The 115,343-nt window shown below is 48.9% G+C and carries 105 protein-coding genes, 1 pseudogene and 1 riboswitch; of the genes and pseudogenes, 45 read left to right on the plus strand and 61 right to left on the minus strand.

The window, feature by feature from the left end; genetic code table 11:
- Nucleotides 1–86 precede the first annotated feature (86 nt).
- The gene (gene murI, locus HGT70_RS10420) at nucleotides 87–962 is read right to left on the minus strand and encodes a glutamate racemase (protein WP_071432716.1); all 876 of its coding nucleotides are present in this window, start codon (nucleotides 960–962) and stop codon (nucleotides 87–89) included.
- Nucleotides 963–1,107: 145 nt separating this feature from the next.
- On the opposite strand from murI, the gene trmA reads away from it, so the two are divergent.
- Nucleotides 1,108–2,208: a tRNA (uridine(54)-C5)-methyltransferase TrmA gene (trmA, locus tag HGT70_RS10425; protein WP_214195786.1), complete on the plus strand. Its 1,101-nt coding sequence runs from the start codon at nucleotides 1,108–1,110 to the stop codon at nucleotides 2,206–2,208.
- A 37-nt stretch (nucleotides 2,209–2,245) separates the two neighbouring features.
- Here the strand turns inward: trmA and fabR are convergent, their stop codons facing one another.
- Nucleotides 2,246–2,881: an HTH-type transcriptional repressor FabR gene (gene fabR / locus HGT70_RS10430; RefSeq protein ID WP_214195878.1), complete on the minus strand. Its 636-nt coding sequence runs from the start codon at nucleotides 2,879–2,881 to the stop codon at nucleotides 2,246–2,248.
- Nucleotides 2,882–3,072: 191 nt separating this feature from the next.
- Here fabR and sthA point away from each other — a divergent pair, with 191 nt between their 5' ends.
- Nucleotides 3,073–4,473: a Si-specific NAD(P)(+) transhydrogenase gene (gene sthA, locus HGT70_RS10435; protein ID WP_071432720.1), complete on the plus strand. Its 1,401-nt coding sequence runs from the start codon at nucleotides 3,073–3,075 to the stop codon at nucleotides 4,471–4,473.
- On the opposite strand, the gene oxyR is transcribed toward sthA, so the two are convergent.
- Entirely contained in the window at nucleotides 4,456–5,373 is a 918-nt protein-coding gene (gene oxyR, locus HGT70_RS10440; protein WP_071432723.1) for a DNA-binding transcriptional regulator OxyR, read from the minus strand. The genes sthA and oxyR overlap by 18 nt on opposite strands.
- Nucleotides 5,374–5,508: 135 nt before the next feature.
- On the opposite strand from oxyR, the gene HGT70_RS10445 reads away from it, so the two are divergent.
- Nucleotides 5,509–6,243 carry a glutathione peroxidase gene (locus HGT70_RS10445; protein ID WP_071432725.1) on the plus strand — a complete coding sequence of 245 codons (735 nt, stop codon included), beginning with the start codon at nucleotides 5,509–5,511 and terminating at the stop codon, nucleotides 6,241–6,243.
- A 59-nt stretch (nucleotides 6,244–6,302) separates the two neighbouring features.
- Here HGT70_RS10445 and argH read toward each other — a convergent pair whose 3' ends face one another.
- From argH to argC, 4 genes are read right to left on the minus strand one after another with little or no spacing between them, the layout of a single operon-like run.
- The gene (argH, locus tag HGT70_RS10450; RefSeq protein ID WP_071432727.1) at nucleotides 6,303–7,676 is read right to left on the minus strand and encodes an argininosuccinate lyase; all 1,374 of its coding nucleotides are present in this window, start codon (nucleotides 7,674–7,676) and stop codon (nucleotides 6,303–6,305) included.
- Between the two features lie 53 nt (nucleotides 7,677–7,729).
- Nucleotides 7,730–8,938: an argininosuccinate synthase gene (locus tag HGT70_RS10455; protein WP_071432729.1), complete on the minus strand. Its 1,209-nt coding sequence runs from the start codon at nucleotides 8,936–8,938 to the stop codon at nucleotides 7,730–7,732.
- Between the two features lie 27 nt (nucleotides 8,939–8,965).
- The gene (argB, locus tag HGT70_RS10460; RefSeq protein WP_214195787.1) at nucleotides 8,966–9,742 is read right to left on the minus strand and encodes an acetylglutamate kinase; all 777 of its coding nucleotides are present in this window, start codon (nucleotides 9,740–9,742) and stop codon (nucleotides 8,966–8,968) included.
- A 16-nt stretch (nucleotides 9,743–9,758) separates the two neighbouring features.
- Nucleotides 9,759–10,763 (minus strand): N-acetyl-gamma-glutamyl-phosphate reductase, encoded by a 1,005-nt coding sequence (argC, locus tag HGT70_RS10465; RefSeq protein ID WP_214195788.1) that lies wholly within the window; start codon nucleotides 10,761–10,763, stop codon nucleotides 9,759–9,761.
- A 159-nt stretch (nucleotides 10,764–10,922) separates the two neighbouring features.
- Here argC and argE point away from each other — a divergent pair, with 159 nt between their 5' ends.
- Both argE and ppc read left to right on the plus strand, forming a co-directional pair.
- Entirely contained in the window at nucleotides 10,923–12,068 is a 1,146-nt protein-coding gene (argE, locus tag HGT70_RS10470; RefSeq protein WP_214195789.1) for an acetylornithine deacetylase, read from the plus strand.
- Nucleotides 12,069–12,300: 232 nt separating this feature from the next.
- A complete protein-coding gene (gene ppc, locus HGT70_RS10475; protein WP_214195790.1) occupies nucleotides 12,301–14,952 on the plus strand; it encodes a phosphoenolpyruvate carboxylase in 2,652 nt (883 codons plus the stop codon).
- A gap of 135 nt (nucleotides 14,953–15,087) precedes the next feature.
- Here ppc and HGT70_RS10480 read toward each other — a convergent pair whose 3' ends face one another.
- A complete protein-coding gene (locus HGT70_RS10480) occupies nucleotides 15,088–17,523 on the minus strand; it encodes a bifunctional aspartate kinase/homoserine dehydrogenase II (protein ID WP_214195791.1) in 2,436 nt (811 codons plus the stop codon).
- 2 nt (nucleotides 17,524–17,525) lie between these two features.
- Entirely contained in the window at nucleotides 17,526–18,689 is a 1,164-nt protein-coding gene (gene metB / locus HGT70_RS10485) for a cystathionine gamma-synthase (protein WP_214195792.1), read from the minus strand.
- Nucleotides 18,690–18,948: 259 nt separating this feature from the next.
- Here metB and metJ point away from each other — a divergent pair, with 259 nt between their 5' ends.
- Nucleotides 18,949–19,266, plus strand: coding sequence for a met regulon transcriptional regulator MetJ (gene metJ / locus HGT70_RS10490; protein ID WP_071432743.1), 318 nt, complete (start codon nucleotides 18,949–18,951; stop codon nucleotides 19,264–19,266).
- A 79-nt stretch (nucleotides 19,267–19,345) separates the two neighbouring features.
- On the opposite strand, the gene rpmE is transcribed toward metJ, so the two are convergent.
- Nucleotides 19,346–19,558 carry a 50S ribosomal protein L31 gene (gene rpmE / locus HGT70_RS10495; RefSeq protein WP_071432745.1) on the minus strand — a complete coding sequence of 71 codons (213 nt, stop codon included), beginning with the start codon at nucleotides 19,556–19,558 and terminating at the stop codon, nucleotides 19,346–19,348.
- Between the two features lie 232 nt (nucleotides 19,559–19,790).
- Between rpmE and priA the strand changes: the two genes are divergently transcribed.
- The 6 genes from priA to rraA all read left to right on the plus strand — a co-directional run bounded on the left by priA (nucleotide 19,791) and on the right by rraA (nucleotide 26,983).
- Entirely contained in the window at nucleotides 19,791–21,986 is a 2,196-nt protein-coding gene (priA, locus tag HGT70_RS10500) for a primosomal protein N' (RefSeq protein WP_214195793.1), read from the plus strand.
- Between the two features lie 149 nt (nucleotides 21,987–22,135).
- On the plus strand, nucleotides 22,136–23,140 hold the full coding sequence (locus tag HGT70_RS10505) for a DNA-binding transcriptional regulator CytR (protein WP_232526909.1): 1,005 nt from the start codon (nucleotides 22,136–22,138) through the stop codon (nucleotides 23,138–23,140).
- A 93-nt stretch (nucleotides 23,141–23,233) separates the two neighbouring features.
- A complete protein-coding gene (ftsN, locus tag HGT70_RS10510) occupies nucleotides 23,234–24,403 on the plus strand; it encodes a cell division protein FtsN (protein ID WP_244968912.1) in 1,170 nt (389 codons plus the stop codon).
- 87 nt (nucleotides 24,404–24,490) lie between these two features.
- The gene (hslV, locus tag HGT70_RS10515) at nucleotides 24,491–25,027 is read left to right on the plus strand and encodes an ATP-dependent protease subunit HslV (RefSeq protein WP_071435156.1); all 537 of its coding nucleotides are present in this window, start codon (nucleotides 24,491–24,493) and stop codon (nucleotides 25,025–25,027) included.
- Between the two features lie 3 nt (nucleotides 25,028–25,030).
- Complete coding sequence (hslU, locus tag HGT70_RS10520; RefSeq protein ID WP_071432749.1) at nucleotides 25,031–26,365, plus strand: ATP-dependent protease ATPase subunit HslU; 1,335 nt, start codon at nucleotides 25,031–25,033, stop codon at nucleotides 26,363–26,365.
- Between the two features lie 129 nt (nucleotides 26,366–26,494).
- Nucleotides 26,495–26,983 carry a ribonuclease E activity regulator RraA gene (gene rraA / locus HGT70_RS10525; protein WP_071432751.1) on the plus strand — a complete coding sequence of 163 codons (489 nt, stop codon included), beginning with the start codon at nucleotides 26,495–26,497 and terminating at the stop codon, nucleotides 26,981–26,983.
- Between the two features lie 41 nt (nucleotides 26,984–27,024).
- Here the strand turns inward: rraA and zapB are convergent, their stop codons facing one another.
- Nucleotides 27,025–27,264, minus strand: coding sequence for a cell division protein ZapB (gene zapB / locus HGT70_RS10530; protein ID WP_214195794.1), 240 nt, complete (start codon nucleotides 27,262–27,264; stop codon nucleotides 27,025–27,027).
- Nucleotides 27,265–27,607: 343 nt separating this feature from the next.
- Here zapB and HGT70_RS10535 point away from each other — a divergent pair, with 343 nt between their 5' ends.
- The 6 genes from HGT70_RS10535 (at nucleotide 27,608) to tpiA (ending at nucleotide 34,329) form a co-directional block, all read left to right on the plus strand.
- On the plus strand, nucleotides 27,608–28,459 hold the full coding sequence (locus tag HGT70_RS10535) for an MIP/aquaporin family protein (RefSeq protein WP_214195795.1): 852 nt from the start codon (nucleotides 27,608–27,610) through the stop codon (nucleotides 28,457–28,459).
- A gap of 25 nt (nucleotides 28,460–28,484) precedes the next feature.
- Nucleotides 28,485–29,996, plus strand: a complete 1,512-nt coding sequence (glpK, locus tag HGT70_RS10540; protein WP_214195796.1) for a glycerol kinase GlpK — start codon at nucleotides 28,485–28,487, stop codon at nucleotides 29,994–29,996.
- A gap of 121 nt (nucleotides 29,997–30,117) precedes the next feature.
- A complete protein-coding gene (gene glpX / locus HGT70_RS10545; protein WP_214195797.1) occupies nucleotides 30,118–31,098 on the plus strand; it encodes a class II fructose-bisphosphatase in 981 nt (326 codons plus the stop codon).
- A 24-nt stretch (nucleotides 31,099–31,122) separates the two neighbouring features.
- Nucleotides 31,123–31,869, plus strand: a complete 747-nt coding sequence (gene fpr, locus HGT70_RS10550; protein ID WP_071432761.1) for a ferredoxin--NADP(+) reductase — start codon at nucleotides 31,123–31,125, stop codon at nucleotides 31,867–31,869.
- Between the two features lie 992 nt (nucleotides 31,870–32,861).
- Nucleotides 32,862–33,449 (plus strand): DUF1454 family protein, encoded by a 588-nt coding sequence (locus HGT70_RS10555; RefSeq protein WP_071432763.1) that lies wholly within the window; start codon nucleotides 32,862–32,864, stop codon nucleotides 33,447–33,449.
- 115 nt (nucleotides 33,450–33,564) lie between these two features.
- Nucleotides 33,565–34,329, plus strand: coding sequence for a triose-phosphate isomerase (gene tpiA, locus HGT70_RS10560; RefSeq protein WP_071432765.1), 765 nt, complete (start codon nucleotides 33,565–33,567; stop codon nucleotides 34,327–34,329).
- 18 nt (nucleotides 34,330–34,347) lie between these two features.
- On the opposite strand, the gene HGT70_RS10565 is transcribed toward tpiA, so the two are convergent.
- The 4 genes from HGT70_RS10565 to HGT70_RS10580 form a co-directional block, all read right to left on the minus strand.
- The gene (locus tag HGT70_RS10565) at nucleotides 34,348–35,103 is read right to left on the minus strand and encodes a CDP-diacylglycerol diphosphatase (RefSeq protein WP_214195798.1); all 756 of its coding nucleotides are present in this window, start codon (nucleotides 35,101–35,103) and stop codon (nucleotides 34,348–34,350) included.
- Between the two features lie 77 nt (nucleotides 35,104–35,180).
- On the minus strand, nucleotides 35,181–36,170 hold the full coding sequence (locus HGT70_RS10570; RefSeq protein WP_214195799.1) for a sulfate ABC transporter substrate-binding protein: 990 nt from the start codon (nucleotides 36,168–36,170) through the stop codon (nucleotides 35,181–35,183).
- A 104-nt stretch (nucleotides 36,171–36,274) separates the two neighbouring features.
- Nucleotides 36,275–37,237 (minus strand): 6-phosphofructokinase, encoded by a 963-nt coding sequence (gene pfkA / locus HGT70_RS10575; RefSeq protein ID WP_071432770.1) that lies wholly within the window; start codon nucleotides 37,235–37,237, stop codon nucleotides 36,275–36,277.
- 166 nt (nucleotides 37,238–37,403) lie between these two features.
- On the minus strand, nucleotides 37,404–38,336 hold the full coding sequence (locus tag HGT70_RS10580) for an omptin family outer membrane protease (protein ID WP_214195800.1): 933 nt from the start codon (nucleotides 38,334–38,336) through the stop codon (nucleotides 37,404–37,406).
- 306 nt (nucleotides 38,337–38,642) lie between these two features.
- Between HGT70_RS10580 and gmk the strand changes: the two genes are divergently transcribed.
- From gmk to HGT70_RS10615, 7 genes are all read left to right on the plus strand, one after another.
- A complete protein-coding gene (gene gmk / locus HGT70_RS10585) occupies nucleotides 38,643–39,266 on the plus strand; it encodes a guanylate kinase (protein WP_071432772.1) in 624 nt (207 codons plus the stop codon).
- 53 nt (nucleotides 39,267–39,319) lie between these two features.
- Nucleotides 39,320–39,595 carry a DNA-directed RNA polymerase subunit omega gene (gene rpoZ, locus HGT70_RS10590; RefSeq protein ID WP_071432774.1) on the plus strand — a complete coding sequence of 92 codons (276 nt, stop codon included), beginning with the start codon at nucleotides 39,320–39,322 and terminating at the stop codon, nucleotides 39,593–39,595.
- Nucleotides 39,596–39,616: 21 nt separating this feature from the next.
- A complete protein-coding gene (spoT, locus tag HGT70_RS10595) occupies nucleotides 39,617–41,734 on the plus strand; it encodes a bifunctional GTP diphosphokinase/guanosine-3',5'-bis pyrophosphate 3'-pyrophosphohydrolase (protein WP_071432775.1) in 2,118 nt (705 codons plus the stop codon).
- A gap of 4 nt (nucleotides 41,735–41,738) precedes the next feature.
- A complete protein-coding gene (gene trmH / locus HGT70_RS10600) occupies nucleotides 41,739–42,434 on the plus strand; it encodes a tRNA (guanosine(18)-2'-O)-methyltransferase TrmH (protein WP_071432778.1) in 696 nt (231 codons plus the stop codon).
- Nucleotides 42,431–44,509: an ATP-dependent DNA helicase RecG gene (recG, locus tag HGT70_RS10605; RefSeq protein WP_214195880.1), complete on the plus strand. Its 2,079-nt coding sequence runs from the start codon at nucleotides 42,431–42,433 to the stop codon at nucleotides 44,507–44,509. The genes trmH and recG overlap by 4 nt, the downstream gene beginning before the upstream one ends.
- Before the next feature lie 93 nt (nucleotides 44,510–44,602).
- Nucleotides 44,603–45,985 carry a uracil-xanthine permease family protein gene (locus HGT70_RS10610; protein WP_071432782.1) on the plus strand — a complete coding sequence of 461 codons (1,383 nt, stop codon included), beginning with the start codon at nucleotides 44,603–44,605 and terminating at the stop codon, nucleotides 45,983–45,985.
- A gap of 112 nt (nucleotides 45,986–46,097) precedes the next feature.
- Complete coding sequence (locus tag HGT70_RS10615) at nucleotides 46,098–47,735, plus strand: AsmA family protein (protein ID WP_214195801.1); 1,638 nt, start codon at nucleotides 46,098–46,100, stop codon at nucleotides 47,733–47,735.
- Nucleotides 47,736–47,770: 35 nt separating this feature from the next.
- On the opposite strand, the gene fabY is transcribed toward HGT70_RS10615, so the two are convergent.
- The 5 genes from fabY to typA form a co-directional block, all read right to left on the minus strand.
- On the minus strand, nucleotides 47,771–48,712 hold the full coding sequence (gene fabY, locus HGT70_RS10620) for a fatty acid biosynthesis protein FabY (protein ID WP_071432786.1): 942 nt from the start codon (nucleotides 48,710–48,712) through the stop codon (nucleotides 47,771–47,773).
- A 14-nt stretch (nucleotides 48,713–48,726) separates the two neighbouring features.
- On the minus strand, nucleotides 48,727–49,164 hold the full coding sequence (gene dtd, locus HGT70_RS10625) for a D-aminoacyl-tRNA deacylase (protein WP_214195802.1): 438 nt from the start codon (nucleotides 49,162–49,164) through the stop codon (nucleotides 48,727–48,729).
- Nucleotides 49,161–50,018, minus strand: a complete 858-nt coding sequence (locus HGT70_RS10630; protein WP_071432789.1) for a virulence factor BrkB family protein — start codon at nucleotides 50,016–50,018, stop codon at nucleotides 49,161–49,163. The genes dtd and HGT70_RS10630 overlap by 4 nt, the downstream gene beginning before the upstream one ends.
- A gap of 15 nt (nucleotides 50,019–50,033) precedes the next feature.
- A complete protein-coding gene (locus HGT70_RS10635) occupies nucleotides 50,034–50,639 on the minus strand; it encodes an HAD-IA family hydrolase (protein ID WP_071432791.1) in 606 nt (201 codons plus the stop codon).
- Nucleotides 50,640–50,824: 185 nt separating this feature from the next.
- On the minus strand, nucleotides 50,825–52,648 hold the full coding sequence (gene typA / locus HGT70_RS10640) for a ribosome-dependent GTPase TypA (protein WP_214195803.1): 1,824 nt from the start codon (nucleotides 52,646–52,648) through the stop codon (nucleotides 50,825–50,827).
- A 446-nt stretch (nucleotides 52,649–53,094) separates the two neighbouring features.
- Between typA and glnA the strand changes: the two genes are divergently transcribed.
- The 3 genes from glnA to glnG all read left to right on the plus strand — a co-directional run bounded on the left by glnA (nucleotide 53,095) and on the right by glnG (nucleotide 57,074).
- On the plus strand, nucleotides 53,095–54,504 hold the full coding sequence (glnA, locus tag HGT70_RS10645; RefSeq protein ID WP_071432794.1) for a glutamate--ammonia ligase: 1,410 nt from the start codon (nucleotides 53,095–53,097) through the stop codon (nucleotides 54,502–54,504).
- A 91-nt stretch (nucleotides 54,505–54,595) separates the two neighbouring features.
- Nucleotides 54,596–55,645, plus strand: coding sequence for a nitrogen regulation protein NR(II) (gene glnL, locus HGT70_RS10650; RefSeq protein ID WP_214195804.1), 1,050 nt, complete (start codon nucleotides 54,596–54,598; stop codon nucleotides 55,643–55,645).
- Nucleotides 55,646–55,652: 7 nt separating this feature from the next.
- On the plus strand, nucleotides 55,653–57,074 hold the full coding sequence (gene glnG / locus HGT70_RS10655) for a nitrogen regulation protein NR(I) (protein ID WP_071432797.1): 1,422 nt from the start codon (nucleotides 55,653–55,655) through the stop codon (nucleotides 57,072–57,074).
- 30 nt (nucleotides 57,075–57,104) lie between these two features.
- On the opposite strand, the gene hemN is transcribed toward glnG, so the two are convergent.
- Together hemN and yihI are read right to left on the minus strand one after the other, a co-directional pair.
- Nucleotides 57,105–58,472, minus strand: coding sequence for an oxygen-independent coproporphyrinogen III oxidase (hemN, locus tag HGT70_RS10660; protein ID WP_214195805.1), 1,368 nt, complete (start codon nucleotides 58,470–58,472; stop codon nucleotides 57,105–57,107).
- Between the two features lie 222 nt (nucleotides 58,473–58,694).
- Entirely contained in the window at nucleotides 58,695–59,195 is a 501-nt protein-coding gene (gene yihI, locus HGT70_RS10665; protein WP_214195806.1) for a Der GTPase-activating protein YihI, read from the minus strand.
- A gap of 446 nt (nucleotides 59,196–59,641) precedes the next feature.
- Here yihI and yihA point away from each other — a divergent pair, with 446 nt between their 5' ends.
- Nucleotides 59,642–60,271 (plus strand): ribosome biogenesis GTP-binding protein YihA/YsxC, encoded by a 630-nt coding sequence (yihA, locus tag HGT70_RS10670; RefSeq protein WP_071432802.1) that lies wholly within the window; start codon nucleotides 59,642–59,644, stop codon nucleotides 60,269–60,271.
- 69 nt (nucleotides 60,272–60,340) lie between these two features.
- On the opposite strand, the pseudogene HGT70_RS16925 reads toward yihA, so the two are convergent.
- Nucleotides 60,341–60,388 (minus strand): annotated as a pseudogene (locus HGT70_RS16925) (hypothetical protein).
- Between the two features lie 379 nt (nucleotides 60,389–60,767).
- Between HGT70_RS16925 and HGT70_RS10675 the strand changes: the two are divergent.
- The 4 genes from HGT70_RS10675 to HGT70_RS10690 all read left to right on the plus strand — a co-directional run bounded on the left by HGT70_RS10675 (nucleotide 60,768) and on the right by HGT70_RS10690 (nucleotide 64,338).
- Nucleotides 60,768–62,102 (plus strand): carbohydrate porin, encoded by a 1,335-nt coding sequence (locus HGT70_RS10675; RefSeq protein WP_241569580.1) that lies wholly within the window; start codon nucleotides 60,768–60,770, stop codon nucleotides 62,100–62,102.
- Between the two features lie 102 nt (nucleotides 62,103–62,204).
- The gene (locus HGT70_RS10680) at nucleotides 62,205–62,804 is read left to right on the plus strand and encodes an NUDIX domain-containing protein (protein ID WP_214195808.1); all 600 of its coding nucleotides are present in this window, start codon (nucleotides 62,205–62,207) and stop codon (nucleotides 62,802–62,804) included.
- A gap of 169 nt (nucleotides 62,805–62,973) precedes the next feature.
- The gene (locus HGT70_RS10685; protein ID WP_071432806.1) at nucleotides 62,974–63,249 is read left to right on the plus strand and encodes a DUF4282 domain-containing protein; all 276 of its coding nucleotides are present in this window, start codon (nucleotides 62,974–62,976) and stop codon (nucleotides 63,247–63,249) included.
- 144 nt (nucleotides 63,250–63,393) lie between these two features.
- Nucleotides 63,394–64,338 (plus strand): sulfonate ABC transporter substrate-binding protein, encoded by a 945-nt coding sequence (locus HGT70_RS10690; RefSeq protein WP_071432808.1) that lies wholly within the window; start codon nucleotides 63,394–63,396, stop codon nucleotides 64,336–64,338.
- A 74-nt stretch (nucleotides 64,339–64,412) separates the two neighbouring features.
- Here HGT70_RS10690 and ssuD read toward each other — a convergent pair whose 3' ends face one another.
- The 4 genes from ssuD to HGT70_RS10710 form a co-directional block, all read right to left on the minus strand.
- Nucleotides 64,413–65,561: an FMNH2-dependent alkanesulfonate monooxygenase gene (gene ssuD, locus HGT70_RS10695; RefSeq protein ID WP_071432810.1), complete on the minus strand. Its 1,149-nt coding sequence runs from the start codon at nucleotides 65,559–65,561 to the stop codon at nucleotides 64,413–64,415.
- A 28-nt stretch (nucleotides 65,562–65,589) separates the two neighbouring features.
- Complete coding sequence (locus tag HGT70_RS10700) at nucleotides 65,590–66,369, minus strand: ATP-binding cassette domain-containing protein (RefSeq protein WP_071432813.1); 780 nt, start codon at nucleotides 66,367–66,369, stop codon at nucleotides 65,590–65,592.
- Nucleotides 66,366–67,154 carry an aliphatic sulfonate ABC transporter permease SsuC gene (ssuC, locus tag HGT70_RS10705; RefSeq protein WP_071432815.1) on the minus strand — a complete coding sequence of 263 codons (789 nt, stop codon included), beginning with the start codon at nucleotides 67,152–67,154 and terminating at the stop codon, nucleotides 66,366–66,368. The genes HGT70_RS10700 and ssuC overlap by 4 nt, the downstream gene beginning before the upstream one ends.
- 161 nt (nucleotides 67,155–67,315) lie before the next feature.
- Nucleotides 67,316–68,035 carry a dienelactone hydrolase family protein gene (locus HGT70_RS10710; protein ID WP_214195809.1) on the minus strand — a complete coding sequence of 240 codons (720 nt, stop codon included), beginning with the start codon at nucleotides 68,033–68,035 and terminating at the stop codon, nucleotides 67,316–67,318.
- A gap of 538 nt (nucleotides 68,036–68,573) precedes the next feature.
- Here HGT70_RS10710 and HGT70_RS16635 point away from each other — a divergent pair.
- The gene (locus HGT70_RS16635) at nucleotides 68,574–68,816 is read left to right on the plus strand and encodes a hypothetical protein (RefSeq protein ID WP_232527064.1); all 243 of its coding nucleotides are present in this window, start codon (nucleotides 68,574–68,576) and stop codon (nucleotides 68,814–68,816) included.
- A 57-nt stretch (nucleotides 68,817–68,873) separates the two neighbouring features.
- On the opposite strand, the gene HGT70_RS10720 is transcribed toward HGT70_RS16635, so the two are convergent.
- Nucleotides 68,874–69,632 (minus strand): MetQ/NlpA family ABC transporter substrate-binding protein, encoded by a 759-nt coding sequence (locus tag HGT70_RS10720; protein ID WP_244968917.1) that lies wholly within the window; start codon nucleotides 69,630–69,632, stop codon nucleotides 68,874–68,876.
- A gap of 174 nt (nucleotides 69,633–69,806) precedes the next feature.
- On the opposite strand from HGT70_RS10720, the gene HGT70_RS10725 reads away from it, so the two are divergent.
- Nucleotides 69,807–70,154, plus strand: a complete 348-nt coding sequence (locus tag HGT70_RS10725) for a hypothetical protein (RefSeq protein WP_071432821.1) — start codon at nucleotides 69,807–69,809, stop codon at nucleotides 70,152–70,154.
- A 78-nt stretch (nucleotides 70,155–70,232) separates the two neighbouring features.
- Here HGT70_RS10725 and HGT70_RS10730 read toward each other — a convergent pair whose 3' ends face one another.
- The 9 genes from HGT70_RS10730 to HGT70_RS10770 form a co-directional block, all read right to left on the minus strand.
- Nucleotides 70,233–71,171 (minus strand): ABC transporter substrate-binding protein, encoded by a 939-nt coding sequence (locus HGT70_RS10730; protein ID WP_342355577.1) that lies wholly within the window; start codon nucleotides 71,169–71,171, stop codon nucleotides 70,233–70,235.
- A gap of 9 nt (nucleotides 71,172–71,180) precedes the next feature.
- On the minus strand, nucleotides 71,181–71,918 hold the full coding sequence (locus tag HGT70_RS10735; RefSeq protein WP_214195810.1) for an ABC transporter permease: 738 nt from the start codon (nucleotides 71,916–71,918) through the stop codon (nucleotides 71,181–71,183).
- Nucleotides 71,899–72,609: an ABC transporter ATP-binding protein gene (locus HGT70_RS10740; RefSeq protein ID WP_214195811.1), complete on the minus strand. Its 711-nt coding sequence runs from the start codon at nucleotides 72,607–72,609 to the stop codon at nucleotides 71,899–71,901. The genes HGT70_RS10735 and HGT70_RS10740 overlap by 20 nt, the downstream gene beginning before the upstream one ends.
- Complete coding sequence (locus tag HGT70_RS10745; protein WP_214195812.1) at nucleotides 72,609–73,577, minus strand: HesA/MoeB/ThiF family protein; 969 nt, start codon at nucleotides 73,575–73,577, stop codon at nucleotides 72,609–72,611. Before HGT70_RS10745 ends, HGT70_RS10740 begins: the two co-directional genes overlap by 1 nt.
- A gap of 9 nt (nucleotides 73,578–73,586) precedes the next feature.
- Nucleotides 73,587–74,345, minus strand: coding sequence for a thiazole synthase (locus HGT70_RS10750; RefSeq protein ID WP_071432832.1), 759 nt, complete (start codon nucleotides 74,343–74,345; stop codon nucleotides 73,587–73,589).
- 3 nt (nucleotides 74,346–74,348) lie between these two features.
- Nucleotides 74,349–74,546, minus strand: a complete 198-nt coding sequence (thiS, locus tag HGT70_RS10755; RefSeq protein WP_071432833.1) for a sulfur carrier protein ThiS — start codon at nucleotides 74,544–74,546, stop codon at nucleotides 74,349–74,351.
- Nucleotides 74,530–75,474, minus strand: a complete 945-nt coding sequence (locus HGT70_RS10760) for an FAD-dependent oxidoreductase (RefSeq protein WP_071432835.1) — start codon at nucleotides 75,472–75,474, stop codon at nucleotides 74,530–74,532. Before HGT70_RS10760 ends, thiS begins: the two co-directional genes overlap by 17 nt.
- 108 nt (nucleotides 75,475–75,582) lie before the next feature.
- Nucleotides 75,583–75,702: riboswitch (TPP riboswitch) on the minus strand.
- A gap of 56 nt (nucleotides 75,703–75,758) precedes the next feature.
- A complete protein-coding gene (rluF, locus tag HGT70_RS10765; protein ID WP_071432837.1) occupies nucleotides 75,759–76,628 on the minus strand; it encodes a 23S rRNA pseudouridine(2604) synthase RluF in 870 nt (289 codons plus the stop codon).
- Between the two features lie 96 nt (nucleotides 76,629–76,724).
- The gene (locus tag HGT70_RS10770) at nucleotides 76,725–77,912 is read right to left on the minus strand and encodes an aminotransferase-like domain-containing protein (protein ID WP_071432839.1); all 1,188 of its coding nucleotides are present in this window, start codon (nucleotides 77,910–77,912) and stop codon (nucleotides 76,725–76,727) included.
- Between the two features lie 357 nt (nucleotides 77,913–78,269).
- Here HGT70_RS10770 and HGT70_RS10775 point away from each other — a divergent pair, with 357 nt between their 5' ends.
- The 6 genes from HGT70_RS10775 (at nucleotide 78,270) to HGT70_RS10800 (ending at nucleotide 85,987) form a co-directional block, all read left to right on the plus strand.
- On the plus strand, nucleotides 78,270–78,989 hold the full coding sequence (locus HGT70_RS10775; RefSeq protein WP_214195813.1) for a FadR/GntR family transcriptional regulator: 720 nt from the start codon (nucleotides 78,270–78,272) through the stop codon (nucleotides 78,987–78,989).
- Nucleotides 78,990–79,023: 34 nt separating this feature from the next.
- Nucleotides 79,024–79,713 (plus strand): cache domain-containing protein, encoded by a 690-nt coding sequence (locus HGT70_RS10780; RefSeq protein WP_214195814.1) that lies wholly within the window; start codon nucleotides 79,024–79,026, stop codon nucleotides 79,711–79,713.
- Between the two features lie 158 nt (nucleotides 79,714–79,871).
- Entirely contained in the window at nucleotides 79,872–81,173 is a 1,302-nt protein-coding gene (gene dctA, locus HGT70_RS10785) for a C4-dicarboxylate transporter DctA (RefSeq protein ID WP_071432844.1), read from the plus strand.
- 50 nt (nucleotides 81,174–81,223) lie between these two features.
- On the plus strand, nucleotides 81,224–82,333 hold the full coding sequence (locus HGT70_RS10790) for an L-dopachrome tautomerase-related protein (protein WP_214195815.1): 1,110 nt from the start codon (nucleotides 81,224–81,226) through the stop codon (nucleotides 82,331–82,333).
- Between the two features lie 44 nt (nucleotides 82,334–82,377).
- The gene (locus HGT70_RS10795; protein ID WP_214195816.1) at nucleotides 82,378–83,721 is read left to right on the plus strand and encodes a GntP family permease; all 1,344 of its coding nucleotides are present in this window, start codon (nucleotides 82,378–82,380) and stop codon (nucleotides 83,719–83,721) included.
- Nucleotides 83,722–83,875: 154 nt separating this feature from the next.
- The gene (locus HGT70_RS10800; RefSeq protein WP_214195817.1) at nucleotides 83,876–85,987 is read left to right on the plus strand and encodes a TonB-dependent siderophore receptor; all 2,112 of its coding nucleotides are present in this window, start codon (nucleotides 83,876–83,878) and stop codon (nucleotides 85,985–85,987) included.
- A 32-nt stretch (nucleotides 85,988–86,019) separates the two neighbouring features.
- Here HGT70_RS10800 and HGT70_RS10805 read toward each other — a convergent pair whose 3' ends face one another.
- The 4 genes from HGT70_RS10805 to HGT70_RS10820 form a co-directional block, all read right to left on the minus strand.
- Nucleotides 86,020–87,255 carry an MFS transporter gene (locus HGT70_RS10805; RefSeq protein ID WP_214195818.1) on the minus strand — a complete coding sequence of 412 codons (1,236 nt, stop codon included), beginning with the start codon at nucleotides 87,253–87,255 and terminating at the stop codon, nucleotides 86,020–86,022.
- Nucleotides 87,256–87,325: 70 nt separating this feature from the next.
- On the minus strand, nucleotides 87,326–89,668 hold the full coding sequence (locus HGT70_RS10810; protein WP_214195819.1) for a GNAT family N-acetyltransferase: 2,343 nt from the start codon (nucleotides 89,666–89,668) through the stop codon (nucleotides 87,326–87,328).
- Entirely contained in the window at nucleotides 89,661–90,962 is a 1,302-nt protein-coding gene (locus tag HGT70_RS10815; RefSeq protein WP_071432856.1) for a lysine N(6)-hydroxylase/L-ornithine N(5)-oxygenase family protein, read from the minus strand. Before HGT70_RS10815 ends, HGT70_RS10810 begins: the two co-directional genes overlap by 8 nt.
- Nucleotides 90,962–92,491, minus strand: a complete 1,530-nt coding sequence (locus tag HGT70_RS10820; RefSeq protein ID WP_241576508.1) for a pyridoxal phosphate-dependent decarboxylase family protein — start codon at nucleotides 92,489–92,491, stop codon at nucleotides 90,962–90,964. Before HGT70_RS10820 ends, HGT70_RS10815 begins: the two co-directional genes overlap by 1 nt.
- 242 nt (nucleotides 92,492–92,733) lie before the next feature.
- On the opposite strand from HGT70_RS10820, the gene HGT70_RS10825 reads away from it, so the two are divergent.
- Nucleotides 92,734–93,618 carry a siderophore-interacting protein gene (locus HGT70_RS10825; protein WP_214195820.1) on the plus strand — a complete coding sequence of 295 codons (885 nt, stop codon included), beginning with the start codon at nucleotides 92,734–92,736 and terminating at the stop codon, nucleotides 93,616–93,618.
- Between the two features lie 93 nt (nucleotides 93,619–93,711).
- On the plus strand, nucleotides 93,712–93,897 hold the full coding sequence (locus HGT70_RS10830) for a YqaE/Pmp3 family membrane protein (RefSeq protein WP_071432860.1): 186 nt from the start codon (nucleotides 93,712–93,714) through the stop codon (nucleotides 93,895–93,897).
- A 35-nt stretch (nucleotides 93,898–93,932) separates the two neighbouring features.
- Here the strand turns inward: HGT70_RS10830 and HGT70_RS10835 are convergent, their stop codons facing one another.
- From HGT70_RS10835 to paaA, 18 genes are all read right to left on the minus strand, one after another.
- Nucleotides 93,933–94,559, minus strand: coding sequence for an NrsF family protein (locus HGT70_RS10835; protein WP_214195821.1), 627 nt, complete (start codon nucleotides 94,557–94,559; stop codon nucleotides 93,933–93,935).
- The gene (locus HGT70_RS10840) at nucleotides 94,552–95,097 is read right to left on the minus strand and encodes a sigma-70 family RNA polymerase sigma factor (RefSeq protein ID WP_071432863.1); all 546 of its coding nucleotides are present in this window, start codon (nucleotides 95,095–95,097) and stop codon (nucleotides 94,552–94,554) included. Before HGT70_RS10840 ends, HGT70_RS10835 begins: the two co-directional genes overlap by 8 nt.
- Nucleotides 95,087–96,307 (minus strand): protein-disulfide reductase DsbD family protein, encoded by a 1,221-nt coding sequence (locus HGT70_RS10845; RefSeq protein WP_214195822.1) that lies wholly within the window; start codon nucleotides 96,305–96,307, stop codon nucleotides 95,087–95,089. The genes HGT70_RS10840 and HGT70_RS10845 overlap by 11 nt, the downstream gene beginning before the upstream one ends.
- An 11-nt stretch (nucleotides 96,308–96,318) precedes the next feature.
- The gene (locus HGT70_RS10850; RefSeq protein WP_244968920.1) at nucleotides 96,319–96,849 is read right to left on the minus strand and encodes a peroxiredoxin; all 531 of its coding nucleotides are present in this window, start codon (nucleotides 96,847–96,849) and stop codon (nucleotides 96,319–96,321) included.
- Between the two features lie 132 nt (nucleotides 96,850–96,981).
- Nucleotides 96,982–97,506, minus strand: coding sequence for a cytochrome b/b6 domain-containing protein (locus HGT70_RS10855; RefSeq protein WP_214195824.1), 525 nt, complete (start codon nucleotides 97,504–97,506; stop codon nucleotides 96,982–96,984).
- A 96-nt stretch (nucleotides 97,507–97,602) separates the two neighbouring features.
- Nucleotides 97,603–98,214 (minus strand): glutathione S-transferase N-terminal domain-containing protein, encoded by a 612-nt coding sequence (locus tag HGT70_RS10860; protein WP_241576517.1) that lies wholly within the window; start codon nucleotides 98,212–98,214, stop codon nucleotides 97,603–97,605.
- Nucleotides 98,215–98,302: 88 nt separating this feature from the next.
- Entirely contained in the window at nucleotides 98,303–98,908 is a 606-nt protein-coding gene (gene paaY / locus HGT70_RS10865) for a phenylacetic acid degradation protein PaaY (protein WP_214195826.1), read from the minus strand.
- Nucleotides 98,909–98,918: 10 nt separating this feature from the next.
- A complete protein-coding gene (gene paaX, locus HGT70_RS10870; RefSeq protein WP_214195827.1) occupies nucleotides 98,919–99,845 on the minus strand; it encodes a phenylacetic acid degradation operon negative regulatory protein PaaX in 927 nt (308 codons plus the stop codon).
- A 60-nt stretch (nucleotides 99,846–99,905) separates the two neighbouring features.
- Nucleotides 99,906–101,222: a phenylacetate--CoA ligase PaaK gene (gene paaK / locus HGT70_RS10875; RefSeq protein WP_214195828.1), complete on the minus strand. Its 1,317-nt coding sequence runs from the start codon at nucleotides 101,220–101,222 to the stop codon at nucleotides 99,906–99,908.
- A gap of 25 nt (nucleotides 101,223–101,247) precedes the next feature.
- Nucleotides 101,248–102,453: a 3-oxoadipyl-CoA thiolase gene (gene pcaF / locus HGT70_RS10880; protein ID WP_214195829.1), complete on the minus strand. Its 1,206-nt coding sequence runs from the start codon at nucleotides 102,451–102,453 to the stop codon at nucleotides 101,248–101,250.
- Nucleotides 102,446–103,900 carry a 3-hydroxyacyl-CoA dehydrogenase gene (locus HGT70_RS10885; protein WP_214195830.1) on the minus strand — a complete coding sequence of 485 codons (1,455 nt, stop codon included), beginning with the start codon at nucleotides 103,898–103,900 and terminating at the stop codon, nucleotides 102,446–102,448. The genes pcaF and HGT70_RS10885 overlap by 8 nt, the downstream gene beginning before the upstream one ends.
- Before the next feature lies 1 nt (nucleotide 103,901).
- On the minus strand, nucleotides 103,902–104,687 hold the full coding sequence (gene paaG / locus HGT70_RS10890) for a 2-(1,2-epoxy-1,2-dihydrophenyl)acetyl-CoA isomerase PaaG (RefSeq protein WP_214195831.1): 786 nt from the start codon (nucleotides 104,685–104,687) through the stop codon (nucleotides 103,902–103,904).
- Between the two features lie 2 nt (nucleotides 104,688–104,689).
- The gene (paaF, locus tag HGT70_RS10895) at nucleotides 104,690–105,457 is read right to left on the minus strand and encodes a 2,3-dehydroadipyl-CoA hydratase PaaF (RefSeq protein WP_214195832.1); all 768 of its coding nucleotides are present in this window, start codon (nucleotides 105,455–105,457) and stop codon (nucleotides 104,690–104,692) included.
- Nucleotides 105,454–106,521 (minus strand): 1,2-phenylacetyl-CoA epoxidase subunit PaaE, encoded by a 1,068-nt coding sequence (gene paaE / locus HGT70_RS10900; protein ID WP_214195833.1) that lies wholly within the window; start codon nucleotides 106,519–106,521, stop codon nucleotides 105,454–105,456. Before paaE ends, paaF begins: the two co-directional genes overlap by 4 nt.
- Nucleotides 106,522–106,528: 7 nt before the next feature.
- Complete coding sequence (paaD, locus tag HGT70_RS10905) at nucleotides 106,529–107,026, minus strand: 1,2-phenylacetyl-CoA epoxidase subunit PaaD (protein ID WP_214195883.1); 498 nt, start codon at nucleotides 107,024–107,026, stop codon at nucleotides 106,529–106,531.
- Between the two features lie 11 nt (nucleotides 107,027–107,037).
- Nucleotides 107,038–107,784 carry a 1,2-phenylacetyl-CoA epoxidase subunit PaaC gene (gene paaC, locus HGT70_RS10910; protein ID WP_214195834.1) on the minus strand — a complete coding sequence of 249 codons (747 nt, stop codon included), beginning with the start codon at nucleotides 107,782–107,784 and terminating at the stop codon, nucleotides 107,038–107,040.
- Nucleotides 107,785–107,791: 7 nt separating this feature from the next.
- Nucleotides 107,792–108,079 carry a 1,2-phenylacetyl-CoA epoxidase subunit PaaB gene (gene paaB / locus HGT70_RS10915; RefSeq protein WP_214195835.1) on the minus strand — a complete coding sequence of 96 codons (288 nt, stop codon included), beginning with the start codon at nucleotides 108,077–108,079 and terminating at the stop codon, nucleotides 107,792–107,794.
- Between the two features lie 10 nt (nucleotides 108,080–108,089).
- Entirely contained in the window at nucleotides 108,090–109,019 is a 930-nt protein-coding gene (paaA, locus tag HGT70_RS10920; protein ID WP_214195836.1) for a 1,2-phenylacetyl-CoA epoxidase subunit PaaA, read from the minus strand.
- 284 nt (nucleotides 109,020–109,303) lie between these two features.
- Here paaA and paaZ point away from each other — a divergent pair, with 284 nt between their 5' ends.
- Nucleotides 109,304–111,364, plus strand: a complete 2,061-nt coding sequence (gene paaZ, locus HGT70_RS10925; RefSeq protein ID WP_214195837.1) for a phenylacetic acid degradation bifunctional protein PaaZ — start codon at nucleotides 109,304–109,306, stop codon at nucleotides 111,362–111,364.
- Nucleotides 111,365–111,419: 55 nt separating this feature from the next.
- Here the strand turns inward: paaZ and HGT70_RS10930 are convergent, their stop codons facing one another.
- Nucleotides 111,420–111,959, minus strand: a complete 540-nt coding sequence (locus tag HGT70_RS10930; RefSeq protein WP_214195838.1) for a serine acetyltransferase — start codon at nucleotides 111,957–111,959, stop codon at nucleotides 111,420–111,422.
- 86 nt (nucleotides 111,960–112,045) lie between these two features.
- On the opposite strand from HGT70_RS10930, the gene HGT70_RS10935 reads away from it, so the two are divergent.
- Nucleotides 112,046–113,983 carry an acyltransferase family protein gene (locus HGT70_RS10935; RefSeq protein WP_214195839.1) on the plus strand — a complete coding sequence of 646 codons (1,938 nt, stop codon included), beginning with the start codon at nucleotides 112,046–112,048 and terminating at the stop codon, nucleotides 113,981–113,983.
- Between the two features lie 40 nt (nucleotides 113,984–114,023).
- On the opposite strand, the gene mdlD is transcribed toward HGT70_RS10935, so the two are convergent.
- Nucleotides 114,024–115,334 carry an NAD(P)-dependent benzaldehyde dehydrogenase MdlD gene (gene mdlD / locus HGT70_RS10940; RefSeq protein WP_214195840.1) on the minus strand — a complete coding sequence of 437 codons (1,311 nt, stop codon included), beginning with the start codon at nucleotides 115,332–115,334 and terminating at the stop codon, nucleotides 114,024–114,026.
- Nucleotides 115,335–115,343 lie beyond the last annotated feature (9 nt).

Raw genomic sequence — 115,343 nt, forward strand, 5'->3', positions numbered from 1 at the left:
CGCTGCGTATCGTGCTTTGCCGTGTCAGTGGATGCGCATTATAGGGAGTTCCGCTGAGAGCGCAAGGGATTATTTAATAAAAATAATCAGTTGCTGGAGATTCGTGCAATTTGCTTATTATTTGTAAGATTCTCTAAGATTTCGAAACCATATTGATGCAAAACGGGTAAAAGTGCGGCTAATTTATCATCTTCTTTTGTGCAAAACGCAGTGTTGGGTAGCCCCATTGAGCTATTTATGTTGTTGTCCCTGAGTAAATAAATCGCTCGCCTCGCGATAGCAGAGCCAGAATCAATAAATAGCGTGTTTTCTGGAAAGACCTGTTCTAGCTCATCCTTTAATAAAGGGAAGTGAGTACACCCTAAAATAATCGTGTCAGGAACTGTGGTGAGATGTAACCATGGCTCCACGGCAGAGCGTACATCATCTAGGTCTACTTCTTGATGATGGAGTTTATGCTCCGCTAGTTCCACTAACGAAGATGCTCCTAACATCTCGATACGACATCCTTCAGCAAATTGCTTGATAAGTTTATACGTATACTCTCGCTGTATCGTACCCTGCGTAGCGAGTAAACCAATGATGCCATTACGCGTCAATTGCGCAGCCGGTTTAATCGCGGGCACAACGCCTATCACTGGGAAGTCAAAAGTATGACGGAGCGGGGGGAGTGTAATCGTGCTGGCCGTATTGCAAGCAATCACTGCAAGGTCGATGGTATAACGTTGAGCTATCTGCTGCGTAATATGTAGCACACGCTCAATAATAAAAGCTTCCTGTTTCGTTCCATAGGGGAACCCTTCATTATCGAAGACATAAAGATAATGAGCCATCGGTAGTAGCTTCTTTATTTCACTATAAACAGAAAGCCCCCCTACTCCAGAATCGATGATCAGTATTGTTGGAGAGAGAGTTGGAGTACGGGCTGACTCTTCTGAAGGAGATTGAATCGGAATAACCATTAATTTCTCGTACGCATCTGATTATGACAGTAATGATATCATTCTCTACACAATTAACTCAGCAACTGATTACGAGAGAAACTGGACATCGTATATAGAATCCCTACAATTCAGCGCTGATCAGGTTATCCTATAGGTTCAATTTATGACTCCGGAACATCTTCCCATAGCACAATACGATGCTCAGCTGACTGAAAAGCGCCAGCGCCTCAGCCACTTGTTATCATCTTATGAACATCCAGAAATCGAGGTTTTCCGCTCCCCTGTGAGTCATTACCGTATGCGTGCGGAATTCCGTTTATGGCATGAAAATGACGACTTGTACCATATCATGTTCGACCAACAAACCAAGTCACGGATTCGCGTCGAGCAGTTTCCGGCCGCAAGTGAGTTAATCAATCAATTGATGCCGATTATGATCGATGCACTAAAAAAGAATCAGGTGCTGCGACATAAAGTATTTCAAATTGACTACCTCACTACTCTTAGTGGTGAAGCCTTAGTCACTCTTCTCTATCACCGTCCGCTACAGGATGATTGGATCGCTGCCGCGCGTGACTTACGCGACAGCCTACGTGACCAAGGTTTTACTCTCGATATTATAGGCCGAGCCACTAAAACTAAAATTACATTAGATAAAGACTATATAGAAGAAGCACTCAACGTAAATGGTGAAACACTCGTTTATCGACAAGTTGAGAATAGCTTTACGCAACCTAATGCCGCTATCAATATTTCTATGCTCGAATGGGCACAGGCTATCACTGAGGATTCAACCGGCGATCTTCTTGAGCTATATTGCGGCAATGGTAATTTCTCTATCGCTCTAGCAAAAAACTTTCAGCGAGTGCTTGCGACAGAAATAGCAAAACCGTCAGTGGAATCAGCGCAATACAACATCGCTGCCAATCATATTGATAATCTACAAATTATTCGAATGTCAGCTGAAGAGTTTACGCAAGCCATGCAGGGCGTTAGGGCGTTTAATCGTCTGAAAGGTATCGACCTAAGCGCTTACAATTGTGAGACTATTTTTGTCGATCCACCGCGCAGTGGGCTTGACGAGCAAACGCTAGCTATGGTGCAGCAATATCCACGTATCCTTTATATATCCTGTAATCCAGAAACGCTTTGCGAAAACCTCTCGGTATTGGGAAAAACGCACACCATCTCACGTGTTGCGTTATTCGATCAGTTTCCCTACACCCATCATATGGAGTCTGGCGTTTTACTCACATTACGCTAGCGCTATGGAACCCTATTTTGAATAGGGTTCATCATTCTTACTCTTCGCTTTGTAGCGCCAATCGCTCTTGCTCTCGGCGGTACCAGTAGTAAGCACCTTTGGAAATCATCCTTAATTGCAGGACTAAACGCTCTTCAAGTAGTCGACGATGCGTCAGGTCGATATCCAAGGCCTCGGCCCCTGCGCTGAACACAATAGTGACCATTGCCTCAGCCTGGGCTTCAGTAAAACTTCTCGGCATATGATTTTCGAGTTCTAAATAGTCAGCTAATTCAGCGATAAAATGTTGAATCTCTCGTGCAACCGCTGCACGAAATGCAGAAGAGGTCCCCGACCGCTCGCGTAAAAGTAGCCTAAAGGCGTTTGGATTATTACCGATAAATTCCATAAAGGTCGCAACAGAGGTCCGAATAATGCTGCCCCCTTTAGCAATACGCTGTCGCGCTTGACGCATCAGCTGACGAAGCATAAGACCACTCTCATCAACCATAGTGAGTCCCAATTCATCAACATCCTTGAAATGTCGATAAAAAGAGGTTGGCGCGATCCCTGCCTCACGCGCAACTTCTCGTAGACTTAGGCTAGCAAAACTACGTTCAGCACTGAGTTGACTAAATGCAGCTTCAACAAGTGCTCGCCTTGTACGTTCTTTTTGCTGCGCCCTAACGCCCATGACTTCTGCCTTTTTATCTTTCATGGTAAGACTATACCAAAGTTTCAGCGTACAGCGTCGGAAACATTATTACGCTCTGTTACTTAAATCTTTGCGCAGAAATGCGGAAAAAAGGTTTTACCATTTAGCTAGTATCACGAAGATGTTAGAATCAGGTTGTAAAAATGTATAGAGAAATAGGACATATGGGTATGAAACAGTCTTACGATTACGACGCCATTGTCATTGGTTCCGGACCTGGTGGTGAAGGTGCAGCAATGGGCCTGGTTAAGCAAGGTGCTCACATTGCTGTTGTTGAACGCTATCACAATATCGGTGGTGGTTGTACGCACTGGGGGACAATTCCCTCTAAAGCTTTACGTCACGCTGTTAGCCGTATCATCGAGTTCAATTTGAACCCCCTATACAGCGATCACTCTCGCTTATTACGCTCCTCTTTTGCTGATATTCTTAGACATACCGAAAATGTCATCCAACAGCAAACAAATATGCGCCAAGGGTTTTATGAGAGAAACCACTGCGCGCTGTACCAAGGTGATGCACGCTTCATCGATGCACACACTATCGAACTCACGGCTCATGATGGCTCTGTCGAACTGCTTACAGCCGAGAAATTTGTCATCGCCTGTGGGTCACGTCCTTATCACCCCGATAACATCGACTTTACCCACCCGCGTGTCTACGATTCCGATTCGATCTTGGACCTAAAACACGAGCCGAGCCATGTCATTATCTACGGTGCTGGCGTGATTGGCTGCGAGTACGCCTCCATCTTCCGTGGTTTGGGCGTAAAAGTTGATCTGATCAATACCCGCGACCGTTTATTAGCGTTCTTAGACCAAGAAATGTCAGATTCACTCTCCTATCACTTTTGGAACAATGGGGTAGTCATCCGCCATAACGAAGAGTTCGAGAAAGTTGAAGGTGTCGAAGATGGGGTGATTATGCACCTCAAATCTGGTAAGAAGATGAAAGCCGACTGCTTATTATTTGCTAATGGACGGACAGGTAATACCGATTCGCTCTCTTTAGAAAATGCAGGGCTTGAGGCAGATGGCCGCGGCTTACTAAAAGTCAATAACATGTACCAGACTAGCCAGCCTCATATTTTCGCAGTAGGCGACGTTATCGGTTATCCAAGCCTAGCCTCAGCAGCTTACGACCAAGGTCGTATCGCTGCACAAGCCATCGTCAAGGGCGAAGCGACTGCGCATCTGGTCGAGGACATACCAACAGGTATCTATACTATTCCGGAGATTAGCTCAATTGGGAAAACCGAACAGCAATTAACGGCTATGAAAGTGCCGTACGAAGTGGGTCGCGCGCAATTCAAGCACCTCGCACGTGCGCAAATCGTCGGTATGAATGTTGGTAGCCTTAAAATTCTTTTCCATCGTGAAACGAAAGAAATTTTGGGCATTCACTGCTTCGGTGAGAGGGCCGCTGAGATCATTCATATCGGCCAAGCCATCATGGAGCAGAAGAACGGTGGTAATACGATCGAGTACTTCGTGAATACCACCTTTAACTATCCAACGATGGCTGAAGCCTATCGCGTTGCAGCGTTAAACGGCTTAAATAGGCTGTTTTAGTACGTCTGCCGGTAGTGCGTACATGTGCGCGCTAATCGCCTCTGCAAGTTGCTCATAGCGGCTTCGCAGAGGTGAACCAGGGCGATAAATTAGCGCAATTGTGCGTTGTGGTACTGGTGATTCACAGCCAATATAACAAACACCATCTCTTTCACGCTCGCTCGGCACGGCTAATGCCGGCATCAGGGTCACGCCACTTCCCGCCGCAACCATGTTCCGCAGAGTCTCAAGACTCGTCGCCCGAAAATGTGTGTCTTCGTCCGCTCCCGCCTGAAAACAGAACCCCATTGCCTGATCGCGTAGACAGTGTCCATCTTCCAACATCAATAATTTCTCCCCTGAAAGATCTGCCATCTGGATAGATTGACGGTCACGCCACGGGTGATCACTGTATACGGCTAACTTCATCGGTTCGTCAAAAAGGGGAACCTCAATGAAAGCTTCAGACTCTTTTACCAATGCCATAATTGCGCAATCTAATTTACCACTATCAAGTTGCGTCAGTAGCTGATGCGTTTGTGCTTCGTGGAGGTACATCTCAAGTTTTGGGAAGCTTTTGTGAAGCATAGGGATAATGTGCGGTAGCAAGTACGGACCGACAGTGGGGATTAGTCCAATGTGTAGCGGCCCCGACATGGTTTCACCTTGTTGGCTGGCCATTTCCTTCAAAATTTTAACTTCGCGTAATACCGTCCGTGCCTGATCGACGAGAAGTAACCCCGCTTGTGTAAATAATACCTTGCGGCTGGTTCTTTCCAGCAACATTACTCCTAACTCATCTTCTAGCTTACGGATCTGCCCACTCAAGGTAGGTTGGCTAACATGACAAGCATCAGCCGCTCGTCTAAAATGACGATGTTCTGCGAGAGAAACAAGATATTCCAGATCACGGATGTTCATTAATTCCCTTCCTTTATGATAGGTCGTAACGATAGGTAGCATAGCAATGAACGATTAGCCCTATCAAGGAATGTCTTATATTATTCAGTCAACAAAGAGTCAACCTACATTAAATATTAAATAGTGGAGCACAACATGCCATTAGAGAATCAAGAAGGTAAAAACGTCCCGCAAGTCACTTTTCATACCCGTCAGGGCGACAAGTGGGTCGATCTGAGCACCGACGATTTATTCAAAAATAAAACAGTCATTGTTTTCTCTTTGCCTGGTGCGTTCACCCCTACGTGCTCGTCTAGCCATCTTCCTCGTTATAACGAGCTGCACAGTGTCTTTGCGGCGCATGGCGTCGATGAAATCCTATGCGTATCCGTGAATGATACTTTCGTTATGAATGCATGGAAACAAGACCAACACGCTGAGAAAATTACTTTTATCCCAGACGGTAATGGTGATTTTAGCCGCGGTATGGGCATGCTTGTGGGTAAAGATGACTTAGGGTTCGGCGAGCGTTCATGGCGTTATTCGATGCTCGTTCGCGATGGCAAAATTGAGAAAATGTTTATTGAGCCAGATCTACCGGGCGACCCGTTCGAAGTATCAGATGCAGATACTATGCTTAAGTATTTGGCACCTGACCACAAACTCCAAGAGTCTGTCTCGATCATCACCAAGCCTGGCTGTCCTTTCTGTGCAAAAGCGAAGCAGTTATTGCAAGACAAAGGTCTACAATATGAAGAGTTGGTGTTGGGACAAGACGCTACCACTGTTAGCTTACGCGCGATCACTGGCCGCTCAACCGTACCACAAGTCTTTATCGGAGGCCGCCACATCGGGGGCAGCGACGACTTAGAAAAACATTTCGCAGTATAAATATCGATAAGAAGAAAGTGCCACACCAGGGTAGCGGACGAATTTTCGTCCGCTTTTTTTTATGCTAGCCGTACGCGAGCTTGTTCAATCGCGTAAGCGACTTGTTCACCAGCAACACCGCCTTTCGCATTACGCTTATCGAGACAAGACTGAAGCGAAAGTAGAGGATAAACATCTGCCTCTATCGTGTTGCTAAACTGTTTGAAATATTCCAGCGAGAGTTGTTCAAGAGGAATACCTTGTTTAATGGCTGCAACGACCACTTCACCGACAATATGATGCGCTTCACGGAAAGGGACACCCTTAGCCACTAGATAATCCGCCAACTCTGTGGAGTTCGCATAGCCTTGTTCCGCCGCTTCTTGGCAGCGTGCACGATTTAGTTGAATATCTTCCAATACCAGACAGCTCATATGTAGGCACTCTAGCCATGTATCGAGTGCATCAAATAAGCCCTCTTTATCCTCTTGCATATCCTTATTGTAAGCTAGAGGAAGCCCCTTAAGCGTCATCATCATGCCCGTGAGTGCCCCTTGTACTCGCCCACATTTCCCGCGGATAAGCTCTAGCGCATCCGGGTTTTTCTTCTGTGGCATTAATGAGGAGCCCGACGTCACCTTATCTGATAACTCAATAAATCCAGCCTCTCCAGAATTAAAGAAAATCATATCTTCTGCAAAGCGTGATAAGTGTATCATGCTGATAGAGGCATGACTCATCAACTCCAACGCATGGTCGCGGTCAGAGACAGAGTCGAGGCTGTTACGGGTGGCGCTGGAAAATCCTAACCAGTCGGCTAATTGCTCACGATCGATGGGGTATGCCGTTCCTGCTAGAGCACCGCATCCTAATGGGCTCACATCAATGCGCTTCAGTGCATCCTCTAAACGGCTCTCATCGCGTGCGAGCATCTCGGTATAAGCCAAACACCAGTGAGCAAAAGTAATAGGTTGCGCACGTTGTAAGTGCGTATAGCCTGGCATAACAACATCTTGATGTGCTGACGCTGTCTCAACAAGAGCGCTCTGTAAGGCTCTTACTGCGCTGATCAGTTCAGCTACCTGAAACTTACACCATAATTTTAGGTCGGTCGCAACTTGGTCATTACGGCTACGTCCCGTATGAAGCTTTTTACCTAACGCCCCTACCTTCTCAATAAGCTTACCTTCGACCCAACTGTGGATATCTTCGGCATCACTCTCCAGGATCTGCATCGGGTTTTCACGCACTTCACTTAGTAATGCAACCAGAGCCTGCTCAAGTCGTTGTTGCTCTTCAGCCGTGAGCACATTAACGGTAACCAAAGCCTTCGACCACGCTACCGACCCCGTAATATCTTGCTCAGCCAAACGATAGTCAAAGCGTAATGAGTCGTTGAAATGTTTGAACCGTTGATCGGCTGCCTGAGTGAACCGCCCGCCCCACAATGCCATGGTAACTCTCCTGAGAAATAGATAAAGAGGTGGCCTCACGGCCACCCAAAAACTTATTGTTGTTTTAATGCCCGGATACGAGAAGACAGCGAGTAAAGGCGAATAAATCCTTCCGCATGGCTATGATCATACACCTCATCTTCGCCAAAGGTCGCGAATTCTTCAGAATACAGGCTATTGTCGGATTTCTTTTTAATTGCCGTAGCATGCCCTTTATAAAGACGGATAACGACTTCGCCATTCAGCTCTTCCGCTAACGATTCAGCTGAGGCTTGCAGCGCTTTGCGGATCGGGGTAAACCAACGACCATCGTAAACAACGTAAGACATCTCTAAGCCGAGCTGCTCACGCCATTTGAAACTGTCACGGTCTAGAACCAGTTGCTCAACTGCACGTAACGCGTTGACCATAATAGTCCCGCCCGGGGTTTCATAGCAGCCACGCGACTTCATACCGACTAAACGGTTCTCGACAATATCAATCCGGCCAACGCCATGTTTGGCACCCAGGACATTCAATTTTTCTAATGCTTGGAACGGGCTTAGTCTCTCACCATTCACGGCGACTACTTTGCCTTTCTCTACCGACAGGGTAATTTCTTCAGGTTGGTCTGGTGCGTCTAGGGGATCGACGGTCCAGACCCAGCAATCTTGGTTCGCAGCATTAGCAGGGCTTTCTAATACACCGCCTTCTGTAGAGATATGCCACGCATTTTCATCACGACTGTAGATTTTTTCTAAACTCGCGGTAGTCGGGATATCGCGCTGTTTGAGGTAATCGAGTAAAGCCTCACGAGAACGTAGATCCCATTCACGCCACGGCGCAATGACTTTTAACTGTGGTGCTAAAGCCGCATAAGTACTTTCGAAGCGTACTTGGTCATTACCTTTACCCGTCGCACCGTGACACAGTGCGTCCGCACCCACTTTCAGCGCGACTTCAACTTGAGCCTTAGCGATAATGGGACGCGCCATAGAGGTACCCAGTAGGTAAGTGCCTTCGTACAGCGCACCAGTCTGCAACACTGGGTACACATACTCACGGATAAACTCTTCACGTAGGTCGACGACGTGACATTCGCTGGCTCCAGACTGCATCGCCTTTTTCTCTACACCTTCTAAATCCGCAGGATCTTGGCCAACGTTGGCGACAAACGCGACAACCTCACAGCCATAATTCTCTTTTAACCAAGGGATAATCGCCGAGGTGTCAAGACCGCCTGAATACGCTAAAACGATTTTATTAATATTGTGAGTTTGCATTATAGATCCTTGAAAATATTCATTAATTTACGCAACAATTCGTGTACCAATGGCTAAGCCATTAAATAAGTCTGGCAGTTTTTCAGCATGTCGCCAGCTGGCAATATCAACCGGTCTGTTCAGGGTACGCGCCGCATCTAATGCAGCATTGACTTTAACAATCATCCCGTCGGTAATAATGCCTTGATCAATCAATGTTTCTGCCATCTTAGCCGACATCTGATCAATTTTTTGCCCTTTACCATCTAGGATACCGCTAACGTCGGAAAGCAGAATTAAATCTGCTCCTAAGGCTGCCGCTAACGCTGTCGCCGCTTGGTCTGCATTAACGTTCATCAGCTGCCCCCCATCAGTAATACCGATAGAACTGATAATTGGCAAATATTCAGCGGCTAAAAGTGTCTGTAATAATGCTGGATTTCCAGCAGAGGCATGACCGACATGACCTAGCGACTCGTCCAATTGCGTGACTTGCGTAATATTGCCATCTCCCAGAGATAGCCCTACGGCTGGGATAGCATATTTTTTTGCCCACGCTAACAGGGTCTTATTCGCCGTCCCGGCCAGCGCACCAGTAATAATATCGATTTGGTCGGCCGGGGTTACGCGTAAGCCATTCTGTTTCTTAACGGGGAGATTAAGCTGCCCCATCAACTCGTCAACTAAGCAACCACCACCATGAACGATCACTAACTGTCGTTGGTGCTGCATACGATAGTGTTGTAACGCTTCGAAGAGACGCGCAAGCGCTTCTTCACTGTCTAACAACACGCCACCTACTTTGATAATTAATGGATTTGCCATAATCGTTGACTCTTTTTTAAAGTAAGGAGACGGTCGGCGCAAAGCCAAACCGGATATTCAAGCACTGCACGGCTTGCGAAGCTGCCCCTTTCAATAAGTTATCTTCCACGCTAACCAAAATAAGATGCTTTCCTTCAACCGCGAAACCGATATCGCAGAATGGAAGGCCTATCACACCTTTAAGCGCGGGAACGCCTTCATCGTAAAGCCTTACAAGCGGCTGATTATCATAAGCTTGATGAAAAATGGCTAAGATCTCTTCACGCGAAACCGCTGTTCTTAACTGACAAGTGATTGTTTCTGAGATGCCTCGCGGAAAGTCTCCTAAATGAGGAGTAAAGATAACCGAGGTTCCAAGATGTGCCGCAATCTCAGGTTGATGCCGATGCGTGAAAATACCGTAGGGTTGTAAGCTCACCTCACATAAGCTGGTTTTCAGCGCAGCCTTACGTCCAGCACCACTGACACCACTAGTTGCGTTGATGACTGGCCAGAATTCAGTATTCAGCAACTGACGGTCTAATAGGGGTTTTAATGCTAACTGCGCGGCGGTCGGGTAGCAGCCGGGTACAGCCACAAGCTGAGCGGTCAGTATTTTATCTGCCTGCCATTCTGCTAGTCCATATACCGCTTTGGCTAGCCAGTCAGGATGCTGATGGGTAAATCCATAGTAGCGAGTATAAAAATCTGGGTCGTTGACGCGGAAGGCTCCTGACAAGTCGAAGACTGTACAGCCTGCTGCAAGGAATATTGGCGCTAAATCGTGGCTAATTTCATGCGCTGTTGCTAAAAAAACAATGTCATGTTGGTCGGCTAAAGCTTGTGGATCAGTCATTCCCTGCAGAGTGAGGTCGAGACGACCTTTGAGTTGCGGATAAAGATCTGATAATAATTTACCGGCATCGGCACTTTGTGCAGAGACCGCAATGGTCGCGAGGTTTACTTCTGGGTGACGATTTAAGTAAGTTGCCAGCTCCGCACCAGCGTATCCACTAGCGCCAACAATCAATGCATTTAACATTAGAAAAAACCTTCTCAGCTCTCGTCAACAGATGCGGGTAAAGTCTCTACTTTCCCTTGGATAGTGAATAAATCATTGTCATTACGAGACTCGATAATGTATTTTTATTCACATAATTTGCATGATTATTTGTACATCCTAATCAAAGGAGCGTCAACAGTGAATAACAAATTACCCCCTTTTATCGAAATTTATCGCCAATTAATCGCGACACCTTCAATCAGTGGGACAGATTCTGTACTAGACCAAAGTAACAAGCCACTCATCACTTTACTGGCTAACTGGTTCGAGCAATTAGGCTTTAGCGTTGAGCTACAACCTGTTCCTCATACAAGAGATAAATTCAATTTATTGGCTAAGTATGGTCAGGGATCTGGCGGGCTGTTACTCGCGGGTCATACTGACACCGTCCCTTACGATGAAGGGCGTTGGACACAAGATCCCTTCACCCTCACTGAGCGAGATAATCGTCTATACGGTTTAGGGACTGCTGATATGAAAGGCTTCTTTGCCTTTATTCTTACGGCATTAACCACCATTGATTTACGCTCACTCACCAAACCGCTCTATATACTGGCGACTGCCGACGAAGAAACCACGATGGCAGGCGCCAGCTACTTTGCACAGTCGACGACTATTCGCCCTGATTGTGCGGTCATTGGCGAGCCGACGTCATTACAGCCAGTCAGGGCGCATAAAGGACATCTTTCTAAAGCAATTCGTATCGAAGGTCACTCTGGACACTCAAGCGATCCTGAGAAGGGGATCAATGCGATCGAGTTAATGCATGACTCGATCACTGAACTACAAGGCCTTCGTCGCCAACTTAAAGAGCGCTTCAACCATGATGGATTTGTTATTCCCTATCCAACGATGAATTTTGGGAAAATTTCTGGTGGCGATGCTCCAAATCGAATCTGTGCTTGCTGTGAATTGCATATGGATATCCGCCCGCTTCCTGGGCTTTCACTCACGGACCTGCATGAGTTGTTGGCCGAAGCACTCGCACCAATCAGTGAACAGTGGCCTGGCCGATTGACGATTACTGATCTACATCCGCCTATCCCTGGTTACGAATGCCCCGTGCATCATCCATTAGTCTCACTGATAGAGAAAGTCTTAGACACCAAGACTGAGATTGTGAATTACTGCACGGAGGCGCCTTTCATCCAACAGCTGTGCCCCACCCTAGTATTAGGGCCTGGCTCTATCGAACAGGCACACCAACCTGACGAGTATCTGGAGACAAAATTTATCGAGCCGACCGACCAGCTACTGAAAAAATTAATCCATCATTTTTGTTAAGTAAGAGATAGTAGCCGATGAGTCAGCAATAGATAAAAAACCTTTATAGGTGTAGGGAGTTCAGCACAATCGTCCTTATTCATCGAATAACGTCGATAATTCAGTAAGTTATTAATATAAGCCGTTATTTTCTCAGATTTGACGTGCATTCAGTTACATGGCTAGATAGGTATACAAAAAACCAATAACAACGATCGTTGGGCAGACAATCGCTAAGGGGTAAGGGCATTACATGAACGAACAATATTCAGCTATGCGTAGTAACGTGAGTATGCTTGGTAAACTACTTGGCGACACGATTAAAAATGCTTTAGGTGATGAGATATTAGAACGCGTCGAATCGATAAGAAAACTTTCTAAGGGGTCGCGCGCCGGCAATGATAGCGACCGTGAGGCATTACTGACGACCTTACAAAACTTATCCAACGATGAACTCTTGCCAGTCGCCCGCGCATTTAGTCAATTCCTAAACTTGACCAATGTCGCGGAACAATACCAAACTGTTTCGCATCAATCCCCTGGCGAAAGCCCACCGGAAGTCTTACAAGAAACGTTTCAACGACTCAAACAAATCGACAATATCTCCGAGAAGGATATCTGTCAGGCAATTGAGGAACTCTCTATTGAGCTCGTCCTCACCGCTCACCCTACCGAAATTACTCGTCGAACACTGATCCACAAGTTAGTCGAGGTGAATAACTGTCTAGACAGACTCGACCACAACGATTTAACCGATTACGAAACCTCGAAAATCATGCGACGCCTTCGCCAATTAGTCGAGCAGGCTTGGTATACCGATGAAATACGCAAACAGCGCCCAACCCCCATTGATGAAGCCAAATGGGGCTTTGCCGTCGTAGAAAATAGCTTATGGGAAGGGGTGCCGGCCTTTCTGCGCGAATTGAACGAGCAAGTCCACGCAAATTTCGGTATTACACTCCCCGTTGATTTTGTCCCCGTCAAGTTTACCTCTTGGATGGGAGGCGATCGTGATGGGAATCCTAATGTTACCGCCATCGTCACTCGTCAAGCTATTCGCCTCAGCCGTTGGAAGGCCGCCGATCTTTTCATTAAGGATATGACAGTATTAATTTCCGAGCTGTCGATGTCGAATTGCAATGAAACAGTGAGGACACTGTGTCAAAGCGCAGAGGTCCAAGAACCTTACCGCTTTATCCTCAAACGCCTACGCTCTCAGCTCATCGCCACCCAAAACTACTTAGAGTTTCGTTTAAAAGGCGAAGCGGTGACACCGCCTAAAGATATTATTGTGAGTAACGAACAGCTTTGGGAACCGCTTTATGCCCTGTATGAGTCATTGCAGCAAAGCGGTATGGGGATCATCGCAAATGGTCATTTGCTTGATACACTACGTCGTGTGAAATGCTTTGGTGTCCCACTGGTGCGGATAGATTTACGCCAAGAAAGTACTCGACACACCGAAGCGATCTCCGAAATTACTGGCTACTTGGGTCTTGGCGACTATCAAAGTTGGTCTGAGGCAGATAAACAGGCTTTCTTAATTCGTGAACTCAACTCACCACGTCCACTGCTACCTCGCCACTGGCAACCCAGCGCTGAGACACAAGAAGTCTTAGACACTTGCCAAGTCGCTGCCGAGGTTCCTGAAGGCTCCATTGCCGCCTATGTCATCTCAATGGCCAAGACACCTTCAGACGTCTTAGCGGTACATCTACTTCTCAAAGAGGCTGGTATTCGTTATGCCCTCCCTGTTGCCCCTCTCTTTGAAACGCTCGACGATTTGAATAACGCCGATAGCGTGATGACGCAGCTACTCAGTATTGACTGGTACCGAGGCTTTATCCAAGGTAAGCAGATGATCATGATCGGCTATTCCGATTCCGCCAAGGATGCGGGGGTTATGGCGGCGAGCTGGGCGCAATATCAAGCGCAAGACGCGCTGATTAAAACGTGTAAAAAATCCGGGGTCGCTTTAACACTCTTCCATGGTCGTGGCGGTTCGATAGGCCGTGGCGGCGCCCCTGCTCATGCAGCATTGCTCTCGCAGCCTCCAGGTAGCTTACGCGGTGGCCTGCGTGTCACCGAGCAAGGCGAGATGATCCGTTTCAAATACGGTTTACCCGAAATCACTATCGCCAGCTTAACCCTTTATACCAGTGCCATTCTGGAAGCTAACTTACTGCCACCACCGGAGCCAAAAGTACAATGGCGCGAGGTTATGCAACAGCTCTCTGCGGACTCTTGTGAGATGTATCGGGGATATATTCGGGAAAATAAAGACTTTGTTCCTTATTTCCGGTCTGCCACCCCAGAACAAGAGCTAGGTAAACTCCCCTTGGGATCACGCCCAGCCAAACGACGTCCAACCGGTGGCGTAGAGTCCTTACGCGCTATTCCATGGATTTTTGCCTGGACCCAGAACCGCTTAATGCTTCCCGCTTGGCTAGGTGCCGGAGCGGCGTTGAGTAACGCCATCGATCATGGGCAACAAAAGAATCTGGAAGAGATGTGCCGCGACTGGCCGTTTTTCTCGACACGTATCGGTATGCTAGAGATGGTCTTTGCCAAAGCTGATCTGTGGCTGGCCGAGTACTACGATCAACGCTTAGTAGACCCCGCGCTTTGGCCACTGGGTCAACAGTTACGCGAGCAACTGGCAGAAGATATTAAAACGGTACTGACTATCGCGAATGATGCTCACCTAATGGCGGATCACCCATGGATTGCTGAATCTATCGCTTTACGTAACGTTTATACCGACCCACTAAACGTTTTGCAGGCTGAGTTACTCCATCGTGCTCGTCAGGCCGAGGCGGATAACCTTCCTACCGATCCAAATGTTGAACAAGCCCTGATGGTTACCATCGCAGGCGTAGCCGCTGGAATGCGTAATACTGGCTAGCAATCATCATGAGTAAAAAACCCCCCAGCGCGAGTCACAGCGTTGGGGGGCTTTTTAATGGTCGAAGGCTTATACCGTGACAGGTCGTGTATACTCGCGGCCTGCCTGGCTTTCAATGCTAGAGTCTAACGGCTGTTAGATTAGCTTAGCTAATCGATTAAGATCAGAGAGCAGCGCTCCCGCCGTCACATCTCTACCTGCGCCCGGTCCACGTATAACTAAAGGGTTATCGCGATACCAGCGACTCTCAATAGCAAACACATTATCGCCCGGTAGCAGTGCCGCAAGAGGGTGATCGGGTCGAAGTGCCTCTAAACCGACCTTGGCTTTGCCGCGCGTATCGAATCGCGCCACATAGCGCAGAACTAATCCTAGCTCTTGAGCCGCTTCGAAACGCTGCTGGATCTGCTCGTCTAAAGCTTCACTATTTTCGAAGAAATAGTCCATGGAATTTTCCCGACAAGCTTCCGGCACTAATGACTCAACCTTCACTTGATGAGGTTCTATATCCGACCCGGCTTCACGCGCGAGAATGACGAGTTTACGCATCACATCGATACCAGAAAGATCTACGCGCGGATCAGGTTCCGTCAGCCCCTGCTGCCATGCCTGGTCTACAAGCTCGGTAAAGGGTACCGAACCATCATATTGAAGAAACAACCACGAAAGAGTGCCGGAAAAAATGCCGCTAATTGATAGGATTTTGTCCCCAGAATTACGTAAATCTCTCACGGTGTAGTTGATAGGGAGACCCGCGCCTACTGTGGCATTCGTTAACCAATATCGGCCGGTTTTACCAAACGCATCGGTAATTTGTCGCCACCGTTGATTCGCTGAGGCTCCAGCCACTTTATTCGCACTGATGACATGAAAGCCATAGCTTGCAAAGTCCAGATACTGTTCCGCCAATGCCTCGCTTGCCGTCACATCGAGTACCACTAACTCATCAAAGGGGTGGTCGCGCATCCACAGAAAAAGGGACTCCTCATCCAACGCCGTCGCGTCCCGTTCAAAATTCGCTAAGCTATGTGCGGCATCAAGTCCATCGTAACTGAGCAGACTACGTCGGCTATTCGCGACTCCTGCTAAGACGAAGTCCATTGCCGTCCGATCAGAGAGATTTTCCTGTTCTCGCGAAAAGAGCTCTAGCCAGCGTGACCCAATATTTCCTTTACCGAATAGAACAATACCGACCCTCTTTTCAGCTCGGAAAAGCGATTGGTGTAAACCTTGGACGATAGAAGGAAGCGGAGTTTTACGTAGCACCGCCACTAAACTCAGTTGCTCTTCTGATTGCCAAACAAATTCCACCGGGAGATCTTTAATTTGCTGCCAGAAGCGATGACAGTGTAATGGGTTACGAGTCACTCCTGCACCGACCATAGCGACCAGTACGCGTCCTTCACGTAATCGTAAATTAATCGGTAATCCTGAGGCTTGTAGCTGCGATAGCGCATTTTCGACTAGCTCAGAGGTGTAACAGAGCTGGAGCAGTTGACGGTCGCTATGTACGCCTCGAGCAAGTGGTCGTAATTGCGTACGAACTAAGAATTGGTCGATATCCCTTAATAGCTGATTGAAATCATGGCGAGGCCCGATCTGTATTTCAATCAAGCAGACATCTTCGTGGCTGGTGACAATACGTGCACCAGTACCAGACGCTAATACCCGCTCGATACGCGTTGAGCCGGCCTCCGGCTGATAGCTACAGCGTAACTGTAGATCGATATCGCTAGTCGCAACTGGCTGTAACGTGCGCGTGTGCAGCACTGGCGCAGCAAGGCGAGCCAATTCTGCCGCCTCATCGAGGCGTAAAAGAGGCAATAAGCATGCATCTGCGACAATACGTGGGTCAGCACTATATACCCCTGCAACATCGCTCCAAATAGTGACACGCTTGACACCTGCCAGCGCGCCGATTTGAGTCGCCGAATAGTCGGAGCCATTACGCCCCAATAATACGGTTTCACCTTGCTGATTGGCGGAAATAAACCCGGTGACGACTAAACGCTTGTGGGGATATTGCGTTAGGATCGGTTGTAGCAGTGGATAGGACTCACCTTCGTCGACTCGAGGCTGCCCCGCACGCTCAGCACGCAGGAAAGAACGAGCATCTATCCACTGCGCATCAATACCTGAGTGATTCAGGACCGCGCTCATTAAGCGCGCCGACCAAATCTCTCCGTGACCGACGACCTGAGCATATAATGCCTCGCTCCCCTCACCGTCTAAGAGAACAGAGAGATGATCCACATCAGCAATAAATTGACTGGCAACAGTTTCCGCAGAGTCTTTGGGTAATAAGCTTTCCACCAGTTCAAGCTGGTAACGACGAAGATGTTGTTGAACTTGAAACGCCGAGAGCCTATCGGTTTGGCTCAGGCGATACCAATTAATTAATTGATTCGTCGTACTCCCCGCTGCCGAGACGACCATGATATCCCCGGCATGGCTGTACTCAGCCATTATTTCCGCTACCCGTAAGTAACAACGTCGGTCGGCAAGGCTACTCCCCCCGAATTTATGTAGCTGTCGTGTAACGTCACTCTTCAGAACTGTACCGCCAACCATAATTACCCCTGCGCGAGACGTTGGAATGCTTGATCTAGATCGGCGATCAGATCATGGTGATCCTCGATTCCTACCGAAACACGGAGCAACGTTTCAGAAATCCCCGCGGCTGCTCTAGCTTCTGCGGACATACCCGCGTGGGTCATCGTTGCAGTATGAGAGATCAAACTTTCTACTCCACCCAACGATTCGGCCAAAGTAAAGAGATGAAGCGATTTTAAGAACTGACGGACCGTTGTTTCATCACCCGCTAACTCAAAGCTTAGCATCGCCCCATATCCGCGCTGCTGCCGACGAGCAAATTCGTGGCCGGGGTTATTGGGTAGCGAAGGATGGTAAAGCTTACTGACTAAGGGTTGAGTTTTTAGATAATCAACAATCGCGAGAGCATTCTCTTGCGCCGCTTTCGTACGTAACGATAAGGTTCTCATCCCTCTTAGTAAAAGATAACTATCGAAGGCTGAACCGGTCACGCCGATATTATTTGCCCACCACGCTAAATCGGTCGCGTGTTGAGGATCACGAGAAATAACAGTACCCGCAACAATATCGGAATGCCCATTCAAATATTTGGTACAAGAATGCACCACTAAATCCGCGCCGAGTTGCAAAGGATTCTGGAGCGCCGGGCTAAGGAAAGTATTATCGACAACAGTTATTGCACCGACGGCGCGTGCCGCTCGGCATAGTCCTTTAATATCGACGACGCGCAACAACGGATTACTTGGGCTTTCAATGAGGAAGAGTTTAGGGTTTAACTTCAGCGCCTCATTAACCGCTTGCGGATCACCTTGGTCAATAAATTTTACGTTGAAAGCTCCCCGTTTCTGTAAGCTATCAAATAAACGATAACTTCCGCCGTAGCAATCGTGGGGGGCGATCAACCATTCTCCTGGTTTTAAGAAGACCGTCGTAACAAGGAGGATGGCAGACATCCCCGTGTTAGTCATTACCGCACCAGCGCCTCCCTCTAATTCAGCTAAGGCTTGCTGTACCACGTCCCGTGAAGGGTTACCCCGTCGAGAATAGTCGTGGGCGCGAGGTTCATTAAAATCAGTAAAATTATAGGTGGTCGATAGATGGATCGGCGGAACGACGCAGCCATATTGGTGATCTTCATTTAACCCGCTGCGTACTGCAATTGTCGCCTGCTTGAATTGTGTCATAGAGAATAAACCAAGAGTCGTAAAGTGAACCCTAGCATAGCCTTGCGGAAAATAGACGTCAACACATCTAGACATCCAAATAGATTTGCGTGTAGATTGAGCAATACCCGGATAAAAGGTAAAATCAGTACATAACGTCCGGTCTTAGAAGAGATTATCTGTTTTTGACGGTTCTTAGACCAATAAATCCAGTTTTATCTGCAATATCTGGCATAATAAGCTGAATTCCCGCAATTAACATTTAATAATAAGGTACCCCATGGCCGAGTGGAATGCCGAATATATCAGCCCCTATGCTGAACATGGCAAAAAAAGTGAGCAAGTTAAGAAAATCACTGTTTCTATCCCACTAAAAGTATTAAAAATACTGACGGATGAGCGGACGCGCCGGCAAGTCAATAACTTGCGTCATGCTACGAATAGCGAGCTTCTTTGCGAAGCTTTCTTGCATGCTTTTACGGGTCAACCTTTGCCTGATGACAACGATCTTCGTAAAGAAAGAAGCGACGAGATCCCTGAAACGGCAAAAATTATTATGCGTGAGATGGGTATTGATCCCGATACTTGGGAGTACTAATAACGATTTCTATCCATAAAAAAACCCGGCAATTGCCGGGTTTCTTATACAACAGGCAGGTGCCCGCTGATTGGAAAACTTATTTAGCGCTTGGGATGCTGAAACGCTTGTTGAAGCGATCAACACGACCACCAGTATCTGCAACACGTTGTTTACCGGTGTAGAATGGGTGGCAGTTACCACATACGTCTAGGTTTAAAGGCTGACGCAGGGTTGAACGCGTTTCAATAACATTACCGCAAGAACAAGAAATGGTAACGTTTTTATATTCTGGATGAATACCTTTTTTCATGGGATAACCTCAGTAGAAGGCCGTGTCGCTCTCCGTGCCAAGTTTACCTTGCACAGCACCACACGCGATTGAACAATAATTTAAGTGTATATCTTCGCCGCGTAACAAATCCGCTATATAACGAAGGCGTCATATTATACAGAAAATAGACAACAACATGCAAATCTCGATTTCAATCGCCGCGTCGAAAACGGTACACTGACCGTTTCGGTTCACTGAAAATGAGCAGCACATGACCATCATCAAGGTAGCTTTACCCGTTCCTCTACCCAAACTCTACGACTATCTCGCCGAAGAGCCACGCCTGCCACAGGTAGGATGTCGCGTACGGGTAAGCTTTGGTCGTCGGAAGATGATCGGTATTGTCGTGGCGCACAGTGAACAGAGCGAGTTTAGCGCAGAACAGTTAAAGCCTATTGATGAAGTCCTTGATACTTGCAGCCTTTTTCCTCGCTCCTTATGGGACTTATTGACGTGGTCAAATCGCTATTACCACTACCCTCTCGGTGAAATCCTCTTCCATGCTATCCCCCTTCATCTTCGACAAGGTAAAGAGGCGAGTAAACCTGTCCGCTACGAGTGGCGGCTCACCGAACTCGGCAGGGTCATTGACCCAGTAGACATTAAACGATCAGAAAAACAGCGCCAAGCAATGATGTTGTTACGTCAAGGGGGAGTGCTGCGCTCCGCCGTGACAACACACGATCTAGCCGAAAGTACGTTACAGGCACTGCGTAAAAAAGGATGGTGTGACCTGTATGAACTGGCCGAAGAGCTTGAGGATTGGCGCCCACAGTTTAAAGTCCTCGGCGATCGGCTAAAGCTCACCACGGAGCAAGCGACAGCGGTGGGCGCCATACATAGCATGAATCAGCAGTTTTCGACGTGGCTATTAGCAGGGATAACCGGCTCGGGTAAAACGGAAGTCTATCTGAGCGTCCTCGAAAATATTCTTGCACAAGGTAAGCAGGCGCTAGTACTGGTCCCTGAAATAGGATTAACCCCACAGACGATCGCTCGGTTTAGGGAGCGTTTCAATGCCCCCATTGAAGTGATCCATTCTGGGTTAAATGATACCGAGCGCCTGAGTGTGTGGCTGAAAAGTAAAAGAGGTGAAGTCGCTATCGTCATCGGTACACGTTCAGCACTTTTTACACCACTGGCTAGACCCGGCGTGATTATTGTTGATGAAGAGCACGACAGCTCCTACAAACAACAAGATGGCTGGCGCTACCACGCACGAGATCTTGCGGTCTATCGCGCAAATAAGGAAAATATTCCCATTATTCTTGGCTCGGCGACACCAGCCTTAGAAACCCTACACAATGTACGTGTCGGTAAGTATCGTCAGCTCAACCTGACCCGCCGTGCAGGTAATGCCACCACCGCACAACAGCAACTGATCGATCTTAAAGCCGCTGTTTTACAATCGGGGTTATCTCCCCAGCTTATTCGCCATATCCGCACTCATCTACAGGCAGGTAACCAAGTTCTTCTGTTTCTCAATCGCCGAGGCTATTCTCCTGCGCTCCTCTGCCATGATTGCGGCTGGCTTGCAGAGTGTCAGCGCTGCGACCATTATTACACTTACCATCAACAGCAGCGCAGTTTGCGCTGCCATCACTGCGATAGCCAGCGGCCAATTCCCTGGCAATGTCCTGAGTGTGGTTCCTCACATCTTATGCCTGCCGGTTTGGGGACTGAACAGCTAGAGGAACATTTACAAGGATTGTTCCCCGAGATTCCCGTCACGCGGATTGACCGCGATACAACGCGTAGAAAAGGGATGCTCGAACAGCATTTAGCACAAATCCACCAGGGGGGAGCAAGAATATTAATTGGGACACAGATGCTCGCGAAAGGCCACCATTTTCCAGACGTTACGCTCGTCGCATTGCTAGATGTCGATGGTGCTCTTTTTTCTGCAGATTTTAGAGCTACAGAACATTTTGCTCAGCTTTACGTGCAAGTAGCGGGCCGAGCAGGACGAGCCGGTAAACAAGGTGAAGTCCTACTACAGACCCACCACCCGGAACATCCTTTGCTGCAAACATTACTCGGTAAAGGCTATTTTCAATTTGCGGCCGAGACGCTTGAGTTACGACAACAGTTGCAGCTGCCTCCCTATACAAATCAAGCAATATTTCGTGCTGAGCATCACGATAGCGATCAGGTAGAACGGTTTTTACAGCAACTCCGTACGCTTATTGAATCAAGCCCACTGAAAGATAAAGAGTGTTGGATTGTCGGTCCTATACCGGCACTCCATGCCAAACGTCAAGGCCGTTGGCGCTGGCAGCTATTGGTACAAAGCCCCTCTCGCGGACGCCTACAACAACTTCTTACGCAAAGCTTATCACTCGTCACCACGCTCACAGGGGAGAAAAAGGTGAAATGGTCGCTCGATGTTGATCCCACCGATAGTTGAGAATAAAAGGTTGTGAGGTAACTCTTAAAGTTAATCGATGAATAACAATTAGTTATTTCAGTTTGCTACGCTCTGTCGATAGATATCTGCTACGCCACCGCCCTGGGTTTACGACTCATGTAGGCTATTATTTATCGAGGAGTTACGCTGTGAAAATTACTACCCATCCCTCCTCAGCAACGATGAAAGATGTCGCAATACAAGCTGGGGTTTCCACTGCAACCGTATCACGGGCCTTTGCCGACCCTGAGAAAGTCTCAGCTAAAACCCGACAACGTGTGGAGTCAGCCGCTCATGCATTAGGTTACTCGTTTGCACCCAGCTTTCCTCGACTTACTCATCAATATTGGCGCACAATATTGGTTCTTGTCGCAGATATTACGGATAGTTTTTATAGCGATATTATCCGCGGCATAGAGATACAAGCTCGCCAACTACACTGTCTTATCACCTTATTCGACTGTGCTCACCAATCCGTTGAAAGCTTCATGGTTCACTCGCGGGGGGGAATTGAAAACTATAATGGGATTATCTTTGTCGGCCTCTCCCCTGTACATCATGACCCTATGCCTGCCTGCGCAGGGGTAGTTATTAATGAGTATTCGTCGGGTCATACTTTTCCAACGGTTCATATCGATAATTTAACTGCGGCCTTCGATGCCGTGCAATATTTGATTCAGCGCGGGCATCAGCGTATAGCTTGTCTGACAGGTCCAGAAGAATTGGCGATATGCCAATATCGACGACAGGGTTATCTACAAGCATTACAACGCCATAACATTCCCCTCAATCCCTATTACTTAGCCAGAGGCGATTTTTCCTTCGCTTCAGGGCTTGCTGCCATCGAACACTTTCTGCAACTAGCAACCCCACCTGATGCAATTTTTTGCCACAACGATAAGATGGCGCTTGGCGTGCTACACCGCGCCAAACAACTCGGCATAGTCGTTCCAAAGCAATTATCTATTATCGGTTTCGATAATATAGAAGAGAGCCAATATGCCGATCCGCCCCTTACGACTATTTCTCAACCAAGAAAGGCACAAGGGGAAGCTGCGGTATCAGTATTGGTCGCAATGATTGAAGGTAAAAACATAACCCATCGTTCCTACCTATTGGAAACTGAACTCATTTTACGGCAGTCTACGCGCTGATCGGCATTGGCATTAACCTCTGACACCAAATAATAAAAATCTGAACTAGAGTTTACTGGTCAAAGTTCATTCGGTTAAGTAACATAGTAGTAATTGTTATTAATCAATTCTTCAGGCAATCTCGCCTTTCAAGCTCGCTTAAATAATATCGGTACCGGTGTGGCACAAAAAGACTATGTAGGACGCGGACGTTCTTCGACAACGCAGCGTAAAAAAAATAATAACCGACGTAAAAATCCCAAGGCAAATACGGGTATTTCTAAGGTAATCGTTGTCATCGCTGCCGCGGCGTTGGTGCTATTTGTCGGTGTATTGGCGTTACTCGCTCACCATAAAAAACAGGCCGAAAAAGAAGCTACGCCTCACAAAACCGCGACGAACGGACTGCCTCCGAAACCCGAAGAACGCTGGAAATATATTAAAGAGTTAGAGAACCGCCAGATCACGGTTCCGAGCCCGGTTGAACCCACAGCAGGTGGCGAGGTTAAATCCCCCACCCAACTGACTGACGAACAACGCCAACTATTAGCGCAGATGGCTGAGGATATGCGTCAGCAACCGACTCAACTCAGCGAGGTGCCGTGGAACCAGCAAACTCCAGAACAACAACAACAGACCCTACGCCAGCAGCAGCAAAATGACGCACTTCAGCGTAAATACCAACAGCAAGAGAAACAGTTTATCTCGCAACAGCAGCAATTGAATCAATCGCGCCCTTCACAAACAGCGAATAAAGAACTGCAAGAACAGAACCGTCAAATTCAGTTACAGCACGATCGTCAACAACAAGCCTATGCAGAGCAACAAAAACGATTACAACAGGATCGTCAGCAACAAGCCTATAAAGATCAACAAAAGCAGCGCCAGCAACTGGAGCGCCAGCTAAAACAGCAACAGCAACAGCAACAGCAACAGCAACAGCAACAGCAACAGCAACATAGTGCTCCGATTACCGCTGCACAGCCAAGTCCTCCACAACAGACTAAATCGGTACCTATTGCTTCAGCTGCGCCGCAAGAAAAGGCAGAGGCGTCAACGAAACAGTGGGTAATTCAATGTGGTTCATTCAAAGGAGCTGCTCAAGCGGAATCAACACGAGCTAAGCTTGCATTCGAAGGATTTGAAAGCCGGATTACGACGGGCGGTGGCTGGAATCGTGTCGTCGTTGGCCCTTATAATCAACGCTCAAAAATTGATTCTGTTGTTAAACAGTTAAAGAATTCTGGACATACTAACTGTATAACTCTCTCCGTTGGGGGTTGAAAGCTTTTAACTCACCCCCATATATTTGAATAAGTGACTCCGCGCTTCGTCGCGGAGTTTTTATTTCAAGAGATTAAGGGGCAGCCCGTGACAACGATAGTAAGCATACGACGTAACGGTAAAGTCGTCATTGGCGGTGATGGCCAGGCAACGCTCGGTAATACCGTCATGAAAGGCAATGTAAAGAAAGTTCGTCGCCTCTATAACGATAAGGTCATCGCTGGTTTTGCTGGGGGGACTGCTGACGCCTTCACGCTTTTCGAACTATTTGAGCGTAAGCTGGAAATGCATCAAGGTCACTTAGTCAAAGCGGCGGTTGAGCTTGCCAAAGATTGGCGAACAGACCGTATGCTGCGTCGTCTAGAGGCCCTATTAGCTGTCGCAGATGAAAATGCCTCGTTAATCATTAGTGGTAACGGCGACGTCATCCAACCAGAAAACGATCTTATCGCTATCGGTTCCGGTGGCCCTTATGCCCAAGCAGCCGCAAGGGCGATGCTAGAAAATACACAATTAGATGCTCGTGAGATCGCTGAAAAGGCACTCGAAATTGCTGGTGATATCTGTATTTATACCAATAACAATCTCACGATCGAAGAACTCAACTCAGGGGATAAGGAGTAAATTATGTCTGAAATGACTCCTCGCGAAATCGTTAGCGAACTTAATCGGTTCATCATCGGCCAAGATAACGCCAAGCGCGCGGTCTCTATTGCACTGCGTAACCGCTGGCGCCGTATGCAGCTCAATGACGAACTGCGCCACGAAGTTACCCCGAAAAATATCCTTATGATTGGCCCAACTGGTGTGGGTAAAACAGAAATTGCTCGTCGTCTGGCTAAGCTTGCCAATGCACCGTTCATCAAAGTAGAAGCGACGAAATTTACGGAAGTGGGCTATGTCGGCAAAGAAGTCGATTCCATCATTCGTGACTTGACCGAAGCTGCGGTCAAAATGGTTCGCTCACAAGCTATAGAGAAAAATAAAGCGCGCGCAGTAGAACATGCTGAGGACCGCATTCTCGATGTCCTTATTCCGCCAGCAAAAAACAACTGGGGACAGGCGGACGGCGCTCAAGAAGAGTCATCAACCCGCCAATCTTTTCGTAAGAAACTACGCGAAGGTCAATTAGACGATAAAGAAATCGAAATCGACTTAGCTGCATCGCCGATGGACGTTGAGATCATGGCCCCTCCTGGCATGGAAGAGATGACCAACCAGCTGCAATCTATGTTCCAGAATATGGGCAACCAGAAACAGAAATCGCGTAAGCTAAAAATTAAAGACGCGATGAAATTACTGATTGAAGAAGAAGCCGCACGACTGGTAAACCCGGAAGAGTTAAAACAGCAAGCGATTGAGGCTGTCGAGCAGCACGGTATCGTCTTTATCGATGAAATCGATAAAATCTGTAAACGTGGCGGTCAATCATCAGGTCCGGATGTATCGCGGGAAGGTGTGCAGCGTGATCTGCTGCCGCTCGTTGAGGGGTGTACCGTTTCGACTAAGCATGGCACAGTCAAAACGGACCATATCTTATTCATCGCCTCAGGAGCCTTCCAAGTCGCTAGTCCTTCCGATCTCATTCCTGAGTTACAAGGGCGTTTACCTATTCGCGTTGAATTACAGGCGCTAACGGTTAATGATTTTGAGCGCATTCTTACCGAACCAACGGCTTCCGTTACCGTGCAATATAAAGCACTGATGGAGACCGAGGGCGTACATATTGATTTCACCGATGAGGGTATTCGACGTATTGCGGAAGCTGCATGGCAGGTCAACGAAACGACCGAAAATATCGGTGCGCGCCGCCTCTACACAGTTCTCGAAAAGCTGGTAGAAGATATTTCTTTCGAAGCCAGTGACCGTACTGGCGAGACCGTCACGATCGATGCAGAGTATGTGAGCAAACATCTCGATGTCTTGGTTGCTGATGAAGATCTCAGCCGTTTTATCCTCTAATCCTCTCCCCGACACCCAGAGCAATCTGCTCTGGGTGTCTTCCTCCTCAAGCAGTTAGCCCAAGACCTTTGCCGCATCCCACATAAAGAGATATACTTAGTCCACCTCTGGCAACCAGATGAAACGACTATGAAATATGATACTTCCGAACTCTGTGACATCTACCATGAAGAAGTTAACGTGGTTGAACCCCTATTCTCAAACTTCGGGGCACGCACCTCTTTTGGTGGTCAAATCACAACAGTAAAATGTTTCGAAGATAATGGGCTACTTTACGACCTACTAGAAGAAGACGGCTCAGGTAAAGTTTTACTCGTTGACGGGGGCGGATCAGTAAGACGTGGTCTGGTCGATGCCCAGCTGGCACAAATTGCAGTCAGCAATCAGTGGGAAGGTATTATTGTCTACGGCTCTGTGCGTCAAGTCGACGAATTGTCTGAGTTAGATATTGGTATTCAGGCTATCGCGGCTATTCCTGCGGGAGCCTCTGGTGACGGCGTGGGTGAAAGCGATATTCGCGTTAATTTTGGCGGAGTAACATTCTTCTCTGGAGATTACGTCTACGCTGATAATACCGGTATCATACTTTCTGATACGCCATTAACCGAAGACGAGTAACGGCGATAACGGCGGACAGTGACACTGCCCGCCGAATACGCTTAAACGTCGTCCATCTTACCCAGCAAGGTACGTAAACGTTCTTGCCATTGTGTCTGTTCTTCTTTCAACTGCTGATTTTCACGGCTTAGCGCTTCATGATTACCAACCGCTTGTTGTGCATCTTGCTTAAGCGTGTTGTTTTGTTCTTTTAATTCTTCAATTTCCATTTGTAGCAGGGTAATGGTGTCAATCGCCTGCTGTACCTTTGCTTCCAACTTCTCAAACATTTCAAATGACATTGTTACTCTCTCCAATTAACGCCAGGCGTTGATAATCGCATTCTTTTGATACATCTCACTGATGCACTGTAAAGCTGCGCTGATAGTCCGATTGTATGGAGGCGAGCGATACAAGTCCAGAGGCGAAAACACTTCAAGACTAGTCTGTTCTGTTTCTATCCATTAAAAAGCGCGGATCTGTCATGAAATCTGCGAAAACGCGCATTTTTTATGAGCAAGCACACACTTTTGACGCGCGCTATTTTGCGTTTTTTTTCGTTAACGATAAATTCACAAGAAAAATACATTTGAGAATTTTACGAAACTCAAATACTGTCACTATTATCCCGTCAAGGAATACACTATGAGTAAAACCACTAATACGCTCACCGGTCAGTGTATCGCAGAATTTATCGGCACCGGCTTAATCATCTTCTTCGGCGTCGGCTGTGTTGCAGCATTAAAGCTGGCTGGTGCGAACTTTGGTCAATGGGAAGTCAGTATCGTCTGGGGGCTCGCAGTATCTATGGGTGCCTATGCAAGTGCTGGCGTTTCCGGTGCTCACCTGAATCCAGCGGTAAGCATCGCTCTCTGTGTGTTTGGTAACTTCGAAGCACGTAAGCTTTTCCCCTACATTTTCGCGCAAACCGCTGGCGCGTTTTGCTCGGCGGCATTGGTCTATAGTTTATACCAAAGCCTATTCATCGATTATGAAGCGACTCATCACATTGTCCGGGGATCGATGGAGAGTCTTCCCCTTGCTGGAATCTTCTCTACCTACCCTGATCCGCATCTCTCAATAGCTCAAGCTTTCTTAATTGAAGTGACTATCACCGCGGTATTAATAGGAATGATCATGAGCTTAACGGATGATGGTAATGGTATTCCTCGCGGCCCATTAGCCCCTTTACTTATTGGTTTGTTGGTCGCCGCAATTGGGGCAGCATTTGGTCCATTAACAGGTTTTGCCTTAAACCCTGCTCGTGACTTCGGCCCTAAACTGTTTGCTGATTTGGCTGGATGGGGGCACTTAGCCCTAACCGGTGGTAAAGATATTCCTTACTTCTTAGTCCCTATTTTTGCTCCAATCATCGGCGCATTAGTCGGTGCGTTCATCTACCGCACAATGATTGGCCGTCATCTGCCTCTGGCACACAATATTGAACTTGAACAGGCGCCTATCGAAAAAGCCTCTGTTCAAGAACGTAAAGTCTAATACTCACGGCGAATAGGAACTCACTATGTCTACGAAAGAAAAAAAATATATCGTCGCGCTCGATCAAGGAACCACGAGCTCCAGAGCCGTAATTCTCGACCACGATGCAAACATCATTGCCGTCTCACAGCGTGAGTTTACGCAAATCTACCCAAAGACTGGCTGGGTAGAACACGACCCAATGGATATTTGGGCGACACAAAGCTCAACCTTGGTAGAAGTCTTAGCACACGCAGATATTAGCTCGGACGAAGTGGCCGCCATTGGTATCACTAACCAACGCGAAACAACGATTATTTGGGATAAACAAAGCGGTAAGCCCATCTATAACGCCATCGTATGGCAAGATCCGCGTACCGCCGATTATTGTGCAGGTCTGAAGGATGAGGGTTATGAGGACTATATTCGCGATACCACCGGATTAGTCATCAACCCTTACTTCTCTGGAACAAAGGTGAAGTGGATCCTCGATCATGTCGAAGGTTCACGTGAGCGAGCGAAACGTGGTGAACTTCTGTTTGGTACAGTCGATACTTGGCTCGTCTGGAAAATGACCCAAGGCCGTGTCCATATTACTGATTACACCAATGCTTCACGGACCATGCTCTTTGATATCCATAAGCTGGAATGGGATCAGAAGATGCTAGATCTGCTCGATATCCCGCGGGAGATGTTGCCTGAGGTCAAAGCCTCTTCTGAGGTCTATGGCCAAACGAACATTGGCGGTAAAGGCGGTACGCGTATTCCTATTGCCGGGATAGCCGGAGACCAACAGGCTGCACTCTACGGCCAGCTTTGTGTCCAACCTGGGATGGCGAAGAATACCTACGGTACGGGTTGCTTCATGCTGATGAACACCGGCAAAAAAGCGATCACGTCGAAAAACGGTTTGTTAACCACCATCGCCTGCGGTCCTCGTGGCGAAGTTAACTACGCCTTAGAAGGAGCGGTATTCATCGGCGGCGCATCCATTCAGTGGCTACGCGATGAACTAAAATTATTTAATGATGCCGATGATTCCGAATACTTTGCTAATAAAGTAAAAGATTCTAATGGCGTTTACATGGTGCCCGCTTTTACCGGTCTTGGTGCTCCCTATTGGGACCCCTATGCGCGTGGCGCTATTTTTGGCCTAACTCGTGGGGCAAATTCAAATCATATTATCCGCGCTACGTTGGAGTCTATCGCGTTCCAAACCCGTGATGTCCTCGAAGCGATGCAACATGATGCCAATACACGTCTGCAGACGTTGCGAGTCGATGGTGGCGCAGTAGCCAATAACTTCCTCATGCAGTTCCAAGCAGATATCTTAGGGGCGCATGTTGAACGACCTGAAGTAAAAGAAGTGACGGCGCTTGGCGCTGCATACCTAGCGGGCCTTGCGGTAGGTTTCTGGAGTGACCTTGAGGAAGTCCGCGCTAAAGCTGTGGTGGAAAAAGAGTTCCGTCCGTCGATTGAAACCACCGAGCGTAACTACCGCTACGCCGGCTGGAAGAAAGCCGTCTCTCGCGTTAAAGGCTGGGAAAAAGACGAATAGCACGCAGAGTGCTAAACAATAGCACTCACCGCCTCCCGTCGATGACGGGGGGCATCCCCACCTCCTCAGCCACTATGTTACACTCACCTCCTGTTTTCTCTGACTACCCTGATGACTCAGCATGAAACATACACTCACGTACCCTTTCTACCGCGTCACCGAAGCTGCCGCCATTGCTGGCTTCGCGTGGCTAGGACGCGGTGATAAAAATCTTGCCGACGGTGCAGCCGTAGAGGCAATGCGCCAAGAACTTAACGCCTTACCGATCGACGGAACAATCGTCATTGGTGAAGGTGAGATTGACGAAGCGCCAATGCTCTATATTGGTGAGAAGGTTGGACAAACCCGTGGCCCATCTATCGATATCGCTGTAGACCCGATAGAGGGCACCCGCATGACGGCATGCGGACAAAGCAATGCTCTCTCTGTCATGGCCGTAGCCGAAGCGGGCACTTTGCTGCACGCTCCCGATATGTATATGGAAAAATTAATCGTCGGCCCTAAAGCAACAGGCGTTATTGATTTACACCTCTCCCTAGCAGAGAACCTGCGTCTTATTAGCCAAGCATTGCAAAAACCGTTGAATACCCTAACGATCTCTATTCTCGATAAACCGCGCCACGCTCCCATTATCGCTGACCTACATCGCTTAGGTGTTCGGGTCTTTACCTTTCCCGATGGCGATGTGTCTGCCTCATTATTAACCTGCTTCCCAGACCAACCCATCGATGTCATGTACGGTATTGGCGGCGCACCTGAGGGGGTGATTTCTGCGGCGGCAGTCCGCGCGTTGGGCGGAGATATGCAAGCTCGTCTACTGACTCGTATACAGGTTAAAGGTGCCGGTGATACGCACCATCGTGCGAGTCAGGAAGAGGAGGCGCGTTGCCAAGCCATGGGGCTTACCTTGGGAGAAGTGCTGCGGCTGGATGACCTAGCGAAAAGCGATAATGTTCTCTTTAGTGCAACCGGCATTACTGATGGCGATCTTCTTGCCGGGATCCGCATCACTGAGTCATCAATAACGACTCACAGCCTGGTCATTGATGGCCAACAAAAAACGCTACAGTGGCTGAAAACGGTCAACCCGTTGGCCCGATAACTCGACAACTCACTGGAGGTCATGATGGCAGTATGGTGTACAGGAAAAATTATTGAGGTTAAGCCGTGGACCGACACCCTTTTTAGTTTAATCGTCGATGCCCCCATTGCCCCCTTTACCGCAGGGCAGTTTGCTAAACTCAGTCTTACCTTGGAAGGAGAAACCCTTCAACGTGCCTACTCGTACGTCAACGCTCCTTCTCAGACCCCGCTCGAATTTTATCTCGTTCATGTTCCAGAAGGACGCTTAAGCCCGGCATTATTGGCACTCAAACCGGGGGATGAAGTGTTGGTTACCCAAGAAGCGGCCGGGTATTTTGTCCTAGAAGAGGTGCCCGATGCGAAGGAGCTCTGGATGATTGCCACGGGTACCGCGATCGGTCCGTATCTTTCTATTTTACAGCAAGGGGAAGATTTAGAACGATTCGACACCATTATTCTGGTACATGCTGCCCGCCATGCCGCCGATCTTAGCTATATGCCGTTATTCGAACAGCTTCAGCTGCGTTATGGTGACAAGCTACGGATCCAGACAGTTGTGAGCCGGGAAAATGCTACAGGCAGTTTACGCGGTCGTGTTCCAGCCTTGCTTGATGATGGATCACTAGAAAAGGCTGTTAATACGCAGATCTGCGCCGAGAATAGCCATATTATGATCTGCGGTAACCCCGAGATGGTGAGAGAGACCCAGAAGTACCTTAAAGAACAGCGCGGACTACGTAAGCATCTTCGTAGAAAGCCGGGCCACATCACCAGCGAACACTATTGGTAGCGACCGCCGCTACCCGCCCCCGTGATGCCATCTTTCACCACGGGGGCATCAGATAGTGACTATTTTTTTATTTAAAGCCTGAATAGCGCCTCAGATAAAATTTGATAAAATTCACCGAAAATAGTTACCTTAACTCTAGAATATAAAAATCAATTACCCGCTGTCGCACGAAAGATGAATAACTAAGACAAAAGGATATGTCGATGGAAAATATAAAACCTTAATCGCTAAATAATATTTATGATGGAAATACCAACTCTAATTATGAAGCTGGGGGAACTTGTCATAAATCAAAAAAAAAAGGAGGAGTATACGGCGTCATCGATGCTGGTGGTGCTGGAATATTTGCAGGATTAGTAGCAGGCTCAACCGGCCTATGGGGATGGCAACAGATGTCGTAGCCGGAATGATTAGCGGTCAATGTAGACCGAATAGCTTTGGCAGTGACGGACGACCAAATACTTCTGCTGGAAGACGCTAGGATGCCCAGTGTACCTAGTGATTACAAAAACAGGAGGAGTGAGTAAAATGAGAAAATCACTTTATTATTTATCTTTATTTCTTAGCGGCTTTTATTTATTAAAATTCGCTCATATTTTTGAAATAGATAAATCAAGAACAACTATTGAATCAATATCGAATTATCTAGTAATGATCATTATTCTCGTTGCATTAACTCAGTGGGGGATGAAAGCATATCGATATCTAACAAAATCCTAGCGTCATTACATCACTCTAGCAGGAATATTCTCTTGGTAACGGGTTGAGAGCAACCATCCTTCAAGTACTCTATGATCGCTTAGAATGCACAAAAGTCCCGTGACAGAATCACAGGGCTTTAGTACTCTAATTTAGGTTGCGATCGGGTAAGGATAGACGGCCAGCGTCCCGGCCTTCAACAGAATAACTCAGCATCCAATGGGAATAACAGTTTAACCCGCTCGGGAAAGAAGTGGGCTCTACAAACACTATAAGAGCTAAAAGGTAATATCATGAGATACGTCGCTTTCTTTTTCCTGATTCTGTTGGCCACGGGACTAACCAATCAAGCCGACGCACAGCCTGTATCAATGCCCTTACCTGACACCGCCCCTTACTTGCTTCCTGATGCACCTACCTTCGAACTGACCATCACACAGTTCCGTCAGCAATTTAGTCAGCAATTCCCCACTACGCCTCTGCAAGAGTTTAGGGCCATTAAAACAGGCTCGATGCAGAAACTGGTTACCATTGCCGCAACCAAAATTAGTGAAACAATCTATGCCTCTACCGCCTTAGAAGTGGGTACGGCAAAGATAAAATCTATTCAGCTTACCTGGCTCCCTGTTCCGGGTAATCAGGCCACAGCATCGCGCCAGCAAGCGATGAGTTATATTCTTAATATGATCCATTTTTTCTCACCGCAGCTCACCACCAAGCAATGCCAAGAACATCTAGAGCGGCTATTGACTATCGGTAAAGGAAAAAGCTACACGCTATCGAATGAAGGTCCAGTAAGGTATATTTTGTCTGATAAAGGCGAAGGGGGTATGACCTTTGCTGCAGAACCCGTTAAATTAGTACTTAGTGACGCACAGTGATTGACCGATTTGTGATCCTGAGCAAATGGGCCGATCTGACACTGTTTATAGTGAACCTAGACGCTATTGCACAGCGTAATAGCATTTTACTCAAGCGCGTAATGCGGAGGAAAGCATGCGACATCCATTAGTAATGGGCAATTGGAAACTTAACGGTAGTAAGCAACTCACAGCGGATTTGATCAGTGGGCTGCAGTCGGCACTTACAGAAGTACAGGGCTGTAAAGTCGTTATCGCGCCACCTGCGCTGTATCTCGCTCAAGCGGTCGCAGCCGTGCAAGGCAGCGACATTGGCGTCGGTGCACAGAATATCGATGTAAATCTTTCGGGTGCGTTCACTGGCGAAACCTCTGCAGAAATGGTGAAAGACAATGGTGCGGGCTACGTCATTATTGGCCACTCGGAGCGCCGTACCTATCACCATGAAAGCGATGAGCTGGTTGCCGAAAAGTTCGCCGTTGTCAAACAACAAGGTTTGATCCCTGTCTTGTGTATTGGTGAGACCGAGGCTGAAAACGAAGCAGGAAAAACCGAAGAAGTCTGTGCACGTCAAATTGATGCCGTGATCAAGACTCAAGGTGTCGAGGCATTCCATGGTGCAGTGATTGCCTACGAACCTGTCTGGGCAATCGGTACCGGTAAGTCAGCAACCCCTGCGCAAGCACAAGCGGTACATAAATTTATCCGCACGCATATTGCTAAACAAAGCCCAACAGTCGCGGATCAAGTCATCATTCAATATGGTGGTTCGGTCAACGACAAGAATGCCGCTGAGCTTTTTGGTCAGCCTGATATCGACGGTGCGCTAGTCGGTGGCGCCTCGCTTAAAGCCGATGCGTTTAGTGTTATCGTTAAAGCCGCAGCTGCAGCGAAAGCATAATAATGCCCCTATCGCAGCCTAGTTGCGATAGGGATCCCCCAAAGCCTCACACCGATGATCCTGCAATTCTTCTGCCGAGCCAAGTACACCCTTAGTCCAATCCGTGCGCAGTACCAGAGCCACTAAGCGCCCATCCGCGAGCGTTGTAACCGCTATCCCCTCTCTTCCACTACCGGGGTTAATATCAGGTAATTCGGTTGCTACGCGTTGGAATAGTGACAGTGACCGTAACTGATCTAGTGTTAAGGCGCGTATCCAATACCTATGATTTAACAGCGTATAGCGCTGCCAGTGTTCTGTAATCGTTGATTGTTGTACGGCAAGCTGATGTGCGATATCGCCACGTAGGCAGGACATATGAATATGTAACTGGTTCTGAGAACGGCCCCATTTGGCGTTAATAGCGAGTGATAACAAAGTACTAGGAATGGGCTTGGCCAGCGTACGGCTTAATTGCGGTAATTGCGTCCACGCCAAATAGAAGTAATTAGGTGTTTGCGGTTGTTGAAGTTCGAGACTTTCAACACCTGAGACTTTAGCCGTAGGAATGAGCAAATATTGTACGATGCCGACTTTGTCTTTGAGTAAGGCATAACCCTGACTCAGTTCAACACGTTGACAAGGGCTCGGAACATGTCGCGCTTGCTGATGGGGTACGCACTGTCGACTGACGATAGTCCATAATGCGTTGCTGTTTGCATGAAGGTGATATCCATACCATGCGCCGAGCGCTATAACTACCGTAATGAGTAGCGCACTGAGTCTTTTGATCACTAGCCGATTCATAGGTCCGTATCTCGCCGAGAAGAGTGTACTCAGTGTACGTCTTCCCGGCGAAATGTCAGCGCAAATTACGGCTTCATGATTTGGTCGTAGGTTCCGCCATCGCTGAAGTGTGTTTTCTGCGCGTTCGCCCAGCCGCCGAACTTCTCATCCACGGTGAAGAGGTGAAGAGGTTTGAATACAGACGCATATTTCTTCTCCACAGCGGGATCACGTGGACGATAATAGTTCTGCGCGATGATCTCTTGTCCCTGAGGCGAATAAAGATACTTGAGATAGGCCTCGGCCACCGGACGGGTCCCTTTCTCATCGACAACTTTATCGACGACTGAAACTGTCGGCTCAGCAAGGATGGACTCTTTCGGTGTGATGATCTCGAACTGATCCTTTTTCAGCTTATTGACCGCTAAATAAGCTTCATTCTCCCAAGCAATCAACACATCGCCAATACCGCGCTCAACAAAAGTATTGGTTGCGCCGCGGGCGCCTGAGTCCTGAACTTGAACGTTTTTATAAAGTCCGCGAACAAAAGCTTCTGCCTGCTTGGGATCACCCTTATGGCTGTCTAATGCATAACCCCATGCCGCCAGATAATTCCAACGCGCTCCGCCAGAAGTCTTAGGATTTGGTGTAATAACATTAACACCCGGTTTGATCAGATCATTCCAGTCGTGGATACCTTTGGGGTTACCTTTACGGACGAGAAAAACAATAGTAGAAGTATAAGGGGCTGAATTATCAGGAAGTCTCTTTTGCCATGATTTATCAATACGGCCACGTTGCGCGATGGCATCGACATCAGATTGTAAAGCTAAAGTGACAACATCGGCACGAATACCATTAATGACCGAAGTAGCTTGTTTTCCCGACCCACCGTGTGACTGTCTCACCACAACATTGTCGCCGGTTTTCTGCTTATAGTAAGCCGAGAAAGCCTTATCGTATTGCTCGTAAAACTCTCTGGTAGGATCGTAGGAAACATTTAATAGCTGAAAGTCTTTTGCCAGCACGCTGGCAGATACCATCAGCAAACCTACTCCGAGTTGCCACTTTTTCATAGTCACCCCTTATCGTTTATTACGCGTAGAGTGACATGAGATATCGCAGAACTTAAAGAATAAAAAGTGAATTTTTATATCTCAAAAGCATATAGCTTTGCCGCTTAATACAGTCGCTTCGCGGTTGCCATTAAATCGCCGCGGAAAGGTCTACGCATGTTCTCGATGGCATCAATAATATCGTGATGCACCATACGATCATTTTGTACACCCACACATCGACCGCCAAACCCCTGTAATAATAAGTCCACGGCGTAAGCCCCCATTCTTGAGGCTAGAATTCGGTCGAAGGCACAGGGCGCACCACCACGCTGGATATGGCCCAATACCGTCGCGCGCGTTTCTCTTCCCGTCTCTTTCTCGATATAACGCGCCAACTCGCTACAGTCGCAAATCAGTTCGGTGATCGCGACAATTGCATGCTTCTTCCCTTTTTTAAGGCCAGCTTGAATTTCACTTACCAACTCCTCACGCGTGTAAGGAATTTCAGGAAGCACGACATATTCACAGCCCCCCGCAATCGCGGCTGACAGGGTCAAATCACCACAATGGCGCCCCATCACTTCTACAATGGAAATACGTTGATGTGAGGAGGAGGTATCACGTAGACGGTCAATGGCTTCCACTACCGTTTCGAGAGCGGTTTGGTAGCCGATAGTATAATCGGTACCCGCGACATCGTTGTCGATTGTCCCCGGTAAACCAATGCAAGGAAACCCCATTTCGGTCAGGCGTTTTGCACCCATATAAGAGCCATCGCCGCCGATCACTACCAGCGCATCTAAGCCGCGCTTGCGCATATTATCGATGGCAATCTGGCGAACCGATTCTTCTTTAAACTCAGGGAAGCGTGCCGAGCCTAAAAAAGTTCCCCCCCGATTGATCACATCAGAAACGCTATAGCGATCGAGGCTTAACATCCTGTCTTCATACAATCCAAGGTAGCCATCGTAGATACCAAATAATTCTAAACCTTCCGCGAGGCCAGCACGCACAACGCCACGAATAGCTGCATTCATGCCTGGAGCGTCCCCGCCACTGGTCAGTACACCGATTTTTTTGATCATAGCAACCCCTGGATGATGGATAAAAGATGCAAAGCAAAAAGAAGGAATTAGCCTCGGTCACTACATCGTAGCCGAGACCAAAGACAATAATATAACATACCCCATTGATCGAGTTGACACAGGTCATCGAAACTCGCCGCTGAAGCATGATCTTTTTCGGTAAGGATTAAAAGGTATAACTAAGCCCTACATTAGCCATCAGCGAATAATTCTCAATACCTGCTCCATTCTTCGCTGAATCCTTAATGCCTTCCATGCGGTCGTCGTAGGACATCCGTCCTTTTTTATTAAAGGTCCGTCCCCATGTTCCTTCCCAGTATAGCTTCGCATTATCGGTAAGATAATAACCGGCGTTCAGCGAGAGCGAGGTAAATTTCTGTTTAGAAATCGATGACTTGAAGGTCGTATCGGCGAGATAGTGCTCGTCCGTATCGTTTGCTCGCCCCCAAGCACTATACTTGAACGCGCCACCAAACTCCCATTGTTGATAGCGGTAAGTCGCTAGCATACCAATATAGGGGGTTTTAAAGGTCTGATGATAGGTGATAGCGAGTAAATCATTAGGCAACTCCCCGACTTGGCTACCATTATCGTAGTTGTAGCTCCCCCCGCGAGCGCTAAAGTGATAGCGTGTCTGTTGATAACCACTGAGTACCCCAATACGCGCGTCATCGTTGGATAGAAGCCAGTATTTTAGGCTAATATCAAATTGGTTAGCATCGTTTAACTTGGTATTAGGGTGATGACTCTTTGAGGTCCAACTTTTTTGATCTTCGTCCTCCCAATCGTAATCGTTCATCATCCCACCACGCTTCGCGAGAGTCGTCCATCCCGTAAGGCCCAGTGAGAGTTCTGGTAAGAGTGTCCATTCTATTCCGCCCTTTATGATGGGGGCATTGCGAAATCGCCAATTTAATTGGCTATCTTTATGTCCGTTGTCCGGGTCATAAACACGCTCTTTCGTTTGTGCGGATAGCGTTCCCAGTCCGAAATCTACCGTAACGTCTTGCCAAGAAGGATTATATCGATCCGCGGCAAATACATTAGCCGCGAGGCCACTCCCTAATACAACCATTACTACGCGAGTTATTACTTTCATTATTATCTCATCCTTGTTGATATAAATCCTTTATATTCAGCCAGTTAAATTAGATATTCTCAACTAAATTCTGAGCAATGTTTAGGTTCTATTTAGCTAAATCGCTACCTTCAGAATAGCGTACTGTTTACTTAGCGCAGGCGATCTAGCGAGTCGTAGCGCTCGTTAGGCGTGAATAACGCGGTAAAATTGACTAAAATAGCTCCCTTTCCCTCTGCTTTTTTAGACAAAATACTGCTTCATTAGCAAAGGCTGTGTATAATGGCTCAGATATTGTCCCCGCTCTTTATCTAATCCAAGAAGACTATGGCTCAAGGTACGTTATTTATTGTTTCCGCTCCCAGTGGTGCGGGTAAATCGAGTTTACTCCAAGCGTTGCTGAAAACTCAGCCGTTATACGATACTCAGGTGTCTATTTCCCATACCACGCGCAATATCCGCCCAGGAGAAGTGCAAGGTGAGCACTACCATTTTGTATCCAAAGAAGCATTTACCGCGATGATCGCCGATAATGCCTTTTTCGAGCATGCTGAGGTGTTTGGAAACTATTACGGCACTTCTCGTCATGCCATTGAGCAAGTACTGGCGACCGGAGTGGACGTTTTCTTGGATATCGATTGGCAGGGCGCACAACAAGTTCGTCAACAAATGCCAAATGCGCGGAGTATTTTTATTCTTCCTCCCACGCAAGACGAACTCGACCGCCGCTTACGTGGACGCGGTCAAGATGATCATGACGTCATTGTGTCGAGAATGGCGAAAGCGGTTGATGAAATGAGTCACTATGCCGAATACGATTATTTGATCGTTAATGACGATTTCGATCTCGCACTGTCAGATTTGAAAACCATCATCCGTGCAGAACGTTTACGGATGCATCGCCAAAAATCTCGGCATAGCGCACTTATTAGCAAATTATTGGCAGACTGAACGCGGTTCAGTATCATGCCTTATCTATACAAGATCAGTGGAGTAACACCTATATGGCACGCGTAACCGTACAAGATGCAGTAGAACAAGTAGGCAACCGTTTTGACTTGGTATTGGTCGCGGCTCGTCGCGCACGTCAATTACAAGTTGGCGGTAAAGATGCTCTGGTTCCAGAAGAAAATGATAAGCCAACGGTTATCGCGTTACGTGAAATCGAAGAAGGCTTAATCACTAATGGTATTCTTGATGTGCGTGAGCGCCAAGACCAGCATGAGCAGGAAGCGGCTGAACTCCACGCCGTTAATGCTATCGCCGAAGGCCGTCGTTAATTCTGATAGTGAAGGTAGCCCTTGTATCTGTTTGAAAGCCTTAACCAACTGATTGAGAAATACCTGCCTGAAGAGCATATCTTACGTCTCAAGCAGGCATACCTTGTTGCGCGTGATGCTCACGAAGGACAAACCCGTTCGAGTGGTGAGCCTTATATCACCCACCCAGTAGCTGTCGCCTGTATTTTGGCAGGTATGAAGCTGGATCATGAAACGCTGATGGCGGCCTTGCTGCACGACGTGATCGAAGATACAGCCGTTACTTACCAAGAAATTGAACAGCTATTTGGTGAAAGTGTCGCAGAGTTGGTGGAAGGCGTTTCTAAACTGGATAAATTAAAATTCCGGGATAAGAAAGAAGCTCAAGCAGAAAACTTTCGTAAAATGATCATGGCGATGGTGCAAGACATCCGCGTCATCTTGATCAAACTTGCTGATCGTACGCATAACATGCGTACTCTCGGCTCGTTACGTACCGATAAACGTCGACGGATTGCGCTCGAAACCCTCGAGATTTATAGCCCACTTGCCCACCGTTTAGGTATTCATCACCTAAAAACGGAATTGGAAGAGTTGGGTTTCGAAGCCCTCTACCCTAACCGTTACCGCGTCATCAAAGAAGTGGTGAAAGCAGCACGCGGCAATCGTAAAGAGATGATCCAGCGTATCTTGAGTGAGATCGATGGCCGCCTCCAAGAGGCCGCTATTCCTTGCCGGGTGAGTGGACGCGAGAAACACCTCTATTCGATTTATCGCAAGATGCACCTGAAAGAGCAACGTTTCCATTCCATCATGGATATCTACGCTTTTCGCGTTATCGTCAAAGATATCGATACCTGCTATCGCGTACTGGGCCAAATGCACAGCTTGTTTAAGCCGCGCCCAGGACGGATGAAAGATTATATTGCTATCCCCAAAGCCAACGGCTATCAATCCCTGCACACCTCGATGATTGGGCCGCATGGCGTGCCGGTCGAAGTGCAGATCCGTACTGAAGATATGGATCAAATGGCAGAGATGGGGGTGGCTGCTCATTGGGCGTATAAACAGCAAGGTGAAAGCGTCACCACCGCACAGCTTCGCGCGCAGCGCTGGTTACAAAGCCTAATCGAGTTACAACAAAGTTCGGGTAACTCTTTCGAATTTATCGAGAGCGTTAAATCGGATCTCTTTCCCGATGAAATCTACGTCTTCACCCCAGAGGGGCGGATCGTCGAATTACCTTCAGAAGCGACCCCTGTCGACTTCGCTTATGCGGTCCATACCGACATTGGTCATGCTTGCGTCGGAGCAAGAGTTGATCGCCAGCCCTATCCCCTCTCGCAGCCGTTGACGAGTGGACAGACTATCGAAATCATCACTGCACCTGGGGCGCGACCCAATGCAGCATGGCTAAACTTCGTGGTGAGTTCAAAAGCGCGCGCTAAAATTCGCCAACTGCTTAAGAACCTTAAACGAGAAGACTCTGTTCTACTTGGCCGCCGCCTACTCAGCCACGCGCTGGGGGGAAGTAAAAAACTGGCAGAAGTGCCACAAGAAAATATTCAGCACGAACTTGAGCGTATGAAGCTAGCCAGCTTCGACGACTTATTAGCAGAAATTGGGTTAGGAAATGCCATGAGTGTCGTGGTAGCCAAAAATCTTCTGCCGCAGCCTGAAACCCAAGAACCAACCCCGGCAGGCAACACGAAACGCCATAAGCTACCGATCAAAGGCGCCGAGGGTGTATTAATTACCTTTGCTAAATGCTGTCGACCCATACCCGGTGACCCAATATTGGCACATATCAGTCCCGGTAAAGGGCTGGTCATTCATCACGAATCGTGTCGTAACATTCGCGGCTTTAGTAAAGATGCCGAGAAATTTATGCCTGTAGAATGGGACAGCCATACTGAGCAAGACTTTATCGCCGAGTTAAAGGTCGATATGTTCAATCATCAAGGCGTCTTGGCTAACTTAACCGCGGCTATCAATCAAGAGCGCTCTAATATTCAGAGTCTCAATACTGAAGAGCGTGATGGCCGAGTTTATACCGCTTATTTGCGTCTTACGGTACACGATCGCGTTCATCTGGCGAATATTATGCGTAAATTACGCGTGATGTCGGATGTCATCAAAGTCCAACGTAACCGTAACTAATCCGATGAATAGCCAACGACTTGCTCGAATACAGGAAATGCTGGCACGACGCCAGCCTGACCTAACCGTCTGCCTTGAGCAAGTCCATAAGCCCCATAATATCTCTGCGATTGTACGTACTGCCGATGCGGTCGGCATCCATGATATTCATGCCGTTTGGCCAGACGAACACATGCGTACAGCCGCTTCGTCTTCGGCCGGTAGTAATAATTGGGTGAACGTACACACCCACGAAAGCATAGAGCAAGCCGTGACAGAGTTTACGCGTCAAGGTATGCAGATACTGGCGACTAACCTCAGTGAAAAAGCGATAGATTTCCGCGACATCGACTATACCCGACCCACTTGTATCATCATGGGGCAGGAGAAAACGGGGATCAGTGAGAAGGCATTAGCCCTCGCCGACCATCACGTCGTTATTCCAATGGTAGGGATGGTTCAGTCGTTGAATGTCTCAGTGGCTTCGGCACTTATTCTCTACGAAGCGCAACGTCAGCGGCAGATTGCAGGGTTATACCAACGAGATTATAGCGATATCGACTCGCAGGAGCAGCAGCGCTTACTGTTTGAAGGCGGATACCCGACGCTCGCCCGCGTCGCGAAGCATAAGGGGTTAGCCTACCCGTCTATTGACCAAGCAGGTGAAATTCACGCTGACCAAGCATGGTGGGACAGCATGCAAGCCACGAGAAAACGATGAAAGGCCGCCTGCTTGATGCCATTCCGCTAACCACGTTGACCGGAGTCGGCGCGAGCCAATCAGCAAAATTAGCGAAAATTGGGCTGCATACGCTACAAGACTTATTATTACACCTCCCCTTACGTTATGAAGATCGCACTCACCTCACCGCCATCAATGACTTACAAGCAGGGTCTCATACCACTGTCCGTGGCGAGGTCTTACACAGCGAAATCACCTTCGGTCGGCGTCGTATGCTTGTCTGTCAAATTAGCGATGGTACCGGCAGCCTGACGTTACGCTTTTTCAACTTTAACGCAGGAATGAAAAACGGTCTCGCGGTAGGGAGAAGCATTATCGCCTGGGGTGAAATTCGGCGTGGACAGCGTGGGCCAGAAATCATCCACCCAGAGTATCGCCAGCAGGATGAACAGCAACCCATAGCGCTACAAGAGACGCTGACGCCGGTCTATCCTGCGACCGAAGGCATTCGACAAGCGACGTTACGTAATCTTACCGACCAAGCATTGGTGTTGCTGCAACATAATCCTATTCAAGAGCTACTGCCTGCGGAGCTCTGTCGTGGTCTACTGTCATTAACCGACGCATTACAGCTGCTCCATCGACCGCCTCCTGAATTGCAGTTAGCCGACGTCGAACTAGGCCGTCACCCTGCACAATTACGACTGATTACCGAAGAGTTACTTGCCCATCAGCTGAGTATGTTACAAGCGCGGGCCGGAGTTCAGCAGTATCGAGCCTTATCCTTCAAGCACGACCCTCGATTATCGACACAGTTCTTAAGCAATTTACCTTTTGCACCCACTGCCGCTCAGCAGCGTGTCGTTAAAGAGATCGAACAGGATTTAGCGCATCCTTATCCAATGTTACGTCTAGTACAGGGCGATGTAGGGTCTGGAAAAACCTTGGTGGCTGCATTAGCCGCCTTACAGGTTATTGCCGCCGATCAGCAAGTGGTGATGATGGCACCGACCGAACTTCTTGCCGAACAGCACGCCCTTAACTTTCGTAACTGGTTTGAGCCGCTAGGTATTCAAGTAGGCTGGTTGGCAGGCAAACAGAAAGGGAAAGCGCGTGCGGCTGAGCAAGAGCGGATTGCTCGGGGTGAAGTCCAAATGGTGGTAGGTACCCATGCTCTGTTCCAAGAACATGTCCAATTCCAGCATTTAGCATTGGTGATTATCGATGAACAGCACCGCTTTGGCGTCCATCAGCGTCTCGCTTTATGGGAAAAAGGGCAACAGCAGGGTTTCCATCCCCATCAATTAATTATGACGGCAACACCAATCCCGCGAACCTTAGCGATGACCGCATACGCGGATTTAGAAACCTCGACTATCGATGAATTGCCCCCTGGGCGTACACCGGTGATGACCGTCGCGATCCCCGATTCACGTCGTAGCGAAATTATCTCGCGCGTCGAAAGCGCCTGTGCCGAAGGCCGACAAGCCTACTGGGTCTGTACCTTAATTGAGGAATCAGAACTACTTGAAGCGCAAGCCGCCGAAAACACGTTAATCGAGCTACAGGTCGCCTTACCGGCGATGCGCATTGGTTTAGTACACGGCAGAATGAAACCAGCCGAAAAACAGCAAATTATGCAACAGTTCAAGGGACATGAGCTGGACCTACTCATCGCCACTACGGTCATTGAAGTAGGAGTGGATGTACCAAATGCAAGTTTAATGATTATCGATAATGCTGAGCGCTTGGGCCTAGCTCAATTACACCAATTACGCGGACGCGTGGGTCGCGGCGCCATTGCCTCACACTGTGTCTTGCTCTACAAACCGCCGCTGAGTAAAACGGCGCAAAAACGATTACAGGTTCTGCGCGATACCAACGATGGCTTTATCATTGCGCAGCACGATCTTGAAATACGGGGACCTGGTGAATTACTAGGTACCAAGCAGACCGGTAACGCAGAATTCAAAGTCGTCGATTTAGTGCGCGACCAGCAACTGATCCCTGAAGTACAACGTATTGCTAAACACCTTCACCAGAACTATCCCGAACAGTCGAAAGCATTGGTAGAACGGTGGTTACCCGAGAAAACGCTGTTTAGTAATGTGTAGGTAAGCCGCTACTCACTCACCATAAGCAATCGTTTGCAATCGACGATGACTCGATTAGAATTGCCCTTTTTATTATCCTGCCAGAGAAAAATTATGTCTGCCGAACGTGTCGAACCGACTGAAAACCCGCCACTCGCTCCGCGCAGTGAGCTTATTTATAACTTAGAGGCACGTCCCCCGCTTCCTCAAGCCATCTTCGCGGCGCTACAGCACCTGCTAGCGATGTTCGTCGCGGTGATTACTCCCGCATTGCTGATCTGTAAGGGGTTAAATTTACCGGCAGAAGATACTCGTCATATCTTAAGCATGTCGCTGTTTGCTTCAGGAATCGCCTCCCTGCTCCAAATCAAGACTTGGGGTCCGATTGGCTCCGGGCTCCTCTCGATACAGGGAACCAGTTTTAATTTTGTCTCTCCCCTCATTATGGGAGGGCTTGCTTTGAAGCAGGGAGGCGCAGAACCGTCTTCTATGCTGGCGGCGTTGTTTGGTACCTTGATGCTGGCATCCTGTACCGAAATGGTTATCTCGCGGATACTGCCTTACGTCCAACGCGTGATCACGCCGTTGGTCTCCGGCATCGTGGTCATGATTATCGGCCTTTCATTGATTCAGGTCGGCTTAACCTCGGTGGGCGGCGGCTTTAGCGCTATGGCTGACCATAGCTTCGGCTCGCCAACGAATCTGCTATTGGCTGGCGTCGTGCTCTTGACGATCATCCTACTCAATCGCCAGAAAAATCCTTATCTACGTATCGCGGCCCTCTTTATTGCCATGCTCGTTGGCTATTTACTGGCATGGGCGATGGGGGTTTTACCCAGCGCACTCCCTAGCACTGGTCATGCGCTGGTCATGTGGCCACAGCCATTACGCTACGGGCTCGCGATCGACTGGAATCTATTACTGCCCTTAATGTTAGTCTTTATGGTGACCTCGCTAGAAACGATTGGCGACATCACCGCTACGTCCGACGTCTCAGAACAGCCAGTTAAAGGACCGCTTTATATGCGACGCCTCAAAGGCGGCGTACTCGCCAACGGGGTAAATAGCTGTGTCTCCGCGCTTTTTAATACGTTTCCTAACTCGTGTTTTGGCCAAAATAATGGGGTCATTCAACTCACTGGCGTCGCGAGCCGCTATGTCGGCTTTATTGTCGCCATCATGTTGATGCTACTCGGCCTTTTCCCCTCGGTCAGTGATATCGTACAAAATATTCCTGAACCAGTACTAGGGGGAGCGACCTTGGTCATGTTTGGTACGATTGCCGCCTCAGGCGTACGTATCGTGGCACGCGAAACACTGAACCGCAGAGCAATTATGGTCATGGCGCTATCATTGGGGATAGGGCTAGGTGTCTCGCAACACCCTGAGATCCTACAGTTTGCCCCACAGTGGTTACGCACCCTATTCTCTTCAGGGATCGCCGCAGGAGGCATCACCGCTATCGTATTAAATCTGGTTTTACCCCGCGAGGAGTAAACCTTGATGTACGACTGATTATTGATCCAGATAGTCAGTCGTCGTTGTGTCCCTTGAGATCACTCTATTTTTAAGGCATAACCTACAGTCGGCTCCCAATTAGGAAACCTTGATGAAGTTACTCCTTAAGTTACTTTTGTCTCTTATGTTGCTCCTCCTCATCGTGCTCAGTGTCGGCTATGCCTTCTTACGAAGTCATTGGGGGATTACAACCGTTAGCCGATGGATAAGCGATGCCACGCCTTATCATTTATCAGTTCAACGCTTTACTCACGATTGGTCACACCCCTTACGTTTCGAACTCAATACTGTTACCTTCGGTGAAGATGGCCAACCGGCTCTACTCATTACGGATAAGCTTACTTTAACGCTCACCGCCCATCAGTTGATAAGCCCCTTGCACTTTTCACGCATTACGATTGAGCAAGGTACGCTAGTACTCAGTAATTTAACCCCTGAAGTCACCCTGCCGGTCAGTGCAGACCATTTAGTGCTGCAGGCGGTTAAACTATTGAATCCTTACCCAACCCATTGTCTCTCGGCGAAGAAAATTGATGGCATCTTATCGCCTTGGCAGCCGAGTCAACAGGCTCTATTAGGGAAAAAATTTACCTTTGCTTTCTCTGCACAAATGGTCAATATCGCCCACCAACAGTTCGATAAGCTCGTAGCTACAGGTAATAAAGATCACGAGCGCTTAATAATAAATACCCTATCTGGTGCTGTTGAACGCGGGACCTTCAGCGGACAGCTATCACGATCGGCGGATGGGCAATGGCAGGTCCCCTCCCTTCAGCTCGACAACATTCGTTTTCAAACCACAAAGCGACTTAACGAGCTACTTCGTCCGTTTACACTGGCGGCTATCGAGCTGCATAATCTATCGATTAACCATCTTAGTATCGTTGGTCCCGACTGGGTGATTAACGACCTCTCGGCAACTGGTCAACACCTCGTTAACCCCCCATCCCCCTCCGGTCATTTAGTCGTCGACGCACAAAGCGTGGTGATAGGGACTGAAGAATGGTCCAAGCCTCATCTCACACTCACCGCCCAAAACGATGCGCTTTCGATTGATAAATTTAATGTGGGATGGGCAAGAGGTACGGTCACAGCCCGAGGCCAATGGCAGAAAAGTAGCGGTAATTTATCACTGGACGAGCTTAGCCTTAACGATATTCGCTATACACTACCCGAAAATTGGCGCGCTTTTTTACACACCGAACTCCCGCAGGCAATCAGCTCAATCACCGTAAAAAGCTTTAACTTTAATAATGGATTGTTGATTGATGTTACTCCGCAGTTTCCGTTCCAAATGACTGCAGCGCATATTACTGGCAATCAACTATTACTTGCCGAGCAGCATCGTTGGGGGCTATGGGCAGGCACTGCGGAATACTATGCCGCGGCGGCAACCTTTAATCGCCAAGATGTCCGTGCGTTGTGGTTTACGCTAGAAGCGAATAATGAAACGCTAGTCTTGCGGGATATCAAGTCACTTGTTGATGAAGGCCCAATGGTGGGAAATTTAACCGTTTCGCAGCAGCCCCCTCATACTTTTGCGCTGACATTGCGGGGTGATAAAGTCCCGTATGCGGCACTGACCGCTAGGCTCTGGCCGCAACCGCTATCGGGACGGGGAAGTTTTACTCTCCAATTGAAAGGTGCACTTCCCTCGTTGCTGGAAGCCCCCGCGTATCTTGATGGGACGATAACGACGCCCACCTTTACCCAACGGGTCGCCCCCTAACAAATTAGGCTGGCATTCGCCAGCCTATACTCCTTTTAACGAGGCGCTGAACCCCCCTCTTCCAATGGTTTCTCGGCTTGCGCGGGAAGCACCAGATAGACGCCTTGGAAGACTGCACCTTGGTGATGTTCATCACTCAATATGACGTCTAAGCTTACTCGCGCCTTACGCCCACAGGCAAGACGGTCCAAATCACCTTTCAATGAGCCTAAATCGGCGCTGGCTGTAGGCCGACCCTGCAAGGGCTGGCTATAGCGAATATGCGCATCGGCCAAGACAATCGTTCCCCCAAGCTTGCGCTCTCTGAGTAGTAACCAGATCAGCCCCCAACCGGTTAACGTCGCTAAGGAGAATTGGCTACCAGCAAAGAGCGTATGATGGGGATTTTGATTACCACTTTCCGGCATGGTGGTCATAAACTTCTGACCAGTGTATTGCTGGATCCGTACCCCCATCTTTTCGCTTAGGGGGATATGCTGATACCACGCCTGTTGTAACTGCTCACACCAATCGGCACGATGTAAAATATCGTCCATTGAGGCCATCGGCTTAATCATCAAGAAGTGACGAATACGGGTCGTTTGCGACGTTGTGACTCGCCCTTGATTGATATATCCCAGTTGAGCGAAAAATTCGACGGCATCTTCCCGTGCACTACAGGTCACACGTTTGACCCCTTCTTGTCGTGCGACAGACTCTAAAGTCATAATCAACAGTCGCCCCAGCCCTTTCCCCCGTAGTTCAGGCGCTACAGCCAAGAAGCGGATAGAGGCTTCGTTATCGCCACTAATCGATAAACGTCCAACTCCGACCACCTGATTATCGCCGTCGACCAGCATTTGATGATGCGCAGTAGTATCCCAAGCATCTTGTTCTGACCCCGGTGGCTGATTCAAGGGTTTACGCAGCATCTGCCAACGAAACTGAAAATAATCCGCGAGGTCGCTAGCCGTTTCAGGAACGCGTAATTGATACATCTCTTACCTCCGCCTCAACACTGTAGCCAGAATGTCACCGGCCCGTCATTCGTCAAGGTCACTTGCATATCTGCAGCAAACTGCCCATTCTCGGTTTTTACGCCGCGTTGGCGACAATGCTCGCTAAAAAAGTCATAAAGCTCTCGGGCAGTATTCGCAGCAGCGCCTTTGGAGAACGAGGGACGCATTCCTTTTTGGGTATCGGCGGCAAGCGTAAATTGCGAGACCACTAATAGCTCCCCTGCCACCTGCTGGAGATTCAAGTTCATCTTACCTTGTTCATCGCTAAACACGCGATAACCGATAACCTTATCTGCAAGCTTACTCGCCACCGTCGTGTCATCTCCCTGCTCGACGCCTAGTAGTACTAATAGACCCGCGCCGATTTTACCGATCACGTTATTGTCGACGCTAACTTGCGCGGCAGAAACCCGCTGAATTAATGCAATCATGAAATATCCGCCTGCTGTTGACGCTGACGACGCAGCTTACGGTAATGCTCAAGAGACACCGTAATCTCCGCCCCTAGCAATACGATACACCAAGTCCAATATACCCACAGAAAGAGCATTGGGATCACGGCGAGTACCCCGTAGATCAGCTGATAAGCGGGAAACATCGTGACATAGAGCGTGAAAACTTTTTTACCAATCTCGAATAAAACACCCGCGACTAGCGCCCCGATTAACGCATCCCTTCCTGCAACGCTACAGGTCGGCACCACACTAAATAGTAACCAAAATGCTAGCCAAGAGAGTAATAGGGGGAAGCCGCGCAATACCAGCTGAATGATCTCACTAATACCCGGCATATTGAGCCACTGCGGCGAAAGTAAATAAGAGCTTAAGGCAATACTCGCCCCGGCTAATAGCGGTCCAAGGGTTAAAATCATCCAATAGACGGCGAATGAGAACACGAGCGGTCGCTTGCGCGAGCTCCGCCAGATACTGTTCAACGCACTATCGATGGAGAACATCAATAACAGTGAGGTCACGATTAACCCGATTGCTCCGAACACTGTCATTCGGTGGACATTAACGACAAAACGGTCGATATATTCTTCAATGACATTCCCGGTAGCAGGAACAAAATTTCGGAAAATAAAGTGTCGGATCTCACTGCTAACATCTGAAAAAACAGGAAATGCAGAGAATATGGCGAAAATAACCGTTACAAAGGGTACTAACCCTAACAATGATACAAAGGTCAGGTTACCCGCTTGTACGGTCATATTATCATCGTTAATTCGTCGCCATAACACGCCAAGCCAGCGAAAAAATGATCGGGTCCTTAATTTTACTCGCATAAATAATCAGTTTCCCTACGAAAAATTACCTGCACGTTGAATAGCGGCTTCCAGCCCGTCAGCATCTTGATAAAGATAAGTGTGCATACCTAATTGAGCTGCGGCCTCAATATTCTCGAAGAGATCATCCACAAAGAGGGCCTGCTCTGGCGCTACGCCTTCTGCATCCAGGACATGGTGATAAATAGCCGTATCCGGCTTACGTAACCCGATATGATGAGAAAAGTAACAGTGATCGGCAGCGCCGATTAACTCGGGATACTGCTCGGCTAAAAATTCTGTATGGATTTGATTAGTATTCGATAAGATCACCACACGGTATCCCTCATCGCGTAACCGCTTTATCACACTCAGTACGGGTTGATTAACCCCTGTAAAAATCGACTGCCAGCCGCTCACAAACTGCGGATAACTGAGGTTAACCTCTAACTCGTCACAGAGTGCTTGCGCAAATTGTTCGTCCGAAATCTCACCCCGTTCGTGACGCTCAACCTGAGATCCTAGTTGGAAATGTTGCTGAACATGGGCTAATGGTGAGCCGCTCAAATTACTCCATACGCCAAGAGCACGGGTAAAGTCGAGATTGACGATAACGTTTCCCAAATCGAAAATATATAACATGGCCCCTCTCCCGATAGTTTCACTTCACTACACTATAAAGCCGACCCTCTCATTCTACCAACCGAGATGATGGAAAATTTACCGACGGGTGAAGCGTCTCGCACTAAGCTTAAGCGTAGGTAAAAAAAAACCTGAACCAGAAGAGTCTGGTTCAGGTTTAGCTTAAGGCTCAGAAACGCTGAGAATTAAGACTCTTTACCGCCACGCGATGCACGTTTACGGTCATTTTCAGTCAAATGACGCTTACGGATACGTACTGATGCAGGGGTAACTTCAACTAATTCATCATCATCGATGAACTCAAGCGCTTGCTCAAGGGTCATCTTGATTGCTGGAACCAGTGTTGTCGCTTCATCAGTCCCTGACGCACGCATGTTAGTCAGTTTCTTACCGGTTAAGCAGTTAACAGTCAGGTCGTTAGAACGTGAGTGAATACCGATGATTTGGCCTTCATACACTTCAGCACCGTGACCGAGGAACAGCTTACCGCGATCTTGCAAGCTATATAGCGCAAACGCGACAGCTTTACCTTGACCGTTAGAAATTAACACGCCATTTTGACGTTGACCGACTTCACCTGGACGTACGTCGTCGTAGTGACTGAAGGTTGAGTACAGTAAGCCTGTACCTGAAGTCATGGTCATGAATTCGTTACGGAAACCGATCAATCCACGGCTAGGAATGACGTAGTCTAAACGTACGCGTCCTTTACCATCTGGATCCATATTTTTCATGTCGCCTTTACGCTCACCCATCGCTTGCATCACAGAACCTTGGTGCTGTTCTTCGATATCAAGGGTAACGTTCTCGAATGGCTCTTGTTTACGTCCATCGATTTGACGGAAGATAACTTTAGGACGAGATACTGCCATCTCGAAACCTTCACGACGCATATTTTCGATAAGGACTGAAAGGTGAAGTTCACCACGTCCTGAAACGCGGAAAGCATCTGCATCTTCAGTTTCTTCAACGCGTAATGCAACGTTGTGTACCAGCTCTTTCTTCAGGCGGTCGAGGATTTGACGTGAAGTCACGTACTTACCTTCTTTACCACAGAAAGGAGAGGTGTTAACACAGAAGAACATGGTAACTGTTGGCTCATCGACGCTCAGTGCAGGGAGCGCTTCAACTTTCTGAGTATCACAGATTGTGTCAGAAATGTTTAGCTCACCTAAACCGGTGATAGCGATGATATCGCCCGCTTCAGCCAGATCAGACTCGATACGTTCTAAACCTAAGTGGCCCAGTACTTTACCGACTTTACCGTTACGTGTTTTGCCTTCGCTATCGATAACCGTAACCTGTTGGTTAGGTTTGATTTTACCGCGTTTGATACGGCCGATACCGATAACACCCAAATAGTTGTTGTAATCAAGTTGCGAAATCTGCATTTGCAGCGCGCCATTTTGGTCAACATTTGGAGCAGGAACGTGCTTAACGATCGCTTCGTACAGTGGCGTCATATCTTCAGCCATGTCTGCGTGATCGTCGCCCGCAATCCCTTGGATTGCAGAAGCATAGATAATTGGGAAATCCAATTGCTCATCTGTAGCGTCTAAGTTGACGAACAGATCGAATACTTGGTCAACAACCCAATCAGGACGCGCGCCCGGACGGTCGATTTTGTTGATCACAACGATTGGCTTCAACCCGTGGGCGAACGCTTTTTTCGTTACGAAGCGGGTCTGTGGCATTGGACCATCGATCGCATCAACGACCAATAGTACTGAATCGACCATAGACATAACACGTTCAACTTCACCACCGAAGTCGGCGTGTCCCGGGGTATCAACGATGTTGATACGGTAATCATTCCACTTAATAGCGGTGTTTTTTGCGAGGATAGTAATCCCACGCTCTTTCTCCAGGTCGTTGGAGTCCATCACACGCTCAGTCGCTTCAGTACGCTCGTCAAAGGTACCGGACTGTTGTAAAAGTTTGTCGACTAGGGTGGTTTTTCCATGGTCAACGTGCGCGATGATGGCGATGTTACGCAATTTTTCGATCACAGCTTTGCCTCAGGCATTAGAAATAGCGCGCTATTGTACACGGATTAGGCGAAAGACTGAACATGATCACACGATTCACAGCCACTTTATCTAGTTTTTTTTTAAGGGGATGTTTCTTTCGACTTTTTTGTCCATTTTCAGTGCAAGTTGCGCGCTATTTATTCGCAATGCACCATAATAGATCACTGAAGTTGCAACTTACGCTCTTTATTGGTGCAATGCGCGGTAATGTCGCAATACTCAAATAAGATAAAATTCCCTCTCCACGGGGGTTTTTAGCTTTTTTGAAAAGTTGGCACGCTTTTCGCTTTAAGATAAATAAGCGAAAACGATAGCTAAAAAACGTTTTTAGGCGCTTGCCGGATAACGGGTCAGAGGGGTGAGCCCTCCTAAGCATAGTGCTTCCCACGTCCCCCTACGACAACAGAGCTTTCAGGAGAGTAGATATGTCCGTTGAACACGTTCTCTCGTTGATGAACGAACATGAAGTCAAGTTTGTTGATCTGCGCTTTACAGACAGTAAAGGTAAGGAACAACACGTTACCATCCCTGCCCATCAGGTGAATGAAGACTTCTTTGAAGAAGGCAAAATGTTCGATGGCTCATCCATCGGTGGTTGGAAAGGGATCAATGAATCAGACATGGTACTGATGCCTGACGTCACTACCGCTGTGCTTGACCCGTTTTTCGAAGACTCAACGTTAATCATTCGTTGCGACATCCTAGAGCCAGGCACCCTGCAAGGTTATGACCGCGACCCGCGCTCCATCGCTAAGCGTGCTGAAGACTTCCTGCGCACCTCTGGTATCGCCGATACTGTACTGTTCGGACCTGAACCTGAGTTCTTCTTATTCGATGACATCCGCTTCGGTTCCTCTACCTCAGGCTCACACGTTGCGATCGATGATATCGAAGCGGCGTGGAATACCGGGAAAGAGTATGAAGGCGGAAACAAAGGCCACCGTCCTGGTTTAAAAGGCGGGTACTTCCCCGTTCCTCCTGTCGACTCAGCTCAAGATATCCGTTCAGCCATGTGTCTTACCATGGAGCAGATGGGCTTAGTCGTTGAAGCGCACCACCACGAAGTGGCGACCGCGGGTCAAAACGAAGTGGCAACTCGCTTTAACACTATGGTTAAAAAAGCCGACGAAATCCAAATCTATAAGTATGTCGTGCACAACGTTGCCCACGTTTTCGGTAAAACGGCGACCTTTATGCCAAAACCAATGTTTGGGGATAATGGTTCAGGTATGCACTGCCACATGTCTCTGTCTAAAGACGGCAACAACCTGTTCGCAGGCGATAAATACGGCGGTCTTTCAGATATTGCGCTGTACTACATCGGCGGTATCATCAAGCATGCTAAAGCTCTTAACGCATTAACTAACCCAACGACTAACTCCTACAAGCGCTTAGTCCCAGGTTACGAAGCGCCTGTTATGTTGGCTTACTCAGCGCGTAACCGCTCTGCCTCTATCCGTATCCCTGTGGTAGCAAGCCCGAAAGCACGTCGTATCGAAGCGCGCTTCCCAGACCCAGCGGCTAACCCATACTTAGCTTTCGCCGCGCTACTCATGGCTGGCCTTGATGGTGTGATTAATAAAATCCATCCTGGCGATGCGATGGATAAAAACCTCTACGATCTGCCTCCAGAAGAAGATGCAGAGATTCCAAAAGTGGCAAGCTCTTTAGAAGAAGCGCTTGATGCACTGAACGAAGACCGCGAATTCTTAACCCGTGGTGGCGTGTTTACCGACGACACTATCGATGCGTATATCGAACTGCGTAAAACAGAAAGCGAACGTGTTCGTATGACGCCACACCCAGTTGAGTTTGAACTTTACTACAGCGTCTAATTTTCGTTTGTAGTATGTTGCCGTGAAGTTTTAGCCCATCTTCGGATGGGCTTTTTTCTCAGTACGGATCACCCTATTCTGGAGAGATGTAATGCTTAGCAATACCGCCTCAGATGCCGTGCAAATCCTCAATTCGCTGATCAACTGTGTCCTCGTCGTCGATCATCAATTAGTGATTCACTATGCTAATCCGGCGGCACAGCAATTACTCGCCCAGAGTTCACGTAAACTGTTCGGTACCCCGCTGCCTGAGCTGACCGGCTACTTCTCTCTCAATGTCGAAGTGATGCATGAAAGCCTCAGCGTCGGACAAGGCTTCACTGATAGTGAGGTTACTCTCGTTGTCGACGGACGGGCACATACACTCGCACTTACCGCCCAGCCCTTACCCGACCAGCAGATCCTCCTCGAGATGGCGCCGATGGATAATCAACGCCGCCTGAGTCAAGAACAGCTACAACACGCCCAGCAGATTGCTGCCCGCGATCTGGTACGTGGCCTAGCCCATGAGATTAAAAATCCATTGGGAGGGCTACGGGGAGCCGCACAACTGCTCTCTAAGGCCTTACCCAACCCGGCCTTGAAAGAATATACCAATGTCATTATCGAACAGGCGGATCGGCTTAGGAACCTCGTTGACCGCTTACTAGGGCCTCAGCAACCCGGCATGCACGTTATGCAGAACATCCATCAAGTGGCGGAGCGCGTAGTTAAACTCGTCTCCATGGAATTACCGGACAATGTGACCCTGGTACGCGATTACGACCCGAGCCTACCGGAGTTACAACATGACCCTGATCAAATTGAGCAAGTGTTACTGAATATGGTCAGCAATGCCTTACAGGCTCTAGGTCGTGAAGGCGGTACTATTACCTTACGTACACGTACTGCCTTTCAACTGACTCTTCACGGAAATCGATACCGGCTAGTGGCGCAGATTGATGTTGAAGATGATGGGCCGGGTATTCCGACTCATCTGCATGATACCTTATTTTATCCAATGGTCAGCGGCCGCGAAAATGGTACCGGCTTAGGGCTTTCCATCGCACGCAGCTTAATTGATCAACATTCCGGTAAGATCGAGTTCAAGAGTTGGCCAGGCCACACTGAATTCTCAATATTTCTCCCTATTCGCCAGTGAGGTTTCTATGCAACAAGGGATAGTTTGGATCGTCGATGACGATAGCTCCATCCGCTGGGTGCTTGAGCGCGCACTGACTGGAGCTGGGTTACTCTGTACGGCCTTCGAAAGTAGTCACGACGTACTTGATGCGTTAGCGACCAAAACGCCCGACGTCTTATTATCCGATATCCGCATGCCGGGTATGGATGGCTTGGGATTACTGAAGCAAATTAAAAAGCGTCATCCGATGCTGCCGGTCATTATTATGACCGCTCATTCTGACCTTGATGCAGCCGTGAGCGCCTATCAACAAGGGGCATTCGATTATTTACCGAAACCTTTTGATATTGATGAAGCTGTCGCGCTGACAGAACGCGCAATCAGCCATTATCAGGAGCAGCAGCAACCTCGCCTACAACAAGAGGATGGTCCGACCACCGACATCATTGGTGAAGCCCCTGCGATGCAGGATGTCTTTCGTATCATCGGTCGGCTATCACGCTCCTCGATCAGCGTGCTGATTAATGGCGAGTCTGGAACAGGTAAAGAACTCGTCGCCCATGCCCTACATCGCCATAGCCCAAGGGTGAAATCGCCTTTTATCGCCCTAAATATGGCCGCAATCCCCAAGGACTTGATCGAATCCGAACTATTCGGTCACGAAAAAGGGGCTTTTACTGGGGCGGGACAGGTAAGACAAGGACGCTTTGAACAAGCGAATGGCGGTACTCTATTTCTTGATGAGATTGGCGATATGCCGCTAGACGTACAAACACGGCTATTGAGAGTCCTGGCCGACGGTCAGTTCTACCGTGTAGGTGGATATGCGCCGGTAAAAGTCGATGTTCGGATCATTGCGGCTACGCACCAAAACCTTGAATCACGCGTACAAGAAGGAAAGTTTCGCGAAGACTTATTCCACCGACTGAATGTTATTCGTATTCACTTACCCCCTTTACGAGAACGTCGGGAAGATATACCTCGTTTGGCGAACTATTTCCTGCAAATGGCGGCGCGCGAGCTAGGGGTCGAAACGAAGATCTTGCATAACGACACTATTAACGCGCTGACGCATGTCGCTTGGCCAGGTAACGTAAGACAATTAGAGAATACGTGCCGATGGTTAACGGTCATGGCAGCGGGTCAAGAGGTACTCCTGCAAGATCTCCCTCCTGAGCTTTTCGATAGTGCATCAATCCCAAGTGAGCCTACGGCGACCTCCCCACATGTTCCTGAAAGCTGGTCTGGATTATTGGCGCAGTGGGCAGAGCGGGCGTTACGAACGGGCCATCAGGATCTCTTGTCCGAAGCCCAGCCCGAGATGGAACGGGTGCTATTAACGACCGCGCTACAACATACACGTGGACATAAACAAGAAGCGGCACGGTTGTTGGGATGGGGGCGTAATACCCTTACCCGTAAGCTGAAAGAGCTGGGAATGGAGTAATCCTTACCGTGCCTGGGTTTTCAGGTACGGTTAAATCACTCGCGAGAAAGCGCGTTGGCTGGCGCGCTGGCGCGAATACTGATCGAAGCAAAAACAGATGTGCCGAACCAATAAGCGCCCTTTTGCTGTGATCTGTAACCGCTTAGCCGTAATAGTGACCAACCCATCTTGCACCATCGGCTCAAGTAAACGACGCTCTTCAGCGAAATAGTCCCAAAAAGGCTGTTGTAGCGTCTTTTCTATAGCGCTTATCTCCAGTAAAAATTGACACATTAGCGTTTTAATAATGTCACGACGCAGCATATCCTCAGTACTTAGGCCAATCCCTCGAACTAATGCGCTACCTCTCTCGAGCAAGCGTGATGACCAATCTCTCAACGATTTTTCGTTTTGGCTGTAGCTATCGCCAATCATGCTAATAGCCGACACGCCAACCCCTAATAAGTCGGTATTACACTGCGTGGTGTAGCCTTGAAAGTTGCGTTGTAAGCGACCCGCTCGTTGCGCTTGTGCCAACTCATCGTCAGGCAATGCGAAGTGGTCCATCCCAATAAACTGATAGCCAGCCGCTTGCAGCTGACCGATAGTCTGTTGCAATATTTTTAACTTCTGCGTCGGATTAGGTAGCTCATAAGACTTTATTTTGCGCTGCGCAGCAAACAGCTCCGGCATATGCGCATAGTTAAATATACTCAACCTATCCGGACGCAATATAAGGATCTGTTCCAGCGTATGACCAAAACTTTCCACCGTCTGGAGCGGTAACCCATAAATTAAATCAATATTTGTCGAGGTAAAGCCGAGGGCTTTCATCGTTAAGAGTAGTTCGGCTATCTGTGACGCGTCTTGTTTACGATTGACGCGTTGTTGCACCATCGGATTAAAATCTTGTACCCCCATACTGAGGCGATTAATCCCGATTGCGCGTAGCGCAGTGAGACGTTCGACCGGAAATTGGCGTGGGTCGAGTTCAAGCGATACTTCTGCCTCATCGCTTAAACGGAATTCAGCACGGATTAAAGCCATTAATCCAGCCAACTGTTCATCACTTAGAAAAGTCGGCGTTCCCCCACCGAAGTGTACTTGAGTAAGCCGACGCTGTTTGAATAACAACGCGCGCTGGCGAATCTCAGCCTGCAAATGAAGTAAATATTGGTCAGCTTTTTCAGGATGCCGGGTAACCACTTTATTGCAGCCACAGAAATAACAGAGCTGGTGACAAAATGGGATATGGAGATAAAGAGAGAGTGGGCGAGTGGGATAGCGAGAGGCCGCGGCTGAAAAATCAGTTTCCGAAAAGCTTGAGGTAAACTCTAGTGCAGTGGGGTAAGAAGTATAACGAGGACTAGCAGTGTTGTAGTGCTCAATCAGTGCCTGATCCCATTCGACGTCTTGCATGTTTACCTCTTACGTTGGCTTTTTGGCCGCGCTTTACTCGTTTCGGCCGAGAAAACAAGCGTCGGTGCAGCACAGTCTTCCTATGCGACAAGCGTAAAAGTTTACTGACTATCCACAAGAGATAACAGGTGAATAACCCGGCAGGGATTGATCCAAGCCAATGCATTATCAATTAATCCTTCTGATGAATAACAGGGAGCACGCTCCCTGTTACTCGCCCTACTACCCTTTTAACAGGCGGTACATATCTTCTTCTGCTTCATCGTCTTTCTCGTCATCGTCGATATCGATGCCTAATAAGACCATTAATTCTTCAATACGATCTAAGCGCGCTTCTAACCACGTTTGATCTTCACCGCTTAGGGTATCGCCACTTTCTAAACGATCGAGTAACTGGTCCAAACGCGGATCATTTTCTAACATCCGTAGTTCTTGCTGACGGGTCATTTTTTCCGGCTCAGCATGGGTCTCAGTTCTAGGCGCTGTCGCGACCTTGCCTTCGGCAACGAGAGGAATCGGGGTTTTACTTCCAATACGTGGATCCGCTTTTTCCGGCGCGGCCTTACCCTGACGTTGCGTCGCTTTAGGATGGCTACGGTTACCAGCGGTATTGCCTTTTAATTTACTTTTGCGTTTACGCTCTCGGCCTTCAAGATTAAGTTCGGCACGCGTTTTGCGGCGTTCCGTAGACTTGCTTTTGGTCGTTCTGGAAGGTTGCTTCATAGTGTCAGTCTCAAGGAGGATTACTTCAGTAAGTTCTGGGCGCGAATCTAGCAGAAAGTTGGACAATAAAAAAGCGGTAACACTAAGGTTACCGCCCTTTCGTCCTTTTTTCGTAATTCCATTACGTTAATGCTCGTATCCCGCTCCGTGAACAAAGTTCCTCAATGCCTTCCATTAGCGGCTTAACTGTAGTTCAGGAACCCAATAGTACAAGGCAATATTAGTAATAAATTTATATTTTTATTCATCCAATTGATTTTTATTAGTTTTTGCCGATGATCGGTTATCAACCTTCCCCCTTTATCGACTATTTCACGCCATCACGTACAAAATAATCACGCGCGAGGTCATGACGCCCTTAAGGCCAACACGCAACAATGCGCGAAATCTAGGCAAAAGGTAGGTATACTCCCGGTTTATGCTGCTAAAACTATGTGGAGTTTGCTGTGCCGAGCTGGAATTATCACGTCACTCATTTTGTAACTAGTGCCCCAGATGTTCGTCATCTGCCGGAAGATACTGGCGCTGAAGTCGCCTTTGCGGGCCGCTCTAATGCCGGAAAGTCGAGTGCGTTGAATACCTTAACCCAACAAAAAAGCCTTGCACGGACCAGTAAAACACCGGGGCGTACGCAACTTATCAACTTGTTTGAAGTAGCAGAAGGAATTAGGCTCGTCGACTTACCTGGCTATGGCTATGCCGAAGTTCCAGAAGAAGTAAAACGTAAATGGCAGAAATCTCTCGGTGAATATTTAGAAGTTCGCCAAGCCCTTAAAGGCTTAGTTGTCCTTATGGATATCCGCCATCCGATGAAAGAGCTCGACCAACAAATGGTTAACTGGGCAGTCGCCAGTGAGATCCCCGTGATGGTGCTACTCACTAAGGCAGATAAATTAGCCTCGGGTGCACGCAAAAAACAACTCGCGATGGTTCGTGAAGCGAGTTTGGCTTTTATGGGTGATGTACAAGTAGAGCTCTTCTCGTCATTGAAGAAGATGGGGATTGATAAGTTGAGCCAGAAGTTAGATGAATGGTTTACCGCGCATACTGACTTGCAGGAGAGTCTGGAAGAGTAATCTACGCTTTTTCCCCGTCAGAAGAAAAAACGCCCCAGCGGTAAACGTGACCGCTGGGGCGGCTAATTTCTAGCCTAATCCGATTACATGAAGTAAAAGGCCTTAAAGATAGAACATCTTACCTCTGTACCCTACACCGGAAAATGTACCCCAATTCTTATATGTGTGAAAGCGCTTTTTTTGTGCAAAAACGAACGTTTGAGCCAAAAAACACCACCTAGATCACATAAATAGTCCTAACCCCTCGCGAAAATGTTAAATATATGTTTCTCAATTATAAAAAAAAGCGTATGCTCTTGCCGCGATTTTTAAGACTTCTTTTCCACTTAAAATCAGCCTGAGAAGTGCGCTATCACTCATTTGGTTAAATAGCGTTCTTTTTCGTGATCGAAGTCTAAAAGTACAAATATTTAATAAAATTGGCACTAATTTACACGTTATTCTGCGGTAATCTCTTCCAGGTGTTAACACTTTTTTCGGGATAAAAATAATGAAAATAAAAAATAAACTTTTTTCACGTACTCCTTCTTTTTTTGCACTTTCACTTGTCGCCGCGAGCTGTGCGGCGGCGCTACCTGCTACGCAGGCAGCTGAACCTTTTAGTTACGACTCTAACTGGATGCTCGGCGATTGGGCCGGTACACGTAGCCAGCTCAAAGAGGAAGGGGTCGATTTCCAGGTGAACTACACCATGGAAAGTGCCTCGAATTTAGCAGGCGGCTATGATACCTCGACTACCATGCGCTACTCCGATCAGTGGGCCTTTGGTGTCGACTTGGATCTTGAGAAGCTCTTAGGCTGGAACGATACCGAATTCCAAATGACCATTACCGATCGTAATGGCCGCAATCTCTCCGACGATGCTGTCAGCCGTAATGGCACCCTCTCTTCTGTACAAGAAGTATATGGCCGTGGACAGACTTGGCGTTTGACGCAGTTCTGGTTACGTAAGCACTTTTTCGATAACCTCGTTGACGTAAAAGCAGGACGTGTAACAGTCGGTGAAGATTTCGACACGATTGACAGTAAGTTCCAGAACTTGGCCTTCGGCGGCGGACAAGCGGGTAACTGGCGCGGCGATCACTGGTACAACTGGCCGGTATCGCAGTGGGGTGGACGTGTTGCCATCAATATTACTCCGGAAGTCTTCTTCCAAGTCGGTTTCTATAACCAAACACCTTACAACTATGATCGCGGTGATGGCTTCCGTTTCGAAGTTAGCCAAACTGAAGGTAATTTAGTGCCTGCAGAAGTCGTTTGGCACCCAACCTTCGGTCCAGACAATCTGAAAGGTAACTACCGCCTAGGCGGGTATTACTCTTCGGTACGCGACCAAGTCTATGGTTCATGGCGTAACGGTAATACCGATACCGCACATGCCTACGGCGGCTATTTACTGGCACAGCAACAACTCTTCGCCCAGCCCGGTGGAGGAGATCGTGGCCTGACCTTGACTGGACAAGCGGTAATGAATGACCACAAAACCGCGAAAATCGATAATTACCAATCTCTGACGCTGGTATGGAAAGGATTAGTCGATGCCCGTCCAGAAGATGAAATTGGTATTGGTGCTTCACGTATCCACGTCAACTCTAGCTACTCGACGATGCAACGCCGTGAGAATCGCTCAACGGGAGCTTACTACGATAGCAACCCAGCGTGGATCCCAATCCAACACGGTTCTGAATACGATTATGAGGTTTATTACAACGTTCATGCGACCAACTGGCTGCAAATTCGTCCTAACTTGCAATATGTTGTCGCACCGGGCGCCGAAAACGGCGTGAAAAACGCGTTGGTCGGTGGTATCAGCGCCAACTTAAGCTTCTAAGCTTACTTCTCCGTACTCGCCAGCGACTGGGTACGGAGATTCTTCACTTGCCAGCTACCCGCACTACGGTTACCTTCTTTGCTCGACCAAGGAGGAGGCCTCATGTTTAAAACCCCGCGTTCTGCAACCATTATTAAAGAACAAATACTTTCCGATGACTGGTATTCACTGAAAAAGTACACCGTTGATTATCAGCGAGCAGACGGTAGCCACCAGACCTATTGCCGAGAGGTTTATAATAAGGGAGATGGGGTCACGGTTTTCCTCTTCAATCGTACACACCAATCTATCATTCTCACCCGCCAGTTCCGTTTACCGCTCATGATCCAAGGTGAATCCGGTTTGCTAATCGAAACGGCTGCAGGTTTGCTCGAAGGAGAAGATCCGATCACGCGGATCCGCGCAGAAATAGAAGAAGAAACGGGCTACCGTATCGAACAGGTACAAAAGATCTTCGATGCTTGGATGAGCCCCGGTGCGGTAACCGAAAAGCTACACTTCTTCACCGCCGAATATTCTCATCATGATCGTGTTCATTCTGGTGGTGGGTTACACGAGGAAGGCGAGGATATTGAAGTACTGGAACTCCCTTTTCAACAGGCGCTTACCATGCTGCGGCGTGGAGAGATTAACGACGCTAAAACCATTATGTTATTACAGCATGCCGTTATTAATAATCTCTTCGCTCACGCGCCAGAATAATAGTTAAAGTAGGCGGCGATTAGATTATCGATTAATACCGCCTATCCCCCGTATAGAAATAGAATAATCCCCGTTCTTATTACCGATAAACTGATAAAAAGTTAATTATTGTCTCTATGTTAAATTAATGTTAATTTCATATTCCATTTTTTAGTTTAGAGAATATACGATGCTTAAATCTTTCCTTAATTTCGATGAAATGATCACACCTAAAATTATTACCATTATCTATTGGCTCGGTATTATTGGCGTGGTTATTGGCGGTCTAATGGCAATAGGCACCAGCATTACGTTTGGCGGAAGTATCCTAGCGGGCTTATTTTCTGGTTTATGTACCATCGTCTTCGGCGTGATTGGTGTCCGTATTTCTTGCGAACTCATTATTCTCTCTTTTAATATTTATGGAAAATTAAGAGAGATTGCTGAGAATACTGCAGTAAAATAAGAAGCTTACCGCTAACTACTCGGTAGTCTCAAGGTTAGCGGCTAATCACATTAATGGATATCCTTTGTCTTTTTTCATAGTTACCCTGCTGCAGTAAAGTTGCTATAGATAGCAGCCTTACCTATACGCATAGCCGGAGTACTGATGAAAAAGATTTTTACCTCAAGCCTTGTCGTAACGAGCTTATTATTTATACCGATCCTAGGCTTTGCTGAGCAATCCGTGGTAACTATTGGTTATCAAAAAGCCAGCCTCTTCACTATTATCAAATCGCAACAGACCCTCGAAAAAAAATTTGCATCGCAAGGTGTAACCGTTCGCTGGGTTGAGTTTCCAGCCGGTCCCCAATTACTGGAAGGACTAAATATTGGTAGCGTGGATATTGGCGCAACCGGCGATGCCCCCCCTATATTCGCACAAGCGGCTAAAGCCGATTTAATTTATTTAGCCCACTCTGTGGCAAACCCCAAAAATGAAGCGATTGTGGTCCCCGCCAATTCCCCTATCCACACTGTTGCGGAATTAAAAGGTAAACGCGTTGCGCTAAATAAAGGGTCAGATGTGAACTATTTATTGGTCGCAGCATTGCAACATGCCGGGCTGAGTTATAAGGATATCCAGCCCGTCTATTTACCGCCTGCAGATGCGCGAGTAGCATTCCAGAAAGGCGCTGTCGATGCCTGGGCTATTTGGGATCCCTACTATGCAGAAGTCAGCCAGGTCACTCATGCACGGACCCTTACTACCGCCGAAAACTTGGTACCCCACTATTCCTTCTTCCTATCTAGCCGGAAATTTGCCGAGGGTTCACCTAAATTAGCACTCGAAGTAGTCGATAGCTTGAAAGAGACTGGACAATGGGCAAACAGCCATAAAGAAGAGACTGCGCAACTGCTATCCACTGCCACAGGGTTAAATATTGACTACTGGCACACCACATTAGCCCGCCTCGACTATACTACCGAACGTATGACACCTGAGGTATTTGCCCAGCAGCAGACGTTAGCCGACGCATTCAGTAAAATTCATCTTATTCCCGGCCAAGTACAGGTGAACCGTGCAACATGGTCACAAGATGCTAGCCACTAGCTAATCATGGTAGAACAAAGAATGCCGCTCAAGCTAAAGAGACTGAGCGGCATTTTTATTAAGGCTGTTGTTGATTAACTCGCACTGACCTGCCGCGGTAATTCTGTATTACCAATGGTTTCACCACGTGGCCCCAGCCGTGTTGATCCCTCATCCTTTGAAAATAGAGGCATCACTCTTTCAGCGAACGACCAAGCCTCTTCCAAATGCGGGTAGCCCGATAAAATAAATTTACTAATCCCCAACGCTTGGTACTCACGTATCCGCTCGGCGACTTGTTCGGCATCCCCGACGAGCGCCGTCCCCGCTCCCCCGCGTACCAGACCGATCCCTGCCCATAAGTTAGGTGAAATCTCTAGATTATCCCGTGAGCCACCATGTAATTCACGCATTCTAGCCTGCCCGGTAGAGTCCATCCTTGAGAAGATAGTTTGCGCCCGGGCGATAGTCTCATCATCGAGGTGTGCAATCAGTTGCTCGGCTGCTTGCCAAGCCTGTTCTGCGGTATCGCGAACGATGACGTGTAGACGGATCCCAAACTCTACGTCTCGTCCTTGTTGTGCGGCACGCTCCCGCACCTTCGCGATCTTCTCGGCCACTCGCTGAGGAGGCTCCCCCCACGTCAGGTAGGCATCGACATGGGTCGCGGCAACATCGACGGCGGGATCGGAGGATCCACCAAAATAGATAGGAGGACCATTTTTTTGATGGCTGGGAAACAGCAGTTCTGCGTTGTCGACTCGGAGTTGCTCACCCTGATAACTCACTTTTTCCCCTGCTAACAAGCGACGATAGATCGTTAAAAACTCACGAGTAACCTGATAGCGCTGCTCGTGGTTTAGGTAGATACCATCGCCTTTATTCTCCTCAGGGTCCCCGCCTGTCACCACATTAATAAGTAAACGCCCGTTAGAGATCCTATCCAAGGTGCTCGTCATCCTTGCTGCCAAGGAGGGTGGCTGTAAGCCTGGGCGTACCGCGACTAAAAACTTTAATTGACGCGTGAGGGGAGCCAACGCGGAGGCAACCAGCCAAGAATCCTCGCAACTCTTACCGGTGGGGATCAAGACTCCGGTATAACCTAAATTATCGGCAGCCAGAGCAATTTGCTGTAAATATGGGAGGTCGACCGTTCGCCCGCCCTGTTGCGTACCCAGGTAGTGTCCATCGCCGTGGGTAGGGAGAAACCAAAAAAATTCGGGTGAGCGCGTTGTCTCGTTCATGACTCTTAACCTCGTTATTCTTCTACGATTAAATGGCTTGGCGTGCGTGCTCTGTCGGCGATGTTTCTGGCTGCATAATCGCCTGCAAGATATGCTGTTCAAGTTTTGCGATACCCGGTTGCGTCGCGGTACGGGGATACGATAGCGGTACGTCGACGTCCATCCCGACAACGCCCTTATCTAACATTAATACCCGTTGAGCTGTCGTCACGGCCTCGCTCACATCGTGAGTAACCAGTACTACGGTAAACTTCCAGGTCTGCCACACGTCAATTAATAGTTGCTGCATCTCCAGGCGAGTTAGCGCGTCGAGCGCACCCAGCGGCTCATCGAGTAACAGTAGGCCTGGTCGATGAATCAATGCGCGTGCGAGTGCGACCCGTTGCTTTTGCCCGCCAGAGAGCGTCTCCGGCCACTGTTCGGCTTTATCCGCTAAGCCGACTGCCGTAAGTACCGCTTGCGCCTCTTGCCGCCACTGCCCCTTCAGCCCCAAGCCGACATTTTCGATAACCGTTTTCCAAGGCAGTAAGCGAGGCTCTTGAAACATCAATCGAATTGCGGGACCCGAGTGGCTTAACGGCTGTTCATTTGCGTGTAAGTCGCCGGTTGTGGCGGTTTCAAGCCCCGCGAGTAATCTTAGTAAGGTACTTTTCCCGCAGCCGCTCCGCCCGACGATAGCGACGAATTGCCCGGCAGGGATCGCCAGATTGAGCGCTTGTAACACCGACTGTGAGCCAAATTTTTTTGATACTGCGCTCAAGGCGAGGGAAAGGGACTCGGTATGTTTAATCAATCGAATGTTTCTCATACAGAAACCTCCTCTTTACGCCATTGGGTGTGCCACCGTAATAATCGTCTTTCCAATAAACTGGTCAGGAGATCGGAAAGCTTTCCGAGCAGTGCATAGAGGAGGATGGCAAATACCACCACATCGGTTTGTAAGAATTCTCGTGCGTTCATCGCGAGATAACCAATCCCAGCATTGGCTGAAATCGTTTCGGCAACAATCAGTGTTAACCACATCAGGCCTAATGAAAATCGTACGCCGACCAATATCGATGACATCGCACCGGGAAGGATCACTTGCCAGAACAATGCAAACCCCCTCAAGCCATAGCTGCGCGACATTTCAATTAACTGTTTATCGATTTGGCGAATACCGTGTGCGGTGTTGAGGTAGAGTGGGAAAAATGTCCCCAAGGCAACTAAGAAAATTTTCGCCCGTTCATCAATGCCGAACCATAGAATCACCAAAGGGATCAGTGCGAGGTGGGGGATATTTCGCAGCATCTGTAATGTACTATCGAAGAAAAGTTCTCCGGTTTTCGATAGACCGGTAATAAGCCCCATCACCAACCCAGCGCTCGCCCCAATCGCGAACCCGACGATAGCGCGCCATGCGCTAATCGAAAGGTTACTCCATAATTCACCACTTTTTATCAAGCTCCATGCCGCGGTAAGAATGTGCAAGGGTGCAGGCAATACGCGGTCAGAAATCCAGCCACTTGCCGATCCCAGCTGCCAAATGACGATTAGCGCGATGGGGAGGATCCAAGGAAGAACGGTGCGTGTCACCCGCGTTGGTTGCGTCATACTCAACTCCAATTCGTTACAGATAGCGGTATGGCTCGATAGCTAAGCCGAACAGGTAGTTAAGCGGATTTGGATTGAGATGAAAAATAAGGATAAGTACTTATCTAAGACGAAATTTAGCTTTAGCCAGCACTGAATGGCTGGCTAAGGAAGGACGATGATTAATTGACGCGTTTCAATAGCTCGAACATGCTAGTGAAAGCTCGCTCGGTGACCTGTGGATGATACTCAGCCACCCCCGGATTGTTGGCGGTTTCATCGGTAAAAGAGTGTACCGCATCGTGGTAACTCACCAATTGCCAATCGACATCAACGGCAGTCATCTCATCAACAAAAGCTGGCAGTTGCTCGCGAGGGACTAAAGGATCTTTCGCGCCGTCGAGTACCAAAATAGCGGCCTTAATCTGGGTAGAGTCGTAAGCCCCACAAGTATCTAAACCACCGTGGAAAGAGATGGCCGCACGAATATTCGCCCCGCTACGTGCTAGCTCTAACGCACAATGCCCCCCGAAACAGAAGCCGAAGGCTGAAATCTTCTCACTATCGACGGTGGCAGTAGTCTGCTGTGTTAGCGCATCGATAGCCGCTTTCATCCGCCCGACTTCTTCGGCGGTATTTTTTACCGCCATCATCGCCGTACCTGCTTCATCTGGATTCGTGGGTCGAACCGTTTCACCATAGAGATCGGCAAGCAACACAACGTAGCCTTGCTCGGCGACTTTTTTCGCCAGCTTAGCGGCATTGTCTGTGACGCCTAGCCAGTTAGGTGCCATGACTAAGCCGGGTAATGGATGAGTCGTGTTGCTGGGGAACACTAAGGTTCCGACTAACGCCGTTTCGTTGGCTTGATAGCGCAGGGGTTGGATAGTAATCTGGCTCATAATTCCTCATGCTTCAAATAAGTGTCGTCACTCAACTATAGCCAATGTTTACAGCCGTTGACTATCGCAAGACGCTAAGCCAATATTCCAAAAGTGCTAAATAAACCCAGGTAGCCATATTTAAAGCTTCATGATAGCACCCACTGCCAGCATTATTTTGTGGCGTAAGAAGAGGAGCGAGGATGGTAGATTTATCGGTAATGGTTCCCGCACTACTTATTTATAGCCTAGGTACCGCCGCCCCTAGACCTGCGAACTTATCCATTGCTACCTTGCGATGAGTTAAGGAAGGCGGGCAAGTTTTATTCTCGCTGGCGGCATTGTCACAGGATCACTCTGCTGGGGGTATTAACGGCACTCGGGGTATCAACGCGACTACTCTGCGAACCGCACTTCTTGTTAGCGCTAAAATTAGCCGGAGCACTCTATTTGTTATGGTTAGCAAAGCAAGCGATAAGGGCGCCATGCTACTTCCCCTGCCCCTGTCGCGAACTATTACTGGCAGGGGTTAAGCCTACATCTTACTAATCCTAAAGCTATCCTCATAGGGTTGACCGTGACGAGCATCGGCGTGTCTACGCACTCGACCCCTTGGACAACCCTGTTACTCGTCATGCTCTGCGCTATCCTTGGTATAATCATTTTCAGCCTGTACGCCTTCTGCTTCTCTACTGAAACGGCACAGGGCATCCTCTCTCGTTATCATCGACTCATCAATCTATTCTGTGCGGGATTTTACACCTTGGTGGCTATCGGTTTTCTGGTATCACTCTTTACATGATGAGAGAGAATCGTCCACTCACCCATCCTGACGATGGGTGAGTGACTCGTGAGATACTTACCACGCGCGGATAACATCACCATGGTAAACGGCTTGTGCCTTAGCCTCTACTTCCGGCGATTGGAAGGCCTGCTTGAGCTGTTGCAGCTTAGTTTCATCCTTGTCTGCCTCACGAACGACTAAGACATTCAAATAAGGTGAGGCTTTACCTTCCATAAATAGTCCATCGCGTGCCGCGGACAGACCAGCCTGTGAAGCAAAGTTATTATTAATCACCGATAACCAGACTTTCGGATCGTCTAATGACCGCGTGAGCTGTGGCGTGTCGACTAACACGAACTTAAGATTTTTAGGATTAGATTTAATATCCAACACCGTCGGCAGAAGGCCTTTACTTGGATCGACCGTAATCAACCCTTGCGCTTGTAACAACAGTAAGCTGCGGCCCAGGGTCGTTGCTTCATTGGAAATCGTTACCGTCGAACCCTCTGGCAACTGATTTAAGTGCTTAATTTTAGAGGAATAAGCGGCAATCGGAAAAATAAAGCTTTTACCTAGGATAGCGAATTTATACCCGCGTTCTTTGGCTTGCATCTCTAGATAGGGTACGCTCTGGAAAGCGTTAGCATCGACATCTTTATTCGTCAGCGCTTCATTCGGTTGTACATAGTCGTTAAAACTGACGACCTCAACGTTCAGTTGATATTTATCTTTCGCGACTTGCTTCACGGTATCCCATACCGCTTGGTCTGGTCCTGAGTTAATAGCAACTTTAACGGTATGTGCGTCTTCTTGTTTACACCCGACTAAACCCAGTGCACAAACGGCTAAAAGAGAAGAAATAATTATTTTTTTCACTACGACGTCCTCACCCAATCTAATTTTGATCGAGTATATTAGACATTTAGACGTCTGTACATCTAGTAGTTTAGATTAATTCGGGTACCCTCTTTGTCCTGATCACTGAATTGAATATTGTTGGAAAGGTTCATGCTAAAACTAAGAGTTATTATTCCAGGGCTGATTGTTTTATGCACGGCGGTATGGTGGCTAATGCCCCACTTTACCGACCAAGACAAAGCGTATTATGTGTCGCTCTATTGCTTACAGCCTACGGGATCTAGCCAACAGATCGAGAAGCGAATAGAGCAAACCGTTGAGAATAATAATCAGGACTACGCGTTGAAAAAACGTCATTTCTCTCCGTTGCTGGCAAAGCATATTCAAGACGCGTGGGATCGCCTCTCACCGGCTCAACAACAGCAGGCCTCACAGCGCAACCAATGTGAACAAATACTTTCACAACAACTCAATATTCCCGCGCCTATCACCCGTTAATCTTTTCGCGCGACTGGCAGTAAAGTAATAGCCAACGGTAAGCAGTTGTCTTCGCGGCTTACCGTTTTAAAGCTACCCTTATCGCTTCTCGACTTGTTGTACATAGCGAGAGAGCGGGGCAATCTGGCTTATCACTCGATTCTGCTGTAAAAAATCGCCCATTCTTTGGTAGCGTTCTGCGCTAAAGGCCGCGCTTTTTTGAGCAAATACCGGAAGAGTCGCCTGCCATGCCTGATGATTTAGCGGGGTATTCATCTCTGGATAACGTTTAATAAAGGCTTGCCACGCTTGTTGTGGATGAGCTTTTAGCCACGCAGTCCCCTGATCTAACGCGTCAAGAAAAGCCCCTATCCATGGCTTTTTCGCTTCATCCTGTTGTGCCAAAAGGATCAGCTCATCATACGCTGGAATACCTGACTGCTCGGGACGAAAAACGACAGGATGAACCCCTTTATCCTGTAAACTTATGAGTTCATAGTTACGATAAATCGTCATCGCCCCATCGATACGGTGCGTGAGTAAGGCCGTAGTTGCCGCCATATTGAGATTCACTAAGGTAACAGAGCGCGGGTCGACGCCTGCGTGAATAAGCATTTGCTTAATAGCGATATCCTCAAATCCGGGTATCGCATAGCCAATCGATTTACCTTTAAAATCCGCCAAGCTATGTATGGATGACGATAACGTGGTCAGGGTATTAAGCGGCTGATCGATTAAAGTGCCTACGCGTATCACCGGCACCTTTTTCTCGACCAGCGTATAAAGTTGGGGTTGATAGCTTACCGCAATATCCGCTTTACCTGCGGCTAATAGCAACGGTACAGAGGCTGAATCGGCCGGGGCAATGAGATCCACCGCCAACCCCTCGCGTGTAAAAGCTCCGCTGTATTGCGCGGCAAACAGGGAGGCATGATTAGGGTTCACAAACCAGTCGAGAAGGACTCGTACTTTCTGTGTCCCCGCCTCTGCGTGCATCATACAAAGCATAGCGAAACAGCTAATGAATAATTTTTTCACTCTTTATCCTCAACAAGTAGGCCATAAAAAATAGCGTCGCAACCCTTGTACGACAGCAGAAAGTACCACCGCGATAGCCATTAAACAGAATAGCGCCGCAAAGCTGGTCGCCGTTTCCATTCGAGCGGTGGATTGCATCATCAAATACCCTAAGCCTTGGCTAGCCCCCACCCACTCCCCCAGTACTACGCCAATCGGCGCTAAGACGACTGCCATATGTAAACCAGAAAAGAAAAAAGGTAAGGCGGCCGGCCACCGAACTAACCAAAAACAACGCCACCGCGACGCTTGTAAAGTGGCGGCCAAGTCAAGCCATGTCGGGGGCACGCGGCATAAACCGTCGAATAACGTCAGGCACACAGGGAAAAAAACAATCAAGGCGGCGACCACCACTTTTGAACCCATACCAAAACCCAGCCATAGCACCAGAAGAGGCGCCAAGGTGAACACGGGGATAACTTGGCTTGCCATCACTAACGGATACAGTAAACGTCGTAGCCAATCGTGACTGGCCATGGCTACCGCGACGATGACGCCAGCGCCTACGCCGAGTAATAATGCTAACCCCATCTCACTAAAGGTCACGATGGTTTGTGCTAGCAATAGCGCATACTGTTGTGCAAAAGCTGTAATCACCTGCCGTGGCGTGGGTAATAAGTAGAGGGGGATCCCTTGATGATTTAACGTCACCCACAGCACCAGAATACATCCAACAAAATAGAACAGATTAATCAGCCGAGGTTTCATACGCCTCCAATTGCTTGAGCAGAGCGGCCTGTTCAGTAAGGAGACGCAGATCATCGGCGGGGCGAGGAGTCTCTCCTATGGGGGCGGCTAGCGGGATCGCCGTGAGTGGCGAGCTATGCAGCAGAACAATCTCATCGGTCAGGCGGCAGGCCTCGAACGGGTCGTGCGTCACGATGATGACCGTTTTGCCCTTCAGTAACCGCGCGGTCAGCGTTTGTAGCCGAAGTTTGGTCACGGCATCAAGCATGGCGAAAGGCTCATCCATCAAGATAATCGACCGATCGGTATAGAGCGTACGTGCCAATGCGACCCGCTGGCGCATCCCTCCCGAGAGCTGATGGGGTTTGGCCGCCATACGTTGACCAAGCCCCACTTTCTCCAGCAACTGATCCGCACGTCCACGGTCTGGACGTTGGCCGGAAAGCATCGCGGGAAGTAATACGTTATCTCGAACAGATAACCATGGATACAGCTGATCCTGCTGCCCCATCCACGCGATCTGCGTAGGGTCGGTGATGACCGTTCCATGCTGGGCCGAAGTCAAGCCTGCAAGAAGCTGCAGCAGACTACTTTTCCCAACACCACTCTGCCCCAGTAATGCTGTCGTACACCCTAAAGAAAATATGAGTGAGAAGTCGTGCAGCAGAGGCTGCTGCTGCCACGAGAAACTGACATTATCGAAACCGAGCATCAGCGATCTCCGGCTGCCAGCAGTACAATATTATCAGCGCCTCGTTGGCGTAATACCCGCTCAGCCCGTGCAGCACGTAATCCAGTACGACAAACAAAAACTAAGCGCCGGTAAGTAGGGAGCGTCCATGTCGAGAGTTGTGTTAACGATAAGCGGATCGCGGCGTCACTGACGCTGGCGGGAGCCTCTTCGCGATCCCGTAGCTCGACGATCAGATCGTCCTCAAGCAATTGGGATCGATCAATAAAATGTAGGCTCTCTTCGATCGGTTCGGCCGCAGAATCGAAACGGAATTGACTAAATTGCCAATCGCGAAAGTTTGCGCTGACAAGGCAGCCCAACGGCGATGGGGTCATCTGTAACAAATAGCTCAACACCATTTGTGCCTGAATCGCCGCCACGCAAGCCACGACAGGCCCTAATACCCCAGCACTTTGGCAGTTCCCCGCTGTATCAGGAAGTTGTGGGAAGAGGGCTCTATAGCTCGGCGCCCCGCCACAAAAGCCCCCGACATAGCCCTGCATGCCTAATACCGAGGCGCTAATCAGCGCCATCCCATGCGTCTTACAGGCGTCTGAAAGGAGGTAGGTCGTGGCAAAATTATCCGCAGCGTCGATGACGACATCGATACCACGCAAAGCATGGCGTAACGTACTAGCCGTAAGGTGAGTCACTTCCGGTTCAATAAGGACATCGCTGTTGCATTGGCTGAGTAGCACACTCGCGCAGAGCGCTTTAGCTTTACCTATATCTTGCTGCCGAAATAGGGTCTGTCGGTGTAAATTATGTAACGCGACCTGATCTGCGTCATATAAGCGGATCTGGCCGATACCGGCCCCGACCAGTTGTGGGAGCAGCGTTGCACTCAGACCTCCCGCCCCCACGACTAGTATTTTAGCCTGTTGCAGCCGACGCTGACCCTGTTCCCCTATCTCCGGTAACTGCATCTGTCGTTCGTAGCGTTGCATCGCTGCTCCTCAGGTAAGATTCGCCAAGCCGAATAACGGGGTGGAGGGAACCGCCATATCCCGTTGTTCCATTAATCCCGCATGGTGAGCCAAATAGCCCGCCGAAATTGCCTGTCCAAAAGCCAGCGCCATGGCGACCGGGTCACGGGCCTTGGCCACGGCAGTATTCAGTAAAATACCGTCGAATCCCATCTCCATCGCTTGCGCCGCATGGGAGGGTGCGCCGATCCCCGCATCGATGATCATCGGGATCTCGGGGAAGGCAGATCGTAACGCTTGCAGGCCTTTAAGGTTATTTAAGCCTTGTCCCGAGCCAATTGGGGCTCCCCATGGCATCAAGACCTCACATCCCGCGGCGAGTAATTTTTCCCCGACGATTCGATCCTCAGTGGTGTAAGGAAAGACCTGAAACCCTTCAGCACAGAGGATTTTTGCGGCTTCCACCAGCGCGAAAGGATCGGGTTGTAAACTCTCGGCATGACCAATAACCTCAAGCTTGATCCACGGCGTATCGAATAACTCTCGGGCCATATGCGCAGTGGTCACTGCTTCTTTCACCGTATAACAGCCTGCCGTATTCGGTAATAGACGTACTGAAAGCTGCTGGAGGATATCGCGAAATGCCTGCCCTCCAGCCCCTTCTCGACGTAAACTCACGGTAATAACCTCAGTCCCCGATGCTTTAATCGCCTCACTCAATACAGCGGGCGAAGGATAACCTGCCGTGCCCAGTAAACAGCGTGACGTTAATGAAGTTCCGTAAAACATGGTTTAGCCTCCCTGCATCGGCGATAACACTTCGATTCGCATCCCACTATGCAGCCGTAGGGTGGAATACTGTGCTTTTGCAATAAACTGCCCATCGACCGCACACGCGACAACGCTAAGATCGATCTGTTGCTCACTCAATAACGTGTCTAAATGCGTAGCCTGAGTCGTCAGCGACTGGCCATTAACGAATATCTGCATTGCTCTTTTCCTTGGCTAACTGCTCAATAAGTTGCTCTGCCATACTGGGCGCGAGTAAAAAACCGTGGCGATACATCCCATTAAGATAGAAACGGTTATGGTGATAATGAACGCTGGGGAGGTTTGTAGGATAAGCAGGACGTAAGCCGCTCGCGGTCTCTAGAATTTCTGCCTCTGCAAAGGCCGGGTGTAAGGTGTAAGCCGCGCTTAATAACTCCATCGCGGCTCGCGCACTAATGCCTCGCGCGTCATCGGTCTCGACCATAGTCGCCCCCAACATGAACTCCCCATCCCCACGTGGCACTAAATAACAGGGAAAACGCGGGTGCAGTAGCCGAACTGGGCGCGTAAAAGTAACCTCTGGGGTATGAAGACGTAGCATCTCTCCCCGTACCGCACGTAGCTGCGGTACCTGTGGGCGGGCGAAAATACCTCGACAGTCGATCACGCGACCCGAAGGAGAAGACTGATGGAAGGGGACACCTTGTTCACGCAGCCGCTGGCTGAGGAAGGTTAACGCGTGGCGCGGATTTAAATGCCCCTCTTGCGCGAAAAATAGTCCGGTTTCGAAACGGGTGCCGAGATCCTCTTCAATATCCCTCGGGGTTACCCACTGGAAATGTGACGTTTTGCTGGCGAAGACGTTGAGCTCGCGCTGATCTCTGGGCGGTGCGACGACGAGGGTGCCGTGTTGTTCCACACCGGGCACTCGCTGGCGCCACCATGCGAGCGCATACTGGCCAAGCCGCACCACCTCGCTTGGCGCGCTTTCCGCTTCACAATAGGGTGCGAGCATCCCCCCTGCCAGCCACGACGCGCTGGCATAACCGGGATGTTCAATAATTTCGACCTGTTCGCCGTGTTCAACTAAGAGCGTTGCAACGCAAAGCCCACTGACGCCGCTGCCTAAGATGCTCCAGCGACTCATGGAATGACCTGATATAAAGATGGGGATAACATTGATGGCCTCTTAACAAGAGACCCAGGTAAGGCAGAGGGAGGGCGGCATCTCCCGATAAAGGGATCAGCCAAGCTGCTAGTTAGCAACCCGTCTTCCTACGCCAGTATCAACTGGGTCAGGTTCAAAGGGTCGCTGTACGGCGTTATACGCTATCAGCCTCTCAGTCTCTTTCGCGAGACTCCCCCGACTCCACTAGTTGTAATAGAGTGCGAGGGGCGAGTCAAGTCCTGAGCAGAGAGATACGGGGGTAATTACCGCCCTTTCTTTTGGCGGCCAGGTTTAGCGAACTTCTGACGCGCGGCAGGTTTTTTCGCAGTGCGCGCGGGCATTACTGGCGGGGCAATATCCGGTCGTTTTAACGCTTTTTTCACCGGTTTTTTCTCGACGGGTTTATCTTCCGACGATGAGTCCTCGATCAAATTAAACAGCGCGATCAGCTCGTCGTCCGTCAGGTCTCGCCATTCGCCTAATGGGATACCCGTAAGTTGTACATTCATGATGCGCGTACGTTCGAGTTTAGTGACCTCAAACCCAAAATGCGTACACATCCGGCGGATCTGCCGATTGAGGCCCTGTACGAGGATGATACGAAAGACGTGAGTATCGAGCTTCTTAACCTTACATTTCTTCGTTACGGTACCGAGCATAGGGACACCCGCGCCCAAGCCTCGGATAAACTCATCAGTAATCGGTTTATCGACCGTCACGATATACTCTTTCTCGTGATTGTTGCCAGCTCGCAGGATCTTATTCACCAAGTCACCGTGATTGGTTAAGAAGATCAAGCCCTGCGAATCTTTATCGAGTCGTCCAATGGGAAAAACGCGCTTACTGTGATTCACGAAGTCACCAATATTGTCGCGCTCGGTTTCTTCCATCGTGGTAACAATGCCCACCGGTTTATTCAGCGCGATAAGCACTAAATCGTCATCATTGCGCGGTTCGATCAGCTGACCATTAACCATGACTTCATCACCAGGATAAACCTGCGCCCCAACGGCGGCGCGTCGCCCATTGATAAAAACATTTCCCTGCTCAATGTAACGATCGGCATCGCGACGAGAGCAGATACCACTCTCACTAATATATTTGTTGAGACGTACAGATGTGTTGGTCAGCATGGTTCCTCCGAAAAAACGGACTATACCTGATTTTTTCGTCGGTTTCGAAAGAGAATATTGCAGTGAGGGGGAACAAAAAGAGGTTCCCCCGTATCGTTAGGCAGAGAGGGTCTGTAAAGCGTGGGCAATACGACGACCCGCTTCGTCGGCACTTTCTTGCGTCAACATAGAGTAGGAAAGACGTAGCGCGTTAGGCTCCGGGTTTTCGGCAAAAAATACGTCGCCCGGTACAAATACTACTTTCTCGGCAATACAGGCTTTCAGCAACTGCCTAGCATCGACGCCTGCGTTAAGATGGCACCATAAAAACATACCACCTTCTGGACGGTTAAAGGTTATGGCATCGCCAAGATGGCGCTGTAACGCCGCAATTAACCAATCGCGACGCTGTTGATACGTCTCTCTTAATAGGGCGATACGCTGATCGATACGACCAGATGCGATATAACGCGCAGCGATATGTTGGTTAAGGGTCGAGGTATGAAGATCAAGGGCTTGCTTGGCAACCGTAATCGCCATCAGAAATTTTTCTGGCAGGGCTAGCCACCCCAATCGTAAGCCAGGGGAGAAAATTTTGGAGAAGCTCGACATATAACAGACGTTATGATCGGCACCATATAACTCTTGGGCTAGTGAGAAAAAGGTGGTACGACGCTGCTCAGTGAAAGAGAGATGTCCATAGGGGTCATCTTCAACAATGACGACCTGGTAACGGTGAGCCAACTTCACGATTTCAAGGCGTTGCTCATCCTCGATCATCCGTCCCGTCGGATTGGCAAAGGTCGGGATCAAATACAGCATCTTTACACCGCCCGCGGCTAACCGCGTTTCAAGAGCAGCCACATCAATATTCTCACCTTGATAAGCCAGCTCTTCAACAACCGCCTCGGTATAATCTAAGAGTTGCAGAGCGGCTAAATAGGTCGGCCGTTCTACCAGTACCACATCGTCTTTCTCTAAAAAGACGCGGTTTAGTAGATCAATACCCTGCTGAGATCCGTTGGTAATGAGAATCTGATCAGGACTCAGGCTGAGCCCAGACTTCTGGCTCCAGACTGCAATGCTCTCACGTAAAGGCCGTTCTCCCTCGGTTACCGAATATTGAAAAACGTCACGGTGGTCCTCCGCAAGGATCTGGTGCACCACCTGATCGATTCCTTCAACATCAATCATATCCGTAGCCGGGATCCCGCCCGCTAAGGAGATAAATCCAGGCTCTTTACTAAATTTAAGTAATTCTCTAACCGGTGAAGAATGGATCGCTGCGGATTTCTTAGAAAGCATGCGTTAACCTGTCGCCCTTAACATGATAAATGTTGATAAGATTTGCTCAACCTTAGCAAAATAAATTCTCGCCGTCATGGGCAACTCGTGGCAGAGGAATGCGTAAACCAAGATGATTTTTTTAGGAAAAACCCTTGTTCCACTAGGAATATCTAAATGAGTAGCCGTTAAATTATATTTAAAATAAGAAATAAAAATAATAACAGAAAATAGTTAGTCGCCATAATAAAATATTAATAATAAAATATTAAATCTAATTATTTAAAAACCCCTCTAGCAAACACTAGTTTTCTTTAAATATTTTCGGAATTATGTTATAAATAAAATTCGTAACGGATTATTTACATAGAGATTTCTATGATCACGCATACTGTTATTTTTGCTCCGATTGGAGAAGCGAGTAGAACAGAACAAATCACCCAAAGACTCTCTAATGCTATTATTTCTGGTTTATTAGAAAAAGGCGAGCAGCTACCAAATGAAACAGAACTCGCGAGAATGATGGGGGTTTCTCATATAACTATTAGAGATGCACTAAATACCCTGAGAAGTAAATCGCTCATATATACTATCCGTGGACGTAATGGTGGAAGTTTTATTAGTGATGATATCGAATCTTACGTAAAATATTTTCATCCCTTTAATAATGTCAGTTCCGATTTTTTAGCAGACATCGGTGAGATGCAGAGTGCACTGATTGTTCATTGTACCCGACTGTCAGTAAGACGAATGACTGACGAGGATCTCGAATCATTGGCTAGCCTAATCGAGGCACTCGAAAAATCTGACTCTCCACAACGTAAAACGCAAGCTGATATGCGTTGCTTACTGACACTCGCCGCGAACTCTCAGTCCGCACGATTAGCGGGACAAGAGTTAATAATTTTGACAGAATGGGCCCCTCTCATCTCTCTCCTTTATAAAGAAGATGCATTCCATATGGAAAGTTGTCGCCACTATCGACGCCTTATTAATGCTTTAAAAGCGCGAGACGAACCTCTAGCCAGCAAAGAAGCACACTCTTTGGTCGAATTTTTCATTTCTTCGTTAATTGAATACAAAATAAACTTCGTTTAGTACAAAGCTCAAATTCAGGATGAAATGAGACAAGATGCCAATAGGGAAAGTAAAAAAAATATCTGATGATTCATTTTCAATTATTGAAAATATTACGAAGGATTTTTCATTTTCTATTACTAAGATAATTTCAGAACTACAAAAAAATATCGCCACCACCTTAAAATTAGAAAAAAGAACTAAAGAGCATATATTACTATCCGCTAATAAATTACTCACTGATAACCCCATCATTTCCGGTGCAGGGTTTTTACTTTATGACCCTAATATAATTAATTCGTGGCAGGTCACTTGGTTATATCGACCTGAATACCTTAGCACGTCCAATCGACTTGCGTTAAATAAGGCCTCGCAACCATTACTGGACTATCATACTTTCTCGTGGTTCGCGAAAGCTAAGGAGTCAGGCAAGGGATATCTACATGGCCCCTATGTCGACTATGTTTGTAACGCGAGCTATACATTGACTTATCTATTCCCTCTCTACGAAGGTAAGCAACTGATCGGGATCGCTGCAACAGATATACTGGTCGGCAAGTTGGAGCAGATAATACGCGACACACTTGCGCATGACCGAACACCGATAGTGATGGCAACCCCTGATGGACGGGTCCTCTTTTCTAATCACTCTCACTATCGAGTCGGCGATATCCATCACCCCGCACCTTTAATGCGGACATTAAACAGTTCCCACTTTGTTCTGTGGATAGCTGAGGATAAATAAGGTGCAACAGCTCATTCATCTGCCCTAAATCAGAGCATCTCACTCAAGCAGTACGGCAGCAAAAGCCCACAGGGCCTTCGCTGCTTGAGTGTAACTTTTGGCCCAATAATTGCTTAGTTGAAACATAAGTTTTCAGTTACGTTATAAGGGCCGCGGCAATGACATACACACTTTCCAAGATACGCCACTCCATCTTTATCCAAGTACTAATCGCATTGGCCATCGGTACGGCCTTAGGCTGCCTCTATCCTGCCATCGCCGACTCACTAAAACCCTTAGGCGATAGCTTTATTAAACTAATCAAAATGGTCACCGCTCCCTTAGTTTTCGTGATCATCGTGCAAGGTATCGCCTCACATAGCGAGCTTAAACAGGTTGGACGGATCGTGGGTAAAACGTTGCTTTACTTCGAGGTCATAACGTTATTTGCCTTATTACTTGGTCTAGTCGGGGCGCAAGTGACGCACATAGGAGCAGGTATTCATCTCTCCACCCTGAACGACGCGCAGAATAGTCAGCTTACTCAGCTCTCTTCACTGCATAGCTTTGGCGATTTTTTCCTCAACCTCATTCCTGATACGTTTATCGGAGCCTTTGCCCGTGGCGATACCCTACAAGTTCTTCTAATTTCTATCCTGTTTGGTGTGTCATTGAATATCAGCGGTGATGCAGGAAAGCCGGTCATTACGTTAATTAATAGCCTTAGCCACATATTATTCCGTTTGATGGCCATCCTCGTGAAGGCCGCGCCGGTTGGTGTACTTGGTGCTGTAGCCTATATGGTGGGTCATTATGGTGTCCATTCCTTAACCAGCCTGCTTGGCTTCTTACTACTCTATACTGGCATCTGTGCGCTATTTGTTGTCGTCGTATTGGGAGGGATTACCAAATTTACCGGTATAAGCCTTATCTCACTGGTACTTTATCTTCGCGAGGAGCTGACCATCGTACTTGGGACCACCGCTTCGGACGTTGTTTTACCGCAACTGATGAAGAAATTAGAAGCTCTTGGTATCAGTAAATCGACCGTCGGCTTAGTGATCCCGACAGGTTACTCGTTTAATCTCGATGGATTTTCTATCTATTTAACGCTTGCCGTGGTCTTTATCGCCAACGCCACTGGTGTTCATCTCGGTTGGAGCGAAATGGCATTAATTTTGGGCGTCGCCGTGTTCACGTCAAAAGGCGCTCATGGCGTACCAGGCGCGGCCATCGTGATCCTTGCCGCCACCCTTTCAGCCATCCCTTCGCTTCCGCTGGCCGCACTCGCTTTTTTACTGCCTATCGATTGGCTTATCGGCATCCCACGGGCGTTAACCAATGTCTTAGGTAACTGCGTTGCCACGTTAGTGGTAGCGAAATGGGAGAATGACCTCGATCTGACACAGGCTCGCCAAACCCTCAGTCAGTCTAAATGTAATAAAAGTGTAAAAAAAGAAACCTCTTTAGCCATTGAGTAAAAAAATCTTCACTACACTTTCTAGACATTCATCACAGTTTTGGAGTGCTCGTGAAACCTCTTTCCCTCATTGCCGCGGTACTAATCGCGGCGATTTCCCCGCTGACTAGCCAAGCCGCTTCAGACGTTATCGCGAAAATCGAGGCGCCTTACCCTGACGTGTCGGGAATAGCGGTTAATCAGGAAAATCGTATATTCCTCGGCTTTCCGCGGCATTCAGACGAGCATGATCAACCCGCATTAATGGAGCTTATTCAGGGTAAGCTTCGCCCCTATCCGAATAGTGCCTTGGGCCACCCACAACAGGGCAACTATACAAAATGGCTAGTGTCGCCTCACGGCATGTTTGTCGACAGTAATGATGTGTTATGGGTACTTGATGATGGAAAGATCTCGGGGCATCCGTCGATTCCACAAGGGGCAGCTAAGGTCGTCGCTATCGATACTCATACTAATAAAGTAGTCAAAACCGTTGTCATTACACCGCCGGTGCTCAACGACAGCTCGCATTATAACGATTTACGTATCGACCTGATTCACGGCAAAGAAGGCACTCTGTATATCGCGAATTCAGGCTTCAAACAACGCTACTCCTTGGTAGTCATTGATGTCGCCAGCGGTCAACAGCGCGAAGTGTTGGTCGATCATCCCTCAACCTCTCCAGACCCCGGATTCATGGCGTTTATCGAAAATAAACCGGTCGTCTTTAATACTGAAACCCCCAAGCTTCCACAAGGGGGAATCGATGGTGTCTCGCTTTCTCCCGATAGCAAAACCTTTTACTGGACATCATTAAGCGGCCGAAAACTCTTTAGTTTACCTACCGCTCTCCTCAGTGATTTTTCTGTCTCTGAAGCGAAGCTTGAACAAGCCGTTAAATTCGAAGGCGAGCACCCCGCTAATGATGGAATGGCGGAAGATGAAAAAGGAAATCTTTATTTCGGCGCTTACGAGCAGCAATCGCTGGTCAAACGCGATACAAAAGGAAAATTTTACTTACTGGATCACAATGTGCACGACTTAGGCTGGCCAGATGGCTTGGCTTACCGTAATGGTTATCTCTACACCACACTCGGCCAATGGAACCGTACCGCTGACCTCAACGACAACCATGACCTACGTCAACGACCTTTTTTAGTCATCCGTACGCCAACTCACTAACGTTAAGGCACTACTCATGCTCTTAACCATGTTCAGGAGTTTATATGAGTAGTGATAGCTTGATTTTATTCTCTTGTATCGCCGCATTAGCGGCGATCATTCTGTCAATCGCCTATGCCAAACTTCCGCCCTTTCTGGCCATCTTTCTAGGAACGATCCTTGCCGGTCTTATTGCTGGAGTGCCGTTAGAACACATCGCAAAGAGCTTTTCGAAAGGAGCCGGCGGGATACTAGGAGAAAGCGGGTATATTATCGCGATGGGGGCGATGCTAGGGAGTCTGATGGCGAACACCGGGGCTGCAGATAGGTTAGCTGAATTTATTATTGCAAAAACCTCCTCCCGCCTGCTGCCGTGGGTAATGGCCTTTACCGCCATGCTAATTGGGTTGCCGCTATTTTTTGAAGTCGGTCTGGTACTTATGCTCCCCCTAATCGCGACGGTCAGTGCCCGTTCAGGGCAATCATTATTACGTATCGCGGTACCCGTATTGGCAGGCTTAACAACACTCCATGCGCTAGTCCCACCCCATCCTGGTCCAATTATCGCGATAACTACCTTACACGCCGATATGGGTTTAACGCTACTACTCGGTATTGTTATTGCGATTCCCGCAGTTATCTTCGCAGGTCCGCTGTATGGGAAGTGGCTAAGTCATAAGCCGAGCCTGGCGACGGTTACTCAGCTTACTACCCTTCCCGCTTCGGTACCGGTTGCGCGCTCGCCCTCTCTACCCCTTGCTATCGGAGTGATAATACTTCCTGCCCTACTCATGCTCGCGCGCAGTCTTTCGCTCTATATCTTCAACGGTCAGTCTGCGCTAGCACAATTTTTCGACTTTATCGGCGAACCTCTTATCGCCCTAACACTCACCGTCTTGGTGGCTCTACTCACCCTTGGATGGAGGAGTGGGATTGAGAAAAAGCAATTAGGTGAGGCACTCACCGCCAGTATTGCACCAGTAGCAGTACTCCTCCTCACGATTGGAGCAGGGGGCGGTCTGAAGGGGGTACTGGTCGAGGCCGGTATCAGCCAAAGTATTACTCATTTTACCCATCATACTCATGCCCCACTCCTCTTATTAGCGTGGGGCATTGCAGTAGCCTTACGTCAGGCGACAGGATCAGCAACCGTCGCTACCACCACGACAGCCGGTATCTTTGCCGCCAGTTTCCAAGGCTTACCTCCTTTAGAGAGCAGCCTTATTGCACTATCTATCGGCGCAGGTTCAGTCTTTTTTTGCCATATTAACGATGCTGGATACTGGATGATTAAATCCTTTTTTGACTTAACACTTAAACAAACTTTATGGATATGGTCATTACTCCAGACCATCGTTTCGCTAATCGGTCTGATGATGGTAAGCATACTGTGGTGGGTGCTGATATAAAAAACTAGCCGGGGTCTCTGTATTTACCTTATTACAGGGTTGCAAGTAACACATTAAAAGATAATAATTCTCGTTCTTATTATCATTATGGATTTTTTCTTACCGAGGATCCATTAAGTCACTTGCGCCCTGACTATTGAGGTAAATAAAAATAATGAAGACGTTATTCCCACTTAAGCGTCATGCTCTTTTCGTCTCTCTGGCACTCACTACTTCTTATTCTATACATGCCGCCGACAATAATACTGTCGTCGTCACCGCCACCCCAGAAGAGTCTGCGACATCGAAAACGCAGGGCTATACCGCCAAAACCAGTACTGGCGCGAGTAAAACTGATCAACCGCTGATCACCACCCCACAATCCGTCTCGGTGATCACGCGTCAGCAAATTACCGATCAAGGTGCTATGACGGTTAACGATGCGCTGAACTACACCGCCGGAGCGTTCTCCAATTTTGCTGGCGGGGCCACCCGCTACGATACGGTGGCGCTACGCGGTTTTCACGGCGGTGACGTCGATAATATTTTTATCGATGGCCTGCGGATGATGAGCGATGGCAGTACCTTCAACGTGCTACAAGTCGACCCTTGGTTTCTGGAGCGCATCGACGTCATCAAAGGCCCGTCCTCCGCGCTCTACGGTCAGACCGTGCCGGGTGGCTTAGTCATGGAGACTTCCAAGCGACCGCAATTTGCGGAAGAAGGGCATTTTAAGACTTACTACGGTAACCACAGCACCACTGGCGTGGCTATGGACTATACCAATGCCATCAATGACCAGTTAGCGTTCCGGTTAACCGGTATCGCGCATCAAAGCTATTCTCAATATGAGAATACCCGCGAAGAGCACTACGCTATTTCGCCATCATTACTCTGGGAACCAGATAGTGATACCTCGCTCCTCATTAAGGCCTACTTACAAAAAGACCCTTCTGCGGGCTTTCACGGCTCCGTTCCAGCCGATGGCTCGTTGTATAAACATAATGGCCGAAAATTAAGTACAGGCTTTAGCGATGTTGACCCTAATTTTGATCAATTCAAACGCCACGAACAAATCTATAACTACGATTTTACCCATACCATTAACGACACTTGGTCGGTGCACTCGACAGGTAGCTATAGCCACTCCAATGTCGATGTCGATCAGGTTTATCAATCAGGCTGGCTGGGAACAAGCGATACCTTAAATCGTGGCTACTCCAGCGAGCGGTCATCGCTGTCGGCAGCGGCTACCGATAACCAACTGATCGCAAACTTCAATACGGGGCCTGTAAAACACCAAGTCGTTATCGGCGCTGAATACCATCAATTCAAGAATAACCACGACGATGCTTACGGGTCAGGGCGTAGTTACGATCCCTTCAGTGGCGAGATAACCGGTGTCACCACCCCCCCGAGTTATACACACACGCGAAACCGCTATTACCAAACTGGCGGCTATTTACAAGACAGTATGATCCTAGATCGCTGGCACTTAGACCTCTCCGGACGCTATGATCGTATCGTCTCGAAAAGTGAAGTGTTAGGGAGTGAAAAACGTCGGCAAGACGATCATATTAGCGGCCGTGCCGGTCTACTTTATGCCTTCGATAACGGTATTTCGCCTTACCTAAGTTATAGCCAAGCTATTAGCCCACAATCACTGACGGATATTAATGGCGACTTACTAAAACCGGCAACGGCTGAGCAATATGAAGCTGGCATAAAATATCAACCGGTGGGAAGCAGCGATCTTTATACCGCGGCAGTTTACGATCTCACTCAAAAAAGCGTGGCGAGTAGAGTCCCGCTACAGAGCTACTATACCCCGGTGGGTAAAATGCACTCTCGCGGTCTGGAGCTGGAGGCACATAATCAGCTTACCCCACGCCTTAGCTCAATCGTTACGTATACGATTAACCATGTTCGTATTGAGTCTAAGGATGATACCAACGGCAACACCCCGTATATCACCCCAAGCTCAATGGCGTCGGCATGGTTAAATTATAAATTTGATTACGGTATTACGACCGGTGTCGGGGTTCGCTATATCGGAAGACAATGGGCCGATAATGAAAATACTCTACGCGTTCCTTCGGCTACCCTGGTTGATGCCTCAGTACGCATGGATCTCGGGGCTTGGCGTTCGCAGTGGAAAGGGGCCTATGTACAGCTGAATGCTAAAAATCTTGGCGGACGAGATTATGTTGCGGCTTGCTACAGCAAATCCTCGTGCTATTGGGGGGCGGAGCGCTCTGTGATAGCTACCGTCGGTTACGACTTCTAATCTTAGGCGCGGCCAGCAGGCCGCGCCCTCTCCTACTCGAGTGTTAATGCTTGACGATGCTGCCTAGCCCAGCGAACAAACATCACAATCAGCAGTAACCACAGTGCCCCGCTCGCGAGATTTACCCCAGAAAAACCGATTAATCCCTGCTGGAAGTAGCCCTCACGCGCCAACTCTAACCCAATGGAATACATTAAAATACTGAGCATCCCCATCATCGCCGCGACCTGCCCCTTAGATTCAGTAACAGAAAACAGCGTCAGTCGGTAAAGGACCGCCGTACTTAACCCGGCGCCAAAGGCATAAATACTTAAGCCGATAACTACGATGGCGATCTGATAGGTACCGCTTAGACTAGCGCAGAGAGCAATCAGTGATCCTCCCACCAGCGGCCACGCCCCCATCACTAATGGCCGAGTAATGTCAGCGCCATGTGTGAGTTTACTCAACACAACGTTTCCGAGGATCATCGCCACGAAGACCGGCACTTGAAGGAGTGCGTAATCGACCTCGCTCATATGATGGTCATGGATTAAGTAGACCGGAGACAGGGCAACCCAACTTAGGATTGGCACGGCTGATAAACCGAGTGCCAAACAGCCAGCAATTAATGGGGGTCGTTTCAGTAATTTCCAATAGTCACCGAATAACCGCTTTGGCGTTAAGCTAAGCTGTCGGTTCCCTGATGTCTCAGGCATGCTGAAGTACAGACCCACGAGGGCGATCATCGACATTAGCGCGAAAATAATAAATAACATCCGCCAAGTGGTGAATAGTAGTAATGCACTCCCGGCTAGCGGACCAATTAATGGCGCTAACAGGGCGACATTTGCCATCCAGGCCATCAATCGAATACTCTTTCGCTCTTCAAAGGCCTCCTGCACCGCGGTATAGCCGACGGCACCAATAAAACAGAGGCTGATCCCTTGGAAAAAACGTAGCAACATAAACTGCTCAATCGACGTCACCCAGAACGTTAAACCGCTGGCGATAGCAAACAGTAAGGCACCGGACATCAATATAGGGCGGCGCCCCCACTTATCGGAAAGGGGTCCTAAAAGCCACTGTAACACCAGGCCACCAATAAGGTATGCCGTGAGCGAGAAAGGGACCCATTCTGGGCCAACCTGTAAATCTTGGGTCACTTGTAACATGCCCGGTTGCACCATATCGTGGGCAATATAGGTAGTAAATTCAAAAAGAACGAGAGAGAAAGGAAACAACCATGACGTCACGGTGGCGTCAGGGCGTGTTGGCGTCGATGTCATAAATTAGACCTAAAAAAGAAAAAAAGACCGGCATAACCGGTCATTGTAGTGACTTTATTGACTATCGGTATCAATTTTTAAACTTAGCTAGAGGGTTAACCAATTCACCCGCCAGTTTCAGGGCACTCGCCGGGTCGTCCAAATTCACCATTTGCTGATTATTCGCTAACTGTAGCCGGTTTAGACAAGAATGTGCATACGTCGGGCTAAACAGGTCGAACCGAGCAAACTTATCCGCAAATTGAGGATGGTGTCGCTGGTAGTGGTCAACGCAGACGGCAACACGTTGCCAGAACGCCTGTTCTTCCATGACCTCATCTTCATCGAGGATCGCGCTGACAAATCGGAAGAAGCAGCTGAACACGTCGACAAAGATCGAGAGTAACTTAAGCTCATCAGGCACCTCAGCCTTAATGCGTTGAACCTTTTCTGGTAATTCGCGCGAGGTATCTAGGATAGCAATCTCTTCACCAATATCTTTCATGAAACAGCCTACTGGCACGTCATCCTCTAAGATAAGGATAAGGTTTTCGCCATGGGGCATAAAGACCAAATCGTACTGATAGAAGCAGTGCAAAATAGGACTTAAATAGGCTTGAAGATAACGGTCTATCCACTCGGCGGGGGCTAAACCCGAACGCTTGATAAGTGCTGTTAACAGGGCTTTACCCTCTGCATCGCGGTGTAGTAATCCGGCCATGGTCATTAAACGCTGCTGATCGGTTAAGCCCGTTAACGGGTTTTCCCGCCATAAGGCAGCAAACATCTTTTTGTAGGCAGAATCTTTCTTAATCGCCTTCTCATAGAGGCGATGATGGTAGCCGATGGTGGCGACCTCTTGGAGGATCGAAAAACGGCAGTGGTTAAGCCAGTTATCCTCCTTCACGATTTTTGCTAACCATTGGTTAACGGCAGGCGTCGTGGCCATATAGTAGGGCGATAGCCCGCGCATAAAACCCATATTGAGGATCGACAAGGCGGTTTTCACGTAACGCTTGGTCGGCTGGCTACGGTTAAAGAAAGTCCTAATCGACTGCTGAGCTTGATAGGCATCGGCCGCGATGCCTAGATAAATAATCTGCTGCTGGGCGATATCTGCCGCAAACACTGTGACTAATTTATTCTGCCATTGCCAAGGGTGTACGGGGGTAAAGAGGTAGTCTTCCGGTAATACGCCCAGTGACCGTAGTGTTGACTCCCACTCTTTGACTTGCTCCGCCCCTAACTCCTCCTCAATGAGCGTGGAATAGTCTAGCCCATCAACCGCAGCAAAATGTCCATTACTACGATGGACCGCGACCCAAGGCATATAGATCGATGCCCCCACTTCCGGCGCATAAGCCAAGTAATCCGCGGCATCGAATCCAATACGGCCATTATTGGCAATAAAACAAGGATGCCCCTCGGTCATTGAGGACTCGATGGTCTGGAAGTCTGCCGCCGCCAGTTGCTCGCTGCTTGGATTGCCTTTCTGTAACTTAAACTGGCTGCTACAGAGCGTGCTGGAGACCTCTTCTAAATAGGTCGCTAGCATCGACTCCGGTATAGCCAGTTGGTCGGCGAATTCGACAATAAAGGCTAACGCATCGAGAGGCTTCTCCTGGCCTTTATGGGTTTTGGTTAACGTCCGCCAGTCGATGGAAAGGTGATTCAACGCACGCCACTTACCTGCAAACTGATAGACATTCTCGCCCGAGGCATCGGTTAAACGCCAAAGCCCATCTGTCACCGGCTCTGGCATTAAGAGTCGTTCATGACTAAATTCAGTAATCGCTTTTTGGATTAATTGCCCATTCGCCTGTTGCCAGTGCTTGGCATTAGGTTGAGTAGGCGATGATTCTGTCGCGGTGCTTAGCATAAGGGCTTTCTCTCGATAAAAATCGGTGGCGGTACAAAACGCTAACCATGCGCGTTTATGACCAAGGTCGATTTGCTGGTGATAGCGGAAACCCGCTTGTTGATTAAGTCGATGGATTTTATGGTTATTCACATCGGGCTCGACCACGACGCGCACCACTTCTGGGCGGCTAAACATGTATTCCATTACCGTGGCGAAAATCTGCCGACTTAACCCGCTAATGGGCGTGCCGACAGGTGCCACTAACAGGTGCATACCATAATCGCCAGATTGCGCAGGGTAATGTTCCCCTACTTCTTCCTGTAACGCCTGATAACATTCGATTAAGAAATAAGGCTGTCCGTCGAGGCAACCTATCAGCACACTGTTGACGTCTTGGGCAACCATGTTCAAATAAAAGTCGTTCACCTGCTCAACGCTCTGCTCCTGCATCCCCCAAAACTGCGCATGGGGCTGAGTGACCCAAGAGTGGAGCATCTTTTCATCTCCCGCTTGCCAACGGCGCAAGGTAAAATGGCCCAAGGGTTGCTGCCGGCTATAAATACGTTCACCCATGAACGGCCTCCTTCGGGAGTCCAAAGGTTTGGAAAGCAATTTTTTTCTCGACCGGATACACCTCCCGACCCAGAATACTGCGCAGGATCACCGAGTTTCGGTAACAGGCCATACCTAAATCTGGCGAGACAAAACCATGGGTGTGCAGCTCGGCATTTTGAACAAATAGGCTATGGTGGCGATCAATGCTGTAGTCTCGCCCCACCGCATAACGCTGCTGGCTATCGAACTCGATTAACGGGATCAGGGGCGTTAAAAAATCAGGCGGACGATAGGTATAGCCCGTCGACATAATGACGCCGTCGGTCACGAGGCTAAACTCTTCCTGCAGGACTTGATGCGATAAGGTTAGAGTGAGTCCATGGGATCCATTAGCCTTCATGGCAACAAGGCCAGAGTCGGTACACAATGTCACCGCTAGCGGGCCATCGAGATCCTTACGATAAAGCAGTTCGTAAATATCGTTAATCAGGCTCTCATTAATCCCCTTATAGAGATTTTTCTGGCTAGCATTCAAGCGATCGCGCTGCGCCTCGGGTAACGCATGGAAATAGTCGACCCACTCTGGCGAGGTCATCTCCAAGGTTAACCGCGTATATTCCAGCGGGAAAAAACGAGGGGCACGCGTCACCCAATTTAACTGATAGGCATGCTGATCGATATCTTGCAGTAAATCATAGAAAATTTCTGCCGCACTTTGGCCACTCCCCACCACGGTAATCGCCGATAACTGCTGCAGGGCCTCTTTCTTTGCAAGATAGTGTCCGGAATGCACTATCTGTTCTAATGACGTATCGATCCAGTCGGGCATCCATGGCGTCGGTCCGGTGCCTAACACTAGATGATGGGCGAGCCATTGCTGACGTTCGCCACTCACCGTATTCACCGCGTCAACGCAATAGCAGTCTCGTTGTTCATCGCGTGTCACCCGCTCAACGCGAGTATTCCATTGTAATGAGGGTAGCTGTTCACACGCCCACTGGCAGTATTGGTTATACTCTTTACGCAGTAGGAAAAAGTCCTCACGAATATAGAATGAGTAAAGTTTACCCTTCTGCTTTAGATAGTTTAGAACGCTAAAGCGACTGGTGGGATCGGCCAAGGTTACCAGATCTGCCATAAAGGGCGTCTGCAAATGGGCAGACTCCAGCATCATGCCTGGATGCCAATTGAAGGTCGGTTTTTGATCGAGATACACCGCATCCATGTCGTCTATCGCATCAGTCAGACAAGCCAAACTCAGGTTAAATGGACCGATCCCCACGCCCAATAGGTCATAAATTTTCTCGGACATTAGTGGGCCCCTACCGTTTGTTTGCGCTGAAGTCGCTGACTGGACAATACCTCACCGCGATAAATTAAGGCTTCAATCACGTGTTGGATCTCGTCTATCGAGGTCGCTGGATTGAGTAAGGTAAATTTCAAGTACTGCTTACCCTTCACCTTGGTGGCAGCAATCATCGCTTCACCGCTTCGATTAAGGCCTTTACGGATCTGTTGATTAATCTCGTCTACCTCATTGGCGCTGAGTTCGGAGGTCGGGTGGAAACGGAAAACTTGGGTGGTTAACTCTGGCGCGTGTAATACCTCTAACTGTGGGTAAGCTAACAAGCGGCGGTGGGTCTCTACCGTTAAGGCGATAACCTGATCAAACGCCTCGCCCAACGATTCACGGCCAATGATGCGTAAACTTAGCCACATCTTTAAGGCATCGAAACGGCGGGTCGTTTGTAGGCTCTTATCCACTAAATTTGGTGTCCCTTCCTGTTTCGCACTGAGCGGATTGAGGTAATCGGCGTGAACGGTGACATGACGCAGATGGCTGGCCTCACGGACGAAAAAGGCACCGCAACTTACGCTTTGGAAGAAGGATTTATGGTAATCGACCGTCACCGAGTCTGCTAACTCGATACCTGACAGACGATGGCGGAACTGAGTTGAGGTCAATAGCCCGCAGCCATATGCCGCGTCAACATGGAACCACGCTTGGTGGCGGTGACACAATTCGGCAATCTCCACTAAGGGGTCAATGCTCCCGAAATCGGTGGTCCCTGCTGTCGCAACGACGGCGATAGGGATGAATCCTTCCGCCAGCGCCTGCGCCATCGCTTGTTCTAATTTGGCACTGTCCATCTTGTAATTGTCATCATAATCCACGGCAATGACCGCCTCATAGCCGAGCCCGAGTAAGGCGCAGGACTTCTGAATACTAAAATGGCTTAATGCAGAGGTGAAAATACGCCAGCGCGAGGCCTCCGCGGGTAATCCATGGTGTTTCACCAAACGATCAGGGGTTTGCCTAGCAACTCGACTGTCTCGTGCCAATAGCATGGCCATCAAGTTCGACTGGGTGCCGCCGCTGGTAAAAATCCCCTCGCTCCCTTGGGGTAAGCCTATCTGATGTAGCGTCCAATCCACCACCTTCTGTTCGATCAAGGTGGCTCCGGCACTCTGATCCCAGGTATCCACCGAGGTATTCACCGCACTCAATAGCTGCTCGGCCAACAAGGTGGGTAAGGTAATTGGGCAGTTTAAATGAGCGATATAACGAGGATGATGGAACCATACGGCATCCCGTAGCCAGAGTTGCGATAGTTCGTCCAGCGCGGCGTCCGTCGTGGGAAGCGGCTGTGTTAAATCGACACCCGCAAATTCAGCTGCCAGTTCTTGAGGAGTAATCCCGCTGAAGGGTCGCGTAACCGTTGCCATGTGTTGCTGGATAAGCTCGGTGGCCAACTGGGTATTACGTTGGTAATCATCCAACGTTTTATCGTTGAACAACCACTCCTGGAAGGAGTTTTTTTCTCTGTTAACTTTAGACACTTACACCACCCTTTCCCTTTAAACCATTAGAAAAAAGAATCACTCCGCCAGAAAATAATTATTATGGAGCGGTTATAATGCATGAGAATCTAAATGATAATGATTAGTATTAACAATAAGGATAATTCCTAAAGCGCCCTTTTTTTCTAAAACAGTACACCACGATTAATTACCCACTAGCCGTCTATTTATTGAATGTGTATGATAATCATTATCATTTTATTGATTGGGAAGTGGTAGAGATGGCGTCAGGGTATAGAGTGGTTGATCTGCAGTTAAAACGTCGAGAAATGCTAAGTCCGTCGCTTCTGCGTTGTGTCTTTACAGGTAAAGATATCCGCGAAATAAAACATGAAGCGCCCGATCAGCGGATTAAGCTATTACTGGCTGAGCATCCTGAATGTCAAAAATTACCCGTAACCGAGGACTGGTACAGTACCTTTCTCGCCATTCCCAAAGCACAGCGCCCGACAATGCGGACTTACACGCTACGCCACCTTGATACAACGCAACAAGAGCTATGGGTCGACGTTGTCCTACATGGGGATAGCGGGCCGGCATCGCGCTGGGCGCAACGCGCGCAGGTCGATAGTCCGCTGCAGGTAGTGGTACCTAATGCACAGGCTGCGACGACCAGTGGAGGGTTCGAGTGGTTTGAGAACCCTACCCTGCAGGAGGTGTTACTGATTGCCGATGAAACCGCCCTTCCCGCGGCCATGGGGATTCTGGAAAACCTAGCTCAACGCCCTAACCCACCGCGTGTACAAGCTTTTCTCCACGTACCGTTAGCGGCAGATATCCAACCGCTTTATTACGATTTTGCCAAGATCCATTGGAGCAGTACTGAGCTAGAGGGCGATGCGCAGCAAGCCTTATTACACGCAGTCCAGTCACGGTTAACGCTGCCAGACTATGCTTGCAGCGCTGACCAGTCGCTGGAAGAACACAGCCTTAGCGACGATATTTTGTGGGAGCGCGCAGCGCCTTGTGAACGTTTCCGTACGTGGGTCGCAGCCGAGTCGAGCGTTGTCAGAACGCTACGTCGCTACCTAATTCAGGAACGTATGCTTACCCGTGAGACGGCAACCTTTATGGCCTATTGGTCGCAAGGTAAGGTGACGGGTTAAACGCGGGTAGCAGGAAACTTTAGGATAACGACACTAAGAACTTAGTCTTTTTCTCGTCTACACTGAAGAAAAGGAATAATAACAGGAGAGATCATGAGACTACTTATCGCACTACTTTTACCTTGGCTAACCTTCTTCACGATTAGCCGCCCTATCGCGGGTATTATTTGTTTAATTCTACAGCTCACTCTGATTGGCTGGTTACCGGCGACAATCTGGGCGGTGTATGCATTAAGCCAGTACAACACCGATAAAAAAATTCAACGCTCAATGCGTTAATCATCAGCAGAGCTGGCGCTCAGCCAGCTCTGCGACTATTTCACTCGCGTCCAACGTCCAATGATCATGGTCACGCCGATAATAGTCGCCACCGCGGCGAAATGCAGGGCTAAATCCGTGCGGTCTTGCTGTACCGGATGACACAGTGATAACAGGCTGACTGACCACGCCGCCACGCTAATCCCTGCCATCAACAGACTCTTCTGGCTATACAAGCCGCCACTGCGCCGTATCGTCCATAATAGCGTAATCATCATTGGCGCACTCACTACCATCAGGAATAGATAGCAAAAAGTCCCGTGATCATGAGCGGGTGTGCTGGGATGAACGGAAAGGCTCATAATATTGAGAAGTAACCATAGTCCCCCACCTAAAATAAACCGTACGGTAGGAATAGTGTGCCGCCCGGGGATCAGTAGCGTTAGGGCATTCCATACCGCCGCGATACCAAGAGTCACCGCTAAGGCCAGCTGTGCCAAGGCTAGTCCAGCGCCCGGTTGATGCCAATCAGTCAGTCCGCGATGGACGAAAACGCTACACACTATTGCCAAAGGAAGGGCGACCATCACCCACTTTAGGATACGCACCCCCGTTGGGGCGAGCGGTTTTACCGGTTGCATTTGATTGGAAAGTTGCTTAATTAATTGCTGATGATCACTCATTTTTCTCTCCGATACGTCGTAAATTGACCAACGCTCGATGTAATAGCGACTTTACGGCCGAGAGGGATAACTGATGGTGCGACGCCGCTTCTGCGAGGCTTTTTTCGTTAAGATGGACAAACTCAACCATTTCTCTTTGTCGTGCCGGTAACTGCTGCAAATAATGCCCTAACAGCTGCTCATCGGGAATGACGTTGCCCTCGGCAGCCGCCTCCTCGCCATATTCATCGTCGATCACCTCATAGCGGCGATAACCTTGACGCCGTAGCGCGTCAATACACCGTGCACGGACGATAGCCTGTAGCCAAGGCATAAAAGGATAATCGCTATCATAGGTATGACGAACACGATGCACGGTCAACAGGACATCTTGGATCACATCTTCAACATTGCCGCGATCGTAAATTTGTTTACTGACTTGTGCGCGGATCACCGGCAACAAGGCCCCCAACAACCGTTCATACGCCTGTTGAGAGCCACATTGAGCCAGCTTCATCAACGCTGGCCATTGCTGCTTATCGGTAGCGTTAGGTACCATTAGCCGCTTTCTGTAAGGCTTTCGTCACGATTTGCGGAGTCAATACTTGCGGTAATACCACCGGTTTGCCGCCATCTGCGGGGTAGATGAGATACATAGGCAATCCCCCTTGCCCAAACTGTGCCAACGCATCATCGACATCAGGGTTAAATTTCGTCGAATCCGCCACCATATAGTGAGTGCCCGTGGTGGCAAGCGCCTGTTTAACCGTTGCCGTGGAGAGCGTCGTACGTTGGTTTACTTGGCAGGTGATGCACCAAGAAGCGGTGAAATCGACAAAAATAGGTTTACCCTTACCCCGTAACTGCGCCACGTTTTGTGGTGACCAGGTCTCCTCGCTAACCGAGGTGACGCCTGAGACTTGGCTCTGCTTGGGCGTGATCCCAACCACCGGTGCAATCACCGCCACCAGTAATAACGAGGTAATCGCCGCTAACCCTCGGTAAGAACGTGACATCATGCGTCGGCGCTGAACAATTCCGTACATCCATGCAGTGAAACCGAAGAGTACTGACACCGCCAATAACAGCCCTAGCGATTGGCTATCTGTCTGTTGAGAGAAGACCCAGACCAGCCATGCGTACGCCCCTAGCATCGGGAAGGCCAGAGCATGCTTCAAGGTCTGCATCCATGCACCCGGTTTCGGTAGCCACCGCGAAAGTGAAGGGAAGAAACAGATCAACGAAAAAGGCGCAGCAAAGCCCAAGGCTAAGAAGAAGAAGACCCATAGCGCGACGAAAGGGGGTTGCACCAACGCATAGCCTATCGCACTGGCCATAAACGGCGCAGCGCAGGGGGTTGCCACGATAATAGCGAGTGCCCCGGTGAGCGCCGAGCGTGCAAAAATGCCACGCGACGTCTGTACCGCGCCAACGTTTTGCACTGCGAGCCCGACTTCAAACAGCCCGAGCAAATTGAGTGCCGCCGCCAACATGACTAAGGCTAACAAGGCAATCACCAACGGAGACTGCAGCTGGAATCCCCAACCGACCGCCGCGCCTCCGGCACGTGCTGCCAGTAAGATTCCTGCCAGTAGCAACATAGTCAGTACAACACCGACTAAAAAGCCAACTCCCTCACGCTTAGCATGGCTAGAATCACCTTGATGCTTGATGAGTCCAAGTGCTTTCAACGAGATCACCGGGAATACGCAAGGCATAAGGTTGAGAATAATGCCGCCTAAAAAGGCGGCGAATAGCGCGGTTAGCATCGTCTCACCACTCAGTGTGCTGCGTGATATTTTTTAACCGCATCAAGCGCTTTCTGGATATGCTGATCTGGGTTTCTATCTGTGTAGCTCAGCAAGATTTTACCATCTGGCGCGATGACATAAGAGGTTCGTTCAGACATCGCCTTACCCTGTACCTGCACCGCAGTATGATATTGCGCCGCGACTTTAGCCCCTGGATCCGCAGCGACCGCAAATTTATCGCGACACTCAACTTTCGAGAACTGGCTAATTTGATCGGTATTCCCGGCCGTCACACCAATGACTGTCGCGCCCAATTGGGTAAATTTATCGGTAGCTTCGGCGAACTCATGAGCCTCTAAGGTACAGCCCGCAGTAAATGCCGCAGGGAAGAAATAGAGGACTACCGGGCCTTTTTTAAGGGCTTGTTGAAGAGAGAAATCGAGGGGTTTACCGCCCAGTGCTGCATGCAATTGGAATTGTGGTGCCGCTGCACCCACCGGTAACGCGGCTTGTGCCGTAAAACTTGCGGCTGCAAAAGCCATTCCCACTCCAGCAACCATCTGGGTAATACGACGTTTAATCATAGTCATCTCCATACTCCTGTAGAATTAATGTAATAAGTTTAGTTAACCTTACTGACTAATTCGCTCTAAAGAGTAAAAAGTTGCGCAAGGAGATAAAAAAATTTTCGATTATTTTCCCCACAGCCGCATGGCCCGCAGAGTGTTATCTTTTTTAATCACATGATGATACAGCGCCGCCAAGGTATGTGCCGCAATTAACCAATAGCCAAGCTGCGCGAGGTCCACATGCCATGACATCAGGTTTTTGGCTAAGGCAAGGTTCGGCGTATCGGTAATCGGCATCGCAAACCCTAACCATGACCACTCCCGCCCCCGAAAGTAACGCGCGGTAAGACTCAGCAGCGGTAAGGTGATAAATAAGAGGTATAACAGCCCATGACCCCACTGCGCCAACCGAGATTGCCCGCTAGGCTGAGTCATGTTCAGCGCGCGTTTACTTCGTAAGAAGACCCGCGTGAGCATCATGATCAGTACGCTCATCCCCGCATAAACATGGGTAATCGCGACCACTTTTCGCTGCCCCGGTGTGAAGTCAATCCACGAGCGCGACTCAATACTGCCGTAAGCCGCCAATAAGGCGAGCAGGGTTAACCAATGAAGCAGACGAATAGCAAAAGAGTAATGGGTAATCACGGTTATCGACCTAGCCTAAATGTTTTCCTTAACATCGCTTACCCTTAGGCCAAGGTCAAGTCATCCCTGCACCGCATTAAAAAACCTAGTCGGGGGTTATACGTGCGGGCAGGCGGCAGTCGAAGTCAGTTGTGCCAGCGCTTCCTGCAAGAATGTCCAGGCCACTAACTGCTGTTGGTACCGCCCCGCTGCGCCCGGCAACCTGACACCGTAATGCTGTAAACGGTAGGCCAACACGGCATAGAAAGCATCGACGGCCGTCGGTTTCTCGCCCTGATAAAAAGCCCCCTCGGCCCCCGCGAATAGAGTTGTCACTCGCGCGATTTCGGCGGTTTGCGCGGGAGAAAATACAATTAACGGGCTGACGTCGGCTAAGGTGAAGGGCATCGTTTGGCGTAGAGCGCTAAAACCGGCGTGCATTTCGGCACAGAGGCTTCGCGAGAATGCACGTTTACCCTGTTCCGTCGGATAGAGTTTCCCGCCACTCAGTTCATTAAGGTACTCAATAATTGCTAAAGAGTCATGGAGACGTAATGTGCCATCCTCGAGGAAGGGAACCAGCCCGGTCGGGCTAAGGGAGCGTAGTTCGCTTTTACAGCTCGCGCATTGTAACGCAAATACACGAAGATCTACGGGAAGTTCGGCTATTTTTATACCGATCATCGCTCGCAAAGACCATGTTGAGTCTGTCCCCACTGATAACTGCATCACAACGCTCCTAAGCTGATAATGTTTCAGCTACTTTACACGCTATTTAGCCCCGTCACACACGAGTGATGGCTTAGGTGCGAAAGGGTTAGGATTTGCGTGCCTCAGCGAGGGATTGATGGGGATCGGTAAAATGAATACGCGGATGATCGGTATCTAGGTCACGCAGTGGCTCGACTTCGCGTAGCGTTTGCTGAGAACGGGTCACCAGTTGATGATACTGCTCGGTACCGGCGCGTTTCCATGCCAACTCCTGACTCGACAACGTCCGTACCACTTTGGCGGGAGAGCCTAAAATTAATTGATTGGCGGCATAACTCGCCCCAGCTTTCACAAAGGAGGCCGCCCCGACAATACAGTTTTCACCAATCTCTGCGGCATCCATGATCACGGCGTTCATCCCTACCATCGCATTACGGCGGATGATGCACCCATGTAACACGGCACAGTGACCAATATGGCCATCTTCTTCAACCACCGTATCCTGGTCAGGGAAACCATGCATAACACAATTATCTTGGATATTAGCGCCACGTTTAACGACAATACGCCCAAAATCGCCCCTTAAACTAGCATTCGGGCCGATATAAACCCCCGCCTCAATAATGACATCGCCAATCAACACGGCGGTGGGATGGATATAACTGTCGAGTGACACCACAGGGGTCACCCCGTCTATCTGATAAAAGGGCATCAGAGCGCTCCTAGTCGGCGAGCAATCCGCCGAAACGTTGATAATAACTGCTGGCCGGAAGAGGTAAGTCGCCGACAGAGTTTTCACCCTTTTCGCTGAGGAACTGTAGCGCGCCGGGTGATGTACGTTGATAAATATTGATAAAGAGTTGACGAGCCGTTTGGCCTGACCAATGGCTCGGTAATAATTCTTGCGGCAACATCGGGTCACGTAATGTTATGCGACGGTAGCAATCCACCACTAGCAATTGCAGATGAAAACAGCGTTCTGCAGTAAGCTCTTCGTCTTTAGCGTCTTTAAGTAAACGCTGTAACGGTCGGAAGGTTTCAATAAACCCTTCCAGTCGCTGATTTTTCTCGGTCAGCTGCCAACACTCCTCAACTCGCGCCCGTAACGCCGCCCGCGATAAGGCTAGCGGAGAGGTCGCCTCAAAGCAGATAACGTTTTCCGCGACACCGGCTTCAAATAAGAGAGCTTGCACCTCAGCGAGATTCTGTGAGGGCGACGCCATTAAACTCGGGGCTAACACACCAAAACCCTGCCAAATTAGCTGTTTTTTGACATCGAGTAAGGTCTTGCGCTCTAGGCCCTCAGAGAGTAACAGTAGCCACTTTCCATCCCATGCCGGTTGTTCGGTACAGTAAATTTTATGCTCTGCTCGGCGGGTAATACGCGCCCCTTTCTCACTGAGGCGATAAAAGCTGCGCCGCCCCAAGCGGGTCACGTCTAACCACTCCTCTTTATGAAGACGGAAGAGTGACGTACGAATAAATCGCTCACCAAATCCAAGCCCTTCAAAGAGTGCGGTCAGACTTGCAATACTGATCTCACTCCCTCGATGGGCCAGTGCATCACCGTAAAATGACGAAATCAGTGAGGTGCCGCTAACGGGTAACGCGGCAACCGCCTGCTGGATAAAGCTCTCAATCTTATTCATAACGTCCGATTCGTTGAATAACTCGACATCTGGCCATCATAGCATAAGCACCGATCAGCCTTAGCCGTTCGCCACTAATTTTCGTAAATCAAAGACTCGACAAGCTTTACCTTCAGAGCGTGGAAGGCTGCCGCAATTGACGATGACCACTTCAGTGGTAATGCCAATCATCGCCTTAATTTGGTGGCAGAGTAATTGCCCGACCTGTAATCGCTGTTCGGGGGAGAGGTGAAGAAATTGCTGTTTGATTTCGACACGGATTGCCAACGCATCCAGATGCCCGCGACGATTAATTTCCAGTTGATAGTGAGGCGATAGCGCCTCGACTTTCAAAATTTCCTCCTCAATTTGAGAAGGGAAAACGTTCACGCCCCGGACAATCAGCATATCGTCGCTACGCCCAGTGATCCGGTCCATCCGACGCATGGTGCGAGCGGTACCGGGCAGTAACCGAGTCAGGTCTCGGGTACGATAACGAATAATCGGTAAGGCTTCTTTGGTTAAACTGGTAAATAACAATTCCCCCAGTTCGCCATCGTCCAGCGCACTGCCGTCAAGCGGGTTAACAATCTCAGGGAAAAAATGGTCTTCCCAAATGGTAGGGCCGTCACGCGTTTCCAGACACTCCATCGCAACCCCTGGCCCCATAACTTCCGATAAGCCGTAGATGTCTAACGCCGTGATCCCGAGTCGCTGCTCAATTTCATGGCGCATCGCCAGGGTCCAAGGTTCTGCCCCGAAGACCCCCACGCGCAACGAACATTGTCGAGCATCCCCACCATACTGCTTCTCTAACTCTTCAATCAGGTTTAAACAGTAAGAGGGGGTGACCATAATTATATCGGGCTGAAAATCACGGATTAACTGTGCCTGCTTCTCGGTTTGCCCCCCAGACATCGGGATAACCGTCGCCCCTAAGCGTTCTGCGCCGTAGTGCGCACCAAGCCCGCCGGTAAATAGCCCATAGCCATATGCGATATGAATTTTATCCTTAGCCGTGCCCCCTGCCGCCCGCAGGGAGCGGGCGACGATATCCGCCCAGGTATTGATATCTCGATGGGTATACCCGACGACCGTGGGTTTACCGGTCGTGCCAGACGAGGCATGGATCCTGACCACCTGTTCCATCGGCACCGCGAAAGTATCGAAGGGGTAGTTATCCCGCAGATCCTGTTTCGTGGTACAGGGAAATTTTTTAATATCCTCAAGCTGGGTAAAGTCATCTGGATGCACCCCAGCCGCATCAAATTTTCGCCGATACATCGGGACATTTTGATAAGCATGGGTCAATGTCCATTTCAGCCTTTGGGTTTGTAACGCCCGTAATTCATCAATGGACGCCGTTTCAATCGCTTCTAGTTGGATTTTCGTTGTCATAATGATTGCTCGCAGGTTGATACGTTCATACACGCTCAAGAATCAGGGCGATACCCTGACCCACGCCGACACACATGGTGCATAAGGCAAAACGCCCGCCACGACGCTGTAACTCATATGCCGCCGCCAAGGCAATACGGACACCACTCATCCCTAGAGGGTGCCCCAAGGCGATCGCGCCACCATTAGGATTCACATGGGGAGCGTCATCGGCGACGCCCCATTGACGCAGGACCCCTAAGGCTTGTGCGGCAAAGGCCTCATTCAGTTCAATAACATCCATGTCGTTAAGGGTTAAGCCCGCCGTATGCAGCACCTTCTGCGTCGCCGAGACCGGTCCTAATCCCATCAATCGTGGTTCTACCCCTGCAGTCGCCATGGCGACGACCCGCGCCAGCGGTTGCAGATGTGAGGCAACGGCAGCACGCTCACTGGCAACGATGAGGGCCGCAGCCCCATCATTAATTCCCGACGCATTCCCGGCGGTCACACTTCCCGCGTGACGGAAGGGAGCTTTTAATCCCGCTAGCTGCTCAGCAGTGGTATTACCACGAGGGTGCTCATCTACAGAAAATACGTGGGTCGCCCCTCTTTTATCGGTAATATTGACGCCAATGATTTCTTGCGCGAGGTAACCTGCCTGCTGTGCAATGGCGGTACGCTGCTGACTGCGCAAAGCGAAAGCATCTTGATCGTCACGCGAAATGTTCAGAAATTCAGCCACGTTTTCGGCGGTTTCCGGCATACTCTCGCATCCATATTGCTTCTCAAGCAGCGGGTTGATAAAACGCCAGCCCATAGTGGTATCAAACATCTCTTGTTGTCGCTGAAAAGGCGTACTCGCTTTCCCCATCACGAAGGGTGCCCGCGACATCGACTCTACCCCTCCAGCAATCATCATTTCGCTATCACCCGCACGGATCGCGCGGGCGGCAAAGCCCAGAGCATCCAGGCCGGAGCCACATAAGCGGTTCAATGTCGTACCCGAAATGTGTGGTGGGAGATTGGCTAATAGTAAAGCCATACGAGCAACGTTACGATTATCCTCCCCCGCCTGATTGGCACAGCCAAGGATGACATCGTCAATACGTTCGAGATCTAACTGCGGCGCGCGTTGCAGTAAGGCCCGCAACGGGATTGCGGCCAAATCATCGGTACGCACCGAGGAGAGTGCCCCAGCATAACGGCCAATCGGGGTACGGATCCCATCGCAGAGATAGGCTTCAGACATGGCTCACCTCCACTGACTGAGTCGAACGTGGGAGCGCGTAGTGGGCAAGTAATGCTTTTTGCCGCAGAAGAGGACAAGGACGATAGCGCTCTTCGCCATAATAATGCTGTAAGGTTTCGAGTAACGTTAACACTCGGCCCCATCCCCATTCGCCGCCCCATGCGAGAGGGCCTTTGGGGTAATTCACGCCAGTTTGCATGGCTATGTCGATGTCCTCTGCACTAGCAATTCCTTTTTGCAGAGCATCTAAGGCTTCATTAATAATCATTGCCACAGTGCGGCTGACCAACAGTCCAGGGTAGTCGGCAATTATCAATACCGTTTTACCCTGCTGCTGAAAATAGTGCACCACGCTTTCGGTTTGTTGACGAGTGTTAGTGCTAGCGGCCGCCAAGACGATAGTGCTGCTCAAGCTGAGGTCATAGACCACCGTCGGTTGCTGATGACGAACCGCGAGACAGGTCGCCGTCTCGCCCTCGGTCGGGACCACACTCACCCCATCGACCTCTAGCTTACCTGCCGGATAGACATTCACTTTTTGAACGCGTGACGCGACGGTTTTCTCGGCGATCACTTCTGGATGCGGCAATGACCAATCATAGACGCCTCGACCCGATTTTTTCCCTAATCGACCGGCGCTCACTAATGATTGCTGAGCGAGCGAAGGAAGAAAGCGCCGATCTTGCCAAAAGCCATGATAGACCGAGCAGGTCACCGCGAAATTCACGTCTTGACCAATCAGGTCGGTCAAGGTGAGCGGCCCCATAGCAAATCCCCCGGCATCACGCAGAGCGCTGTCAATCACTTCGGGCGCCGCGACGCGGTCTTCTAACGCTCGCCACGCTTCGGCATAAAATGGCCGAGCCACGCGATTGACGATAAATCCCGGTGTAGAGTGGCAGGTCACTGGCTGCTTTCCCCAACGGCGCACTTCATCAACTAACTGTTGGATTATCGTTTCCGTCGTTTCTACTCCACGAACCACTTCAACCAATTTCATCACCGGTGCCGGATTAAAAAAATGTAGCCCGGCAACACGCTGAGGAAAGGCTAGATGACGCGCAATATCAGTAATAGAAATAGATGAGGTATTGGAGGTAAAGAGAGTTTTTTCGCTACAAATAGCTTCAAGCTTTTCGAAGAGTTGCTGTTTTATCTCGAGATTTTCTACCGCAGCCTCAATCACCAGGTCGGCATCCGCTAAATCACTAAGCTGATAAACGGGGATAAGGCTGGCTAAAATCGCCCCACGTTGAGCAGCCGAGAGCTTACCGCGTTGTAGCCGAGAGTCGAGACGTTGGATAATCCCCTCTATCGCGCCAGTTACCGCGGTAGGATTGATATCGTAGAGTTTAACCCGCTTTCCCTGTTGGGCAGCGACTTCAGCGATACCGGCACCCATGGTACCGCCACCGATCACTGCCACGGTATGAAGTGTTGTCGTCATCCTATTCCCCCGTAAACTGTGGTGGACGTTTAGCCAGAAAAGCACTGACCCCTTCTCGATAATCGCTACTGCGCCCAGCAAGGCGCTGAAAGTCACGCTCAACGTCGAGCTGCTGCGCGAGGGTGTTCGTCTCCGCGGCGCGAAGCGCTTGCTTAATCAGCCCCAATCCGTAGGTCGGTTGTCTGGCCAAATGCTGAGCGAGTTGCTCCACCGTCGCTGAAAATTCTGAGTCATCAACCACCTGCCAAATCATCCCCCAGGCTTCAGCTTGTTCAGCACTGAGCTTGCCACCTAATAAGGCCAATCCCGCAGCGCGTGCACGGCCTGCCAGTCGTGGTAACAACCATGTTCCACCGCTGTCAGGAACCAGTCCTAGGCGGCTGAATGCCATCACGAAACTGGCTTGGCGACTGGCTACGACGATGTCACAACCTAAAGCCAGCGTGGCACCCGCGCCTGCCGCAACCCCGTTCACTGCCGCGATAACCGGCTTGCGTAGGGCCGCCAAACGCTTCACCAACGGGTTGTAGAGTTTTTCTACCGAGTCCCCCAAATCCGGCGCCGGACCATTGGGATCGACGTTACGGTCGTTGAGATCTTGTCCAGCACAAAAGCCACGCCCGGCACCGGTAATCACGACACAACGAATGCTTTCATCTTGCTCAGCTTGAGTCAGACACTTCGCCAAGGCTTGGTGCATCGCGACATTAAAACTGTTGAGTCGGTCTGGACGATTGAGTGTCAGGGTCATTACCCCCTGCGACACGTCACAGAGTAAGGTCTCCATTTCTAGCACCCCCGATACGAGGCGGGACGCTTCTCGAGGAAGGCAGCAATGCCCTCTTCCCGATCAGCCGTTGCCGCTAATAAAGTGAACAACTGGCGTTCTTGGATCAGCCCCGCTTGCAGAGGAACCTCTTGCGCCTGTCTTAACGATTGCTTTGCCGCCTGTAATGCTAAGGGGGCATGGCAAGAAAGGGTTTTGGCGAGAGCTAGGGCATAGTCCACACAAAGCTCAACCGGATAAATATCGCTGATTAATCCCGCCTGTAACGCCGCCTGCGCCGTAATACTTTCGCCGCTCAGGACCATACGGCTTGCAAGGGCTTTCCCCACACTGCGAATAAGACGTTGCGTTCCCCCCGCGCCAGGCATAATGCCGAGTTTAATTTCGGGTAAACCAAACTGCGCGTTCTCTCCCGCCACTGCAAGGTCGCAGAGCAGCACTAATTCGCAGCCCGCCCCCAACGCATAGCCATTTACGGCGGCAACCAGCGGCTTAGGAAAAGCATTGAGGCGTGCCCATAATTGCGGGCGTAAATCGTTAAAGGTTGCAGGCAGATCTTTCTCTGCCATCTCCCGTAGGTCGGCCCCTGCGGCAAAAAAACGCGTATTGCCGGTGATCACGCAAGCCGTAATAGCTGCGTCATTCGCTGTCGCTTCTAACGCCTCAGCAAGCTGTTGTAAGGTGGCATTATCTAACGCGTTACGCGCCTCAGGTCGGTCAAGGGTGATTAGCAACACTTTGTCGTATTGAGTTAGGATAAGTTGGCTCATACCATCCCCTTCGCATCAAAATCGATCACGACATCCGGGGTAGTGGGTAGCGCTTGGCAGCTCAGAACATAACCTGCCGCCAACTCATCCGGCTCCAAGCTATAGTTCACCGCCATCTCCACTTGGCCTCGTACCACTTTACATTTACAGGTGGCACATACGCCGCCTTTGCAGGCATAGGGTAAGTCGGCGCCTTGTCGTAAAGCCGCATCGAGTAGACTTTCATCTTCGGCCGTGAGTGTCAGGGTGCGATCGCGGCCGTCTTGACGCAGGGTAAAGTGATGGTCAGTACTTTCAGTACGACGCGCACGGGGAGTAACCGGCCCTGAGTTAAAGCGTTCGACATGAATAGCCTGTTTCGCCATCCCTAAAGTTTGCAGTACTGTTTCGGCTTCATCCATCATGCTGTTTGGACCGCAGATAAAGGCTTCATCAAATTGACGAAAGTTCAGTAATCGGCGGCCAAGCGCCTGAAGTTTTTCACCGTCGATATGCCCTTGTAATAAGTCGCTGTCGACGCTTTCTTGGCTAAACACTGATATCCACTGAAAACGCTCTGGATACGTATCTTTAAGGTCCGCTAAGGCTTGGCGGAACATCATCGTTTGGCTGCTACGGTTACCGTAAAGTAGCGTGAATTGGCTAGCAGGTTCCTGTAATAAGGTAGCTGAAATAATCGCTAGCATCGGCGTGATGCCGGAACCAGCAGCGATAGCCAGATAATGCCCGCGCCTGTCGGCTTGCGGTTGGTAGCCGAAGTTACCCTGCGGCACCATCACCTCCATCTCTGAGCCAACCTGGATACTTTCGCGGGCAAAGTTAGAAAACCTCCCTCCCTCTATTGCCTTAACCGCTACGCTGACCTGCGTCGGCGAGGCACCTCGACAAATGGAGTAGCAGCGGCGTAACTCTTCACCCGCTACACGCGCTTTCAGCGTAAGGTGTTGTCCTGGGCGAAAACGATACGCTGCCTGTAGCAACTCAGGGATAGCAAAGGTAATGGTGACGGCCTCCCGCGTTTCGGGTTCGACGCTAGCGACCTTTAATGAGTGAAATGTCGTCATGGCAGCCTCAGATACATTTGAAATAGTCGAAAGGTTCACGGCAGCTATCGCAACGATATAACGCTTTGCAGGCAGTGGATCCGAACTCGCTGATCAGCGAGGTGTGTTTACTGCCGCAACGAGGACAGCTAACGTCTATTCGCCCGAAAGCATGACAGCTATGCCCCACCGGCGGACTAATACCGTAGTGACGTAAGCGTTGACGAGCCTCGTCGCTCATCCAATCGGTGGTCCAGGCCGGGTCGAGCTGCAACACCACATGGATCGGCGCAAAGCCGTGATCAGATAAAGTGCTCTGCATCGCGCCAATCAGATGCTCCGTGGCCGGACAACCGGAATAGGTGGGCGAAAAGCCAATCACCCAGCCATCTCCTTGCTGACGTACACTTCTTACCATCCCTAAATCAGTAATACTTATTACCGGTATTTCAGGATCGGGGATCTGGCTGAGTAAGTGCCAAATTTCTGGAATTTCTGCGGGAAGAATCTGCTGTAAACGTTGCATCATCTGCTCCTTTACCATTGCTGACCCGGATAAGATCGCGGCAAAATTTGCATTTCTGCCAGCATCGGTCCGAGATGTTCGGTATGTAGCCCTTGCTTACCGCCTCGGCGATAAGCCGCCTCCTGGGGTAACGCTAATCCTGCCTGATGAACCCCGGCAGTCACTTCCTCCCGCCAGGGTGCCTCGAGCTGACGGGGATCAACGCCAATCCCTGCCGCAGCTACCGCTTGGTCATGCTCATCGGCCTCGAATAACTCGGCGGTGAAACGCCACAGTTCATCGATCGATCCTTGTACTTTCTGTGCCGACAGTGCAGTGCCTTGCCCTAACCGCTCAAGCCAGCCGCGGCTAAAGCGTAGATGGTATTTCACCTCTTTCAGGGCTTTCGCGGCGATTGCCGCAATCTGCGTATCCTGACTAGTGATTAATCGACTGTAGAGCGCGACATGCCAGGCATCGATAAAATATTGTCGGACCAAGGTATCGCCGAAATGACCGTTAGGCTGCTCGACCAGCAGCAGGTTACCGAACTGACGCTCATCACGTTGAAACGCGAGGCTGTCTTCATCTTGGTCGCCGAGACGCTGAGCGGCATACGTCAGAAAATTTCTGGCTTGCCCTAAAATATCAAGCCCAATATTGGCCAGCGCGAGGTCGATCTCCAGTTCCGGTGCGTGGCCACACCATGCACCCAAGCGTTGAGAAAGCACTAAACCATTGTCACCGAGTCGTAAAACGTAGGTCGTTACACTGTCCATCTGGGCCTCACATATGTTCGATGCCGTCAGGCAGTTGATAAAAAGTGGGATGACGATAGATCTTGCTTTCTGCTGGCTCGAAGAATTCTCCGCGATCTTCCGGTTGTGAGGCCACAATTTCAGCCGCTTTGACAACCCAAATCGAACAGCCCTCATTGCGCCGAGTATAGGCATCGCGCGCATTTTCCAGCGCCATCTGATCGTCGGCAGCATGTAAGCTTCCGACATGGCGATGAGAGAGTCCTTGTTGACTGCGTACAAAGACTTCATATAACGGCCAATAGTGTTGACGCATAATAAGCTCCTTAAGCGACTTCGCGCTGCGCGCGTTTCTCTGCATGAGTTAAGGCCGCTTCTCTGACCCAAGCCCCGTCCTCCCAAGCTTTGCGCTTGGCGGCTAAACGTTCGTGATTACAGAGTCCGCGGCCGTTAATGACGTCATTGAACTCTTGCCAGTCGATCTCACCGAACTGGTAATGGTCCGTGTTCGCGTCAAACGTCAAATTCTTGTCCGGTACCTGCATTCCCAGTAACTCGACTTGCGGCACGGTGTTATCGACAAATCGCTGGCGTAATTCGTCGTTACCGAAACGTTTAATTTTCCATGCCAAGCTTTGCGCGCTGTTGGGTGATTCGTCATCGTTAGGCCCAAACATCATCAGTGCTGGCCACCAGAAGCGATTGATCGCGTCCTGTAGCATGGCTCGCTGTTGTTCACTGCCTTGTGAAAGCGCCATACAGGCTTCAAAGCCTTGACGTTGATGGAAACTTTCCTCTTTACAAATTTTCACCATCGCGCGGGCATAAGGGCCATACGAGGTTCGACATAATGCGACTTGGTTCACAATGGCGGCACCATCCACTAACCAACCAATGACCCCGATATCTGCCCAGTTAAGGGTCGGGTAATTGAAGATCGAGGAGTACTTCATCTTCCCTTCTAACATCTTCTGGTAGAGGTCTTCGCGCGCGCAGCCTAACGTTTCAGCCGCACTGTAGAGATACAACCCATGGCCCGCTTCATCCTGAACCTTGGCGAGTAAAATAGCTTTGCGTCGTAATGAGGGGGCGCGGGTTATCCAGTTGCTCTCGGGCAACATCCCAACGATTTCTGAATGGGCATGTTGACCTATTTGGCGGATCAGGGTTTTACGATAGGCCTCAGGCATCCAGTCTTGGGGCTCTATTGCCGTTTCCTCTGCGATGGCGTTAAGAAAGCGTTGTTCATGACTCATATCATCACCAGTCGATTCGTAAAATATCATTAAAATAAAATAAGTGAATCATTAACCTATGGCTTATAAGTTACATCGATGTTAATAGAAGCCCCAATCTTTGTTTCGTTATTCTGTGATCGCTCTCTCACACCTCATGCATAAGCTATTGTTAGTAGTGAATTTAACTAAAAATATAAAATGAGATGTTAATCACAGGTTACTTAATAATTTATTATCATGCTTTAAAATGATTCACAAAAACACTAGATTGTTATTATTGTCGTAACGTTTTGGGGTGTGTGATGCAAAAGTTATCCAGCTTTGTGTGTAATCAATGGCAAACCGGTCAAGGGGAGGGCCGCGTTATTCGTCACGCAATCACCGACGAAGCGCTGTGGGAGGTAAGTAGTGAGGGCATCGATTTCGCCGCAGCCGGTCACTATGCCAAAACGGTAGGCGCACCTGCCCTGCAAGCCATGACCTTTATTGAACGGGCCGCCTTACTTAAAGCCGTGGCGAAGCATTTACTCGCAGAGAAAGCAGCGTTTTATGAGATCTCCAGTCAAACGGGGGCGACACGCGCAGACAGTTGGGTCGATATTGAAGGTGGGATAGGTACGCTTTTTACTTATGCAAGCCTCGGTAACCGTGAACTACCAGATGATACCCTCTGGCCTGAAGATCCTCTGATCGCTCTGTCTAAAGAGGGGGGATTCGCGGCGCGTCATGTCTTAACCTCAAAACAAGGGGTCGCCGTCCATATTAATGCCTTCAATTTCCCCTGCTGGGGAATGTTGGAAAAATTAGCTCCCACATGGTTGGCCGGTATGCCTGCCATCATTAAGCCTGGGACGGCAACAGCTCAAGTGACGCAGGTAATGGTCAAGTCGATGGTAGGGAGTGGACTAGTCCCTGACGGAGCGATCAGTCTGATCTGTGGATCAGCGGGTGATCTCCTTGATCAGCTAGATAGCCAAGACGTAGTGACCTTTACCGGCTCTGCAAAGACAGGCCAACAACTCCGCGTACACCCTAACCTCGTCAAACAGTCGATACCTTTTACCATGGAAGCGGACTCGCTAAATTGCTGTGTACTCGGAGAGTCCGTTGACCCAGAAGCCCCTGAATTTGGCTTGTTCATTCGAGAGATTGTCCGAGAGATGAGTGCCAAAGCGGGGCAAAAATGTACCGCGATTCGCCGAATTTTGGTACCAGAAGCGCAATTGGATGCAGTACGTCGCGCACTGCTTGAGAAACTGTCCACACTCACTGTAGGCGATCCCCGCCAAGCGGGAGTAAAAATGGGAACCTTGGTGAATCGAGCGCAACAGCAAGATGTTCAACAGCAAGTCGATGCCTTATGTCAGGCCGGATGCGAACGCTTACTCGGGGGCCGTATCGACCCACAACTTCCCGGTGCAGGTTATCCATTAACCTTACTTTACTGTCCGCAACCGGACTCCACCGCCGCCGTCCATGCGATTGAAGCCTTTGGGCCAGTTGCGACGCTGATGGCTTATCGTGACAAAGCGCATGCTATCACACTGGCGCGTGCTGGCGGTGGCAGCCTTGTGGCGACCTTCGTCACGAACGATGATCACGCCGCGCGCGACTTTATCACCGGTGCCGCATGCGCTCACGGGCGAATCCAAATTTTAAATCGCGAGTCCGCAGCCGAGTCGACTGGCCATGGGTCGCCCCTGCCACAACTGGTACATGGTGGCCCAGGTCGCGCTGGCGGAGGCGAAGAGCTAGGCGGACTACGTGCAGTGAAGCACTACTTACAACGTACTGCGATTCAAGGGAGTCCTTCGATGCTCGCCACCGTAGGTCAGCAATGGGTGCGCGGTGCAAAAGTCCAAGAAGAGGCCATACACCCTTTCCGTAAATATTTTGAAGATTTACGTCCGGGTGACAGTTTGCTGACTCACCGTCGAACGCTAACTGAAGCCGATATTGTCAATTTCGCCTGTCTAAGTGGCGACCATTTTTATGCCCATATGGATAAAATTGGTGCCGAGGCCTCTTTCTTTGGCGAACGCGTTGTCCACGGCTATTTTATCGTTGCCGCCGCGGCAGGACTTTTCGTGGATGCCGGGGTCGGACCGGTCATTGCCAATTATGGCTTAGAAGGGCTGCGTTTCTTGCAACCGGTTAAACCCGGCGACACCATTCAGGCCCGGTTAACCTGCCAACAAAAGACCGTCAAACGCCAGCGTAGTGCGGAAGAACGTGCCACGGGGGTCGTGCAGTGGGCAGTTGATGTCACTAACCAACATCAAGAAGTGGTCGCAGTATATTCTATTCTGACCTTAGTCGCGCGCCGGGAGGCCGATTTTCCAACCGACATAACCGTAGAATAGTTAGGATAAGGGCATGAGTTCGTCTAACTGACTCATGTCCGACTCGCCGCGAGTATTATTCCTTAGGTCGTATACAATAGTGATTAACGCTGTAGTAAGTGCTGTTGGCGGGAATATCATGATTAACGAAAGCCCCCGCGCCGATCGTCACATTATCGCCGATCACAATATGTTCTGAAATAATACAGCTGTTCGCCCCAATATTTACGTTGTTGCCAATCGTGATGGTATTACTATTATCCGACTTCAATCCTATTGTCGTATTTTGCCGTATAGTAAAATTTTCGCCTATCTTACAGCGTCGCGAAATCACAATCCCAGCCTGATGGCCAATGGTCAGACCCGCCCCAATTTGGGTCCCTAACTCAATCTCGGTGTTATATTTAAAGAATAGATTACGGTTGATTCGCTTAGCCAGTTTCTGCCGATATCGACTCTTGCTGAGATAAAGAAAATTCGCTAAGCGCCACCAGAACACAAACCGTTTCTTTGGCTTTTTGTACGCCGAATGGATAGCCTTTCCCCAAGAAAAAGGTTTCTTGTTATGGCCTATCACCTCTCGATGTAAACACTGTTTTAGCTCATCGACTGACATATCTAGTTACATCCATTAGGCTAATGTTAACGAATGCATTACTATATAGCGATTATCATGTTAATTACAGTTTTGGGTCCCTTGTAATGCAACAGACTGAGTTTCGTTATGATGTAAATGGCTTGCGGGCATATGCCTTATTGCTAGTCATTTTTTATCATTTTAATCTTCCACTTTTCCATGCGGGATTTATCGGTGTTGATATTTTCTTTGTTATCTCTGGCTATTTTATGACAAAGATCATTGCCGACCAATTGTATGTCAATAATTTTAATATAAAGAACTTCTTCTACGCCAGATTTATTAGAATCGTGCCACCATTACTATTAGTAACGATCACCTTCTATTGTGTGAGTTTTTTACTCTTAAATCCAGAGGACTTCCAGTATTATTGTAAGTATGTCATAAAATCTTTAACTTTTACCTCGAATATTTCATTACTCAAAGAGGCCGATGACTATTTTGCTGCCAATAGTGCAAAAAACTTATTGCTGCACACATGGTCTTTATCGGTAGAGTGGCAGTTTTATCTTCTTTACCCCTTTCTGTTTATTTTACTCAATAAAGTTGTGAAGCACCCTAGAGGGTTAATTACTATACTCTCCCTCTTATTGCTCTCTTCATTTCTCTTTTCAGTCTATCAATCGACGATCAACCGTGCCTATGACTTCTATATGCTAACTACGCGTGCTTGGGAAATGTTGGCAGGAGGACTGGTTTATCTGTTTGAAAGCAGCAGAACGTCTCAGCAAAGTCGCCCACCTATTTTATTGAAACTATTTGGGGTAGCTCTGGTTTTATTATCATTAATCACTATTAATGATAAAGTTCTTTGGCCTGGGTATTTAGCTATCCTAGTAGTGATCGGTTCATCACTGATCATCTATTCGGTAAATAACTCTTTACGCATTTTCAATCATCCGGTTATTTATAACATTGGATTAGCATCCTATTCGATATATTTATGGCACTGGCCAATTCATTTTTTTGCTAATTATTACTTCCCCCATTCTACAACTATTAACAATATTGGATTCTCAGCCTTATCCATCATCATTGGTTATTTAAGTTATAAATTTATAGAGAGGAAAGTCATTTCTTGGGCAAAAGGTAAAGGCCAATTATTTTCATTTTCATTTTTCTTATGTACGGTACTAATTTTTATCGGTGTCGCAGACCATACCCGTAAGAATTCTGGGTTCCCATGGCGAGGGGGAGAAAATTATCTTTCCCTTATCAATAAAATAAAAATGCCTAGCCCGGAGGATGGTTGGTGCTTCTACTCTATCGCAAGCCATCACGAGTTCACTGTTGGTCTTCCCGGTGTACAATGTAAGGTTGGTAACACTATTCATCCGCGGAAAAAAGGACTGCTCTTCGGTGACTCCTATGCGGGGCAATACATACCTTTTTGGCAAAGCGTGGGGGAAAATAATTTTATGCAACTGCAGGCAATCACCACTAATTGGTGTAATCCCTCTACCGGTAATGACTTCTCTGGTCCCCATTCTTCACGTGCCTATCAGCAATGCCTATTTAATCGCCACTATCTCCTCGATCATATCAGCGATTATGATTTCATCGTTTTGGCAGGATCGTGGACTAAAGATTTCGATAATCCACAATCAATTGAAGGTTTACGCGATTTAATTACTAAAATTCAGCAAAAGAACGTTCCGCTTATTATTATGGACGAGCCTTATCAGTTTGAAGAGAATGTTGGTGCACTTTATAAGCAGAATTTATGGCGACACCGCTATTTCGATATTCAGCCTTATACCTCTGTCAAGATGGACAATACACTACGAGCCACCAGCCAGATCCTTGACCAATTGATCGCCAATCCCGCGAATACGCTACATCTTCGCCGCAGTGATCTCTTCTCACCGACGCATTATGCCGTCGATGATATTCCTTATTCATTGGATGGGGGACATATCAGTGTGCTGGGATCATTAGCAGCCGAGCGCTATTTTATTGCGCACGGCGGCAGTGAAAAGCTTCAACACTTTCTTAAGCAATAATTCAGTCGATCCCCCAGCGCACTGGGGGACCCGTTGTCTTTTATTCAACAATGCGAATAGATTTACGGTGAGTGAAGGCTTGGAAGCTAAAGAAACCGTGATACTCCCCCATACCTGAGCTCCCCACCCCACCGAACGGGAGATAAGGGGAAAAGAAATGGGTCAATGTGCCGTTGACTTGCGCATCCCCGCTCGGTACCGCGCTAATCACTTTTTTACCTGTCGCCGTATCTTTGGTGAAGACATAAAACGCGAGCGGATTAGGATGGCGACGGTTTATCTCCTGCACCACTTGGTCGACTTCCTCGTAGTTAACGATAGGCAATACCGGACCAAAAAGCTCCTCCTGCATTAACGCATCATCCCACTGCACATCAGACACGACCGTAGCGTGTAAATAGCGATTGGCGGGATCGGCTTGTCCGCCAATTTCAACATGTCCCCGGGTCTGCTTGAGTAACTCGAGTAAATGCTCAACCTGTCGCTGACTCACCACTTTACCGGTGGAGTGGACGTCGGGGAGTTGTTCACGAATGGCTTGCGTTAGCCGATCCACTAATGCGGTTTTCAGGCTAGAGGGGACGAGCACGTAATCCGGTGCGACACAGGTCTGACCGCTGTTAGTGTATTTACCAAACATCAGTTGTTGGGTAACTTGATCGAGGTCAGCATCTGGCAAGACTAAGAAAGGCGTTTTGCCCCCTAGCTCTAACACCACCGGCGTTAAATGCTTCGCGGCAGCCTCCATCACCACTCGACCAACGTTAGGGCTCCCCGTAAAGAAGATAAAATCAAAAGGTAAGCTGAGCAGTACGGTATTCTCCTCTCTGGCTCCTTGCACCACGGCCAGATAATCACTATCAAACGCGGTATTGACGATATCCTCGATTACCTTTGCAGTATGAGGAACTTGCTCTGATGGCTTAATCATCGCGGTATTACCGCCAGCGATGGCACCCACTAACGGTCCAAGCGCCAACGCGACAGGATAGTTAAAAGGGCCAATGATGTAGCTCACGCCATAGGCCTCATGCTGATAGGAACAGGTTGAGGGGGCAAGGATCTTAGGTGTTTCTACCTGCTTTTCACTGCACCATTCGTCAAGATGGGCGAGCGCGAAGTCGATTTCAGAGACGACCTCGCCAATTTCCCCCATATCGACCAACGCTTTATCACGGCCTAAATCCTCTGCCATCGCGACATATAGTGGCTCTTTGTGTGCCAGTAAACTCTCTTTTAGCGTAGTCAATGCCTGCTTACGGAAGACGACATCACGCGTTTTCCCTTGCGCAAAAAAGTCTTTTTGCTGTTGAAAAATCTGTTCGATTTTCTCTTTTGCGGTATATGACATGGTCTCTCC

This window comes from Rosenbergiella collisarenosi, assembly GCF_018494085.1.
GTDB classification, from domain to species: Bacteria; Pseudomonadota; Gammaproteobacteria; order Enterobacterales; family Enterobacteriaceae; genus Rosenbergiella; species Rosenbergiella collisarenosi.

Bases quoted from the DNA above. Each gene is read 5' to 3' on its own strand.
- murI (WP_071432716.1), bottom strand. From the start codon at position 962: ATGGTTATTCCGATTCAATCTCCTTCAGAAGAGTCAGCCCGTACTCCA.
- trmA (WP_214195786.1), top strand. From the start codon at position 1,108: ATGACTCCGGAACATCTTCCCATAGCACAATACGATGCTCAGCTGACT.
- fabR (WP_214195878.1), bottom strand. From the start codon at position 2,881: ATGGGCGTTAGGGCGCAGCAAAAAGAACGTACAAGGCGAGCACTTGTT.
- sthA (WP_071432720.1), top strand. From the start codon at position 3,073: ATGAAACAGTCTTACGATTACGACGCCATTGTCATTGGTTCCGGACCT.
- oxyR (WP_071432723.1), bottom strand. From the start codon at position 5,373: ATGAACATCCGTGATCTGGAATATCTTGTTTCTCTCGCAGAACATCGT.
- HGT70_RS10445 (WP_071432725.1), top strand. From the start codon at position 5,509: ATGCCATTAGAGAATCAAGAAGGTAAAAACGTCCCGCAAGTCACTTTT.
- argH (WP_071432727.1), bottom strand. From the start codon at position 7,676: ATGGCATTGTGGGGCGGGCGGTTCACTCAGGCAGCCGATCAACGGTTC.
- HGT70_RS10455 (WP_071432729.1), bottom strand. From the start codon at position 8,938: ATGCAAACTCACAATATTAATAAAATCGTTTTAGCGTATTCAGGCGGT.
- argB (WP_214195787.1), bottom strand. From the start codon at position 9,742: ATGGCAAATCCATTAATTATCAAAGTAGGTGGCGTGTTGTTAGACAGT.
- argC (WP_214195788.1), bottom strand. From the start codon at position 10,763: ATGTTAAATGCATTGATTGTTGGCGCTAGTGGATACGCTGGTGCGGAG.
- ppc (WP_214195790.1), top strand. From the start codon at position 12,301: ATGAACGAACAATATTCAGCTATGCGTAGTAACGTGAGTATGCTTGGT.
- HGT70_RS10480 (WP_214195791.1), bottom strand. From the start codon at position 17,523: ATGGTTGGCGGTACAGTTCTGAAGAGTGACGTTACACGACAGCTACAT.
- metB (WP_214195792.1), bottom strand. From the start codon at position 18,689: ATGACACAATTCAAGCAGGCGACAATTGCAGTACGCAGCGGGTTAAAT.
- metJ (WP_071432743.1), top strand. From the start codon at position 18,949: ATGGCCGAGTGGAATGCCGAATATATCAGCCCCTATGCTGAACATGGC.
- rpmE (WP_071432745.1), bottom strand. From the start codon at position 19,558: ATGAAAAAAGGTATTCATCCAGAATATAAAAACGTTACCATTTCTTGT.
- priA (WP_214195793.1), top strand. From the start codon at position 19,791: ATGACCATCATCAAGGTAGCTTTACCCGTTCCTCTACCCAAACTCTAC.
- hslU (WP_071432749.1), top strand. From the start codon at position 25,031: ATGTCTGAAATGACTCCTCGCGAAATCGTTAGCGAACTTAATCGGTTC.
- rraA (WP_071432751.1), top strand. From the start codon at position 26,495: ATGAAATATGATACTTCCGAACTCTGTGACATCTACCATGAAGAAGTT.
- zapB (WP_214195794.1), bottom strand. From the start codon at position 27,264: ATGTCATTTGAAATGTTTGAGAAGTTGGAAGCAAAGGTACAGCAGGCG.
- HGT70_RS10535 (WP_214195795.1), top strand. From the start codon at position 27,608: ATGAGTAAAACCACTAATACGCTCACCGGTCAGTGTATCGCAGAATTT.
- glpK (WP_214195796.1), top strand. From the start codon at position 28,485: ATGTCTACGAAAGAAAAAAAATATATCGTCGCGCTCGATCAAGGAACC.
- glpX (WP_214195797.1), top strand. From the start codon at position 30,118: ATGAAACATACACTCACGTACCCTTTCTACCGCGTCACCGAAGCTGCC.
- fpr (WP_071432761.1), top strand. From the start codon at position 31,123: ATGGCAGTATGGTGTACAGGAAAAATTATTGAGGTTAAGCCGTGGACC.
- HGT70_RS10555 (WP_071432763.1), top strand. From the start codon at position 32,862: ATGAGATACGTCGCTTTCTTTTTCCTGATTCTGTTGGCCACGGGACTA.
- tpiA (WP_071432765.1), top strand. From the start codon at position 33,565: ATGCGACATCCATTAGTAATGGGCAATTGGAAACTTAACGGTAGTAAG.
- HGT70_RS10570 (WP_214195799.1), bottom strand. From the start codon at position 36,170: ATGAAAAAGTGGCAACTCGGAGTAGGTTTGCTGATGGTATCTGCCAGC.
- pfkA (WP_071432770.1), bottom strand. From the start codon at position 37,237: ATGATCAAAAAAATCGGTGTACTGACCAGTGGCGGGGACGCTCCAGGC.
- HGT70_RS10580 (WP_214195800.1), bottom strand. From the start codon at position 38,336: ATGAAAGTAATAACTCGCGTAGTAATGGTTGTATTAGGGAGTGGCCTC.
- gmk (WP_071432772.1), top strand. From the start codon at position 38,643: ATGGCTCAAGGTACGTTATTTATTGTTTCCGCTCCCAGTGGTGCGGGT.
- rpoZ (WP_071432774.1), top strand. From the start codon at position 39,320: ATGGCACGCGTAACCGTACAAGATGCAGTAGAACAAGTAGGCAACCGT.
- trmH (WP_071432778.1), top strand. From the start codon at position 41,739: ATGAATAGCCAACGACTTGCTCGAATACAGGAAATGCTGGCACGACGC.
- recG (WP_214195880.1), top strand. From the start codon at position 42,431: ATGAAAGGCCGCCTGCTTGATGCCATTCCGCTAACCACGTTGACCGGA.
- HGT70_RS10610 (WP_071432782.1), top strand. From the start codon at position 44,603: ATGTCTGCCGAACGTGTCGAACCGACTGAAAACCCGCCACTCGCTCCG.
- HGT70_RS10615 (WP_214195801.1), top strand. From the start codon at position 46,098: ATGAAGTTACTCCTTAAGTTACTTTTGTCTCTTATGTTGCTCCTCCTC.
- fabY (WP_071432786.1), bottom strand. From the start codon at position 48,712: ATGTATCAATTACGCGTTCCTGAAACGGCTAGCGACCTCGCGGATTAT.
- dtd (WP_214195802.1), bottom strand. From the start codon at position 49,164: ATGATTGCATTAATTCAGCGGGTTTCTGCCGCGCAAGTTAGCGTCGAC.
- HGT70_RS10630 (WP_071432789.1), bottom strand. From the start codon at position 50,018: ATGCGAGTAAAATTAAGGACCCGATCATTTTTTCGCTGGCTTGGCGTG.
- HGT70_RS10635 (WP_071432791.1), bottom strand. From the start codon at position 50,639: ATGTTATATATTTTCGATTTGGGAAACGTTATCGTCAATCTCGACTTT.
- glnA (WP_071432794.1), top strand. From the start codon at position 53,095: ATGTCCGTTGAACACGTTCTCTCGTTGATGAACGAACATGAAGTCAAG.
- glnL (WP_214195804.1), top strand. From the start codon at position 54,596: ATGCTTAGCAATACCGCCTCAGATGCCGTGCAAATCCTCAATTCGCTG.
- glnG (WP_071432797.1), top strand. From the start codon at position 55,653: ATGCAACAAGGGATAGTTTGGATCGTCGATGACGATAGCTCCATCCGC.
- hemN (WP_214195805.1), bottom strand. From the start codon at position 58,472: ATGCAAGACGTCGAATGGGATCAGGCACTGATTGAGCACTACAACACT.
- yihI (WP_214195806.1), bottom strand. From the start codon at position 59,195: ATGAAGCAACCTTCCAGAACGACCAAAAGCAAGTCTACGGAACGCCGC.
- HGT70_RS10680 (WP_214195808.1), top strand. From the start codon at position 62,205: ATGTTTAAAACCCCGCGTTCTGCAACCATTATTAAAGAACAAATACTT.
- HGT70_RS10685 (WP_071432806.1), top strand. From the start codon at position 62,974: ATGCTTAAATCTTTCCTTAATTTCGATGAAATGATCACACCTAAAATT.
- HGT70_RS10690 (WP_071432808.1), top strand. From the start codon at position 63,394: ATGAAAAAGATTTTTACCTCAAGCCTTGTCGTAACGAGCTTATTATTT.
- ssuD (WP_071432810.1), bottom strand. From the start codon at position 65,561: ATGAACGAGACAACGCGCTCACCCGAATTTTTTTGGTTTCTCCCTACC.
- HGT70_RS10700 (WP_071432813.1), bottom strand. From the start codon at position 66,369: ATGAGAAACATTCGATTGATTAAACATACCGAGTCCCTTTCCCTCGCC.
- ssuC (WP_071432815.1), bottom strand. From the start codon at position 67,154: ATGACGCAACCAACGCGGGTGACACGCACCGTTCTTCCTTGGATCCTC.
- HGT70_RS10710 (WP_214195809.1), bottom strand. From the start codon at position 68,035: ATGAGCCAGATTACTATCCAACCCCTGCGCTATCAAGCCAACGAAACG.
- HGT70_RS10725 (WP_071432821.1), top strand. From the start codon at position 69,807: ATGCTAAAACTAAGAGTTATTATTCCAGGGCTGATTGTTTTATGCACG.
- HGT70_RS10735 (WP_214195810.1), bottom strand. From the start codon at position 71,918: ATGAAACCTCGGCTGATTAATCTGTTCTATTTTGTTGGATGTATTCTG.
- HGT70_RS10740 (WP_214195811.1), bottom strand. From the start codon at position 72,609: ATGCTCGGTTTCGATAATGTCAGTTTCTCGTGGCAGCAGCAGCCTCTG.
- HGT70_RS10745 (WP_214195812.1), bottom strand. From the start codon at position 73,577: ATGCAACGCTACGAACGACAGATGCAGTTACCGGAGATAGGGGAACAG.
- HGT70_RS10750 (WP_071432832.1), bottom strand. From the start codon at position 74,345: ATGTTTTACGGAACTTCATTAACGTCACGCTGTTTACTGGGCACGGCA.
- thiS (WP_071432833.1), bottom strand. From the start codon at position 74,546: ATGCAGATATTCGTTAATGGCCAGTCGCTGACGACTCAGGCTACGCAT.
- HGT70_RS10760 (WP_071432835.1), bottom strand. From the start codon at position 75,474: ATGAGTCGCTGGAGCATCTTAGGCAGCGGCGTCAGTGGGCTTTGCGTT.
- rluF (WP_071432837.1), bottom strand. From the start codon at position 76,628: ATGCTGACCAACACATCTGTACGTCTCAACAAATATATTAGTGAGAGT.
- HGT70_RS10770 (WP_071432839.1), bottom strand. From the start codon at position 77,912: ATGCTTTCTAAGAAATCCGCAGCGATCCATTCTTCACCGGTTAGAGAA.
- HGT70_RS10775 (WP_214195813.1), top strand. From the start codon at position 78,270: ATGATCACGCATACTGTTATTTTTGCTCCGATTGGAGAAGCGAGTAGA.
- HGT70_RS10780 (WP_214195814.1), top strand. From the start codon at position 79,024: ATGCCAATAGGGAAAGTAAAAAAAATATCTGATGATTCATTTTCAATT.
- dctA (WP_071432844.1), top strand. From the start codon at position 79,872: ATGACATACACACTTTCCAAGATACGCCACTCCATCTTTATCCAAGTA.
- HGT70_RS10795 (WP_214195816.1), top strand. From the start codon at position 82,378: ATGAGTAGTGATAGCTTGATTTTATTCTCTTGTATCGCCGCATTAGCG.
- HGT70_RS10800 (WP_214195817.1), top strand. From the start codon at position 83,876: ATGAAGACGTTATTCCCACTTAAGCGTCATGCTCTTTTCGTCTCTCTG.
- HGT70_RS10805 (WP_214195818.1), bottom strand. From the start codon at position 87,255: ATGACATCGACGCCAACACGCCCTGACGCCACCGTGACGTCATGGTTG.
- HGT70_RS10810 (WP_214195819.1), bottom strand. From the start codon at position 89,668: ATGGGTGAACGTATTTATAGCCGGCAGCAACCCTTGGGCCATTTTACC.
- HGT70_RS10815 (WP_071432856.1), bottom strand. From the start codon at position 90,962: ATGTCCGAGAAAATTTATGACCTATTGGGCGTGGGGATCGGTCCATTT.
- HGT70_RS10825 (WP_214195820.1), top strand. From the start codon at position 92,734: ATGGCGTCAGGGTATAGAGTGGTTGATCTGCAGTTAAAACGTCGAGAA.
- HGT70_RS10830 (WP_071432860.1), top strand. From the start codon at position 93,712: ATGAGACTACTTATCGCACTACTTTTACCTTGGCTAACCTTCTTCACG.
- HGT70_RS10835 (WP_214195821.1), bottom strand. From the start codon at position 94,559: ATGAGTGATCATCAGCAATTAATTAAGCAACTTTCCAATCAAATGCAA.
- HGT70_RS10840 (WP_071432863.1), bottom strand. From the start codon at position 95,097: ATGGTACCTAACGCTACCGATAAGCAGCAATGGCCAGCGTTGATGAAG.
- HGT70_RS10845 (WP_214195822.1), bottom strand. From the start codon at position 96,307: ATGCTAACCGCGCTATTCGCCGCCTTTTTAGGCGGCATTATTCTCAAC.
- HGT70_RS10850 (WP_244968920.1), bottom strand. From the start codon at position 96,849: ATGGTTGCTGGAGTGGGAATGGCTTTTGCAGCCGCAAGTTTTACGGCA.
- HGT70_RS10860 (WP_241576517.1), bottom strand. From the start codon at position 98,214: ATGCAGTTATCAGTGGGGACAGACTCAACATGGTCTTTGCGAGCGATG.
- paaY (WP_214195826.1), bottom strand. From the start codon at position 98,908: ATGCCCTTTTATCAGATAGACGGGGTGACCCCTGTGGTGTCACTCGAC.
- paaX (WP_214195827.1), bottom strand. From the start codon at position 99,845: ATGAATAAGATTGAGAGCTTTATCCAGCAGGCGGTTGCCGCGTTACCC.
- paaK (WP_214195828.1), bottom strand. From the start codon at position 101,222: ATGACAACGAAAATCCAACTAGAAGCGATTGAAACGGCGTCCATTGAT.
- pcaF (WP_214195829.1), bottom strand. From the start codon at position 102,453: ATGTCTGAAGCCTATCTCTGCGATGGGATCCGTACCCCGATTGGCCGT.
- HGT70_RS10885 (WP_214195830.1), bottom strand. From the start codon at position 103,900: ATGACGACAACACTTCATACCGTGGCAGTGATCGGTGGCGGTACCATG.
- paaG (WP_214195831.1), bottom strand. From the start codon at position 104,687: ATGGAGACCTTACTCTGTGACGTGTCGCAGGGGGTAATGACCCTGACA.
- paaF (WP_214195832.1), bottom strand. From the start codon at position 105,457: ATGAGCCAACTTATCCTAACTCAATACGACAAAGTGTTGCTAATCACC.
- paaE (WP_214195833.1), bottom strand. From the start codon at position 106,521: ATGACGACATTTCACTCATTAAAGGTCGCTAGCGTCGAACCCGAAACG.
- paaD (WP_214195883.1), bottom strand. From the start codon at position 107,026: ATGCAACGTTTACAGCAGATTCTTCCCGCAGAAATTCCAGAAATTTGG.
- paaC (WP_214195834.1), bottom strand. From the start codon at position 107,784: ATGGACAGTGTAACGACCTACGTTTTACGACTCGGTGACAATGGTTTA.
- paaB (WP_214195835.1), bottom strand. From the start codon at position 108,079: ATGCGTCAACACTATTGGCCGTTATATGAAGTCTTTGTACGCAGTCAA.
- paaA (WP_214195836.1), bottom strand. From the start codon at position 109,019: ATGAGTCATGAACAACGCTTTCTTAACGCCATCGCAGAGGAAACGGCA.
- paaZ (WP_214195837.1), top strand. From the start codon at position 109,304: ATGCAAAAGTTATCCAGCTTTGTGTGTAATCAATGGCAAACCGGTCAA.
- HGT70_RS10930 (WP_214195838.1), bottom strand. From the start codon at position 111,959: ATGTCAGTCGATGAGCTAAAACAGTGTTTACATCGAGAGGTGATAGGC.
- HGT70_RS10935 (WP_214195839.1), top strand. From the start codon at position 112,046: ATGCAACAGACTGAGTTTCGTTATGATGTAAATGGCTTGCGGGCATAT.
- mdlD (WP_214195840.1), bottom strand. From the start codon at position 115,334: ATGTCATATACCGCAAAAGAGAAAATCGAACAGATTTTTCAACAGCAA.